The organism is Rhodohalobacter halophilus, assembly GCF_001715195.1.
Taxonomy (GTDB): Bacteria; Bacteroidota; Rhodothermia; order Balneolales; family Balneolaceae; genus Rhodohalobacter; species Rhodohalobacter halophilus.
The window spans coordinates 1-115,343 of the sequence record NZ_MDWE01000007.1; the positions used below are offsets into that span (position 1 = coordinate 1).

The following is a 115,343-nucleotide window of genomic DNA, read 5'->3' on the forward strand; positions in this document are numbered from 1 at the left end:
TCTTCCAATATTTTATTTGTGTTGCTCTCAATCATGTCTGTGTAGTTGATCGGTGTTGTCGTATCTGTTGATTGCTAATCATGCTATATAGTAGATATGCGCTATATTGGAACTGAACGGTGTGTTTCAAACGTCTGATTTCTTTGCAAGGTTATTATTATGTTGTGCTGCAGCAAATATTCCGCTAAATCAATTTCAGTTTGTTTGAATTCCCCTAACTTCAAATTCGAGCGTTCAGTCTGTGTACGTACGTGTTATCTGTCATTACCTATCTGATGCATCATGACTTACACCTACAAGAGTATTTAGCCCCCTGTTTGTTACAAATTTGTTTATTAAAAGATTTTAATATACGTACTAACGTTTAGCTTCTAGTAACAGCATTAAAACACAACAAATTTCATGAAAAACTTCTCTCTATATTCAGTTTTAATCATAGTGTCCATTGGCTTTTTGTTGACTTGTAATTCAGCGGCCGGTCAACAGGAGATTTCAGTTGATGAAAAAATTGGACAGATGTTAATGGTTGGTTTTAAAGGATTTGCAATAACTGACACCAGCCATATTGTCCGGGACATTCAGGAATACCACACAGGAGGGGTAATTCTTTTTGATTACGATGTCCCGACATCAACGGCAAACAGAAATATAGAGTCGCCTGAGCAGGTGAGGGTGTTAAATCAACGGCTGCAGGAGCTTGCGGATTACCCACTCTTTTTGGCCGTTGATCAGGAAGGGGGAAGGGTGGCCAGATTAAAACCGGTACGAAATTTTCTTAACCATGTATCAGCTGAGTATTTAGGGAATCTGGACAATCCCGACAGTACAAAATTTTATGCCAATTCCATGAGTGAGCAGCTCAAGGATCTTGGCTTTAATGTTAATTTTGCCCCGGTAGTGGATCTTAATACAAACCCCGACAATCCGGTAATTGGGAAACTTGAGCGGAGTTTTGGTGAAGACCCGGAACTGGTAACCAGGCATGCCGCAATTTTTCTGGAGGAGTTTGAACAAAACGGGGTGGTAGGTGTACTCAAGCATTTTCCGGGGCACGGCAGTGCGTGGAACGACTCCCACGTTGGAATGGCCGATGTAACGGATACCTGGGATGAATCGGAACTGGAGCCCTATCAAAATCTGATCGGCTCGGGCCGGCAGTTTGCCATTATGACAGCCCATGTGTTTAACGAAAATCTGGATCCGGAATTTCCGGCCACGCTATCAAGTGCAGTTCAAACCAATTTGCTGCGTAATAGACTTGGGTTTGAAGGTGTTCTCTTTTCAGATGATATGCAGATGGATGCCATTCGATCCTTTTACGGTTTGGAAACAGCCATTAAACAAGCGATTTATGCAGGAGTGGATGTACTGGTATTTGGTAATAATTCGGTTTATGATCCCGGAATCGTACCCAAAGCGGTAGAGATCATAAAGAGTTTGTTGGAGTCCGGTGAAATTACCGAGGAGAGAATTAACAGATCATACAATCGAATTATGCGATTGAAAAATTCACTGACTGATGAATAAACTGTACTCATATCAAGATATTATATCTGAATATGCTAATGCACTTCAAAGGATAGATGAGCTGGCGGAGGCTCCCGAAGATCTTTTTATGTTAAAACCGGATGCTGAAACCTGGAGTGCAAATGAAATATTTCGCCATGTAAGACGATTCAACAATCTCTATCTCCGAAAAATTGATCACATCATCAGAAACCAAAACACGGCAAAGATTGCTCAGCAGGAATTTAAACCCAAGTGGATACCAAAGCTGATGATCAGAATCATGGAGCCGCCATATAAATTAAAAATCCCAACGTTGGCTCCAATGTATCCTAAAATCTCTGCCGAAAAGGGAAAGTCAGCAACCACATCAGAGTTGAAAGAGACAAACCAAATGGTCATCACTAATTTAAATAACCTGCAGAGCGATCGGGCAGATTTGGATAAATTGAAAGGGGCTCACCCGGTGTTTAAAGTTATAACGATGTCTCTGACGGATCTTTTTCTGGTGATGGCGGCTCATCAGCGGAGGCATTTCTGGCAGGCCGAACAGACTCTCTACCGGCTGTCCGGAACACGATTTTGATTACTCTTTTACGGTAACATATTTGAGTATTTCAATGACTTGATCAGCAGTTTGGCAGACAGCCAACGCGGCAGAATCTACCTCCTTAAGTGCATGGGTGTGTTCTTCAGGGTGAATCACGATCAGTTTTTTACCCAAAGCTGAAGCGTACCCCGCATCAAAAGCGGCATTCCATTGCCTGTACTTTTCACCAAACTTAACGACAACGATATCGGCCTGTTCAATAAGCGCTCGGGTACGAATGGCGTTAATCTTACCTCCTTTATGATCTTTCCAGAAAGCTTTATCCTCATCACCCAAAATATTTACGCCCACATCATCCGAAGCGGGATGATCCGTTACAGGTGCGGAGATTTCAATCGGCAAGTGATTCTTCTCGATTCCATTCCGTATTTCCAGGCGCCAGTCTGAGTGAATTTCTCCGGCTAAATAGACATTCCATTCCATAAGTACGATGAGCTTTAATATGATTAGAGCTGTTTGAATGTAAAAATATGCACGGGATTCATATCATTCAAATGGTTGAAATTACGAAAACCGGTCCGCAAGCCGGTTAATCAGATAACCGCTCTCCTTCAGTGCTTGAGATGCAAAACTGCCAAAGAAATCCGTGACGGACTCAAACTCTTTGATGAATCCTGCTTTGTCGTCATTTTGCACCATTTTCATCAGTTTTTTCTGATGATTGAAAAACGTAAGAAGCAGTTCGCGACGCTCTTTGTTGGCAAAAACAATATCCGCGTAGAGCTCTGCGTCCTGTGCAAAAATACGTCCGGTCATCATCAGTTCTGCACGGTAAATTGGGCTGGAGTACTCCAGCATCTCCTCAGGATTCAGATCGTACTCTTTCATAAATGAACCGTGCAGCAGTGCTACAAAGTGTCTTAAACCCTGAACCAGATTCATTACGTGATCGTGCTTTTCCGGTTCGGCATCGATCACCCGCATCCCCCATAACCGACACTGCTCTTTGAACCAGTCTGCCTGACCAGAATCGCGACCTGAGCAAAATACCATAAGCTGTTTTGATAGATTGGGAACGGACGGTCCGTGCATCGGATGGAGCCCCACAACCGGACCTGAATGCGCATCCAGCATCGCTTTCAGTGGTTCTGATTTGTTGGAGGTAAAATCAGCCAAGATCGTTTCCGGCTTCAGTTTTGGAGCCAGTCTGCGGATTACATCTTCGGTAACCCGAATCGGGACAGTCACTATCACCATGTCCAGTTTAGGAGCGATCTCTTCGAGCTGATACCAGTTGCCTTTATCGATGGTGTATGCAAAATGCCCGCTGTTTTCTGTAAATTTACGATAGAGAGCTCCCATTCCACCTTCACCGCCTACATACAGAATGTGCTTTGGCTCTTTGGTTGACCTGGGGAATGTGTTTGCTGATTGGGCCGCACGGGAGGAAGCCATTACCATTCTCAGAAAATCCTCTGCCCAATCCGGATCGATGCCCCTTTCGGCGGCTTTTTCACGAAAAGATTCTGTTTTTTCATTCTCACGTCCGGCTACAAATACCGGAAGCTGTTTTTCCACCTTGGTTTGAATCACATCCTGCACTACACGATTTCGCTGCTGTAACAGATCTAATATCTGGTTGTCAATATCATCAATCTGATCACGTTGTCGGCTTAAATGCTTCTGGTCGGACATTTTGTTGAGTTATTAAATATTCATTCGAACACCTGAGGAGCTAAAAGTACCCTAATTCCTGTAAAATTGCGCAATAAAGAATGATTTTGCCATCAATTTGTTTTAAACGGCAAATCACATTGTTATCTTTGATTTATGTCAGAATTTAAGCTTCATTCCCCCTGGGAACCGGCCGGTGATCAGCCGAATGCCATTAAAGAACTTACCGAGGGCGTTCAGAATAAGGACAAATTTCAAACACTGTTAGGAATTACCGGATCGGGTAAAACACGAACCGTAGCCGGGGTGATTGAAAATGTTCAGAAGCCTACGCTGGTGATGAGTCACAACAAAACCCTCGCAGCACAGCTCTATCGAGAGCTCAGTGATTTTTTCCCGGAAAACAGGGTCGAATTTTTTATCTCCTATTACGATTACTACCAGCCAGAGGCGTATATCTCATCTCAAGATAAGTACATCGAGAAGGACTTATCCATCAATGAAGAGATACAGAAACTGAGATTGCGTGCGACCAGCTCCCTACTGTCAGGCAGAAAAGATGTGATTATTGTTTCATCTGTGAGCTGTATATATGGAATAGGATCCCCTTCGGAATATGAGAAGCTGATCATCAACCTGGAAGTGGGTCAGGATATTCCAAGAAATACGCTGCTCTACGACCTGGTAGACCTGCACTACCGCCGAAGTGACCACGAGTTTACACGCGGCACATTTCGGGTTCGGGGGGATGTGGTGGATATCTATCCGGCATACTCCGAAGAGGGTCTGCGAATCACCATGTGGGGTGATGAAATTGAGAAGATGCAGGTGTTTGATGTTGAAAAAGGAGACATCATAGATGATGTGGATGAATTTCGGATTTACCCGGCCTCACACTATGTGACCACACAAAATCGGCTGGAGGAGTCGATCAAGCAGATCCGGGATGAAATGCACTGGCGGGTTGATGTGCTACAAAATGAGCACAAATTTCTGGAAGCAAAAAGGCTTGAGCAACGAACCCTTTTTGACATCGAGATGATGCAGGAGATAGGCTACTGCTCGGGAATTGAAAACTACTCGCGCTACCTGAGTGCCCGAAAACCGGGTGAGCGTCCCTACACATTGATGGATTATTTCCCTGACGACTATCTGCTGGTTGTGGATGAAAGCCATCAAACCGTACCGCAGATCGGTGCCATGTACGGCGGTGACCGATCACGGAAAATTGAACTGGTAGAGCACGGTTTCCGACTTCCATCTGCCCTGGACAACCGCCCGCTTACATTTGAGGAGTGGGAGACGATGGTTAACCAAGCGATTTTTGTGAGTGCAACGCCCAGCGATTATGAACTGGAAAAATCGGGAGGGGTTTATGTGGAGCAGATTATACGCCCAACCGGCTTAATGGAACCTGAAATTGAGGTTCGGTCTCTCGATACCCAGGTGGATGATCTTCTGGAAGAGATTCGAAAACGGGCTGAGAAGAATGAACGTGTGCTCTGTATAACGCTCACAAAGCGCCTCAGTGAGGAGCTGAGTGAGTACTTGAAAAATCTGGGAATTCCGGCTGCCTACATGCACAGTGAGCTGGATGCTATGCAGCGCGTGGAAGTTCTCTACAAATTCCGGCGCGGAGATTTTAAAGTGCTCGTCGGTATCAACCTGCTTCGGGAGGGGATTGATATTCCTGAACTGAGTTTAGTGGCCATTCTGGATGCTGATAAAGAAGGGTTTCTGCGATCTGAAACGTCGCTTTTCCAGATTGTAGGACGTGCTGCACGTAATGTTGGCGGTAAAGCAATTTTGTATGCTAACAAGATTACGAAAAGCATGCAGAAGGTGATTGATGAGACAAACAGACGCAGGGAGATTCAGCGAAAGTACAACGAAGAACATGGAATCACTCCGCAGACCATTCAGAAAGAATTGAAGCCACTGGTTGATCCGGCTCTTATCTCCACTCAGGATTTCACACTGGATTCAACTGAGCAGGAGCAACAGAACTATCTTGAAACCGTCAGAGTAGCCGAAGATGGTATTCAGTACAAAGCCAACCCGGCTATGAAAGAAGTTACATTTGAAAGTAAGGAGAAGTTTCTCGAATATTTACGCGGGTCGATGCTACAGGCTGCCAAAAATATGGAGTTTGAAGAAGCCGCCCGTATTCGTGACCAAATCGCTACACTGGAAAAAGAAATCTAAATCAATCATTTACATGGGCAAGAAAATTGAGTTCTTTAAAACGTTTGTTAAAGATCGTGACGTTGCATCTGTTATTCCCACTTCTCCCCGATGCGTCAAAAAAGTTTGTACGAATATCGATTTCAATAAAGATTTTACCCTTGTTGAGTACGGCCCGGGTAACGGTGCCTTTACCCATTACCTGATTGAAAATATGTCCCCCGGATCGCGATTGATTCTGATAGAGGCAAACCAGGATTTTGTGTCTTCGCTGAAAGATTCCATTGATGACCCAAGAGTGGAAATACATAATGTTTTGGCCGGAAATGTAGAATCGGTACTGCCCGATGATCTGATCGGAAATGTAGATTATGTGCTCTCTGGTATCCCGTTCTCTTTTCTCGATTGGGATCGTAAAATTGAAGTTCTTCAGGCTACCAAGAAAATTTTAAAGGATGACGGCAAATTCCTCGCCTATCAAACCAGCGGCCATTTGAAAAAGCCGGTCATGGAGGTATTTGGAAACTTTGAAACGGATTTCGAGCCACTCAATATCCCTCCCTATTTTATTTATAAAATCCACAAGAACGGGCATTGATTCACGCCCCGTCAGACCGCTAAATGCGGTCTGACAGATAGATTGAGTTTACTGATCGGAAGTTTGATAAATTTAGTCAGTTGACAGCATGAACATCCCTCCCTTCGCAAGCGGAGTACTCCCCTCGAGGGGAGAATTGTATTTTGAATTCAAACAAATTTTTAAACTATCAACGGTCTGCCCGCTTGAAGCGGACTGACCGGTTCTGCGTATGAATACCGACGGAAGAAAAATCATACCACCTGAAACCCTGCTGGAAGCGTACGGCCAGGGGATTTTCCCTATGAGTGAATCAAGGGATGACAGCACGGTTGGGTGGTACTCAGCCCGTCAGCGCGGCATCATCCCGATGGATCAGTTTAAAGTCTCTTCAAACGTGGAGCGAATTATCAGGCAGGGTCGATTTCAGTGCAGAGTAAATACACGCTTTCGGGATGTGATGGTGGAGTGTGCAAATCGTAGATCCACCTGGATTTCGGAATTGATTATCGATTCATTCGAAGTTCTTCATCATGCCGGTCATGCCCATTCTGTTGAGATGTACAATTCAACCGGCGATCTTGCCGGTGGCCTTTACGGAGTATCGTTAGGCTCTGCTTTTTTGGGGGAGTCGATGTTCAAAAATGATAAGGAAGCAGATAAAGTAGCACTTTGGCATTGCCATCAAATTCTGCAGAAAAATGGTTTTACACTCTGGGACACGCAGTTCTATACCGATCATCTGGCTCAGTTTGGGTGTGTGGAAATTTCGGCTGAAGAGTATCAGAAACGTCTGGAGAGTGCGATGGAAAAAGAGCATAAAGAGTTTAGAATATAGTCATCCTTCCTTGAAGGGAGTACGGATAAGTAGTGAGGAGTGTGATAGTTTGAAACCTTAAAAATACCTGTCAGGTTTTAGAAACCTGACAGGTATAATAAAAAGCTAATTACTAACCGCCTGACCGCTTGGAGCGTTCTGACGGGTGTAAACTATTTAGGATCGAGAATATTCTCAATTCGGTTCTGCACATCCTGAAGGTGTACGACCGTTCTGCGATCTACGGTTCGGTTCACAGCTCGATCCACTTCTGTTTTCAAAGTTCTGAGCTCTTCGCGCAGCAGAGGCTTGATGTCGCTTCCGTCTACATCACTATCCTCGCTTTCCATCAAAGATTTGACAGAATTTAAGTAGGTTCGCTGCAGATTTCTTCGATAGACATCAATCGATGAGTTTGAAGAGAGCTCGCTCCAAACACCTTTTCGCACATCTTCCAGCATCTCAGTGATACCGTAAGCATCATTTCCTCTGAATGTTTCATCCTCAATCAGGCGCATCATGCGGGAAGAATTCATCACGCTACGGAGATGTCGTGCCTGGAGGGATTGAATTCTCTCAACAGCACCGGCATGTTCAATATTTCGAAGAATATTTTCATCCAGCAGCCAATCCGGCGTTGTAAATGCGTAATCAACCATAAACTGCATCGCTTTTTTCTGATAATCTTTGTCGACTGGCCGATAGACATTTCCATTCTGATCGGATGCAATACGCTCCATGTAAACACCGCCAATATTCGTAATTACGTGACCAACATATCGGTTCCACTGGCCAACCAGCTCACCGTAAATCTCCTGAAGGTCGTCATACCCCTGGCCGGGACGTGATGTCCATGCAACCAAATTTGGCGTTACTCGCTGCAGGTTCATCATGCCATAAGTTGAAGCCTGAACCGGATCGTCTGAGAGGGTCTCGGTTTGAGCCGAAGGATCGTACCCGGTTGACTGGCCAAAACGGTACATTGGATCATCCGCTTTATCGAGAATCCATTGATTCAAAGTAGGAATTTCATCTTCAGGCGTTTCTGCATCCGGGATAACACGATAACCCCAGTTTACAGAGTATTTGTCGTACGGCCCGATCTTTCGGATAAATCGCTCCACGCCGTCACCCGGCTGTGCGATGTAGTTTTGGCGCGCATAGTCCATAATGGAAGCTGAGACTCCGTACTCCGAGGTGAACTCCGGATCTCGCAGCGACTCTACCGGGTAGGATGAGTTTGCCTTCATATTGTGAGGCAGCCCGAGGGCATGGCCGATTTCGTGAGCAATCACCTGACGGATTGCCTCTTTCAGATAGTCATCATCCACCCGCAGATTTTGAGCTTTCGGATTAGAAGCACCGGTTTCCAGCATCAAACGATTTCGGTAGGAACGAATGTGATTGTGATACCAGATGATATCACTTCCGATGATCTCCCCGGTTCTCGGGTCACTCATGCTCGGACCGGTTGCATTTCGAGTGGTATTGGCAATCCAGCGAACCATATTGTAGCGAATATCTTCCGGCTCAAAATCGGGATCTTCCTCTTCGGTTGGAGGGAGTTTGGCTTGAATGGCGTTTTTGAATCCGGCTACTTCAAACGCTACATTCCAGTCTTCTACACCGTCAATCACGGCTTGGCGATACTCTTCCGGCGTGCCGGGATCCACGTAGTAAACGATCGGTTTGATCGGTTCAACCAACTCACCGCGTGCATACGCATCAGGATCGGAAGGCTCCAGCCTCCAGCGACGAATCAGTGACCGGGTTGCCGCTTTTTGTTCATCTGAACCAAAATCGAGCTGATTAATGGTAAACCACCCCACACGGTAGTCGTGGTAGCGCGGACGCATTGGCTCTTTTGGTAAAAGAACCATCGACTGGTTCATCAACAGGGAGATACTGTTTGTATTGGATGATGAGGGCGGGTTCATCGCTTCGTAAGTCATCACATGGCGAACCTCTACATTCTGCGGATAGGTACGAACACGCTCGATGTAGCTGCGGCTGCCGTCTAAGCGACGAACCTGATACGAATTGCGTAACCACCCTTGCAGGCCGGAAATGGCGGGTACATCGGTTTCAAACAGGCTGTTAACTTCAACTTCAACGACCGTAGTGGTACTGTCGGGACCTACGGCCTTCACATCAAAAGATGCAATGATCGGCTCATAGTTGTTTGCACGTACAGAACGGGAAATTGGGAGGGAGTCCGGCGCAACGCTGTTATACAGTCTCTGCCGGATATTAATCTTATCGCCTGCTTTTTCAAATGCAATGACCTGTTCTGCCGTTTTGGATCCGCTGCTTGTGAAACCGGAAAAATTGTTGGGGACAGCCGCAACGCGACTCACCATCAGGAAGTCACGACCAAGCAGTGAGTCGGGAATTTCGTAGTAGATTTTATCTCCAACGGTGTGGACATCCACAACTCCTTGCTGGGTTTCAGCTTCGGATGTTATGACGCTGCTGTAGCCATTTGTTGCGGAGCTCCGCTCAGGCTGAGCCGGACTGTTTGATGACGTTGCAGGCTCCGTGGATGCACAGGAGATTGCAAATAGTATAGAAAAAAGGATGATAGCGAGATATCGTATCGGGTAATTCATGGATAGTTAATTTTGGTTGATCAAGCATTGTGAAAGATTGCAGTGCAATAAATAAACAAAATGTAGAAACCATACACTGCAAAAGATTGAAAAAGCGTTGAGGCTAAAATTTATGTTCATCTGAAAGAAGCCGTTTCCACTCAGGATGTCTCTGAATGTAGGATTTGACAAACGGGCAGATAGGAGCAATTTGCAGACCTCGATTCTCTGCATCTTCAAATGCAGATTTGATGAGTTTTGATGCCACGCCTTGTCCTTCCAGTTCCTGAGGAACCTCGGTGTGAGTAAAAAAGAGTACTCCTTTCTTGTTTAAGATATACTCGGCGATAGCCGTGTTGCCATCTAAACTGAGTTCATATCGATTCTTTTCCTTGTTGTTTATTACGTTGGCCATAGGTGTTTTCTTCTGCTATTGATCGGTTCGGTTTTTCCCCAGCTTCTCAATTTTCAGATCAGAATTGTCGCTTAATGCTGCCCCTGTTGGCGGGCGATACTCCTGGAAGGGAATCGATAGGAGATTTCTTACATCCTGATTTTCATCCGGGGCCATATGTGTGTCAATTCCGTATTTCAGGTGTCTGACATCATTCACTTCTGCAAATGTACCAAATAGCCGATCCCATACGGCAAAAATATTTCCGTAGTTGGTATCGGTGAGAGGTTGGGTGTAGTGGTGATGCACTTTGTGCATGTTCGGTGTTACAAACAGATAGGAGAGAGTTCGATCCACACGTTTGGGTATATTAATGTTCGCATGCGTAATGTGCGCAAACAGCACTGAAAAACTTTGATAGAGCATGACAATGCCGATGGGGACGCCAATTAGAAAAACCCCGAGAATGGTAAAGACTATTCTGAATACGGTTTCTCCCGGATGATGGCGAAGCCCGGTGGTTACGTCCACGGTGGTATCACTGTGGTGAACCAGGTGAAATTTCCACATCCATTTCACTTTGTGTTCTATCCAGTGAACCAGCCAGGCGCCCATAAAGTCGAGGAGCATCACCCCGAGGATGATTTTTGCCCAGAGTGGGAAATCGGCCAAGTGGAGCAGCCCGAATTGATTCTCGGTTACCCAGTAGGATGTGAAGTAGAGAACCCCGGCAAGACCAAAACCGATAATGGCTGTAAAGAGTGTAAAGGTGAGGTTGACCCCGGCGTGCCGGATTTTGTTGTACTGAAACTGAAAGAGCGGAATAACCCCCTCCATTACCCAGAAAATAAAAATGCCGCCAATCAGGATAAATGCCCGAAAGGTTGTGGGGACATCCTCAAAAAATGCGATGATCGATTCCATGGTTTAACCTGTTGAATTATGGTTCATATTCAATCTATTTTCTTTTAACTATCAAAAAGATGACAAATCCAATGAGGATAACTGCAGCAACCGGCCAAACCCAAAGCGGAAGTGTATAGGTTACGGTTTGTCTTCCTTCAGGGGCTTTATACTGAGCGGGAATAACCGGCAAGCCATCTTCATTCTGCTCAAATGTCTGCACATAATCCAAGACACTGCTCCACACTTTAAGTTGCCGGTCTCCATCATATACAACGGCTTCATCGAGTGTGATGGCTCTTCCGTTTTCATCTCGTAGCGTAATGGTGAGATTTGGCAGTCGTTCGCCAACCATTGGTAAAAATCCTGCGATATAATAATCGGTAACCACGTGCAACAGATTGTCAGAATCTCTTCGGATGGATTCTGTTTGATCTCCATTAACCAAATCTGCCCTCAGTACAGCCCGGGAGGACGGGATCGGGGTGCCTATAAATGGGATGGTGAAAAGGACGGCTCGGTCGGGATTGTAGATGGTATGGAGACCTGAGAATTGGAGGAAGTAGTTGTCACCCATTAATTCAGACAGAAGAATGGATACTTCAAGCGCATTGCGCACCTCCTGTTCGGTTAGGTAGAAAGAAACCAGCGGATAACCGGGGGTGCCGTCGCTGCCGGATCCGAGTCCAAAAGCCATCATCATATCGTAAAAAGTAATTTCGCCCCGGCTCCATTCGGCTTCTCCGGGCATGATGTTACTTCGGATGGCACCGTTTGCCTGAACGGCGATATCTACGGGTTGATCGAGTACACGTTGCGCAGAATATTTCATCGCGTCTGTAACAAAGTTGCCGATGGCCGATTCTCGCTGAAATTCGTCCCGAAGTACTGGAAAATCAGAATAAGCAATGGTTTGCCGGATATCTGATATTGAGCTGGTAGTCAGTTCATCGAGCCATTCATTTAAAATATTTGTGTAGCGTTCCACTTCATCAGCAATTTCACGGTTTACCGGACTTGTTGAGTTGATTGGCATCAAAAAGGGCTGGCCGGTTTCCCGGTTAATGACAGAAAGCCGATCTTCAACCGGATTGTAGCTAAGCTCGAGCCGGCCAAGAAACTGCATATAGCTACCGGCCTGAACGATGACAGTTTCTCCGACAAAAACCGGTTCATGAAGCGGTGTGTGAGTGTGTCCGCCCACAATGATGTCAATTTCCGGGAGGGTTTCCGCGAGCTGACGATCTTCTGCCACTCCGGAATGGTTTACTGAGATTATCAGGTCCACATCTTCCTGCAGGAGTTCAGTAATAGCTTTGCGTGCAGACTCAATCGGGTCGTCGAACTGAACCGGTCCGGGCTGAGCTGTTTTTGATATGGCATCGTATCCGATCAGCCCCAAAATTCCGATTCTCAAACCATTGTCAAGTTCTTTGATTACGTGATTTTTAATCCCAAGTTTGTTCATCGGATGATCCCGGGGAGGGCGTGTGTTGGTGCCAAGAATCACGGTTTGATTAGCAGCTTCGGGATATCCGGCATCCGAAAGATATCGTGCATAAACGTCAGAACCGTAGTCAAATTCATGATTTCCAATAGTGATGGCATCATACCCCATCATGTGGAAAAGGGACATCTCCGGGGCAAGTCCATTTCGAAGTGGAAGCCATCCGAATGCGGGCCCGCCGAGGTTATCTCCACCGGAAAACAGTAGAACGGGCTCCCCTGTCTTCGCCTTCTCCTGGCGAACGAGGTCGATGACACCTGCAAGACGCGCAATTCCTCCGCCGGCGGTGTTATCCAGTTCAGAGTGGTCATCCACAGCAGGAATGGGAATCAGGTGGGAGTGTTCATCATTGGTGTGGAGAATGGTGAATCGAATGTCGGTGGAACTGGATTGCTGCCCATAAAGTTGGCTGCACCACAAAAAAAGGATGGCATAGAATGTAATTTTTAATCTCAAACTCATTCGGGGCTTTTAGCAGTTATCGGTTTTGATTATGTTGTAGCAATATTTTTGCGGCAACAAAACCAACAGGCTTATTAGATTATGAAAAAACAGTTAAAAAGCATAAGTGCATTTCTGATACTCTTTCTCTTTTCAACCGGGGCGTTTGCTCAGCTTCAGTCACCTGAAGATTTCCTCGGTTATGAACTTGGAGACCGATATACACCTCACCATCGGGTTTTAAGTTACGTAACTCATGTCGCAGATAACTCTGATCTCGTGACTCTCCACCATTACGGAAAAACTTACGAACAACGGGAGTTGGTGTATCTGGTGGTTACATCCGAAGAAAATCACGCTAACATTGACGAGATCCGGCTTAACAATCTTCGGCTCACAGGATTGGAGCCGGGTGAACCGACTGCAAATCAAAAGGCGATTACCTGGCTGAGTTACAACGTGCACGGGAATGAAACCAACAGCAGTGAAGCGGCAATGAAAACCCTCTATGAATTGGTGGACCCATCAAACCGGGAAAGCAAGGAGTGGCTCAATAGTTCAGTGGTCATTATCGACCCAATGATTAATCCCGATGGACGGGACCGGTATGTAAACTGGTTTAACGGGGTTATTGGTACGGAGTACAATCCGGATCCGGTTGCGAGAGAACATCGCGAGCCATGGCCAGGCGGACGTTCCAATCATTATCTGTTTGATATGAACCGCGATTGGGCGTGGCAAACTCAGGTTGAGTCGCAGCAACGAATCAAGGTATATCAGCAGTGGATGCCGCATGTGCATGTCGATTTTCATGAAATGGGATACAACTCTCCATACTATTTTGCCCCGGCAGCCAAACCGTACCACAATGTGATTACCGACTGGCAGGTGGAGTTTCAAACCATTATTGGCAAGAATCACACCAAGTATTTCGATGAAAACAGCTGGCTTTACTACACACGGGAAGTGTTTGACCTATTTTATCCGAGCTATGGAGACACCTGGCCCACTTACAATGGTGCCATTGGGATGACCTATGAAAAGGCCGGAGGCGGAAGTGCAGGAGCTGCGGTTACCACCCAGGAGGGTGAAGTGTTAACGCTGAGGGAGCGACTGACACACCATCACGTTGCAGGGATTTCAACGGTTGAAGTTACGGCGATGAATGCCGAACGGGTGGTTTCAGAATTTACCAACTATTTTGAACGAGCGGCTAATGACCCCGCAGGCGCATACAAATCCTTTGTGGTAAAAGCGGATAACGATTCCGATAAAATTTACGATCTGCTGACGTTTCTGGATTCTCAGAAAATTGAGTATGGAACGGCCGGTTCAAACCGAAATACCAACGCATACAACTACAAAAGCGGTCAGAATGAGCGAGTTTCCATATCAGAAAATGATATTGTTGTGAGCGTATATCAACCCCAAGGACAGCTTGCGAGAGTCTTTTTTGAGCCAAACCCGATGTTATCCGACTCCCTCACCTACGACATCACCACCTGGGAGGCGCACTATCGCTTTGGAATTGAAGGTTACGCTTTAGAATCGAACATCAACCCGGAAAGTAATATTTCGGCACAGGATTTTAGGAACAGCTCTGTATCCGGTGCCGATAAACCGTATGCTTATGTAACTGACTGGAACAGCATGGATGATGCACGATTCCTGGCAGAGATTACAAAACATGGAGTGAAAAGCCGATTCTCCAGCGTAGATTTTGAGATCGAAGGACAATCCTTTAAACGGGGATCGCTGGTTATTATGCGAGGAAATAACAGAGATCTTGGCGATCAATTTGATGAGATAGTTCGAAACGCTGCAGAGAATCATAGCCGGAATCTGTTTGGGGCATCCACCGGTTTTGTGACATCCGGTTCCGATTTCGGGTCAAACAATGTTCGATACATCGAAAAACCTGAGATTGCGGTTCTGATGGGTGATGGTACTTCATCTCTCAGTGCGGGGGAAGTGTGGCACTTTTTTGATCAGCAGCTTCACTACCCCACCACTCAGATCAATACGGATGATCTGATGCGTGCTGATCTTTCTAAATTCACCACGTTGATTTTGCCATCAGGTTCATACAACGGAGTGCTGACAGACAGTGCAATTGAAAAAATTTCGGGTTGGGTTCGTGATGGTGGAAATCTGATTCTGATTGGAGGAGCTAATAGCAACTTTACAAGCCGAAATGGCTTTCAACTTAAACGAAAACAGGCTGAGGCTGTTGAACCCACGGACGAAGAGATGCTGGCTTCATACGGCGATCGTTCAAGACGGTATATCAGCAGAACTACATCAGGATCGGCTTTTGAGGTGAAAATGGATACAACACATCCACTTGCGTACGGTTACGATTCTGAATACTACACGCTTAAACTCAGTGCAGACTCCTACAGCTATCTGGATTCCGGCTGGAATGTAGGAACCGTTCGGGATAATTCGTATCGAAGCGGATTTGTAGGGAGCGAAGCTATACCAATGATCGAGAACTCTCTTTCATTTGGAGTTCAGGATTATGGTCGTGGTCAGGTGGTTTACATGATTGAGAATCCACTTTTCCGCGGATTCTGGGAGAATGGAAAATTACTGGTTGCAAACAGTCTCTTCTTTGTAGGCAATTAAAATCATTGTTGGGTATTTGGTAGCGAGTATCAAGATGCTAAATAGTATTTCTTGATACCTGCTACCCGTTACCTTCTGCCCGACTTACTTTTCAAACTTCATCTTCATCAGTGCGGCCGCAATTTCTATCGGTGTGAAATCTCCTTCAGCAAGCGGCTCCAGCTGATCGATATATTCACGCAAGCCACCTTTTTGAAGTGTATCCACAATCTCATCCAGATGCGACTCCATCTTCGACATTTGTACCTCTTTGGATGATGGCATTGGCAACGGCATCAGCTTGGTGCCAATAATTTTTTCAATAAAACGGATGCTCTTGCGCTTACGTCCGGTAGAGAATGTGATTGCAAGTCCGGACTTTCCTGCTCGTCCGGTACGCCCGATCCGGTGTACATAGAACTCTGGGTCCTGAGGGATATCATAGTTAAAAACTACATCGATATCGTCTACATCGAGACCGCGGGCGGCAACGTCGGTGGCTACCAGAATGTCAATCTTTCCATTTCTGAATTTGTTCATCACCTTATCACGAATGTTCTGGCGCATGTCTCCATGGAGAGCATCTGCTGAAAATCCGCGAGCCTGGAACTCCTCAACAAGGGAGTCGCAACGCCGTTTCGTATTTGAAAAGACAAGGGTGAGTCGGGCATCGGTCATGTCAATGACGCGGGAAATTGCTTCAACCCGCATCGAGTCGCGGACTTCCATTACATACTGCTCAATTCCTTCAGCTGTTTGAGCGCGACCTTCAACTTTAATTGTCTTGGGGTTGTCCATCCAGCGGTCCATGATCTTTTTGATCGCCTTTGGCATGGTGGCCGAAAACATAATAGTCTGTGATTTTCCTTTACTGTAGCTGAGAATTTCTTCGAGATCTTCACGAAAACCCATATTGAGCATTTCATCTGCTTCATCTAGAACTACCATTTCCAGGGCACCCAGTTTTAGCGTTCCACGCTTTAGGTGGTCAATCACACGGCCGGGAGTTCCAACTACAATTTGTGCGCCTTTTTTCAGCGCTTTGAGCTGCCGGCTGATCGGCTGTCCGCCATATACCGGTACAGTAAATACACCATTTACGTGTTTGGCAAGTTTAATAAGTTCGCCTGTTACCTGAATTGCCAGCTCGCGCGTGGGTGTTAAAATTAAAACACTGGGGGATTTGGATCCTTTATTGGCCATTTGAATAGCCGGAATTCCAAATGCGGCCGTTTTACCGGTTCCGGTTTGTGCCTGACCGACCAGATCGGTACCTGTAAAAATTTGAGGAATACATTTTTCCTGAATGGAAGTTGGGGCCTCAAAGCCCATGTCGTTGATAGCTTTAAGAATTTCAGGCTGAATGTTCAGCGTTGAGAATGAAGATTGATTCATTAAAAAAAGTAGTTTTAGTGTACTTCCGGCGGAGTCTTGGGTGGCTCGATGTACGCATTCCATGACGGTAAAACCATCTGTTATGGACACAATAAATCCATCTATTGGTAAACCGTGACTCGGCCTGAAGTCTTTATTATAAATGTCTGCCGCTCTTCACGCGCATCGCTCCGCTCTTGAATACAAATTCGGAGATACTTCCCGGCCAAAAGCGCGTTTCACAAACATTCAGAAAAAAGAACTTACTGAAGAGAGATAAAATAGAATCGGATGGACAGGTCAACGTCGAACGCCAGTTGAAGGTGCATAAGGTACGGAGAAGAATTGGATTTCCAACTATGGGAAATAAGCTTTAGCTAAATGCTCAAATCATAGTTATTAATTGTATATCAGTAATATCCTTTTTGCTCGCAGATATTCTGCGAAAATCTGCGGTTTGCTTAGCAATACTCTGCGAGAAAGAAAGTAGGTGATGAGTATAAAGCCAAATACCTGACACTTGCTACTCACTACTCTTCCTGCGAAAAAGAGTAAACGCCTCCAGCATAATCCAGAGTGAAAAACCGAGAATGATGGCTCCGAATGAGAATAGCAGCAGGTTAAAGTCAGATTCTCCCACGCCGGACCAGTCAAAAACGACCTGCTCAACCATGGCCCAGATCGTCATAAACAGGACAAAGATCATGGGAACAAGCGTGTATATTATCGGACGCCCCAGTCGTTTGAGCCAGATGGTGATTAACAACAAGCTAATTCCGGCAAGTAGTTGATTGGATGTGCCAAAAAGTGGCCAGAGAAGATATCCACCGGACCCTAAACCGCGCGGGCCCTCCGGCAGCAGAACAAGAGCCGCGCTGGTTCCCACAGCAACCATTGTGGAGGTGTGAAGTTGAGTGAGTGGTTTCACGTTGTACTCTTTGCCCAGCTCGTTCAAAATATAACGCATTAGCCGAACGGAAGTGTCCAGTGTAGTTGCGGCAAAACTGATGACGATCACTGCGATAATAGTTTGTGCGGCTTCCGGCGGGATCATTAATCCGGTTGCGAGATGGGCCGCGCCTTCCACAAAAATATTCAATCCTGTGGCTCCGGCTGCCTCAAAAGAGTGGTAGTTCTCTAAAAACTCTCCGGTTGTGTTGAAGTAGGTAACTATGGCTACGATGGTAATCAGCGCCAGTGAACCTTCCCCAATGGCTCCAAGATATCCGACGAAACGAGCATCGGTCTCCTTATCCAGCTGTTTGGCCGTAGTTCCCGAGGACACCAGTCCGTGAAAGCCGGAGATCGCTCCGCAGGCAATCGTAATAAAGAGCAGAGGGAACCAGCTTACATCTCCCGTATCGGTGTTAGTTGGCGGCGCCGTTATTTCCGGACTGATCACAAAAAGGCCGAGATAGAGAATGGCCAAACCCAGAATAAGCTGATACGCGTTGATCAGATCACGTGGCTGAAGCAGCATCCAAACCGGAAGCGTGGATGCAAAATAAACGTAAACCATCAACACGATAATCCAGGAGAGAAAGGCCAGCTCCACACCGGTGAGCCCCAGAAGTGAGACCGTCTCCTCTCCTCCAAAATATTGAACCAGGTCGATTTGCAGCACCGGAACGTAGCTGGCAATGATGGCCGTGAAGTACATGACAACCAGTACAATGATGGAGGGGATTAACATGTTCCCGCTTTTGCGATATGCCCTGAACCCAATCCAGATGGCCAGCGGAATCTGAATAAAGATGGAGAGGACCGTGGCCGGAAAACTGATAAAGAGGTTCGATATTACCCAGGCAAATACGGCATTCACCATCAATACAAGAATGAGAATGATAAATAGGAATAGAAGTCTAGCCCGTCGCCCGACCAGTTTATCAGCAAGTGTACCCACCGACTGCCCTTTGTTGCGAACCGAGAGTACCATGGTTCCAAAGTCGTGAACACCGGCGGCGAAGATGGTACCGAGCACCACCCAAAGCATCGCCGGAACCCAGCCCCAGTAAACGGCGATGGCCGGACCGACAATCGGGGCGGCCCCGGCTATAGAAGTGAAATGGTGACCGAGAAGTACAAACTTATTAGCCGGTACATAATCCCGACCGTCGTTGAATTCGTGTGCCGGAGTCATAAAATCCGGGTTGAGCTGATAGATCTTTTCAGCCAGATACTTTGAGTAGTATCGGTACCCGATAAAGAAAAGAATGAGCGATAATGCAGCGACTAAGCTTGCCGGCACAGTTCGATGGGTTTATAGAGCGTTGTCGGATTCAACCTTCAAAATAAACTTTTAGTATAAATGTGCAATTTTGAATAAGCCACGGAAGCACGGAAAAACATAAAATTTTCAGTGAATTCCGTGCTTCCGTGGCAAATAATCTAGCTGCAAAATATAACACCCCACACTGCTTACGCAGCACTCCCCTCGAGGGGAGATTTTTTCCGTGTTTCCATGGCTAAGCCTAGTTATTCAACAATACCGGATCTCCATAACCCAGCCCACTCAGTCTGTCAAGCTGTGTTCGGGCGTCGCCTACAATCACGTAGTACATACGATCAGGGTTGGCGTATTTTCTTGCCAGCTCGCTGATCTCCTCACGGCTCATCTTACGAACAATCTCCTGCTGAGCATTGATGTAATCGGCCGACCAACCGTTGGCGCTCATGGTTTGAAGTATTCCCAGCTTGGCTCCAAGCGTTTCAAATGCACGGGCATTACTCTTCAGCAGAAAACTTTGGGTGTTGTCAAGATCCTGCTCGGTAAATGAGCCCGGGTAATCTGCCATAATATCCCGGATCAACTCGACGGCCTCGAAGGTGATGTTGCTTCTCACGCCACTGCTCACGGTAAACGGGCCCGGCAAATTGCTGCCCGAAAATCCGGATCGGATGCCGTAGGTGTATCCCTTGCCTTCCCGAAGCTCTTGCGTGAGTCGCGATGCAAATCCGCCTCCTCCCAGAATGTAGTTCATCACCGTAGCGGGAAAGTAATCCTCATCGGTTTCGGGCATGGCCAGGTAGCCAATTCTCAAAACAGATTGTGAGGCATTGGGTACATCATAAAAATAGACGGAAGATTCTTCTAACGGCTCAGGCATGGTTATAGACGGCAAATTCACGTCTACTGCCTCCCAGCGCGACTCCAGATCTGAAAGTGAGGCAACTGTATTTTCCCGGTTGATAGCCCCCGCTACATGAAAAGTGGCGACGGATGGCGAAATATATGCGTCATAGTATGCTTTCAGGTCGTCGATGGTGATTGCCTCCACGCTCTCTTCAGTTCCAAGAGGACTGAATGACAGAATATGATCCTCTCCATACAGCAGTTTGTTAAACTCATTTGTAGCAATGCTGTTAGGGTTTGATTGCTGCTGAGCAATTCGGCTCATTACACTCTGTTTGGCCAGGTTAAATTCGCGTTCATCCCAGCGGGGTTCGAGTAAAATCTCCTCAATAAGATCGAGGGTTGCTTCGTAGTTTCTGGCAAGTGTATTTCCGGTAATCGTAAAGTACTGACTGCCTGAGCTTACGTTTATATTTGCCCCCAGTAGTGCAATTGCTTGTTCCAATTCAACAGGAGTTTTATTGACTGTTCCGCGCGTCATTAGATCAGCCAGCAGATTCGCGACACCAGTTTTCTCGGGATCTTCTACCAAAAGACCGCCGTCAATCCGGATATTGAATTGAACCAGCGGCAGCTCCCGGTTTTCTATACCGTACACTTTCATCCCGTTACTATGCTCAGAAGTCCATACTTGCGGAACAGTAATCTCTGGCTCAGGTCCGTAAGGCGGTTCCTCACTTCGATCAAATGATGAAGGAGTCCGTTCGTATGCAGTATCTTCCGGCAATACAAAATCCTCTCCCTCAGCTCCCTGAACAATCTCTTCGGTTACCACATCAGCCTCCTCCGATCCGGTCAAAATGAGATCGGTCTGACCGCGCGGCACAAAACTGGTAGCTACGTAATGCTTGTCCTTGATGTACTGATGATATACCCGATCTACATCCTCGAGAGTCACATCCAGTGTTTTTTGGATATCCTGATTGATGTAACCCGGGTCATCCGCAAAGATGTTGTATTGAGCTAACTGAAATGCTTTGCCCAACACGCTGGACAGGCCGTTATAGAAACTTGTTTCAATTCCGGCTTTTGTCCGCTGTAGATCATCTTCAGTAAACCCGTTCTCTTCATATCGCTCAAAAGCTTCCTCGATGCCCGTTAACACTTCGTTCAGGTTCACGCCGGAATATCCTCTGACCCGTAGGGTGATCTCACCGGCAAGCTCTGAATTACTGCTGTACATACTCGCACCGGAGGTGAGTTCCTTCTCATCCACGAGTACTTCATAAAGCGGAGCCGTTCTCCCGTCTGAAAGTAACTGGGCCAGAATTTGAAGTGCATATGCATCTTCGTGATAATTCTCCACTCCGGGCCAGGTCAGCCGAAGCTCCGGCAGGCGGGCGTAATTATCCTCGTGGTATAACTTTTTGGTCTCATTCAATTCAGCAGGTTGTTTTTCCAACGGCTCAATTTCGTCTCCGCGTGGAATCTCATCAAAATATTTGTGAACCCATTCGCGGGCCTGATCCGAATCAAAATCACCGGCAATCACCAGCGTGGCGTTATTGGGTACATACCATGTGTTGTAGAAGTTTACCACGTCATCCAGTGTAGCCGCCTGAAGGTCATCCAGAGAGCCGATTACCTGCCAGTTATACGGATGGCCTTCCGGGTATAGGTTCTTCCCGATTACATAGCCGGTATGGCCATAAGGTGCATTATCCACTCCCTGTCGCTTCTCGTTTTTTACAACCTGCTTCTCTTTCTCAAGCACCATCTCATTCACCGTGTTGATGAAAAAGCCCATCTTGTCAGCTTCTGCCCAGATCATCTTTTCAAGGGCATCATTCGGTACGGTTTGAAAATAATTTGTCCGGTCACGACTGGTGGAGCCGTTCGCTCCCGATCCTCCAATTCTTGCACTCATCTGATCCAATCCGCCACGGCCCAGGTTCTCCGACTCAAGAAACAGCAGGTGCTCAAAAAGGTGAGCAAACCCGGTTCGTCCCGGAAGCTCGCGGGCTGAACCAACGTGAAATGTGAGCGCCACCGCGGTTACGGGGTCAGAATCATCTTTATGAAAAATAACCTCCAGACCGTTGTCGAGGGTGAACTTCTCATATTCTACGGAAAAATCTGTTTCTGATGACGAACTGCAGGCGCCGGCCAGAAATAGCATCGCGCCAAAAATGGTTGCAAAAATCGGATAGGATAACTTCATGTGGTGTGTACTTTTGGTTGACGTGTTCAGATGGGAATGTACATGATTCAATCGGAAAATATAGCCCATGATTGTAAAAAATTGAATCATCTTCTCACATCAAGTGTTTCTCTGATGAACTTTGTATCTTTTTGATTCTTTAAAAATTGATTCTTTAAAAAATTTGACCCCAAACCCAGCCCATGGCCCGTAAAGAGTTTGAAATTCCGGCGATGTTTAAATCGCCCATCATCCGCAAAGTAAAAGAGGCAAACAAAATCACCGATCCGCGCAAGAAGGACCTTGCCCCAACCGAGCTGGACTTCGGACCGGTCACATTTTTAATTCCGCGCCACTTCGGGTTTTGCTACGGAGTAGAGAACGCCATCGACATCGCCTATCGAACTGTGGAAGAGAATCCCGGAAAGAATATCTACCTGCTCAGCGAGATGATTCACAACCCCACGGTGAATGAGGACCTGCAAAAACGCGGAGTGAAATTCCTTTTTGATACCGACGGGTCGGTTCGAATTCCTATTGAGGATCTCTCTGAAGGTGATGTCGTGATTGTACCCGCGTTTGGAACTACACTCGAGATAGGTGAAAAGCTGAAAGCCAAGGGGATCGACCCATATCAATATAACACCACCTGTCCGTTTGTGGAGAAGGTTTGGAAACGAGGTAATCAGCTGGGGAAAAAAGGGTACAGCCTGGTGGTTCATGGCAAGCATCAACATGAAGAGACCCGGGCAACCTTTTCGCACAGCGCCGATCACTCTCCAACCGTGGTTGTGCTGAACCCTGAAGAGGCGCAAGTCCTGGCCGATATTATGACCGAAAAGCGTCCAATCGAAGATTTTGAAAGGTATTTTGGCCACAAGAGCACCGACGGGTTCGATCCGCTAAAAGATCTGGAGTTCTTTGGCGTGATCAATCAGACCACTATGCTGGCAACGGAGACACAGCAGGTAATGGAGATCCTGAAAACCGCCGCAAGGGAGCGGTTTGGAGAAGAGAATGTGCTTGATCATTTTGCCGACACATCCGATACACTCTGCTACGCCACCAATGAAAATCAATCTGCCACATACGCCCTGGCCGATGCAAAACCGGATATCGCCGTTGTGGTGGGCGGTTACAACTCCTCAAACACCATGCACCTGGTGGAAATACTGGAGCATCACTGCCCGACCTTTCATATCCGTGATGCCGAAGAGTTTGATTCAACAAAAGAAATTCATCACTTCAATCAGTGGGAAAAAGAGATGAAGAAGACCGAAGACTGGCTGCCTACTGATCAGAGAAACCTGAAAATTGCCCTTACCTCCGGCGCTTCCTGCCCGGATGTGCTGGTGGATGAGGTGATGCTTAAGATTTTGTCACTGTTTGATGAGACGAAGGCGTTGGACGACATACTGCGACCTTTTGAAGAGAAGCTGATTGCGGAGGGTTGACTGAAAGTCAGTCCGGGATAATATTGAAGTAGGAGACCCGTGGAGGTTGAAAACTTCTGAGGCGTATTTCATAATTATCGTTCACAATTTCAATATTGGGTACGATATAACCGGTGTCATCCAGTTCCAGATCTTCGAAATTTACATAGGCTGCAAAAGGGCGGGTCCCCTGAACTTCTGAGTATTGATGGATAGGTACATCAAACCGAACGATAATCGATGATGGATTAAAAGAGACGGCCTGGCCTGAGGGTAAATTTCTTGTGCGAATGGGTACCCGTACTTCTGCTTCGGTAAATTCAGCAACATCAACACGAAAGGTGATTTCTGAGGCATCAACTGAAAGTCCGCCGGAAGGAGAGCGTAGTTTAACAGTTCGTTCAAGGCTTTGATGTACATCGTCAAGCGATACCTGTACTGTTTCCCAGCCATTAAGTTCATCCAGTATCGAGTCGGCCCCTGTAAGGGTAACACTATCCGGCTCTATGGTTGGAGTTCCAATTAACCCAAACTGACTTCGCAGATTGAGATCTATTCTGGATATAACCGGTACTCGCTTGGTCGCTTTCTCTTCCGTCTCGATGGTTAACATCAGCGGTTCCACCTGTACCACGTTTAGGTCAGAAAAAGGCCCCGACATATTGCGAATCTGCTCAAATAGATTAATCTGCTGATTTTCTGCATTCAGATTCACTCTCGGCGGATTGCTGTAGAGTGAGATGAGCTGCCACCCTTCCCCGGTTACACTTACCGTAGCATGATCGGGTACTTCGCTGCGCAACGCAAGGTGATCCGGCAGATTGGTCAATACAATCGGCACTTCTACCGAGATATTGAAATCGCGATTCATGTTCACCACAAACCACAAGCTCAAAGCAAATACAAATGCGATTGAAAAAGCGACAACCTTTTCGCGGGCAAACAGATCTTGCTCGTCGGGATCTTCGGCCTCCGCCTCAGTCGAGGTAAAGAATGCTTTGAAACGTTCAGTTAGAAATTTCAGGAAATTCATGCCTATAATATGCAGATTAAATTTATGCTCGCACAACAATTTCTTTCACAACTTTCGAGCCAACCTTCTCATTCAGGCGCTTGGCAATGGAGAATCGGTTGGCGTGAATTTCGTGTCGCCACACTTCGCTCTCCACATTTACGAAAAGTTTGTCCCCCTCAAACCGAAGATTTTTTGTAACGGCACTGATATTCTCCCCAACAACTTCCGGCCAAAAGTGCAGTACCATACCCCGCCTCAGTTCAGTTTTCTGAGGTATTTTCTGCATGAAGTTTTTCAGGAGCCGTTCGATCGACTCCGGTTTTTTCCCAAAAGCCATAGGTTAAAATCTGCGTGAAACGGTTCCGTTCTCTACTGTGAACCATGCATTCGTCTCAACCCCGTCGAACTGACTGACGCTGAATGGCCGGTCGGTAGCTGAGGTTATAAACGTTTGACCGCTGTGTTTCGTGAGTGTTTCCGTTATTACATCAATTTTATGCTGGTCCAGATTGCCAAAAACATCATCCAGCAGCATGATCGGGAGATCGTCCAACTGATCGGTATAGTAAAAAAGCTGAGCCATTTTCAGCGCCATTGAGAAAAGACGGTGTTGTCCCTGAGATCCATACTTTCGAAGTTCCATTTCATCAAGATAAAAAACAATCTCATCTCTATGGGGGCCGGTGAGTGTCTGCTCACGCTCGGCCTCTTTCTCAAAGTCATCCTCAAGCAGCTCCCTGTAACGTTTTTGGATCTCTTCAGGGCTACTTAAATTATCGGATATGGTTTGATACTCAAGCGTGGGTTCCAGTTTTAGCTCAGAGATAGTTCGGTACTGAAGCGCCAAATACCGCTTGAACTGGTTTAAAACTTCTGATCGTTTAAAAATAATGGACGCGCCGACTTCTGTGATCTGTTCATCCCACGGCTCCAGGTAGGTTTTCAGCATCGACAGGGATCCTCGAAATTCCTGCAGCAGTTTATTTCGCTGTTTTCTGATCTTCCTGAATTTCATCAGGTCTCGCAAGTATTTGGGGGATATCTGGCTGATTAGAGAGTCGAGAAAAGATCGCCTCTCAGCCGGCCCGTCGCTGGTTAATTTTTTATCCTCAGGGCTTAAAACGACAACCGGAACCATCCCAATCAGATCTGAAAGTCTGTCGAGCGGACTGTCGTTCACAAAGATCTTTTTTCCTTCACCTTTGGAGTAACTGCAGCTTACTTTAAATGATGCGCGAATTTCTCCCTCAAAATCGCCATCAACCATAAAGTATTTTTCATCATGATTTGGCACATACATATCACTTGAAGCAACAAAACTGCGACTCATGCAGAGGTAATGAATGGCGTCAATTAAATTCGTTTTTCCCGAACCGTTCTGTCCGGTAATCAGGTTGATATGCGGGGCAAATCGGACCTCGGTCTCCGTGTGGTTTCGAAAGTAGCGTAACTTGAGTCGATTTATGCGCATCTTCTACATTTCATGAGTTTCATCAGCAGCACAAAATACATGAATTATTGATGAGTCTCAGGTACAACTGCGGGCCTCATCATTTTGAGCTATAAAAAAAGGGACAGCGATAAAACTGTCCCTTTGAAAATGTTAGATCTTGAAGGATCAGAGGCCAAAGACGTCTCTTCCCAGAAAGATTGCACTGTCGCCCAGCTCCTCTTCTATTCGGAAAAGCTGATTGTATTTTGCAATCCGATCGGTTCGGCTCATCGATCCGGTTTTGATCTGTCCGGCGTTTGTTGCCACAGCAATGTCTGCAATGGTGGTGTCTTCCGTTTCACCTGAGCGGTGTGAAATAACCGCAGTGTAACCGTTTTTGTGAGCCATCTCAATGGCATCGAGAGTTTCGGTGAGAGTTCCGATCTGGTTCACTTTGATCAGAATGGAGTTCCCAATTCCGCGCTTAATTCCCTCTGCCAGGCGATTTGTATTTGTTACAAACAGATCATCGCCCACAAGCTGAACTTTATCGCCAATGGCCTCAGTCAGGGTTTTCCACCCGTCCCAGTCATCTTCGTACATTCCATCTTCGATGGAGATGATTGGGTATTTTTCAACCCACTCTGCCCAATACTCAACCATAGCGTCTGCATCGCGTGTTGATCCGTCGCTCCACTTAAATTCATAGAGCCCGGTTTCGCTGTTGTAAAACTCTGATGAGGCGGGATCCAGTGCAATCAGAATGTCATCTCCGGGGGTGTAACCCGCTTTCTCGATCGCTTTCAGGATAACTTCCAAGGCTTCCTCATTCGATTTTAAATTGGGTGCAAATCCGCCTTCATCTCCTACGGCTGTGTTGTATCCTTTAGATGAGAGAACCTTTTTAAGGTTATGGAAAACTTCTGCTCCCATCTGTACGGCTCGGCTGTAAGAGTCGGCACCGGCAGGCATAATCATAAATTCCTGAGGGTCAACATTGTTATCGGCGTGCGAACCGCCGTTAATAATGTTCATCATAGGCAGCGGAAGCACTTTGGAATTTACACCTCCCAGATATCTCCACAAAGGTAAACCGGTAGCTTCGGCAGCTGCTTTGGCCACGGCCATGGAAACGCCCAGAACCGCATTGGCACCCAGGTTAGATTTATTTGGAGTGCCGTCTAACTGCAGCATCAGCTGATCAACCTCGGTCTGAAGGTACGCGGGGTACCCGATCAGTTCATCGGCAATTGGGCCGTTTACATTCTCCACGGCTTTTTTTACACTTTTACCCAGGTAATAATCTTTCTCTCCGTCGCGCAACTCTACAGCTTCGTGCTCTCCGGTTGATGCCCCTGACGGTACGGCAGCTCTTCCCATAATTCCGTTCGACAAGACCACATCTACTTCTACGGTTGGATTCCCACGAGAATCCAGAATTTGTCGTGCGTGGATGTCTTCAATTAAACTCATAATCGTATTTTTCGGTTAGTTACTATATATATTAAAGGTACTGCTAAATTCACTCAGGTAGAAACATAACGATGAAACCCATTTTACTGTTCGATATAGACGGCACACTTCTTCATGTGAAAAGAGAATTTCTCCGGGAAGTTATCAATCAAATATTAACGGAGTTTAAATTCACCTCAAATAACGTGAAAAACCGTTCATTTGCCGGGCGAACTGACCGCGACATATTCATGGAGCTGATTTATGATCACACCGGATCGCACGATCTGTTTGATGAGGTGACCTCCAGGTATAAAAATTTAATGAATGAATCTCTGAGCCCCGATGCAGTTGATATTATTCCCGGCGCCGCAGAATTTGTTGAGTTTGCAAAATCCGAAGGGTATGAAATGGGCCTCTGCACAGGAAATTTCAGAGAAGTAGCCTATGCAAAAGTAGAGAGTGCGGGGATGGGAAACGACTTTAGTTTTGGCGGATTTGGCTGTGATCACCAGGAGAGAAAGCACCTTCCTGGTCTTGCAAGCAGGTCGTACCGTAACCTGTATGCAGAAGAGGCGCCATCAGAGGCATTTGTGGTCATCGGGGATACACCCAACGACATTCAGTCTGCAAAATATTTTAATGCAAAATCTGTCGGGGTGACAACCGGTCACTTTGGTGCGGACGAGCTTCGTGCAAACAGCCCGGATTTACTGGTAGATTCACTGGATGAAATTCCCGAGAATTTATCGCAATTGGGGTTTACCAAAGCCAGCCGAATGTAAAAGTGATCTGCGGGGTGCCAAAGAACTTTTGAGGTTCGAAAAACTCTTCAGTAACCAGCTGGCCGTTTTCCCAAACATACGGACTTTGATTTGGCCCGGTTCGTTGCTGGATAACGGGCTGATTGGGCTGCATCATTTGGATCCCGTCTGTGAAATAGTAGAAATAGTAACCGAACTCAATGCTGTTCAGCCGGGAGAAGTTTCGGCCGATATCTACACCAACTTTAAACTCACCGGCAGCTCCCCAGTGCCAGTCACCGTCCCCCATGCCGGAGAAAATGTCATTCACACGCTCCGGCTGTGCATATCGAATAAACAAATCACCGTCTTGTTCAAATATTTCATACTCATTGCCGGTTTCGCGGTATCCGTTTCCATTTACGTCGTCAAAGTATGGGTAGGTAAAAGCTACAACAGGTCCGGCTGAAGCACTGACAAAGAACCGGTAATTTTCCTGGATCACTTCCGGAAAAACCCGCTGTCTGAACCCTGCCATTAGTGGAAATGCCATTCCCCGTTGAAATTTGTTGGGTACAATTTGTTGACCAAAAAAGTAGTCTGTAAACGTCTGCTCACTTTCATCTCGCAAGCCGGTAATACCCAGTTTGAACATTAATTCTGATTGAGGTCCGATAACCCTGCGATACTCACCTGCAATGCCAAAACCAAAATTGTTCATGTTTATACCAAACCCAAAGCCGGAGTTGTATTCATCAGAAAGTACAACAAGATCTCTCTGGGGCTGAATAACCTCAGGCTCCTGGATTTGAGCAGATAATTCGGTCTGTGCCGACATTAAAAGTATGATAGCCAGTAAGGGGGTAAGCAGTAGCGTGTTTTTGCGGATATTCATAAGGGTTCGTTTTCTGAGTAACTGTACTTCGTAACGCATGTAAACTCAAATCCATTGCATCTCTGAATCGTTCAAGGTCAATAATTTTATTGAAAGATGCTTCAAATATAAAACCGGATTTGATTATTGTTGTATTTAGGCTTTTATTCAGGCAGAAAATTCCTCTTTTCATACGACAATTCAACCATTAAGGTGATTATGAGCACAGTCACAAAATATTTGGTGTACGGACCAAACAAGACACTTCGAAGAATTCCGGCTAAACTTTTTGATGAGCACGAGCCGAAGTATCTCTATAATTACAAATCTTCGGCCAATAACGATGAAATTTTTGTTGCTGTTTACGAGCAGTATGAGAAGCAGATCAATGCTACCATTACACTTACCTGTATTATTGAGTGCAATGATGATCATACACGTCTCGAGCTGAAGAAATCCGGCGGCCGAATGGGCTTCCGGGGAAGTTCGCTATCCGAAGAGAAAAGTGTGGAGTCTGACGTGATCGATTTCATAATGGACTTTTCCAAGCGATTTGGTCTCTCTCTGCAGGAAGAAGTGGATGAACCTGCCTCTGAGGAAGAGGAAGATTAAATTTCTATGAGCAGTAATCCGGATAAGGTGTGGACGGTACTGTCCATGCTGGAGTGGGCTACGGACTTTTTTGAGGAGAAGGGCGTGGATAATCCACGCCTGAGTATTGAGTGGCTGCTGGCCCATATTCTCGATATACGCAGACTGGATCTCTACCTGAAATTTGATCGCCCCTTATCTCCCGATGAGCTCGATCGGCTGCGTCCACTTGTAAAACGTCGAGCAGCGCACGAGCCACTACAATATATTACCGGAACTACAGACTTTTTGAACTGCACCATTCAGGTTTCTAAAGAAGTGCTGATACCCCGCCCGGAGACTGAGCAACTGGTTGAAATGGTTTTAAACAGGTATGACTCTGCCGAGGAGCTTTCTGTTCTTGATATAGGAACCGGAAGTGGATGCATTCCCGTTGCTATCAAAAAAAACCGCCCGAACTGGATCTGTGCCGGGCTGGATATTTCGGATGACGCTCTGCACGTTGCCCAAAGCAATGCGGAGTTGAATGACGTGGATGTATCCTTTTTTAAGGGAGATCTCAACAGGCTGGAGTCCAAAGGAAAGACACAGGAACAGGAATGGGATATTATTATTTCCAACCCGCCTTACATCACAAATGAGGAGAAAGTCGAGCTCGATCCCCAGGTACTGAACTACGAACCTGAATTGGCTCTTTTCCACGACAAACCTCTCGAGGTTTACCAACACATCTGTAAATTTGCCGCCTCTCAACAAGCTGTTCTTTATCTGGAGTGCAACGATAAGATCGCCGAGCAGATTAAGGATGTAGCACTCCAATTTTTTGGCAAAGCGGAACTGAAAAAAGACTACGATCAAAACAATCGATTCGTTGTTGCGGAATAAACCCTAAAGGGTGCTCTCACAGTCTGTTTTGCGACTCATTTAAATGGATTTCACACAAAGCCTCTCATGTTTCGCACACTATGTGGATAACTTGTGGAAAAGTTTTTTTCAAAGTGATCGCCGGGTTACATTTTTGTAAAATTTGCGTTATCGAATTGTCAGGCGGTGTCAAGCAAAATTTGGTAATTTGTTAAAAAAAACATCAAAACATTGTGCTGCAATAAGTTGTGGTATTTATAAGAATGTGGATAACTTTGCGAAAATAGCGTAAGATTTTTTTGATTTGGGGGGAATAAATTCTCATTTTCACTTCAGAAATTATCCCGGTAGCTCTTCCCCCATGTGGATAACTACAGTAGATTAGGTAAAGAATAAGGTGAAAGGAGGTCGTTAGAATTGGATACACTTACCGCAGCAAGTGCTTGGAGTGAATGTCTGGAAATCATACAGGACAATATCAGCTATCAGAAGTATAAATCATGGTTTGAACCCATCAAGCCTGTTAAGCTCGAAAATGATACACTGACTATCCAGGTTCCCAGTCAATTTTGGTATGAGTGGCTCGAGGAGCACTACTACAATATGCTGCGTTCAACAATTGCCAAGGTGTTGGGTAAAGGCGGCAAGCTGGAGTATTCGGTTTTAGTTGAAAAGTCTGACCGTATGGAAGACAACCGATCTATACGATTACCGCAGCGGCCAAGTCCGCCTAACAATCCTCAGCCGGTCAATACATTTTCAGACTACCATCCGGGTAAAATTGAAAATCCGTTTGTTATACCCGGAATTAAGAAAGCCAATATAGAATCGAACCTGAACAACAACTACGTTTTTGAGCGCTATATTGAAGGTGACTGCAACAGGCTGGCGCGTTCGGCGGCGATGGCGATCTCAGAAAATCCCGGAAAAAATTCATTTAATCCGCTATTTGTATATGGCGGAACCGGCCTTGGAAAAACTCACCTGGTTCAAAGTATTGGCAATAAAATTAAGCAGGACTTCGGGGATGAGTTTGCAGTGCTTTACGTTTCGTCTGAGACTTTTACGAATGAATTTGTTCAGGCAATACGGAATAACCGCGCCAGTGAGTTCACAACTTTCTACAGAAACATAGATGTCCTGATAGTTGACGACATCCAGTTTTTTAGCGGGAAGGAGAAGACACAAGAGGAGTTTTTCCACATTTTTAATGCACTCCATCAGGACGGTAAACAGATCATTCTGAGCAGTGACCGGGCTCCAAAAGATATTCCCGATATTGAGGATCGATTGATCTCAAGGTTTAGCTGGGGGCTGAGTGCTGACCTGCAGATTCCGGAGTACGAAACACGTTTTGCTATCTTGGAACGGAAAGCAAATGATAACGGAATAACACTGGACCCGAATATTCTGGAGTTTATAGCGCACAATTTTAAATCGAATGTGCGGGACCTGGAGGGGGCAATCATTAAGCTGCTTGCTACAGCCTCTCTGAAGCATATTGATGAGATTGACCTGCAACTGGCGAAGTCTGTATTAAAAGACATGGTGAAGAGCTCTCACACGCAAATTTCCATTGAGGCGATTCAAAACTATGTGTGTGATCATTTTGGAATTGATACCAATAAAGTTCGTGAAAAGACACGGAAACAGGAGATTGTGGAAGCCCGGCAGATTGCAATGTTTCTCTCCAAGAAATACACAAAGTCGAGTTTAAAAACGATCGGGCTGCAGTTTGGCGGACGTGATCACTCGACAGTTATCCATGCAATATCCACAGTGGAGGAGCGCCTTTCCACAAGCCCGAAACATAAACGAATTTTAAGCGAACTAGAACAGAAAATTGAAGTTGCCAGCCTGTAACGATTTCTTTCAGTTATAGCAGGACCTTTCCTATGAAAAATCAGTCAGCAGCCGAAGATGTCATTACGCTGAAATCAATACGGTTTCACGGAAAACATGGTCATGCAAAAATAGAGAGAGTAAAAGGGAATGAGTTTGAGGTTGATATTACTGCAAAAGGAAACTTCAAGAGAGCGGTTCAAAATGAAGAGTTAGAAAAAACGTTCGACTACTCTCTTGCAGAAAAAACAGCTGCAAAAATTATGCACGGTGCTTCAAAAAAATTAATTGAGACACTCTGTTATAACATAGGCGAAGAGATTTTTAATAGTGCTGATTCGGTCAGTGAGCTGATTGTTACCGTTCGAAAGCTCAACCCTCCAATCGATACGCCTGCGGCATTTGCAGAAATAACGATGACATGGAGCAGGTGATAGTAGCAATCGGGGCCAATCTGGGCGATCGGCTCAAATCATTTCAAAAAGCGGCACATTTTTTATCTGAACTCTCAGACTCACCAATTAAATTAGCCTCAATTTGGGAGTCGGAACCGGTCGGTCCGGCTAAATACACCTTTTTGAACAGTGCGATTCAGATAACAACGGATTTATCTCCCGGGCGTCTGTTGAAAAAATTAAAAGAGTTTGAAAAACTTGCCGGGCGAACGGAAAGCACACGATGGGGGCCTCGTATTCTGGATCTCGATATCATCTCTTATGGAAACTTGGTGATTGATAATGATACCCTTATTATTCCACATCCCGAATACCAACGGCGCCTTTTTGTACTTTTGCCGATGCAAGAGCTTATTCCGGATTGGTGTGACCCGCAAACCGGGAAAACAATTCAGGATTTAATTGAATCGGCGCCAGGTATGGAGATCAAAAAAACCGATATCAGCTGGTAAACTGGACAAGGATTTAGCAAGAAAACATGCCCAATCAATTTGATTTTATCGCCGTTGAGGGCGTTATAGGAGCCGGAAAGACATCACTGGCAAAACTGATTGCTGAAAGAAATGAAGCCCGGCTTGTGCTGGAAGAGTTTGAGGAGAATCCTTTTCTGCCCAAATTTTACGAGAACCGGGATCGGTTTGCATTTCAAACACAACTCTCATTTTTAGCGAGCCGCTTTAAACAGCAGCAGCGAATGTTGAGCCGAGACCTTTTTGACGGGGGGATTGTTTCGGACTATATGTTCGAAAAAGACCGTATCTTTGCAAGACTGAATCTTGGTGAGGATGAGATGAACCTGTATGATAATATCTACAATATTATGACAGGGATTTCTGCCAAGCCGGATCTTGTTATCTACTTGCAGAGCAATGTAGACAGACTGATGAAAAATATTGAACAGCGTGGCCGGGACTATGAACGACATATTACACCCGACTACCTGCAGGAGCTGAGTGATGCCTATAACCAGTTTTTTTATCACTACAATAAAGCTCCGCTTATGATCATTAATGCTTCAGAGATTGATTTTGTTAATAATCCGAATCATTTGGCTTATATCGAAGAGCAGATCTTCAATCAGCCAATCCGAAGCAATACACATATTCATATTATACCCGACTAATTAATGTTAATACGCTGGTTACTGATCGGCCTGTTTATCTATCTGGTTTATAAACTGATTACAGGGCCAAAATCGAAAAAGAAAAAACAAACACCGTTTCCATTTGGTAGAGACCAACAGGGCTCAAACCGGCAGAACAAGAGGCCCGACTTTGAACATATTGAGGAAGCGGAATTTGAAGACATAACCGATAAAGAGAAAACCGAAAAGAATTCATGAATTTCGAAGAAAAACATAAACAAGGATACGAACTGCTTCACGAAAGAGATCTTGATAAGAGCCTCGATACAGCCCGCGAGCTTCAGCGAATGAATCCTGAAGCACCGGAAGGTTTTACACTCGAGGGTGAGGTGATGCAGAAGCTCAATCAATGGGATTCAAGTATTAAATCCTTTTCAGACGCGATTGAAAAGGATGCAGAGAATGGACGTCTCTACAATTTACGCGGATATTCATACCTGAACGACGACAACCCGGAGAAGGCTCGGGAAGATTTGGAACGAGCAATTGAGCTGGATGACCTTGCGGGAGCGCACCGTAATCTGGTTCTATATAAAGTGATGGTCGGGAAAGGAAATGAAGCAATTACCTATCTGCTTGACCGCATTCGTACCGACCCGCGGGATGTAGAAAACTGGATTCTGATGGGCGACCTGATGAAGAAAGGCGGGCACGATGAGAAAGCAAAAACGTACTATCAGCAGGCATTAAAGATGGATCCCGAAAACGAGTATGTGAAAAACCTGCTTGAAGAGGAGTAAGTCCTTCAGATGCTATTTAGATAGCAGAGAATTGTAATTGAGATCATTTTTTGAATAGATAACTAACTGTTAAAAAGCACTAAAATCATGAGTAACGATAAAGCCAAAATCTACTACACAATTACTGATGAGGGACCATTTCTTGCAACTCACTCCTTTTTGCCCATTGTAGAAGCTTTTACGAAAGCTGCGGGTGTGAATGTAGAAACGAAAGACATCTCATTGGCGGGCAGGATTTTAGCAAACTTCCCGGACTATTTGAGGGATGACCAAAAAGTTTCTGATGATTTGGCTGAGCTGGGCGATCTTGCAAAAACACCCGAAGCCAATATTATTAAGCTCCCAAACATCAGTGCTTCTGTCCCTCAGTTGGTTGCGGCAATTAAAGAGCTGCAAGAGAAAGGCTACGGGCTACCGGATTACCCTGAAGAGCCCAAGAATAAAGAGGAAAAGAAAATACAGGAACGATATAATGCAGTGAAGGGAAGTGCAGTAAATCCTGTTTTACGTGAAGGAAACTCTGACCGGAGAGTGCCAAAGCCCGTAAAAGAGTATGCTAAGAATAACCCGCACTCAATGGGAGAGTGGAGCTCAGATTCCAAATCTCATGTGGCTACCATGAGTGATAACGATTTTGCCCACTCCGAAAAGTCATTAACATTGAAAAATGAAGATGACGTCCGGATCGAGTTTGTGGATGAAACAGGCAACGTTTCAGTTTTGAAACAGAGTACACCACTGCTACAGGGTGAGGTGATTGATACTGCAGCCATGAGCAAGAAAGAGCTCATAAAGTTTCTGGAAGAGCAGATTCAGGATGCCAAAGAGCAGGGAGTTCTCTTTTCCCTTCATATGAAGGCGACCATGATGAAGGTTTCCGATCCGATCATTTTTGGCCATGCCGTGAGAGTCTATTTTAAAGATGTTTTCGAAAAACATGCAGAAGTATTGAATGAGCTGGGGGTGGATCCGAATAATGGATTTGGCGACCTCGAGTCAAAAATCAAGGAGCTGCCGGATGATAAACGAACAGAAATTGAAGCGGACATTCAGAAATGTTATGAGAATGGTCCGGACCTGGCGATGGTTAATTCATACAAAGGGATTACAAACCTGCACGTTCCAAGTGACGTAATTATTGACGCATCCATGCCGGCGATGATCCGTACCTCAGGGCAGATGTGGAACAAGGATGACAAAACTCAGGATACAAAAGCGGTAATACCGGAAAGCAGCTATGCCGGGATTTACCAGGAAGTGATCGATTCCTGTAAAAAAGATGGTGCTTTTGATCCAACCACCATGGGAAGTGTTTCGAATGTTGGGTTGATGGCTAAAAAAGCTGAGGAGTACGGCTCTCACGATAAAACCTTTGAGATTTCCGGAAACGGCAAGGTTCGTGTGGTCAACAAGAAAGGTGAGACACTTCTGGAGCATGATGTGAAAGAAGGTGACATCTGGAGAATGTGCCAGACCAAAGATGCACCCATCAAAGATTGGGTGGAGCTGGCTGTCCGCCGGGCTCGCGAAACCGGAGATCCGGCCATTTTCTGGTTGGATGAAGATCGCGCCCACGACGCTGAACTGATTGAAAAAGTGAACCGTTATCTACCTGAGTTTGATATAGATGGTCTGGATATTCAGATCATGTCTCCGGTTAAGGCGATGAAGTACACGCTGGAGAGGACAAGAGCAGGTAAAGACACAATTTCGGTTACAGGTAATGTACTGCGTGATTATTTAACAGATTTGTTCCCAATTCTTGAAGTTGGAACAAGTGCCAAAATGCTTTCCATCGTTCCGCTGATGAACGGTGGCGGTCTATTTGAAACCGGAGCAGGCGGTTCGGCACCAAAACATATTCAGCAGTTTCTGGATGAAGGGCACCTGCGCTGGGACTCACTGGGCGAATTCCTTGCGCTTGCAATTTCACTCGAACACTTGGCCAAAACATTCGATAATAAGAGGGCGAAAATTTTGTCAGAAGCGTTGGATAAAGCCAATACGCTCTATTTACAGAATGATAAATCACCCTCGCGTAAAGTGAACGAACATGACAACCGCGGCAGTCACTTCTACCTGGCAATGTATTGGGCAAGGGCACTGGCCGATCAAACGGAAGACATGAAATTGGCAGAACGCTTTAAGACGGTTGCCGAGAAGCTGGAGGCAGGTGAAGATCAGATCAACAAAGAACTGATTGACGCTCAGGGGCAGCCGGAAAATATTGAAGGGTACTACTGGCCAAATCGTGATTTGGTTTACGACCGGATGCGCCCGAGTAAAACTCTAAATCAGATTATCGAATCTGTATAAAATCAATTAACATATTTAACGTGCGTTGATGAAAACCCGGATCTGTTTACAGGTTCGGGTTTTTTATTACAGAGAACAGTTGTAGGTAAGATTTAGAACCACATAAATGAATAGGAAGTCGGGCTATAAAAAAAGCCGCGACTTGAATTCAAATCGCGGCTTTTTTTCTAATTATCTTTGAAGAGATTTATTCTTCAATTTCAAAATCATCTTGTTGAGGAACAGCAGATTCTGTTTGAGATGGAGCCGAAAATTCAGACGGGTCAACATTTTCCATGGCGGATTGCTGAATTGTGCTCTGGTTTGCATCCCCTCTGTCAATCGCAAAATTAGCGAGTACACTCAGTGCTAAAAACAGAGCCGCTAAAATGGATGTGGTTTTAGAGAGGAGATCTGCAGTTCTCCGGGCTCCCATAGAAGCGCCACCGGCCATACCGGCTGCGAGTCCGCCCGATAATCCCTCTTTTTGGCCGGGCTGCAGTAAAATTACTACAATTAACAGAAAACAGATCAGTGTAATGATTGAAACAATAATTCCGTATAACATGCTTTAAAAAATCTTTTTGCGTTGATTCAGAGACTTGAAAAGATACTACTAATTGCTCTTTTAAGAAAGCAATTTATTAAATAACGTACAGGCCGAACTTTATTGCAGAATTTAGTACTATCCAACAGTTATGGAACCGGAAATAAAAGACAGCCTAACCGATTTATTCAATCAAATTCCTGCAAACTTCACACATGTATTGGAGTCTGTTGCAGTAATTGTCATCCTGGTGTTAGTTCATATCATCATTAAAATGATTGTAAGACGCCAAACGGAAGATGAAGAGATCCGTTACAAGTGGCGGAAAAATCTTGCGTATGTTTTAAGTTTTTTTGGGTTTATTATCATCGGTCGAATCTGGTTTGAGGGGGTAGGTTCACTTGCAACTTTTTTGGGACTACTTTCTGCAGGCTTGGCTATTGCACTTCGTGATCCCGTTACAGACATGGCCGGCTGGGTATTTTTGATTTGGAGGAAGCCTTTTCAAGTTGGTGATCGTATTCAAATCGGGGATACAAAAGGGGATGTGATTGATATTCGATTTTTTAAGTTTTCAGTTCTCGAAATTGGGAATTGGGTCAGTGCAGACCAGAGTACGGGACGGGTTATTCACATGCCAAATCACCTGGTGCTCAGGGAGTCAATCGCTAATTATACCAGTGATTTTGATTTTCTATGGAATGAAATCCCAATTGTTGTAACCTTCGAGAGTGATTGGAGAAAGGCGAAAGAGATTTTGGTGGAAATTGCCCAGAACCATATGGAAGACTACGTTTTGGATGCAGAAGAGCAGGTGCGTCGTGCCACTAAGTCTTACCTTATACGCTACAAAAACCTAACCCCTATTGTATATACAGAGGTGGTTGAGGTTGGCGTGAAACTGACTATCCGGCATCTTTCGCACGCCAGAAAGCGAAGAGGAATCAATCAGATTATGTGGGAAGATATTCTGGACCGTTTTGAACGGGAGAATACCATCAATTTTGCCTACAATACGCTGCGAATTTACCAAAATCAGATTGAGGGGAAATCGGGCCTTAAACCTCCTTCTACTTCGGAATAGGTTGAACCAGCTCTTCGCTGTTATTGGACGGATCATTGACCTCTTCACTCACCCGCGTCACCGATAGATCCGTTAAGAGAAACAGATTTTTCGCTCTGTTTAGAATATTATCCACCTCTTCGGACTGATTGAGCCAGAGGTGTGAAAGCTCCCGGTCGAAAAGAAGAGGCATTGTTTCCGACATTGGTTTAATCAGCACGTTGGCTTCGGTAGTGATGATTTGAAAATACTCCTCTTTTGAGTGAAGCAACCCTGCAGCAACCATTAGTGGACCACTCAGCATTCTGATGAAAAAGGGACTCCCTTCTTCTTTGTCATCTTTCCATATATAAAATCCGCTGAGCGGTATGGCACAGGGTATCCATTTTTTGTCGTCTGTTAAGGCTGCGGCTTCATTTACAGGAACAGTGGTGTTTCTACTATTCTCATCACCCCAGCGTATTCGGTCCAGAGAAAGTGTGTCTCCGTTTTTAAAAACGACTGGAATGTGCTGCCCGGGTGTTAAGTTGTAGTGAGGTTCAAATATTTGTTCTCTTTTAGATTGAATGTTGAAGTAATTTTCAATGGGTTCTTTTCCCGGAAAAAAAGCAACGCGTTTAGGCATAATTTGTAAATTTGTGTATTGTTCGCTTGTCAGATACTACTATTACGAAACAGACTATTTAATAATATCCGTTCAATTGTGAAAATTCTCTTTTACAACAGCTACGAAAACAGGCTTCGCTCGTTCTGGAGAATTTTAATTATAACATCCATTCTGCTTCTGTCTATAACTCTATTTGGGTTAAGTGGTTTCGGCGGTTACGGCTTTACAATAGTGATGGCTGTTGTTATGGCCGCATTGTTGTGGCTCGGAGCTCATAAAATCGATTACCGACCGGTATCTCAGTACGGGCTGAAGTTTTCCGGAAAATGGTTCTGTGATTTCCTGGCCGGGAACCTGCTGGCCGCTCTGGCTATGGGCGGAATTGTTCTGATTCATATTGGAATGGGCTGGATCGACATCAATCCGGAAAATTTTAGCCAGCTAGGGCATCAATTCTATTTGGGGCTAACCACCACACTCATAATTATGATGGCAGTGAGTTTCTGGGAAGAGACGTACTTTAGAAGCTATTTGATTAAAAATCTGGAAGAGGGGCTCCATTTTAAGAAGACGGGCAAATCGATGGCGGTAATAGGAGCTGTTATTCTTTCATCAGCAATTTTTGGGATGACTCATCTTGGAAACCCAAATGCAACGTGGATTTCTACATTAAATATTTCAATTGCTGGAATGGTTTTCGCATATCCTTATATTATAACAAAGAGTATTGCCATTCCACTTGGAATGCATCTGTCTTGGAATTATTTTCAAGGCGCGGTTTTTGGATTACCCGTCAGCGGCAACCAATTTGAACATATGCTCATGGTTGCTGAAACTACAGGCCCGGAAACGTTCACAGGGGGTGATTTTGGCCCGGAAGCGGGTGCCGCCGGTTTACTGGGGCTTATGATACTACTGACACTAAATGAGGTCTATATTACCGTGTTTCGCAAGTGACGAATAAAATGGCTGCCGACTGAGAAGGCTGAGCCATATGCCGGAAAACTGGTACCGGCAATTTTGAATTGAAATGTTGACTAAATTAATGAGGATAAGACGTTGTCGTTTAATCAATTTCGACTAAGTTCCGATATTTTAAAGGGGTTGAAGGATGTTAAAATTGAAAGCCCCTCACCGTTACAAAAGAAAATCTACAAAGCTGTTCAAGAAGGGTCCGATCTAGTAATAAATACGACCATAGAGGATAAACCTGAGATTGGATATCTGCTCAATCTGCTGAATGAGATTTCTAAAACAGACCGAAGGCAGGGTACGAAAGGTATCATACTGGCACCGGATGAAGAACGTGCTAAGTTTCTGGATGAATGGATCTGGGCAATCGGATATCATGCATCGATCGAAAGTGCGTGCATAACCGGTAAAGGCGATCCAAAGGAGCAGCTTCAATCTCTATCGGCAGGGCCAGTTGTGGTTGTGGCCACGCCTAAGGAGTTTTCAGAAGTTCTTGAAGAAGGGAAAATGATCTTTCGAGAGGTGCAGCAGTTAATTGTGGATCAGGCCGAGAAGGTTGAAGACTGGGATGCTGTTGAGGCTATTTCAACCCGGGTGATCAGTAAATGCCAAAGAGTTTTTACCGCTGCAAAAGACAGTAAGGAGCTGAGAGAAGCAGAAGGGAAGTTACTCACTGACCCTCAACTTGTAACTCTCGCAAAAAAAACATCCGCCAAAAAGAAGGAAGCGGAGCCGGAGATCACAAAGGATCTGACGCAGTACTATATAAACGTGCCGCCACGGTCCAAAATCTCTACACTTATGGCGCACCTGGATAAGAATAAAACCGACACGGTGGTCATCTTTACCGCGTCTCGCCGTACGGCCGATCGCCTCTATAAAATTCTGCGAAAGAGTAATCGACGGGCTGTAAGTGTACACGATCAATTAAACAAAGAGACATTTGAAGAGCGGTTTAACCGGTTTACTACGGGGGATGTTCAGCATCTGATCGTCGGGGATATGTCTGCAAATGACCTTCCACTTGAGCATGCCACACAGGTTATCAATTACGATGTGCCGGAAGATGTGAATGAGTATAAACTGCGGGCCGAGCTGGTTGGAGACGGCAAAGCTACCCGAATTCTCTCACTTGTTTCAAAACAGGATCGTGAGGATATCAACGAGATTTGTAAATCTCTGGGGTACGCCCCTGAGGAAGTTCCGCTGCCAAAAAGTGTTAAAGAGAAAGTCTCTTCAAATAAAAAAGGCAAAGGTAAACGTAATCAGAGAGGACGAGGTAAGTCGAAATCCCGAAGCAGTAAAGGCAGCAAAGGGCGTGGCCGACCTAAAAGAAGTAAGAAGGATCAGGGCGGAAAACATCACGGTTTGCCAAGGCCTACGTTCGATCAGCTTGAGGGCGGGCGTACCGGCAAGAAAAAAGAGGAGAAGAAGGGCGTTGTTGGTTTTTTCAAGAAACTCTTTTCATAAATTAAAGAACATACCATCGGGTAAAAGACGATTTGGATTCGGTTCCGAATCGTCTTTTTTTATTCGTCAAACATATCATCAAAGGCCTGTTTGGTATCGGGGGCGGGTTTTGTAAAGAGGCTAACGAGCCATGTGGCCAAACCCGCGGCTATAAATCCCGGAATGAGCTCATACATTGATTCTTTCAGTATGGGCGTTAAATACCAGGCAATGGTAACGAATGTGCCTGTAAAAAGCCCGGCAAAGATTCCGGCTCGAGTTGTTCCTTTCCAATATAGTGCCAATATGGATGTGGGGCCGATTGCAGCTCCTAAACCGGCCCATGCAAAAAGAACCAGCCAGAAAACGAGATCTTCTGCATAAAAACCAAAAAGTAGTGCCAGGGTTACAATTGCAAACACAACAATTCGGCTGTATAGAACCAATTTCTTTTGTGATACCTCCTCACCCTTTTTCAGTACTTTTTCATAAAGATCCCGAACAACACTGGATGCAGCCACCAATAGCTGGGAATCTGCAGTAGACATGATAGCTGCAAAGATAGAAGCAAGTACAACACCAAAAAGAATAGGGTGCAGGTGCAGTTGGGCAAGCATTGGGAAGAGGTTTTCTGTATCAGAACCGGGCAGCATGCTTACATCAGGGAAGTAGACTCTTCCGGCTAATCCAACAAAAACGGCACCCCATGCCATCAATACGTTCCAGGTGGTACCAACTACAGCCGCGTAAGTAAACTGTCTGGGATCGTCGATAGACATGTAGCGAGCCAAAATGTGAGGATTCCCGGGCGACCCAAGTCCAATTCCCAAAAAGCCAATGGCTGCACCGACAGAAATTGCGAATGGATCTATGTACATACTATCCATGGTGCCAAGTGTCTGTAATATTTCCATCAACCCGCCAACGTTGAGAATTGCCACAATCGGCAGGATGACCAACGCGAGCAGCATAAAAATGGCCTGAAACATATCTGTGAGGCTAACAGCAAGATAACCGCCAACTATTGTATATACAAGAACGATAGCTGCCGTCATCAGAATTCCACTGCTTGTTTCCATTCTAAAGCCGGATGCAAAGGCTTTTCCACCGGCAACAAATTGCGAAGAGATGTATCCGATCATGAAGATCAAAATGATGAAAACAATCGTAATTCTCAGTTTTCCGTCATCGTCACTGAAACGTTCGGCAAAAAAATCGGGGACAGTGATACAGTTTCTTTTTCCGGTAAAATTTCTGAGTCGTCGTCCGTAATAGAGGAATAAGAAAATCTCAACAACAATGTATCCTAAAACGGCCCATATGGCTGAAGGCCCCTGAGAATAGGCCATGCCGGTTACTCCAAGGAGAAGCCAAGCACTGCGCCCTGAAACTACCGCTGAGAGAGCAACGACAAAGCGGTTCATTTTACGTCCACCGATAAAATATTCACTGATTCCCTTGGATGAGAACCTGGAGGCATAAATCCCAATCCCGATAATTAATAGAAGGTAGGCGACAAAAGCGATAGCAGCGTTTGAGTCAAATGAGACGGTAGTCAGTTGCGACTCATCCATGGTTCGAAGGTTTTTTGGATGCCAGCCAGATTGTGGCGGCAATGATCAACAGAGGTAAAACGAACATCACAATGTAGAATGAAAACATAAATCGGAGGTATTTATGAAGATTACATTCAGTAAATAAAAATAATTACCGAAAGTGTAACTTTATTCAGAGAGGTGCGTAAGAAGGATAAGATGATGTTTTGGTTAATGACAGATAAGACTGTCTCTAAATAAAAAAACCCGACACTGTGAAAAGTGTCGGGTTTATTTTTTTGGATCAAGGGAAAATTCCCATTCCGCGATACATTGAACCGACCTTGTTAATTGCACTTATAAATGCTGCGGTTCTAAGGTCAACATTGTGATGCTTACGAAGCTCATTGATTTCGTTGTAAGCGTTCACCATGGTCTCTTCAAGACCGGAATCTACCAGTTCGCGCTCGCCGCCACCTTGTGCCAAAACAGCGAGTTCATCATCTGTAAACTTGCGGTCTGAAATGGTTTCGATAACGGAGAGGATTTTCTTGTAACTATTCTCCTCAAATCTCTTACCCATTCGGCCAAAACGTACATGCTGTATATTTTTGAGCCACTCAAAGTAGGATACGGTAACACCGCCTGCGTTAAGGTAGTTATCCGGAATAATTAAAGCTCCCCGCTCTTTAATAATTTCATGCGCTTTATCAGTGGTTGGCCCGTTAGCAGCCTCACCAATAATTTTGGCTTTAATTTTCGAAGCATTTTTCTCTGTGAGCTGGTTTTCCATAGCAGCAGGAATCAGAATGTCGCACTCCATTTCCAGTACGGCAGTATTCGAATCCAGTTCTTTGGCTTTATCATAGCCGGAAACCCCGCCGTTGTTCTCCTTTTTGTAACTCATAAGGTCTTCCAGATTGATGCCGTCTTTATTGTAGATAGAGGCATCGTATTCAGCCACTCCGATCATCTTTGCACCGGCTTCAGTCATATACTTTGCGGCGTGATAACCAACATTACCAAGACCCTGAATGATAAAGGATTTCCCTTCAATGCCTTTTTCAAGACCGAGCTCTTTCATGTCTTCGGCATTGTCACACGCCTCTTTAATACCAAAATAGACGCCTCGTCCGGTAGCTTCAGTACGGCCTCGAATTCCGCCCTGACCGACAGGTTTACCGGTTACGCAACCTTCTGCGTTAATGTCATTACTGAGCTGGCGATAGGTGTCAAAAATCCAGCCCATCTCCCGTTCACTTGATCCCATATCGGGAGCGGGAACATCATTTCCGGGGCCGATAAAACTTTTGTTGTAGAGTTCAAAGGTATACCGTCGGGTAATGCGTTCAAGTTCTCCAACCGAAAATTTCTTAGGGTCGATTTTGATACCCCCCTTAGCTCCTCCAAAAGGGACATCCACTACGGCACATTTATAGGTCATGAGAGCAGCGAGCGCCATGGTCTCATCTTCATTAACCATGGTGCTGTATCGGATACCGCCTTTGGTTGGCATTTTGTGATGGCTGTGCTCAACTCTGTATCCATCGATTACACGGATCGTGCCGTCATCCATTTCAACAGGAAACTGAATATGAAGAACGTTGTTGCAGGCTTTTATCTGGGAGAGAATTCCCTTATCAATTTTTGTGTATGATGCAGCCCTGTCGAACGCCTTATTGACTTGTTCGAAAAATTTATATTCACTCATTATAGATAATCTATCTTGTTATGGTAGTTGCAATTGGCAAATGTCAGGTTTCAAATGGATTTCTTCAAAATCGATTTTGATACTGCCATTTACAGCTTCGTCTCAAATATAACCTTCCATTGAACAGGTGTAAAATTAATATCTACCACTGCTAAAGATTGTATGTACAATGAAGTAATTTCTTTAGTTCTACTCCGGATTTCAGTGAGATTGATCTCACTGCAGGAAATGGAACCGTACATGAGGGATGCGTGATATCCATCCTGTTTAGCATACTCCTCGCCAAAATGGTTGTCAGTTGCTGATTTGAAGCTTCTCCTCATTGTATTATCATCAAGTGGTAAACGAACCTTTTGATAAAAGGAGTCAGAACAGACAGGATTGTGACAGGTTATTATTTGAGGTTGAAGAGTTCTCGAGAGCTCTTTAATGGAGTCAATCAGCTTAGTTTGATTTAGTTTGGGGGCTCTGCCAAGTGTGATATGAGGGGAGAACAGCGGTGTGTTGTATCTTTCAGAGAGATCTGCTATCAGAGCGGAAAGGATGTTAAAATCATCGGGAGCCGGTATTAACCATAAAACCAACCCCGATGTTTTAGGAATCTTCAAAATTGTATATGCAAAAAACTAAGCTTTTGCTTCGATTTTGTCTTCCGGGTGCAAGCTGAATACATTCACCAAAAAAAGAAATGCGATGGATCCTATTGCAGCATAAACCAGGGGGCCGACCAATCCGATCGAAACCACGACTACTCCAATAAGTACTGACCCAAGGACTCCGCCAATAAGGTTTCCAATCATTCCGATTCCTCGTTTAATCATGATGAGGTCCATGACAAAGCCGATAAGAAGTCCAATAGAAATCAACCAATAAATCGTTACACTGTTTAACTCTTCCATTCAATCAATGCTTAAATTTGTATTACCTTTCAGTGGCGGTTAAGGTAACAAATTCTTCTTTTTTTACCCATACGAGATGTATAAAAGTTCATCCACAGAAAAAGATCATGCGGTCAGGAAAATTATCCATGTGGATATGGATGCATTTTATGCGTCTGTGGAGCAGAGAGATCATCCTGAATTTAAAAACAAGCCGCTGGTAGTGGGCGGATCTCCACAGGGAAGGGGAGTGGTTGCTGCTGCAAGCTACGAAGCCAGGAAATTTGGAATTCATTCTGCAATGCCGGCTTCCAGGGCCGTGAAACTGTGTCCAAATGCCATCTTCGTGAAGCCGAGATTTGAAGTTTATCGAGAGGTCTCTCATCAAATTCGGGAGATTTTTTTCGACTATACCGATTTGGTTGAGCCACTTTCTCTGGACGAAGCATATCTGGATGTGTCGATGAACTTAAAGGGTAATCCCTCTGCAACACTGATTGCGAGAGAAATCAAAAGCAGAATTAAAGAGAATACAGGCCTGACGGCTTCAGCCGGAGTATCATCTAATAAGTTTTTGGCCAAAATTGCCTCTGACCTCGATAAGCCGGACGGACTGAGCGTAATTACCCCGGAAGAGGCAGAAGAGTTTATCGAAAAACTACCGATCGGAGATTTTTATGGAGTGGGTAAAGCAACTCAAAAAAAGATGCTGTCACTCGGCATTAAAAACGGGGCAGACCTGAAGACGTGGGATGAAGTTGATCTGGTGAAACAGTTTGGCAAATCGGGCCATCACTACTACCGAATTGCACGTGGGATAGACAACCGACAGGTAAAACCAAACCGAATTCGAAAGTCGATCGGGAAAGAACGAACGTTTTCAGAAGATATTTCCGATCTTGAATGGATCGAAAATTTTCTGGATGAACTCTCTGTGAAAATTGCAGAGTCTATGAAAAAGCTTGATGCAACCGGTAAAACAATTACTTTAAAGGCCAGATATAAAAATTTTGAAACGGTAACCCGAAGCAGCACACTTCACCATTTTACAAATGATCCAAAGGAGATTGCAAAGATTTCAAAAATACTGCTGCAAGAGACAGAAACCGGAGCACGGGAAGTAAGACTGTTGGGGATTTCCGTCTCTTCTCTGAACCTGACTGAAGGCGGCGTAATCGGCGAGCAGCTTGAAATTCCATTTAGTGAATCGCATCGTGCAACAACCCGTAATTAACCTGAAAATTGATCTCTTTCTTACTTAAACATGAATCATATTCCATACTATGATGACTCACCTGCTTACTGCTGAAAAATTATATTTCGTTGTTCTTATCACTATGCTTTACTCATGCTCTTCTGCTAATGAGGGCACTCTACCTGAGCATCTTCAGGGAATAGAAAACCTCACAGTTTACTCGGAAGATGAGGCACCAAGATTTCAAATTTCTCTTCAGGAAGTTGCACGAATAGATGACTCTGATGATCTGATTTTAGGAAGAATTTCGGGAATACAAACGGATAAGAATGATCGGATATTTATTTCTGATGATAGTGAAAAAAGAATCAATGTGTACACACCGGATGGAGAGTTCATTCAAAGCATTGGCCGAAGTGGCCAGGGACCCGGTGAATTTGAAACCGTTCATAATTTAATGATCGATGAAGCACATATTTACGCTCAGGACTTCAATAAACGCATGGTTCACTCCTATTTACTGAGTACGATGGAATTTGACAAATCGATACCGATGATGAGTGAAAATCAGAGGTCTGTGTTGCCGGATGGATACTTTCCGGGCGGCTTTCAGGTGCTTCCCGAAGGTCAGTTTTTGTTCTACTACGGGCAGTCATTTGGGAGGAACGACGACGAGTCTGAGCAGAGAATGGATCTCATATATAGGGCAGACCGGGAGGGGCAGCTGTCTGCAGATCCCATTCTAGAACTGGAAACGGTAGATCCTATTGTTCTGCGTACGGATAATAGCATTAGCGTTTTTGGAGCACCGTTTTTAGCCAGAGTATTGAATTCATTTTCACCGGTACAAGGGATTGTGGTTAATCGGACCGACTGGTTTTTGTTTAAAAAATACGATGAGAATGGAAATTACCGGCGGGCGTTTTATTACCCTTTTCCGCGAAAGGAGTTAACCCGTGAGGCTGCTTTAAACCAGTATAACAACGAGGGGTACAGGCGGGCCGTCAGGGGTTACGATTTGCCGGAAACCTGGCCTGCAGTCAGAGAGTTTTTGATTGATGATGAAGGCCGGTTTTGGGTATCAACCATAATTGATGAAGAGGGTATGTTTGAATGGTGGGTGCTTGATGAACAAGGTAACTTGCTGGCAAAGCAGATTTGGCCTTCATCACGTACAGTTGAACATGTGCAAAACAACTACCTTTACATGACCGAAGAGGATGAGATGGGCCTTGTTGAGGTGGTGAAGTACCGGCTATCACTAAACTGATTTTTATAGATGGATCCACTTACACACGGGCTGGTTGGAGCAGCAGCTGCTCAATCCGGAGCTGAAAAAGATAAACTGAGACCTGCGGCTTTTACCGGTGCTCTTTCTTCCATGATGGCTGACCTGGATTACTACATTCAGATCCCATCCGATCCGCTTTTTAACATTGAAATTCATAGACAGTTTAGTCACTCACTGATTTTCATTCCTGTTGGGGCACTCTTCGCCTCGGTTCTGCTGTGGTGGTTTTTTAAGAAGTATCTCACTTTTAAGGAGCTCTACATCTACTCCATTTTAGGCTACGCCACGGCCGGACTCCTTGATGCCTTTACCAGTTATGGCACTCAGCTCCTCTGGCCATTTCTTGATACTCGTTTTGCCTGGAACCTGATCTCTGTTATTGATCCGGTTGTCACGATCGGCCTGATTTTATTTGTTGGATTTGCTCTTCTGAAAAAGCAAAAAAAGTGCGTCTGGTTTGCAGGAGGCTGGCTCACCTTTTTTCTGCTGTTTGGATGGGTTCAACATCAGCGAGCTACCTCAGCTGCAGAAAATCTGGCTGAAAACCGTGGGCATACCATTGAAGAGATGGTGGTGAAACCCACAATTGCCAATCAGCGTGTTTGGAGAGCCAATTACATTTCCAATGGCACGATTTACACAGACGCCATTCGCACCGGCCTGATTTCAGGAATTGATGTTTATGAGGGAGAATCGGCTCCGCGAATTATTATTGAAGAGGAGTTTTCGGAGTTTACCGGCACAGTGATGTACGAGGATCTGCTGCGATTCAAGTATTTATCCGAAAACTTTTTGATACGTCACCCTGAATACCCGGAGGTAATTGGAGATGCCCGATACGCGATGCTTCCTACCAAACTCTCTCCACTTTGGGGTGTCAAAACCGACACAACCCAAACCGATTTACATCTTCCGTTTCTCTACTTTCGGGATGCCGGCGAAGAGGTTCGTGAAAGCTTTATGGATATGCTGCTGGGTAAGTAGGTGAGATTTTTAGAAACTGTGGTTTAGTTCTTAAGAAAACGTGATTTCAGAATAAAAAAATATTAAAGCTGACAAATTCTCCCCTAATAAGGGGAGAATTTTGAAGTCGTTTAAAAAATCTCGCCAGTTCTAAAACTATTTTTGGGTTTGCCTCGTCTTTACACTAAACGACAATAAAAACGATCTCGGGGTTTGAAAAATCAGGATGATTCATATTTAATGAAGTACCTGCAAAATGGACATGAAACCTCTTTTCGGGTAATTGCCGACCAGTGGTATCCGGCGATCTATCGTTTTGCTTACCATTATTTCGGTAATCGGGCGGATGCAGCAGAAATTGCCCAGAAAACGATGATTAAGGTTCACCAGAATTTACAAACCCTTGAAAATCAGGACTCCTTCAAATCGTGGATCTACAGGATTGCTAATAATCTCTGCCTGGATGAACTGAAACGAGCCGGCAGGCGAAAATCGACTCCACTTGAGTCCGTTTCATTGAAGAATTTACTTGATGAGCGAACTCCATCAACAGAATTGGAGACGAAGGAGTTAAACGGCGCGATAGAGAAGGCGCTGGCAGAACTACCGGATGATCTCAGAGAAGTTGTTGTGCTTAAGCAGTTTGAAAATCTGACTTTTCGGGAGATAGCAGAAATTTTAAAAATCCCGGAAAGTACGGCCAAAACAAGGATGTACAACGGACTTAACGAGCTGGGTTCAATTTTAAAGAGATGGAATATTAATACAAACTACCTGAACAGAGATGGATAGAAAGAGTAAACAGCAGTTGATGGATTATCTTTTTGATGAAATGAACTCCGATGAACGCGAAGCGTTTGAAAGCAAGCTTCGGAGCAACCGTGAGCTTCGGGAAAGGCTGGAAGAGCTGAAAGCAACTCATTCCGTGCTTTCAGCCTATGGCAAGGACTTGGAAGTGAATATGCCCGCTGCTGATTTGGCTAAACCGTTTGCCGGATACAATAGCGAGGAGAAAGTGCATAAACTCAAATATGTTTGGATGGCGGCTGCGGCTGTTCTGATCATCACCATTTTTACCGGGTTATTTCATTCGGTGCAATTTGGAAAGACAGAGCAAGGGTACTATCTCGCATTTGGTCAGCCGCCGGTAACGAAGGGTATTGCTGAAGAGGAGGTGAATGAGATGCTTACCCAGATCCAAGCGGAAAATGCACTCATGTTGAATTCGATGATGGAGCAGATTCGGCAGGAACAAACAACTCAATTCAACGAATCGCTGACCGCCCTGGCCGACTACTACGAAGAGCGCCGGAACAGAGATCTGATGCTATTTACAGAAGGACTTCTTCAGCTTGAAGAGAACACTGCCAATCAAATTGATCAAACCAACCGGGCATTGAACGGAATTATCTACGCGCTGAGTAACGAATAATCAAAATTAAGAATAAAGCTATGAAACTGTTAAAAACGATTGTCTTTACCCTTACCTGCCTGTTCCTGTCCTACGTTTCTGTACAGGCCCAGGATGAGGCTCTGCAACGCGAGATGAGGATTGCAGAAAGTATATTAGGTGAAATATTTACAGCCGTTCCGGAAAACCCGATTCCATTTCTATTTGCGCGAAACGGACATGTCTCTTCGGAGTACATCTCCGGCTACGGAGTTCACTTAAGCGTGGGGGAAAGCATCTCCTCCCGTTCAATCAGCGTTTCCGGAACCGTACGTATTGAGCGCAATACCAGCGATGAGGATGAAGTTGTTGAGAGCCATTCAACAAGTGAGGCGGTTGAGGAGAAAGTGATGGAGTATATCACTCAGTACGCCTCAACAATGCAGAGTTTACCGGAAGATGAGGTGCTGAGAATTTCATACGGGCTGAAAAGATCATTTGATGGTTCCATTGCTGTAATAACCGGGCTTCAGGAATACACTCATTCTGTTCCAAAACTGAGCTTTGTGGTGAAATCGGAGGATTTGAAGCTCCATCGTGAAGGCAGGATTTCAGACAGACAGCTTCGCGATCGGGTTGAAAAGCAAGATCTATCAGAATATGGAGATGTTCGGGACCTGAACATTTTTGCTTCTGTTCTGGAAACATCCATCAATAGTACCGATACCGAACACCTTCGGGTTAGCCGAAAACCATCCTACGAATATCTGCCCGGACTTGGAGCACAATTTTATGTAACGGTTACAGGACGATCCCCCTTTAATTTTCCCGGATTGTTTGAGATGGCTCGCGAAATTGATTCTCTGAACTTTGACGACATTGACATCAATATTGATCTGGGAAATATTACCACTGAAAACAGTGGAGCAGGATCATTCCGGTTTCGAATGCCGGACAGCACCCGGTTTGAATTTAACATGGATACTCTTGTGTTTGATTCTGAAGAGTTCAGAAATCGTATTGCTGAAGTTCGCGAACGCAGTGAAGAGCTGAGAAAACGGGGTGAGGAAGTAAGAAGTGAAATCGAAATTCAGATGCGTCAACAAAACAGAGCCGATCTTTCCGGGGATTCTGAAAAGATAAAAGCAGCCATTCTGGAAACAATCAAAGATTATGGCAGCACGCTGCGCACACTAAAAAATGATGAACTGCTCACGATTACCATTGACTGGCGAGGCCGAAATGAAAGCCTGCCCGCTCAAACAAAAATCAGGATTTCGAAACAGGATTTACTAAATGGAAATGAACCGTTTATGGAAGATCTCAGCCGCAGATGATCCGTGAGATGACCTCTCACAAAAAGAAAGCCTCAACCGAATAAACCCGGATGAGGCTTTTTTGAAATCTGAATGTACCGATCTCAAATTAGTTCAATGTATAATCGAGTGTAATTTCGCAATTCAATACTTTTGAAACCGGACATCCTTCTTTTGCACCGTTTGCAAGTTTATCAAACTCACCTTCAGAAATTCCTGGGACGGATGCGTTTAGTTTTAGATCAACCTTTGTGATTGCCCAGCCGTCACCCTCTTTGTCGAGGGATAGTTTGGCATTCACATCGATGTTATCTGCTTTATACCCGGCTTTTTCCAGCTCTACGCTTAAAGCCATGGCGTAACATCCCGAGTGTGCTGCTGCAATGAGCTCTTCCGGATTGGTTCCTTTTTTGCCATCCTCATTTTCGAATCGAAGCTTTACTGAATATGGTTGATTGTCCAATGCTCCGCTTTGAGTTGTGAGGGTTCCTGACCCTTTTGTTCCATTCCCTTTCCAGGCTGCTTTTGCTGTGCGTTTCATACGTTTCTCTTTATTTAATTCGTGTTCAATAGTTTAAAAAATGTTGCTGTAAGATCGTTCATTATAAACAAAAGCAAGAGTAAAAAAATCAAGAGGATTTAATTTTTGAAGAAATTCTTGAAAGGAGTGTAATGCAATGGGGGAATAAACGGTTTTTAGTGCGGGAAAAATTTTAAAAGAGAAACTTTCAGTTGTGCGATTCGTAGAGCAAGACAAATCTCGAACAATATTCATGATCTATTATGGCTAAGAAAAAAACTAAAAAACGAATCTGGATCTCACTGGCAGCTATCATCATTTTTGGTGGCGGAGCTTTCTTTTACCTGAACGGGCAGTCATCCGGAAATGAAATTGAGGAGCAGCCTCACGTAATTGCAGAAATCGGAACGGTGATAGAAAAAGCACTGGCTGTGGGCACCATCGAGCCGGATAATGAAATTGAGGTGAAATCAAAAATTTCCGGTGTGGTAAATCGAATTTATGCCGAACCGGGTGATTTTGTGCAAGAGGGGGAACCGCTGATTGAAGTCCGCCCTGATCCGACTCCGCTGGAACTGGCAGAAGCCAAACGAAATCTGGAGCGAACAGAAATTGAGAAAGAGAATCTTGCTAAAGAGCTGCAGAGAATGGAGACTCTCCTCGAAAGGAATTTAGTATCTGAGCAGGAGTATGATCGAATTGCACAACAGTTTGAGGATGTAAAAGTACGTGAGCAGATTAACAGAGAACGGCTGGAGCTTTTGGAAAGCGGACGAATCATGATGGGTGAAACACTTGTAGAATCCGTAATTCGTGCACCTATTGACGGATACATTCTGGAAAAAATGGTGGATGTGGGTGAACCGGTAGTACCGCTTACATCGTATCAGGCGGGTACAGCTCTTATGAGTATCGCCGGAATGGATCAGCTACTTTTTAAAGGAACAGTGGATGAAATTGACGTAGGGAAAATGGAAGAGGGGATGCCGGCTGAATTGAAAATCGGAGCTCTGCCGGGACAGATTGTGAAAGGGGAAGTTTCAAGGATTTCACTAAAGGCTAAACAGCAAGACAACGCAACGGTTTTTCCAATTGAGATCAGAATTACTGATGCTCAGGGGGCGATTCTTAGAGCAGGTTATTCTGCAAACGCCGACATCATAATTAAACGGGTTGAAAACATGGTTACCATTCCGGAGCGTGTTGTAATTATGCGTGACGGTAAAACCTTTGTGGAAGTGCCGGGCAGTACACCGGGCACTCGGGTTGAGAAAGAGGTAGAACTTGGCCTGAGTGATGCCATCACCGTTGCGGTATTGGATGGTATGGAAGAAGGAGAAAAAGTTCTGGAAAAACCTGCAAAATCACTGACAGTTAGATAACCCGGCACTGATTATTTCGCAGTTGCAGGGGAATATCAAAATTTTTCAAACCGATCTGTATGACGCTTTTAAATCACATCACCGAACTTTTCCGAAATCTGAATCAGCAGAAGCTTAGAAGTTTCCTTACCATTTTCGGGATTATGTGGGGGACAGCTACTCTAATTTTACTGTTGGCGTTCGGGGTGGGTTTTAGGGATCAGACCGTGCTGAATATGCGTGGGATGGGAGATCAGCTTGCAATTATGTTTCCCGGGCAAACGACCAAGGCATATGAGGGGTACGGAGTGGGCCGGCCAATTCGATATCGGGAATCCGATGCGAAAATGCTCGAGGATCAAATTGAAAATATAGACGTGGCTACGCCCGAATATATTCAAAGTCTGCAGATTTCCAACGGAGACCGCCGGAGAAATTCAAATGTGGGTGGTGTCTATCCGATTTATCAGGATTTGCGAAATGTGTTTGAGCAGCCCGGAGGTCGCTGGTTGAACGGAAACGATATTGACGAAAGACGGCGGGTCATTTTTTTGGGTAACCGTTTGGCTGAAAACCTGTTTGGGGAGGCCGATCCGGTTGGGCAGCAAGTATTGGTACGGGATACGCCTTTTACTGTCATCGGGGTGCTTCAGGATAAAATTCAAAACTCATCCTACTCCCAGCGCGACATGGATCGGGCGTTTATTCCAGCCACAACATTTTCTGCCATGATGGGAACAGATTTGATCAACAATATTCTCTACACACCGATGGATCCCGCGCTGGCCAAACAGATTCAGGATGAAGTGTATGAAGTGATGGCAAGAAAACACCGGTTTGATCCGTCAGACAAAGATGCACTTGGCATCTGGGATACAAACGAATTCTGGGAGTTCATCAATATTCTGTTTCTCGGAATCAACGGATTTTTGGGGCTGATCGGATTTTTTACACTGGCCGTTGGCGGTATCGGGGTTGCAAACATCATGTTTGTGGTGGTACAGGAACGAATGAAGGAGATTGGAATTCGACGATCGGTAGGTGCAAAGCGGCATCACATTATGGGGCAGTTTTTTGTGGAAACGTTTATGGTGATTGGAATGGGTGCGGCTGCGGGTTACGGAATCGGGTGGCTATTGGTTGAGGCAACTCAGAATATTCCTATCAAAGAGTTTGTAGGTGCCCCCTACTTTTCACCGGAGGTAGGACTTATCGCTTTTGTGGTTTTGGGGGTTGTGGGATTTGCCGCAGGTATGCTGCCTGCTTGGCGGGCTGCCCGGCTGGACATTGTGGAGTGCCTCAGAAGGTAATTTAAATTGGTAACTATAAGGTTTGAACTATGTGGAGTAATCTTTTTCGTGAATTTTTTGCTGACCTGGGCAAGCAGAAGCTGCGGTCGTTTTTAACCATTCTGGCCATCGCCTGGGGAACTCTATCTGTTGTTCTGTTACTGGCTTTTGGAAGAGGTCTGGGGAACAGTATGATGGAGGGGATGCTTGGAGCAGGAAATCAGGTGATTATCATCTACGGTGGGCAGACAAGTGTAAACTATGAGGGGTTGTCGATCGGCCGGTCCATTCGGTTTACGGAAGAAGATGTGGATCTGATTAACAAGGCTGTGCCCGGCATTTCACATTCCAGTCCTCAGTATGGTAGATGGGGGGCTCAACTGCAGTATGGTGATGAAATTACAACGACTTACATGGAGGGTGTAAATCCGGATTTTGAAATCATGCGAACCATGTACCCGGCTGCCGGTGGACGATTTATTAACGAACACGATGTGGATGAGCAGCGCAGGGTTCTTTTTTTAGGAGATGAAATCGCTACGCAACTTTTTAAGGATGAGGACCCGATCGGTAAACAGGTGAAGCTCGACAATATGCCATTTACCGTTATCGGCGTGATGAAACCTAAAATGCAGACATCCATGAACAACGGTCCGGATGCCAATCGCGCAATCATTCCATATACAACCCTTCGCAATATTTACGGTAACCGAAATGTCGGTTCAATATTAATTCGGCCCGAAAGCCCGGAGCTGCAGGAAGAGATTAAAGCGGGAGTCACATCACTTCTTGCATCAAAATATAAGTTTGATCCGGCCGATGAACAGGCACTGCCTATGTGGGATTTTATTGAGCAGGAAGAGATGAATCAAAAGGTCTCAACAGGATTGGAAATATTCCTTTTTACGGTGGGGTTTTTTACACTGATGATTGCCGGCGTGGGTGTGGCAAATATCATGTTTGTGGTGGTTAAGGAGCGGACGCGAGAAATTGGTGTAAAACTCGCCGTTGGGGCACGTAAAATTCACATTATCACTCAATTTATGTTTGAATCGCTTTTTATTTCATTCTTGGGTGGCGGTATCGGGCTGGCTGTATCATCGGCGATCGTTTTTGGTGTTCTTTCTATGAACCTGACAACCGGCGCGGGTGAATTTCTTGGGAAACCTCAAATTTCGGAGATGGCTGTTATCGTAACGGTGGGGGTCCTGGCCTTGATTGGTCTACTTGCGGGAGTGTTTCCGGCATTAAAAGCCGCAAAAGTTGATCCGGTTGAATCTCTTCGGTACGAATAGTTTCGGGGGAACTCTGTTATTGATTTTAACATTGGCTTAACATTAATACAACAATTTGGTTATATCTTCTTTCGCGAAATAGAAATATCCAAAGCCGTTAATTTTACCGTTATTTGAACCCCATGGACTCTACTCTTAAAACTATTGGAGTATTTACGTTATTACTGCTTTTACCTGTTACGCTTTCAGCGCAATCTGCTTTAAACGACCTTGGTTTTAGCGGGCAGTTCTTTTTTTCATACGAGCGTACATTTGAGAATGTAGATGTAAACAATGAATTCCTTTTAAAGCGTGGCTACATCACGTTCCGAAGAGATATTTCTGATCGGGTAAAAATCCGATTCACGCAGGATGTAACGGTCGATCAGGAAGGGGACGGAGAGGGTGATATCGAGCTTCGGCTCAAATATGCACTCGTTAATATTGCTATGAAGGATTCCCGGCTAATTAAAAACTCCAGTGTTGAATTTGGCGTTGTAAGCCGCCCATGGATTGATTTCGAGCAGGATATAAACGATTTCAGAAGTCAGCGCTCCATGTTTCTGGACTACAATAAAATTTTAAGTTCTGCCGATTATGGAATTACTTACGCGGGGCAGCTTGGGGAAGATCTTCCGGAATCTAAACAGACGGGAATTCGATCCGCTCCGGGACGATACGGCAGTTTCAGTATTGGAGTTTACAATGGAGGCGGATATGCAGCACTCGAGAAGAATAACAACAAACTGATTGAAGGGCGACTCTCAATTCGTCCCTTGGCAGATAATCTGCCCGGATTTCAAACCAGTTTCATCGGCTCCTTCGGAAAGGGAAACATCCCGGAAAGCCCGGATTTTAGCATGGGTGCTCTGGCTCTTTCGTACGAAACCCAAAAATGGATCGGAATTCTACAGGGCTTTACCGGTACGGGAGATGCAGCGGGAAATTTTGTAGATCAAAACGTTGACCCGATTGATCTGAACGGATGGAGTCTGTTTAATGAGTTCAAACCGTTTGATTTTCCGGTCAGTTTAACTTTCCGATTTGATGAGCTGAATAACCGTGATCAATCTGAATGGCATACAAGAAAGTTTGTGACAGGGCTGGCTTATGTGTTTTCGAACCGATCCAAAATTATCCTGGATTACGACCGAAGCTGGTATAATGAGGTTGGCGGATCCAGAGCCGTGGACACTATAGAAATCATTACTGAGATTCGGTTTTAATCACTGCAATTATAACTTTTTACAATGTAATTTGTTAAAAGGCAATATTTTAGATCGTTGATCTTAAATTTTGTCTTAGCATGTCTCATTTACAAAAATACTTACTTTTCGCTCTTCTGTTATGGGTAGCACCCGCAGAGGTTCTGCAGGGTTTCCAGGCGGAGGTGTTCAATATAAGCGGGACAGTTATTGAAGGGGATGATGGAGAACAAACACCGCTTGAAGGCGTAAATATTCAGCTCTTCTCCATGCCGGATAGTGCAAGAGTTGGCGGTGCAGCTTCCGGCCGGGACGGTTCTTTCATTGTCCGGAATATTGCGGGTGGGGAGTATCTTCTTGTGGCTACATATCTCGGATTTCAGATGGAGAGAATAGAGCTTACCGTATCAGACACATCACCAGAAGATTTGACGATTGTAATGACTCCATCTCTTTTGGAGCTCGAAGAGTTTCAGGTGCAGGCGCGTCGCCCCCGCGTTGATGTTCGCGGTGATACAACCGCATTTTATGCGGATGGTTATCAAACCAACCGGGACGCCAACATTCAGGATCTGGTTACTCGAATGCCCGGATTCATTATTGTTGACGGAGTGATTCAGGCTCAGGGAGAGGATATTGTGAGTGTACTGGTTGATGGGGAGGAGTTTTTCGGGGATGATGCTGCCCTGGTGTTACAAAATCTACCGGCCGAAATAGTGAGCCAAATCGAAGTGTTTGATCGCCAGAGTGAACAGGCACGGTTTACCGGCTTTCGGGATGGCAATACAGACAGAACCCTAAATGTTGTTACAAAAGATGGGATGAATCGCGGACAGTTTGGCCGGCTGAATTCCGGCTACGGATCACAAGAGCGCTACATGGCCGGTGGAAACTACAACTATTTTCGAGGGTCTGAGCGTTTATCCGTTATCGGAATGACAAACAATGTCAATCAACAAAATTTCTCCAGCGAGGATCTGCTCGGAATTTCAGAGGCAGGTGGCAGCGGGCGAGGAAGAGGTGGTGCTACGCGTAATTTCAGAGTCGGTAGCCAAAGCGGTATAAGCTCAGTTCACTCTACCGGAATTAATTACAATAACAACTGGAACGACCAAACCAAGCTGAACGCGAGTTACTTTTTTAATCTGACAGATAATACACAAGAGATTCAGCGCGATCGTCTTTATCTGACCGGATTTTCGGCTGATCAGCAGTATGATGAGGATGTCAGAAATACCGGAGATGATTACAATCACCGGTTCGATATGCGCCTTGAGCATGAATTTGATGAGAACCGTTCGTTTATTTTTTCACCCCGTTTCAGCTTTCAAAAAAACAGTTCAGAACGATATAGTGATGCGTTCACGCTGGGGCCAAACAATCAGTTGATAAACGAAATCAACCAAATTAACAGCAACAGCCAGTCAGGTTACGATTTTTTCTCATTCATGCTCTATCGCCACCGATTTACAAAGGAGCGTCGTACCTTTTCAGCAAATGTAAGAACCCGTTTTAATGACCGATCCGGGGAGAGGCTTCAGCTTGATGATTCGCGATTTTATGATGGCGATGAAAACCGGGTAATTAACGATCAACAAACCCAGATATCCAATGGCGGCTATTCACTATCCGGTAATTTTTCATATACCGAACCGGTCACGGAGAACACCCAGCTGATGCTGAGCTATCGGCCGGGCTTCGACAGCAATGACTCCGTTCAGGATGTATTTCAGTTTGATGAAGCTACGAACAGCTACAGTTCTATCGATCCGGCTCTGACCAACCGTTACGATAACCGGCTTTTAACCAATGAATTTCGTGGCAGTTACCGGTTTGGAAACGACGATATCAGTGCAAATGTAAGTGCCTCTTGGGAGCACACATCACTGACCGGCAATCAGGAGTTTCCGGTTGAAACGGAGATCAATCAGACCTGGCAAAATTTTCTTCCGGGCGCCTTTTTTCGCTACAATTTTGGACGCAGATCAAATCTCCGGCTCTCTTACAACTCAAACACACGTACACCCTCAGTCCGTCAGTTGCAGGATGTAATCAATAATAACGATCCGCTCCGGCTCACCACCGGAAACCCCAACCTTGAGCAGCAGATGGATCACCGGGTCACTCTTCGCCTTCGATTTACAAACCCTGAAGAGGGAACCTCCTCTTCAGTTTATCTCTCCATGAACCTTACCGACAACTACATAGGAAACCGGACGATTGTTGCACAGGAGGATACACAACTGGATGATGGAGTTATTTTAAGGCAGGGTGCCAGGCTCGTTTCTCCGGAAAATATCGGAAGTGCGTTGAGCCTCTCATCACGGTTTAACCGAAGTGTTCCTTTTGATCTGATCTCCAGCAATCTGAATCTAAACGTGGGTGTGAGCTACAACCAGCGGCCATCATTTATTGATGAAGCAAAAAACTTAACGGATACCTACCGGTTTAATTCGCGAGCGCTAATCAGCAGCAACATTAGCGACCGGGTTGATTTTCGTGCCTCATACAGTGCCACCTACAACATCGTGGAAAACTCTATCCGCCCGGAGCTGAACAACAATTACTATACCGGTCAGGCCACCGGCTCTTTCAACATCATGCCTTTTGGCGGACTGGTTCTCGAGAGTGACTTTAATTTTCGCCACAATTCAGGTTTGGGAGATGACTTCAATCAAACTTCAGCATTCTGGAATGGGTCGATCGGGTATAAGTTTCTGTCTGATGAATCGGCTCAATTCCGGGTAACCATGTTTGATATACTGGCACAGAACAACAACATCAGTCGTAATATTTTTGAGGATTATATCGAGGATTACCGCTCAAATGTACTCTCTCGTTATGTGATCTTCTCTTTCAGCTACCGGTTTCGATCGTTTCCGAATCGGTGATGAGTGAAGATATATTGCGTATCTAGAGCGCGCTGAAAATAATTGGGCAATCGAATATCTACCCATATAATGTTCCTATGGAACATTCCCGCCAGCAATACTCCGTAATCATCTTTATCTGATTTGATGGTTTTTTTGATCCCTTTAGAAATCCGGCGTGAATTTAAAATTTGAAGGAAGTCCAGAGAAATTTTTAAATGCTGTTTTAAAAAAAATAACCATGAACAACATCGCTTAAAAAGATTCCTCTGTCCCGTTAGGGACAAAACAAGGGTAGGATCAAAGGTCAATTTCAAGTATTCAGTGTGCTGTCAGACATGCAACACAACCTGCAAACAGGGCGAAAATATGCTCTGAATGTCAGATCACTCAAACAAATCAGAGCTCAGATACCGATCTCCACGATCGCAGGTAATGCAGACGATCACGGCCTCGTCTAAATTCTCGGCCACTTTCAGTGCAGCTGTCAATGCACCGCCACTGCTCATTCCGGCAAAAATCCCTTCCTCTTTCGCCATACGCCGAGCCATCTCTGTGGCTTCCTCCTGGCTTACATCCACGGTTTGATCTACCCGTTCGGCTTCGAAAATTTTTGGCAAATACTCCGGTGACCACCTCCGAATTCCCGGAATGGATGATCCCTCCGTAGGCTGAGTTCCCACAATTTGCACATCAGGGTTCTGAGATTTCAGATATCGGGAAACACCCATAATGGTTCCGGTAGTTCCCATAGCCGAGACAAAGTGAGTAATCTTTCCATTTGTGTCGCGCCAGATTTCAGGTCCGGTTGTTTTTTCGTGCATCCGGTAATTGTCCGGGTTGGCAAATTGGTTCAGCTGAAAATATCCATGCCCTTCGGCCATTTCTTCAGCAAGCTGACGGGAGTACTCAATGGTCTTTTCAGCCGGCGTGAGAATCACCTCAGCACCATACGCCTTCATCGATTTCACCCGCTCTTCCGTGGCACTCTCCGGCATCAGCAGTTTGATTTCCAATCCCTTCATAGCGGCAATCATCGCGAGGGCAATTCCGGTATTACCACTTGTGGCCTCCACCAGTGTATCGCCAGGCTTAATATCGCCCCGTTTCAAAGCTCCATTAATCATCCCCAAAGCCGCGCGATCTTTTACGCTTCCTCCCGGGTTTTGTCCCTCCAGCTTACAGTAGATCTTCACATTCTTGTTAATCGGAATCTGTTCCAGTTCAATCAGTGGTGTGTTGCCGATAAGTTTTTCAAGCTTCATTGGGTATACAATTTGGTTAAAGTTTTGACCTGACAGTGTTCGTAAAACCTAGCAGCGTCTCGCCACATTTCATCATTTGTTAAACGCTGACAGATCCGGTTGGTGCTGTCAGGTTTATTAAAATTCCGACCTGGCAGCGTAAAGCCGGCTGTCGGTTCCTGCAAACGTCCAATCTTTTTCTTCACAACGCTGTCAGATTGTATCCGGCCATGAATGGCTGGCGTGTATGTTTAAGCCCAGTCCCGGACACCCCTCTCTAGGGGAGAGTGCCATTAGTAATTCATTTAAACGTAATCGTATCCGTTTCTCCTTCGGCGTTGGTCATCTTCGCCTGGTAGTAAATTTTTGAATTGGCCGGTACACTCTTGGTCAGCCACACATTTCCGCCGATGATGCTATTCTCGCCTATCACCGTTTCACCGCCCAATATAGTGGCTCCGGCATAGATCACCACACCATCATTAATTGTTGGATGACGCTTTTTCTTGGCATCTTCTTTCTTTACACTCAATCCACCAAGCGTTACACCCTGATAAATTTTAACGTTTGAACCGATGACGGTTGTCTCGCCAATGACAATGCCGGTCCCGTGGTCAATACAGAAATGATCACCGATTTGAGCCCCCGGGTGGATATCTACACCGGTCTGGCGGTGGGCGTGTTCTGAAATAATGCGAGGGATTAAATTTACACCGTGTGTTAATAATAGATGAGCAATTCTATATGCTGCAATCGCATAAAATCCGGGATAGGTTCGAATCACTTCACCTTTACTTTGAGCGGCCGGATCCCCCATGTAGATCGCCTCTATATCACGTAAAAGTTTTTGTCGAATTTCTGGTAGTTCATTGAAAACTTTCTCCTCTAAACCATTCACGCCACTTTTTACACACTCCTTGTTGTGATCAAAAATGGTTCTCAGTCTCTTTTTCAGTTCATCAAGGCGCTGAACGATTTCATCGGCATCTTCAAACCGATCCATGGCAAATTCGGGAAACAGAACTCCGAGCAGATCATCAAAAAACTGAATTACCATCTCCGGCGGCGGGCATTTTGACGCTTCCTTATGTGATTGTAGTAACTCCTGAATAAATGAGGCTTGATTCTTCAATGTAATTTTTTGCTGTTAGTCTTAATTGGATAACCTCTAATTTAACAAACTGCCGGGACTTCCCGTTTACACGTGTACAAACTGTTACAAAAATATGGTTCGTATTTCGGGTTTTTTGTGTAGAATCTGACTATAACTCAAATTTCAATCGTTTCTCAATCTTATGAAAGCTCAAAGTATTACATCTTTTCTTATTACATCATTACTGATGTCGGCCCTCCTGCTTATTCCATTCTCTGATGGAATGTCTCAAAACAACTGGAATACCTCAACTGAGAAGGAGGAACGCCCGCTCTTTACCGAACATTTCACTCCACAAGAGTTTGCTGATCGGCGTAATCAGGTTTATAATGAAATAGGGGGGAGTGCTTTTGCCGTCATTCAGGGCGCACCGATGCCGATGGGTTTTCAATTTTTTCGCCAGAACAACGAGTTTTACTATCTCACCGGCATCAAATCTCCTTATGCCTACCTGATATTGGATGGAGCCTCAGGGAGTGCTACCGTTTATCTACAGGATCGAAACGAACGACGAGAGTATGGCGAAGGGAAAGTACTCTCTTATCAGGACGCGGATTTGGTGAAAGAGCTTTCCGGAATTGATGAGGTGAAACATATCACAGATTTGAAGCGTGATTTAGAGGAGTTGAATCAGAATTCTGCATACAGCACGGTTTATACTCATATGAGTCCGTACGAAAACCTGGGAGTTACAAGGTCTATTGCAAACCGAACCCTCGGTGATCGCGAGAACGATCCATTTGATGAGAGACCCGGACGACACCTGGAATTTATTCGTCACCTTGAAGAAATGACCGCAAATCTGGCAATGGAGAACCTGGACCCGATTACAGATGAGATGAGAAAAATCAAAAGTTCTGCTGAAATAGCACTGATTACAAAATCGAGTGATTTGCAGGCGGAAGCTATTATGGAAGTAATACGCTCAACCAAAGTTGGGATTAAGGCGTATGAAATGGAAGCAATTGCCCGGTACATGTATTGGAAAAACGGGGTGGAAGGTGAGGGTTACTACGCCTTAACGCACATTGGACCTGATGCCTACATGAATCATTACCACGGCAGTGAAAGGCCTGCCCGTGACGGTGATATGATTCTTATGGATTATGGGCCGGTTTATAACTACTACACGAGCGATATGGCCAGAATGTGGCCTGCAAATGGAACATTCAACCCCGTCCAACGGGAGCTTTATGGGTTCTATGTTGCTTGGTATGATACCATTCTGGATAATATTGAGATCGGCCTCACCCCTCAGGAGATTATGCTGAACGCCCTGGAAGAGTTTGATTCGGTGTTTGCGGAGATGGAGTTCTCAAAATCAATTTATCGGCAGGCAGCAGAAGACTTTATTGACTCATACAGGCAGAGGGCGCAAAACCCGAGAATGGGTCTGGGCCACGGAGTGGGGTTGGCCGTTCATGATGTAGGCGACTACTCGACACCTGTTGAACCGGGGATGGTTTTTGTGATAGAGCCGCAGTTCAGGGTTCCGGAGGAGAATATTTATGTTCGTCTGGAAGATATGATTGTGGTTACCGAAGACGGCGTAGAGGTGATTACAGATTTTGTACCCCGTGATATTGAGGGAATTGAAGCACTGATGAGGGAAGAAGGTTTACTTCAGAAATTTGATTTTAAGCTGGATGAATAAATCCGATGAATCACGGCTTAAATTTTTCTTGCTGTAATATTTTTAAGTCGGTAAACCTGATACTATAGGAAATCACAGATTTTCGTAGAATATTGCTGTTGCAGTTAACTTTAACTTCAACAAGGAGATAAATCTATGAGCCTGTTAGCCGACTTTAAAAAATTCGCCATGCGCGGAAATGTTCTGGATCTGGCCGTTGCGGTTGTGATTGGGGCCGCATTCGGGAAGATTGTGACATCTTTTGTAAATGATGTTTTAATGCCTCCCATTGGATTGCTACTGGGCGGTATCGATTTCACCGATTTTATCATTACGCTGAAAGATGCAACCGGGGAAGCCGCGGCGGTAACCGTCAACTACGGTGTTTTTATTCAGCATATCGTTGACTTTACCATTGTAGCTTTTTCAGTTTTTATGGTGATTAAAGCCTTCGAAAGGATGAAAAAGAAAGAAGTTGAGAAGCCTTCTGTTCCACCCAAGCCGTCAGCGGAAGAGGCACTCCTTACAGAGATTCGTGATCTGCTGAAAGCGAAGTGATAATCTGGAGAGCGATCCGGCCGCTCATTAATAGTCGTGGGCGGCACGAAAGGTCAGGAATTCATTGATATTATTCATATCAAGTACCCCTACGAGTTTGCCACTGTCTACAACCGGGAAAAAGTTTCTGTTTCCCGGTTTTAACTCCCGGTAGGCAGCGGGCAGCGGATCTTTAGCCTGAAGAGTCACGACGTTGGTTTCCATTACATCACGAACGGGAGTCTCTTTACCACGATCACGCAGGGCAGGAGCCAAGTCGGACATGAACAGAATTCCTTCAACATTCCCATTTTCTTCGACAATAAAATCCTGTTCAGTGCTGGCCAGAATTCGGTCTATAGCGATCTGAAGTGTATCATTGGGGTTTAGAGTTGTGAAATCCGTTATCATGGCATCTTCAATGTCATTCCCCTGAAGCAGGCTGATTTGTTGAATGACAATGTTTTCGGAATGCGCACCAAAATAGATGAATACGGCGATGATGGCCAGTATGATGTTTGAAAAGAGTCCAAACAGAAAGAAGATGAGAGCCAGGAATTTTCCGAGAGCCGTTGCCACCCGTGTTGCCTGAACCCTGCTCATTCGTGTGGAGAGAATTGCTCTGAAAACCCTCCCCCCATCCATTGGAAATGCAGGAATCATGTTGAATGCAACAAGAGCAACATTGACAGCAAAAAGATGGAAAAGGAAATTGTTAGCAGTAATACCGCTCAGTTGTTCTTCAAGCAGCTCAGGATCATCAACAAGAAACTGATCGACCGGTACAATGAGCCAGAGCAACAGCGCAATTACAACGTTGATCATCGGCCCGGCAATGGCAATGATAAACTCCTCTTTTGGGTTCTCGGGCATATCCTTAAGGTTGGCTACACCTCCAATAGGGAGAAGGGTGATATTCCTTGTTCCAACACCGTACCGGCGTGCAGCAAGTGCATGGCCAAATTCGTGCAGAACAACACAGATAAATAGCGCTATTATGAAGATGAAATGCAAGATCAGGTCGGCAAAACTGCCGTCGTTGGCATAAACCATAAATCCGATAAAGAGAAACAGAAGCCAGAAGGTCCAGTGAATCTGAACTTTAATTCCGGCAAATCGACCTAATTGAAGGGAAGCGCTCATGAGAACAGGATTAAAAATAAAAAGGCTGTCTTCCCAAGATAGAAAGACAGCCTGAATTTAGAAAGTGTCAGGAGAATTTTTTTAGGGCTTTATCAAAAGCCGTTTTCATCTCTTTTCTGGATTTTTCAATCCCCTTTTTGATGTCTTCCCAGGCGTCTTCGCTTGCATCCTCAAGTTGTTCAAGCTTTCGTTTCAGCTCTTCTCTTTTCTCTCTGAGAGTGTTCAGCTCCTCTTTATATTCTGTTTCTACATCCACCTGCTTTTGACGAGCTTTTGCTTTCAGCCGGTCAATTTCGGCTTTCCATTCATCCAATTTTGCCTCGATTTTTTGGCGATATGCTTCTCTTTTTTCCATTGGTTTCACATTTTGTTTCTCTTTCTATGTGTTTACCTAACAGTAGTTTGCGTGATTATCGTTCCAATAGTACTTGCCATAAATTTGGGAAACAAAAAAGGGATGCCCGAAATTGATCAGACATCCCATAATGATTTTCAGGAGTAAATGTTACACCTTTTTGAACAACGTGATGGCGTTGTGTCCGCCAAATCCAAAGTTGTTGCTCATGGCTGTATTAACGGTTGTTTCCCGGGCTTCGCCCACCACAATATCGATGTTCTTTGGGATCTCCGGATCAATCGTTTCGGTATTGATCGTTGGAGGAATCACATTCTCCTTCACAGCCATAACCGACAGAAATGCTTCTGCAGCTCCGGCAGCACCCAACAGGTGTCCTGTCATAGATTTGGTTGCACTGATGACCGGTTTCTTCTTGCTACCGTCGTACAGTTTAGAAACCGCCTTGGTTTCGCTGATATCACCTACGGGGGTTGAGGTGGAGTGAGTATTGATATAATCCAGCTCATCCGGAGTTATTCCGGCCTCTTCCAGGGCGAGTTTCATTCCGCGCAGGGCCCCCAATCCTTCCGGATGAGTTGCCGTCAGGTGGTAGGCATCGGCGGTCATAGCGGCACCTACAACTTCAGCATAGATATTGGCTCCGCGCGCTTTGGCGTGCTCATACTCCTCCAGAACAAGCGCTGTTGCTCCTTCTCCCATCACAAAGCCGTCTCGGCTCGGATCGAATGGACGGGAAGCCGTTTCGGGCTCATCATTGCGTGTACTCATCGCCTTCATGGCGGTAAATCCACCAATGGTCGCTTCAGTAATCGGAGCTTCGGATCCGCCGGCAATAAACGCTTTGGCTTTGCCCATTTTAATATAGTTGAAGGCATCCATAATGGCAGTATTGGAGCTGGCACAAGCAGAAATAGTTGTATAGTTGATTCCCATCAGGCCGAACTTCATGGAGATCATTCCGGAAGCCATGTTCGGAATCAGGCGGGGTACAAAAAATGGGCTGAAGCGTGGCTTGTAATCACTTTTTACATAGCTTTTAACTTCATCTTCAAACGTTCCCATGCCGCCTTGTCCGGTTCCCCAGATGACTCCGATATCGAACGGTGATTCCTTATCCAGATCAATGCCGGCATCTTCCCACGCTTCGGCAGCCGCATAAAGTCCGTATTGGGTGAACAGGTCAGATCGTTTAATTTCGTTTCTGTCGAGCCGGCTTTTTGGATCAAAGCCTTTCACTTCGCATGCGAAATGAGCCGGAAATCTTTCGGGATCAAATTTTGTGATGGGGGCCGCACCACTTTTTCCATTTACAGCGCTTTCCCAATATTCGGAGGCTGTATTTCCAAGGGGTGTGAGGGCGCCAAGGCCGGTTATTACAACTCTTGTGTTGTTCATTCTTTATAAGTAAAGTTTTTCGTTGGTTTAAATTTGTAGGTTGATGTCCGGTCAGGTTAAAAACTTACAGGATGTTCGGAAATCAGAGTTCGTTTATTTTTTCTTCAAGTTCGCTGAGCAGTTCGCCATAGCGTGCCCACTCTCCATTTTCGAGAGCTGACTTCAGGTCTTCCCAAATGGATCGTATCTGCTCAAGTGTTTGCCGATCTATCGCCATGCCTTCGGGCAGGGCATCGCCGGGGAGTCCTTCCTGTTGCTGAACAATGGGTGAAGTAGCAACAATTGGAGCTGCTTCATCACCGAAGAGTTCAAAAAGTGCCTGATCGAGAGTTGGCTGCATGGAAATAGCATCCCCAATGGCAACAATAACCCGCTGAAGCTGAGGGATATCTACACCATCGGCAAGCAGAAATACAGGCTCAACATAGAGGAATGAATTTTTGATTGGTATTACCATCAAATTTCCTCGAATAACACGAGATCCCCGCTGATCCCACAAGGCAATCTGCCGTGAAATCTCCGGATCCTGATCTATTCTTGCTTCGATCTGTGCCGGCCCGTAAATCAGCCGCTCTTTAGGAAGCTTATAGACAACGAGGTTTCCATAGTTCCCCGGGTCGGATTTGGCCGCCATCCAGGAGATCATATTATCGCGATTTTCCGGTGTGAGCGGACTGATAAGCATAAACTCAAGCTGTTCTGCTTGGGGAAGTCGAGCCAGAACGTAATAAGGGTCCATTAAGGTCTGTCGCCCGCCGTATTTTTCATTGGGGCGTGTCCAGAGGTCTTCCTGATTGTAAAACACCTGTGGGCGCGTCATATGATATCGGGCGAATGTTTCGATCTGAACTTCAAACAGATCCTGAGGATACCGAAACTGTTCGTCCAGCCCTTCAGGTAGTTCATCGAGTGATTTAAAAACGTCCGGAAATATTGAATCATAAACATCAAGAACAGGATCATTCTCATCCACAATATAGTAGTCTACTGTTCCTTCATACGCGTCAATCACAACTTTTACTGAGTTTCGAATGTAGTTGAAACTGTTTCGGTATCGTTGTGAGTAAGGAAAATGTTCAGATGTTGTGTAGGCATCCTGAATCCAGTAGAGTTTGCCATCATTGAGTACAAGGTATGGGTCGCGATCGAGCTGTAGGAATGGGCTAATTTTTCCGATTCGTTCCTGTACACTCCGCCAGATCTGAAGACGGCTCTCTTCTGTAATGTAGTCGGTCAAAAGTATGTTTACATCTCCCAGCTCCCAGGCAAAAAGCAGTTTTTTGAAAAAACTGTCGATCTGAATGCCTCCCTGTCCGCTGTAGTGTGTGTATACATTTTCATCTCCATCGGGGTAGTGGAGCTCCTCAACACCGGAATTTACAATGTAGTACCCGGAGCTGTTTTCTCCATAATAAATAGCCGGGTTATCTACCCGGAGATCTTCACTGTTCCAAGCAGGCGGCAGGTTACGGATGTATAGCTGTGGTTCACCCTGACGATTGGTTTCGGTAACCGGATTCATCACCAGGCCATAGCCGTGCGTGTATTGTAAGTGCCGGTTTATCCATGTATCGGACTGGCTGGGGAGCGTCCGTGCAATTTCTCTGGCAGAGAGCATCATCTGCTTTACCTCTCCGTCTACCATGTAGCGATCATTATCAACAGAGTAGAACTCGTAGTAGGATCGAATTTCCTGAAGCTGTTTATAGGTGTTGAGCAACAGACGGGAATCCCAAAGACGGATATTATCGATAGCATCCCGGTTATTGGCGATGTCGGAAACCGTGAGAGTGTCATCGGCCAGATAATCAACCTCTTCTACATTATGTAAGTTGTATGCGAGCCGTGTCATCTCAATATTGCGTTCCAGGTAGGGCGACTCCAGCTCCAGCTCATTTGGCTCTACACTAAACTGCTGAACGACACTCGGGATTACACCGCGTCCAACGATCATAACTAAAACGGTTAAAATGGCCAGGCCCGGAACGGCTTTCCCGGTTTTTATCCACCGGCTGACAAGAATTAAGATTGCCAGAAACAGGGTAAGAATAAACAGAATCCAGATTGCCGGAAGCTGGTACATCACATCTGTATACCCGGCTCCAAATACAATCCCGTCTGCCTTAAACACAAGACTGTATCGATCCAGGTAGAACCCCCAGGCAAGAAGGCCCAGCCAGAGAGAGACGTTCAGTTTGATATGGTTGAAAACGGTTTTGCTGCCGCTGAACTCTGTAAAAGAGCGCATCATCAGAAGGCCGGTAAAAATGTAAGCCATCACAATAATCAGCAGTGTGATAAATACGATGGATGTAAGCGAGGATTGAACCAGGTCCCAGAATGGGAGTTCAAACATAAAAAAGCTGATGTCCCGCCCAAACATCGGATCGGTTTCGCCGAATGGTTTGCTGCTGATGAACCTCAGTGACTCATCCCAGCGAATGTAAAAGCTAAGAGCAAAAATCACCGCCATAATCAACCCGCCAAGCGTAAAAAACTGTTTGATACGTTTACCGGCAAAGTCGGAGTCGAGGTTGATGTTGGAACCCTGCAGGGGTGAGGCACTCAAATTTGCATGCTTGAGCTGACCGGCCAAGAAGCGGAAATTTGGAATGAAAAAGAGAGCTGCTACTGTAAACGCGAGCAGAGTTAGAATAACCTGCGTTCCACGCAGTGTCCAGAATATTTGAGAGTATCCCAACTCTTTCAACCACATCCACTCGAAGATGTAGCTTGAAGAGAGGGAGAGTAGAAAGAGAGGAATCGCAATCAGAGCGATGATGCGTAATACGCGTAGATTCATATTGCTTGGTTAAAGTCCACCTTTTAGGTTTGCCTGCGAAAAATACGAATTTACTTTATCAAGCCCGAAAACGATTCTTACACCGGATGGCCGGTCAGCTCAGGAGCGCGGTTTAAATTTTGCAGCGTCTAAAATTGACCATAAATGGATGATCCAGCCCAACAGAATAACCCATAAGGCTGCCGCCAAAACAAACATCACAACAGCCATAATGAGTCTGCCTTGAAGTAGTTGCCCCAATCCGGGGATGAATAAACTTGCGAGTGCCGCGAGTACATTTCCGCCTGATCCTTGTCCTGCCATTATTTTTATATTTTGTTGCCGTTTGTAATGAATACGAGAATAGAAGAATTTTGTTAGAGGTAAAAATAGGAATAATCCGATTTACGGTATGAGCAAGAGAAAAGAGTGTCCCGGTTGCGCAATGGAGGTTGATGCAGAAGAGGAGGTGTGCCCCATTTGCGGTTACGAATTTCCCAGGCAACCGGCCGGGGTAAAGGTTGCCGTATGGCTGTTAATTATTTTAATGCTCTTGTGGGTTTTTTTCTAAATGTGTTGGTGAAAGCTGATCTGTCACCCTGTTGCTCTCCAAGCCCGATTCAGATATGATGATAGGCAAGCTTCACTCAAATGCCTGAAACTCCTTCGGCAGATCGTGCTCAAGTTTCATTCCGGTAATCATAGTGCGGTATTCGTGTCTGAGAGCAGTTTTGGAGCGAAGTTCAGCAAAGCGGCGGCTTTTAATGTTGCTCGGTAACCCGAGGAGTTTTCGCAGCTCGGAGTCGTAATAGTTTATTTGGTTGTTTTGCCACAGCAGTTCACTGAATGAGAATTCAGGGTTAAATGTAAACTCTCCCGGTTCAAAACGTTCAGGTTCCGCTTTTGGGTTGATGTCGAGATTAAAGAAGTTCAACAATCGGGAAAGAACAATTTTAGAGGCTCTGAATTTTGACTCAACGGAGTAACCGGCAATATGGGGAGTGGCAATAAATGCTTTTTTAGCAATTCTGTCTCTGAAGTTTGGTTCATCTTCCCAAACATCCAATACATAGTTATGTATGACCTTTTGTTGATGTAGATCATGCAGTGCTGCTTCATCAATAACCCCGCCGCGGCTCGCATTTACAATTAGCTCAAACCCATGTTGCAACCACTCTCTGCCGCCAAGATGATTTGTGGGATTATTGCCGATCATAGTCAGCGGGGTATGAAAAGTGAGAATATCTGATGTGAGCAACTCATCAACGGAAACGCTTGAAAAATTTGGGTCGATCTTGGCTTTAGGCGGATCGTAGGCCAGATAAGTTATGCCAAGGTTTTTTAACAGTCGAATGACCGCTCCGCCAGTGTGGCCGCATCCAACAATCCCGACACTCTTTTTCATTAAATCTGTTGATGTTTTTTCAGCCCATCGGTAGAGCACTGTTAAGACATACTCGGCAACGGCGTTGGCGTTGCATCCCTCCGACTGTGAAAATTCAATCCCCAACCTTGTCAGGTGCTCCCGGTCAACATGATCTGTACCGGCTGTTGCGGTTCCGATAAATTGTAAATTACCGGCTTCAGGCAGTGTTGGTGGGTTGATGGGGGTGACGGTGCGAATCAGCAGGGCGTCATAACGGGTCACGTTGTCCGGAAGACCTTTTGCAGGATCGAAACGGGTAAGTTCAGCCTCTTTCGGGAGGAGCTCATCCAGGTACTTCAGATATTGATCAGCCAGAATTTGGACGGACATGGAATTGATTTAGATTCAGAAAGATGAACGATCAAATTATGTATATTGATGTAGTTTACAAATCGTTGAGAATAAAACAGTTTGAATAGAAATTATTGTAGTAATGCCCGAACAAAGCTATAACGTTGTCACGCTGATCCGCAAAAAAAGAGACGGTAAAACTCTTTCAGAAAGTGAAATTTCCTGGTTGATCCGCGCCTATACGGATGATAAAGTGCCGGATTATCAGATGAGTTCTTTTTTAATGGCTTGCTATCTTAACGGGCTAAACACCGAGGAGGCCGCCTATTTGACCCGCTCGATGCTGCACAGCGGAATTGTGGTTGATTTGAGTGATACCGAAGGGCTTAAAGTAGATAAACACTCTACAGGCGGAGTGGGTGATAAACTCTCGCTGATTCTAGCTCCTATTGTTGCTTCGTGCGGAGTTCCGGTTCCCATGATTTCGGGGCGAGGGCTTGGCCATACCGGGGGAACGCTCGACAAGCTGGAGTCGATTCCGGGTTTTACGGTCGATGTAGATCTGGAACGATATAAAGAGATTTTAAAAAAGCAGAATCTGGTACTGGTTGGGCAAACTGAGGAGATTGCCCCGGCCGATAAGCGCCTCTATGCGCTTCGGGATGTGACGGCCACCGTGGAGTCTATTCCGCTCATCGCCGGAAGTATTATGAGTAAAAAACTTGCCGAGGGAATAGACGCTTTGGTTCTGGACGTTAAGTTTGGCTCCGGTGCATTCATGAAAAAACATGAAGATGCTGCTGAGCTGGCAAAAACATTGGTTGGTATCGGTGAAGAGTTTGGGAAGCAGACAATCGCCTATTTAACCAATATGGAGCAACCGCTCGGGTATGCGGTAGGAAACTGGCTCGAAGTAAAAGAGTCGATCGAGTGCCTGAATGGGGAAGGACCGGAGGATGTGATGGAGATTACTCATCTTTTGGCCGGAACAATGATTTACCTCGGGAAGAGAGCCGATTCTGTTGAGGAGGGAATTAAGATGAGCCGAATAGCTGTAGAGGACGGTTCCGCTCTGAACAAGTGGATAGATATTGTTGAAGAGCAGGGTGGAGATATCAATGTTGTGAAGGATCCCGCAAGTTATCCGGAAGCAGATGTGATTGAGGATGTAAAATCTGAAAGGAGCGGATATGTGACGGAGATGGATGCTTTTGCGTTAGGGATGGTTTCGGTAGAACTTGGAGCCGGCAGAAAAGCAAAAGAGGATAATGTGGATCCCCGGGCCGGTTTTGTGTTGAAGAAAAAAATAGGTGATAAAATTGAAAAGGGTGAAACAATTGCCACCCTTCATACGAACAAGAAGGAAATGTTAGATACTGCTAAAAAAGGAATAGTTGAGGCGATAACAATTAGAGACATCGAGCCTAAACCTCTCCGCAGAATCACGCATCGGGTTGATATGGACGGAATTCATGATTATGATGGATAAAACGTTGTTCAACCCGGAAAAAAGAGTACATTTATATCAATCAACCGATTCCGGCTTAAACTAAAACCCAATACCATGTTTCAACGATTTATACGAGCCATCAAGTCAATGTTTGGCGGATTTGTAAGCTCAATGGAAGACCCAAAACTGATTCTTGAGCAAAATATTCGGGAACTGAATGATCAGATTCCTCAGATGAATGAAAATATTGCCACTGTTAAAGCCAATGCTGTGATGCTTCGTAAAGAGGTAGACCGGTATCAGAAGCAGATCAACGAAGTTACGGCTAAAATTAAATCTGCGATCAACGCAGATCGGGATGATCTTGCTGAAGGGTACGCGCTGCAGCTGGAAAAAGCGCGGGAGAATTTGGAGCATTCGCGGGAGCAACTCAAGTTTGCCGATCAGGCGTATGAAAAAGCAATTAAGGTGAAGAAGGCTTTTATGCGCGAGAAAGATCGCAAAATTAAAGAGGCGCGGGAAGCCCTTCGTGCCAGCGAACGTGCAGAATGGCAGGCAAAAGTGGCCGATGCACTGGAGTCATTCGAAGCGGGCGGACTTGACCACACCCACAACGAAATGGTTAACCGCCTTAATGAGGAGACTGCACGAAATGAGGCCCGGATGGAAATTGCCCTGGAAAGTGTGGATACCGAAACCATGGAGATTGAGGCTAATGCGGAGAAGCTTCGCGCTCAGGAACTGGTAAACCAGTTTAAACAGGAGATGGGGAAAGCCCCCAAGAGCGAGGAGAAGAAGATTGGTATTGAGGAATCAGAGCAGGAAGCGACTGACTCCGGAAAAACCGTTGGTCGCGACCGTACTAAATCGTAACTATTTGAATGTGGTAAACAACCATGGCTTCGGAAAGTGAACAGGAGCGGGAACGGCTCAAAGAGGAGTATAAAGAGCATTACCGAAAGATTCGGGATGCGAAGGAGAAGCTGCGAAGGTCGGGCTATGTGAAAAATGTGAATGAAGCTCTGCAGCAGATGAATGCAGATGAACTGTTGGCGTCGGTAGATCAGTTTCTTGGAAAGGTGCGTACAAAAATGGCAGGACTCGAAGCGCGTCTCGATGTGGCGATGGATCACTTGATGGATGATCAGCCGGATGAAGCTGAACTGGATGAGCAGATGAAAAAAGAGAAAGCCAAGGATACACTCAAACAGATCAAACTGGAGATGGGGCTGCTATACAGCGAAATTGAAGAGCAGGCGAATGGCCTTCATGTAGATAAAACCGTTGGCAGAAAAACAGAGTCGCACTCTGAGTAACCGAAAGACGAGGAGAATGAGTAAAGAATCGGACGAACATATTAATTTTACGAAAGAGGCATTTCTGCACCCTGCCAATCTGGTGTGTCTTCTGGCGGGTACCATATCGGCATTTGTTTTTAACGATATCGGGTTTGTTTCAAGCACGGTGCTTACGTTTACAATCGGGGCAGAACTATTCTATCTTGGCGTGGTTCCCAACCTTCCCTCCTACCGAAAGAATATCAGGCTGAAGAAGAAAAAAGAGCGGAATGAGGTGAACGGAGATAAGACCCTTTTTCACGGACTTGACCCACGCTCTCAAAAGCGATTTTTAGTGTTGAAGCACATCACCAATGAAGTACAGAAAAACTTTGAGACTCTGCCATACAGCTCTCAGGGCATGCTCGAGCATATCAAAAACAAGATGGATGATTTGCTCTCTACCTATCTGACCCTGCTGGAAATGAATCGAAGATTTCAGATCTATATGAACTCTGAAGCAGAGGATGAAATCCGAAAAAAGGTGCAGGAACAAGAAGGTGAGCTGGATCAGATCGATTCGGAGAAGCTTAAGAAAACCCGTGAGCGCCGTCTGGAGATCCTCAAAAAACGCCTGAAAAAGTTTGATGCCGCTAAAGAGAAGTTTTTAATCTGTGAAACACACCTCGAAACGATTGAGGATGCAATTCGCTATATTTACGAACAGTCGATGACGATGCCGAATGCAGAGGATGTTGGCCTGCAGCTCGATCACCTGGTCACCGAAATGGAGGAGACCACACAGATCATCGAAGAGCTGGATCAGGATCTGTTACCCGGATTCGAAAATATCGATCACGAACTGGAACTTGCAGAGCTTAGAAAAGAGGCGGAAGCACTTCATAAAGAGACAGAACAAAAAGTAAAGACCAAAACATGAAAGACTATACATTTGACACGCTGTTGCTCGAAACGGATGAAAACGGAATTGCGGTATTGACGATCAATCGCCCGGATAAACTGAATGCCTTGAACAATACAGTTCTGGATGAGCTGGAAGAGGCAATTGAAAACATAGAAAAGGATGATGATATTCGGGCAGTTATCGTGACCGGCGCCGGAGAGAAGGCGTTTGTAGCCGGTGCGGATATCAAAGAGCTCAACACGCTGAATAAAAAACAGGGTGAAAAGCAGTCAGAAAGAGGCCAAAAAGTGTTTTTTAAGATAGAGAACTGCTCCAAGCCGATGATTGCCGTGGTAAACGGCTATGCGTTGGGTGGCGGTTCTGAACTGGCGATGGCCTGCCATATTCGTATTGCTGAGGAGAACGCTGTTTTTGGTCTGCCGGAAGTTGGCCTCGGGTTAATTCCCGGATATGGAGGCACACAGCGGCTACCGCAGCTGGTCGGGAAATCAAAAGCGATGGAGATGATTTTGACAGGCGGACAGATGAAGGCTGAGGAGGCATATCAAACCGGGCTGGCCGGGCATATTGCAGAGCCGGGTAAGGGTGTTGGAAAGGCGAAGGAACTTGCCGTTAAAATGCTCAAAAACGGACCGGTTGCACTCGCCAAAGCGATTAAAGCGGTAAATGCAGGTTATCGGGTGAAAGGCTTTGCCGATGAGGCGGAACAGTTTGGAGAACTCTGCGAGACGGAAGATTTCAAAGAGGGTACCTCTGCATTTCTTGAGAAACGGAAACCAAATTTCCGGGGGCGTTAAGGTTTTTAGAGAATGCCTGAATTTATCATAATTACCATCACAATTCTCTTCAGCGGATTTTTTTCCGGGTCTGAAATGGCGTTTGTATCGGCCAACAGACTTAAGCTCGAAATAGAGTCGCGCAAGAATACGCTCACGGGGAGATCTCTAGCTTTTTTCAGTGAAAAACCGGAGACCTTTCTTACCACAACGCTGGTTGGAAATAACATCGTAAACGTGCTATATGCAACGCTGATGGCGATCTTTCTGGTGGAGCCGATTAACCGTATCTATGAAGGATATTTTGGGGTTGAACCTTCCATTGGGATGGTGCTTTTTATTCAGACCCTGATCGCTTCGATTATCATTCTGTTGATCGGGGAAATTCTATTCAAGGCGATATTTAGAATTCAGGCAGATTTTATGGTAAAAGTGATTGCCGTACCGCTACGGCTCATCAATTACCTATTGCGGCCACTGATTGCGATTTCCAATTCGAGCTCAAGTATATTGGTTAAATGGCTGAAGGTAGGCAACGAGCGCAGTGATAAGGTCTTTCGCCGGCAGGATGTGGAGATGATTTTTAAAGAACTGCGAGACAGCGGAGGAAGTGAAGATATCGACCAGGATGATTCTGAGATTCTTCATAACGTGCTTGAACTCTCCAATAAACGGGTACGTGATACCATGGTTCCCCGAACGGAGATTATTGCAATCGACAAAAATGCATCGATAGAAGAACTGAAAAATCTGTTTATCACCTCCGGGTTTTCCAAAATCCCGGTCTATCAGGATACGATTGATGACATTATTGGAGTTGTCTTTGCGTATGATCTTTTCAGCAATCCGGAGCAGATCAGTGACATTCTACGTCCCGTAAAATTGATTCCATCCAGCAAGAAATCGAAAGATTTGCTTCAGGAGTTTCGTCAAACCAATATTTCCGTTGCCATAGTCATTGATGAGTATGGCGGAACAGCAGGGATGGTTACCATAGAAGACCTGATTGAAGAGGTTGTTGGGGATATCCAGGATGAGTATGATAAAACCGACGAGGTGATCAAAAAAATATCTGATAATACCTATGTGATCTCCGGAAATGTAGAACTTGACGAACTGGAAGAGGCCTATTCTGAAATTCAGCTGCAAGACTCTGAGGATGAGTTTGAAACCGTTGCCGGCTATATAATAAGTCATATTGGCCGCATCCCAAAAGTGAATGAGGAGATTCAGATCCAGGGGAACACATTTATCATCAGTAAGGCAACACCGAGCCGAATAGAAACGGTGAAACTAATTCTGGGCACTTCCGAATAGTATTCTGCCAATTCCGGTGTGAACATAACCCGACAACTATGCTATCTCAATATCCAGACTGGGCTCAATTTCTCGCAAAAAAATATTTAAGCCGAACGCTCAATCAATTTATTCTGCACGGAAACGTGCACGACCTGGTGTCCGTCGGGCAAGAGAGTGATCGGCGATTTTTGCGGTTGAAAACCTTTCTGTCTGAGGAGTTTTTCGGTGCACGCGACATCGTCATTTTTTACGATCGTTCCTCCGGAATCTATTTCAGGGATCAGGAGTCGCAAAAGGATTTTAACCGTGCAATTGCCGGCCGGGATTCATTAACAGGTACAGATTATTCCAAAAAATTACCGAAAGATCCTGTAGGAGCTTTTTCAGTACTTGAGCAGTATTTTCGTATCCGTCTGGATCAGAAGAAAAGTATTGCCCTGATCGTGGATTATGCTGAAACGATTACCCCGGCAAATGAGGCGGGAAGCACCGGAACAGAAGATCGGAATGCATTGGTCTACCTGATGAAGTGGGCGCACGACCCGCTATTTCTGGCGTCCGATTTTACCACAGTACTTCTGACAGAAAATTTGTCTGACCTGAACCGCTCTCTGGTCCAGAACCCTTATACATCAAGCTTAAAAATTTCTCTTCCTTTTGAAGAGGATCGGCTGACCTATCTGGAGCAATTTTCCAGAGAACACAATTTTGAAGAGATTTCGGTGGTTCCCATTCATGTAGCGGCTCAAATGACTGCAGGCCTTGGGTTCTTGAAACTGAAGGCCATCCTTTCTAATGCTGTTGAGAACAGCGAAACGATTACCTACTCATCCCTGACGAAGATTAAAAAAGAGCTGATTGAATCTGAAGCGTACGGGTTGATTGAATTTATTCCATCAAACAGTTCACTGGATGCAGTTGCCGGCCATACGAATGTGAAGAGACATTTGAGATCTGCAGTTCAGGCTCTGAAGAATGGTCGCCGTGATGTGCTGCCCATGGGGTATTTGGTGTGCGGGCCGGTGGGTACAGGAAAAACCTTTCTGGTCACATCCTTTGCCGGAGAGGTGGGTGTACCAATGGTGAAGCTGAAAAATTTCAGAAGTCAGTGGCAGGGAGTGACTGAGGGAAATCTCGAAAAAATCCTGTCGCTATTGAAGGCGATGTCTCCTGTTGCAGTGATGATTGATGAGGCTGATGCCTATCTCGGCGACCGATCCGCATCGGGCGACAGCGGTGTGTCGAGCCGGGTGTTTTCCCAGATTGCTACGGCTATGAGCGATACATCCAATCGCGGGAGAATTATCTGGTTTTTGATGACGGCGCGACCGGATTTGATGCCCATTGATTTGAAGCGACAAGGGCGGGCGGAAGAGCATATTTCACTTTTCCCGCCCGATACGGAGGAGGAAAGAACAGAGCTGTTTGAGGTAATGAAAAAGAAGACTGGATTGAATCTGCAGGAGGATTATATTCCAAAAGTGATCAAAAAAGGTCAAAATGTTTACTCCGGCGCCGATATGGAAGCGGCCCTCACCAGGGCGAAATTTCGCGCGGCATCAGAAAATGCCGAATCCGTTTCGGCAGAGCTTATCGATGAGGTATTTGAGGATTTTATCCCTCCAACCTACCCCGAGGAAGTTGAGCTGCAAACATTGGTTGCGGTAATTGAGTGCACATCGAAGTCGCTTCTGCCCGAACGTTTCCGTAAAATGGACAGAGAAAAAATATTGAACCGAATCGAAGAGTTAAAGCTGAGGATACGATAGCAGATGCCTGAAGAGTCATTGGATGAGATCAGAAGAAAGATTGACCGGATCGACGAAACGATTGTAAAATCGCTGGGTGAACGGCAACGGATTGTTAAAAAAGTACTGGCTGATAAACTCAGTTCGGCCACAAATGTGAGGGATCCCGAACGAGAGGAGAAACTGATTGAAAAGCTAAAAAGTATTGCCGCCGATGAGGGAGTGGACCCATACTTTCTGGAGCAGATGTATCGGGAGATTATTCAGTATTCGGTTCGCTATCAGACGCACGCGCTGGTAGATCAACAAAACGAGAAAGCGGCGGACCGCCAGATCAAAGTGGCGTATCAGGGAACTGACGGTGCATACAGCCATCAGGCTGCCATGCGTCATTTCGAGCCGCGATATGATTCCGTTGTGTGTATCGGGTATAAGCGTTTTGCAGAGGCTGCGGAAGCTGTGGAGCTGGGAGATGCTGATGTTGCCTTCCTGCCGATTGAGAATACAACTGCCGGATCGATTAATGATACCTACGATCTGCTTGCCGAGAAAGAGCTTTATATTATTGGTGAAGAGGTACTGCAGGTCAATCACTGCCTGATGGCTCCTGAACAAGTGGAGGTTTCAAATATTCGAAGGATTTTATCACACCCTCAGGCCATTGCACAGTGTAATAAATTTCTGGCCGGTTTAGAGCGCTGCCATGTAGAATCCTACTTTGATACCGCAATGGCTGCACGAAAAGTGCGGGATGATGCCGATCTATCACAGGCTGCAATTGCCGGCGCTTTTGCCGCAGAGATTTACGGATTGAAAATAATAGAGCGGGACATTGCCAATCAAAAAGGAAATTATACTCGTTTTGTCGTGGTTTCCGGCAAACCGATCTCCTGCGACCCTCAGCTCGACTGTAAAACCTCTCTCATTTTTGCCACAGTTGATGAAAAAGGGGCCCTGCTGAAATGCCTGAACATTGTAGGGGATTCCGGAATAAACATGACCAAGCTGGAGTCGAGACCGCGGCTGGGGCACCCCTGGCAGTCTCTGTTTTATCTCGATCTGTCCGGAAACCGGAACGATCCTCAGCTATCTGATGCATTAGACAAACTGAAACGAAAGACTCAGTTCATGAAAGTTCTTGGAAGCTATCCGGTTCGAAAAGGTAACTGGTAGAAAACAATTCGTTTAGTTCTTGATTGCTTCGGTTCTATTTGGTAAAGTTCTGAACATTGAATCGGACCTCTTATGAAATTTACCCCGCTACGAATAACGCTGATCTACTTTGCATTTGCTGTTGTATGGATTACAACAACAGATGCATTTATTGAGTGGCTTGTTGAGGATCCGTTACTGCTCACCACGTTTCAGACGATTAAAGGTCTCTTCTACATTACATTGACGGCCATCGGGCTCTTTTTTATGATGAAGAGTTATGAACGGTATATATCGAAAAATGAACTGGAGTTGAGGCAAAAAGAGAAGAGCCTGAATCTCGCCCTCGATTCAGCAAAAATGGCTACTTGGGAGTATTCAGAAGCGAATGACAGTTATGAGGTTTCATCGAACCACAACCAGATGTTTGGCTACAGGTTGGGTTCGAAGATTACATTGGGTGATATCTACAAAAGAATTCATCCGGATGATATTGACGTATTTAAAGAGGAAGCGGACAAGCTTTTAGAGGGTGAGGAGGAGTTTGATGTCAAGTACAGAGTGGTGCTTCCTGACGATAAGGTGAGGTGGTTGTGGACGAGGGGCGAGGTCACCAAGGCCGACAAAGGAGCGAAGAAGGTGAATGGTGTAACCATTGACATCACCGAGAACAAAGAGCTCGAACAGGAACTGGATGTAGAAAAAGAGAGACTCGAGAAACTGTTTGAACGAATTCCGGTTCTCATAAACATCTATGACGATGAACAAAACCTGATCTCAATCAACAAATACCACAGGGATGTGCTCGGGTGGACAGAGAGTGATTTTGAAGATCAGTCTATGCTGGAATTGTGCTACCCGGACCCAGAATACCGGCAGGAAGTGATTGACGATATCGTCAATATGGATAAGGGCTGGAAAGAGTATAAGGTAACAACTAAAGAGGGCGATATTCGCCATCAGATGTGGACCAATGTGACACTTAGTGATAATACATTTGTAGGCATTGGATATGACATTACCGACCAGAAAGAGCTTGAGGGACAGATCAAAAAGGAGAGAGAGGAACTTCAGGTGATTTTTGACAACATGCCTGTTTTTATCAATCTGCACGACCGAAATGCAGATATAGGCACGGTAAATAAGTTTTTTGCTGAGCGTTTTGGATATTCAGACCAAAATGTTTCAGGGGAAAGTATTTTGAGGCTTATTACACAGGAGAAAGATTTTGAACTTGCCAAAAAGCAGATCCAGAAATCTGACGGAAGCTGGGTTGATTTTGATTTGGTGACACGGGATGGGGATATCGTGCCAACCACCTGGATTAATGTGACGATTAGTGAAAACAAATCTATAGGAATTGGATTTGATATTACTGAACGGAAACGAATGGAGGAGGAGCTGCGTCAGAATGAGGACCGGCTGCAGTTAACCACAACAAGTGCCGGTATAGGTCTGTGGGAGTGGCACCCTCAAACCGGTGTAACAAAGTTTGATGAAATCTGGGCGAACCTGGTGGGATACTCTCTCGAGGAACTGGAACCGGTGAGTATTGAGACCTGGAATGAGTTGCTTCATCCGGATGATCATGAAATTTTTGAACGAGCGGTTGAGGATTATTTTAAAGGGGATACGCCTATTTATGAGTGTGAAATCAGAATGCGCCACAAGGATGGACACTGGGTTTGGATTTTGGATCGTGGCCGTACTGTGGAGTGGGATGAAGAGGGCAATCCAAAACGGTTGGTAGGAACCCATATCGATATTACGGAGAGGGTAAAGTATGAGAAGGAGAATCAGTTACTTGCAAATGTATTTCGTAAATCCAATACAGCGCTTGCCGTTTGTGGAAATCAGTCTAATATGATAAAACGAGTTAACCATGCCTTTTGCGACCTGTTTGGATTTCGTGAGTCGGAACTGGTAGGGTACTCTGTGAAAAATCTATACCAGGAGTCGGGTTCTGATAATTTTCAAGCTTACCTGAATGATCTGGAAGAGAACGGCTCTGTTTCTTTTGAAACCTCACTGAAGCGTAAGGATGGATCCGTATTTCACGGATTGATCAATATGTCGCTTGTTCGAGACAAAGGGCTTTCTGAACCATATCGTGTAACCACGGTTCAGGATATCTCTGAGCTGAAGAGAATTCAGAATCAACTGGCAGGCGAGCGCCAGCGGTTTGAGGTTGCAGCCAACAATGTTTCGGATGTGGTGTGGGAGTGGAATGCTCAAAATGATGAAGTTTGGTGGGGTGAAGGGTTGGAGGCTGTGATGGGATACAGCAGAGAAGAGTTTGAGAATAGCGACCGCTTTTGGGAGTCCCATATTCATGAAGAGGATCGAAAACGGACGGTCGAAAGTTTAAGAAATGCTGTCAAGGAAAAACGAAATGAGTGGGAAGCTGAATACCGTTTCTATGCCGCCGACGGACGGGTCCGTTCAGTTACAGACTCGGCAGTGCTTTTACATGATGAAAATGGTGAAGTGCTACGGATTATCGGTGCGATGGTAGATGTCACACTGGTTCAGGAGTACCAGGAGGTGCTGAAAGCAGAGCGAAACCGCTTTGAGCTGATTGCCAGGTCTTCGAATGATGTGTTATACGATCATAATTTTGAAACCGGAGAGGTGTGGTGGAGTGAAGGGTGGGTCCTGCGCTTTGGACATGATAAGGAGAGTGTTGAAGGTTCCATCAATTGGTGGAGGTCGATTATTCATCCTGATGACGCGGAGTTTATCAGGCAAAGTGCAAATGAAGCTCTTGAGTCAGGCGATGAATTTTGGGTAGGCAATTATCGGGTTCTGGATGGAAACGGGGAGTACCGTATCGTATCCGATAAAGGATATTTCATCCGCAGCGATGACAACAAGACCGTGCATCTGGTTGGTACAATTTCGGATATTACGGCCGATGAAGTGGCAAAGAGAGAGCTGGAAAAATCGGAGGAGCAGTATCGGCTACTGTTTGAAAACAGTCCGCTGCCCATGTGGATTTATGACCCGGAGTCGCTCTTTATCGTCAGTGTGAACCAGGCTGCAATCCGAAAGTATGGATTTAGCAGAGAGGAGTTTAAGAACCTGAAGCTTTATGAACTTCACCGCGAAGAGGAGTTGGAGGAGATAAAAACGGAGATTCAGAAAAGTATTCAAAAGAAAAGTACCGGTTTTGATACCTGGGTTCAGGTTACAAAATCGGGTGAAGAGCTGGTTGTGGATCTTTCGGGCTCAGAGATATTTTATGAGGACAAAATTCATCGGTTGGTGATTGCAAATGACATCACCGAAAAGAAAAAAGCAGAGGTTCAGCTTAAGCAGTCTGAAGAGCAGTATCGTCTCCTGTTTGAGCAGAATCCTATTCCGATGTGGATTTACGATCCGGATTCATACCGGTTTACAGAGGTAAATCAGGCAGCGATAGAAAAGTATGGCTATTCGCAAGAAGAGTTTCATGAACTCACAATTCTGGATATTCACCCCGGAGAGGATAAAAAGAATGTGAAAACTGAAGTAGACCAGAATCGGGGCCGGGGTCCGTCCTTTTTTAAGGAGTGGACGCATTTCATCAAAAATGGAGATAAGCTAAAGGTGATGGTGTCAGCCTCAGATATTTATTATCAGGGTAAAGATCAGCGCCTGGTAATTGTAAACGATATTACAGAGCAGCGAAAAGCTGAAGAGCGTGCAATCAGTGCAATTATTGAGGGTGAAGAGCGGGAGCGCCAGCGGGTAGCCAAAGAGCTGCACGATGGACTTGGCCAATATCTTTCTGCAGCCAATATGAACCTGAAATCGGTTTACGAAGATGCAGAGGGACTCTCAAAAAAGTTGTCGGATACATTTGAGAATGGTTTACAGCTTTTGAATTATGCAATATCTGAAACCAGAAATATCTCCCAGAACCTGCTGCCTAAAGCGATTCAGGATTACGGGCTTGAACTTGCGATAGAGTCACTGGTTAATCAGCTAAAAAAATCAACCGGTATTACGTTCTATCTGTACAGTAATCTAGACGGATTGGAACTGCCGGAAAATTTACAAATAAACCTTTACCGAATTACTCAGGAAGCACTCAGTAATGCTATACGGCATGGAACCCCAAAGACCATAAACGTTCAGCTGATCTACTCGATGGATGAGATTTTACTTACAATTGAAGATGATGGAATCGGCTTTAATGTGAAAGATAAGGAGGGTAAAGGGCTTGGTTTAAGAAGTATGAAAACCAGAGTTGGTGCTATGTCTGCAAATTTAGATATTATCAGTACTTTAGGGAGAGGAACAATTATATCTGTTGTCGTACCAATTAACCCAGATTAACTCGATATGGCGAATATAAAAATACTGCTGGCTGACGATCATAAAATTGTCCGTGATGGAATCAAACTGATGCTTGAGCCCCAGGCGGGCGTTGATGTGGTGGATGAGGCTCAGAATGGGAAAGAGGTGCTGGAGAAATTAAAAAAGCACGTGGTGGATATTGTGGTGATGGATATCAACATGCCCGAAATGGATGGAATTACGGCAACGCGAAAAGTAAAAGAGGATTTTCCGGATGTTAAAGTTCTGGCTTTGACCATGAGTAATGACGATCTGCACATTCGGCAGATGATTCAGGCGGGAGCTTCAGGTTACATTATGAAAAGTGCAGGACGGAAAGAGTTACGCGATGCCATTGACTCTATTATGGAGGGTAAGCACTACTTTAGCGACGAGGCTACCGAAAGTATTATGATGGATCTGGTAAAAGGAAAAGGAAAATCCACCGCCCCAGATCCAATCCACATAACTGACAGGGAGAAAGAGATTCTGGAGTTGATTGTTCAGGAGCATACCAACCAGGAGATTGCGGAGAAACTTTACATCAGCTCTCGTACTGTGGATGCCCACCGGCGAAACCTGCTTCAAAAAACAGGAGCCAGAAATACGGCCGGACTTGTGAAGTATGCATTTCAGCACAATTTAATCTCTTCAGGAAAGGACGGTAAATCATAATTTATTTAGGCGTTTTTACGGATGGTTCACTGTTCATTTTAAGCTTATGTACCGATACCGCCTTTGCCATACTCTCAATAGATTGATGTTAAATGAAGTTGGCAAATATAAATATCATCATCGTCGCTGAGGAGACGCCAAGATCGAAGTACTTTCGAGATCTTCTGGTAGCGGAGTTTGACGCAGATCAACCTGTTGATGTTGTCTCTTATGAGGAGATTCTGAGTTCCGATAAAACAAATGAACCGGCACTTTTCATCATTGATTTGATGGATTTTGACCGATCGGCATATGATGCAGTTGAAGAGCTAAAACAGACGTATTCATCATCAAAGATCATAGCGCTGCACATCTATCAATCAGAGGAGTTGGTAAAGCCGTTATTTGAAAGAGGTGCAGATGGCTATATATCAAGTGATCCAACACGCAAGGAATTTTTCGCGGCCGTTACAAAAGTTCTGGACGGCCAAAAATATTTTCCCGATTTGACGGTCTAAGTTATTTACCGTAAGCTAATTTAGAGCTAACTCTACGTTATTTGTGCAGATTAAAAAATAAGTGTTCTACGTCTACCCAAAAGATAGGTTTTATAATAGTTTACACTTCTTTTCGACAGAATAGATTAGCTTGAGGGTAGAGATCAATAGTTTTCAAGACATGGAAAAATTTACAGATGCCATATTTAACGCACTTCCGGGTGCGGCTGCGGTTGTCGATCAAAATGGAGAAATTCTTGTAACAAACCGGAAGTGGGAGGCCGGACTCTATACGCATGGTTATTCCGAAACGCCGGTTACAGGCGGTAACTACTTTACAATCTGTCAAAAAGCAGTTGAAAAAGGGGACGACTACGCCTTAAAAATCATTATCGGGCTTCGTGAACTGTTTGAAGGTGAGAGAGAAAACTTTGAACTTACAATGCCTTGCCCGGAAATTGATGCCCAAAGAGTAAAAGAGTGGTGTAAAGTCACAATATCCCGACTTGAAAGTGATGACTCCAAAGCGTTGATATTTTTTGAGGATGTTACTAAAAACATGGCTGTGGTGAGGGCTCTTAGAGAATCTGAAGAGAGGTATTCACAGCAGTTCCGGCATTCATTGGCTGGTATTTTAATTTCTTCGCCGGATGGTAGAATATTTGATGTAAATCCGGCAGCGTGTCGTATTGTGGGGTATTCGCGGGAAGAGATTATTAAAGGAGGGAGAACGTTACTCTTGAATCCCGAACACCCGAAAAACAAAAAGGCCATCAAGTTTAGAGGTGAAAAGTCCGTATTTGAGGGAGAGATGGTGTTTTTACACAAAACCGGAAAAGAGATTCATGTTGAACTCTCCTCAGTTGTCTATAAAAATGAAGAAGGAGAACTCCGGTCCCTCAATACGTTTCGTGATATCTCAGACCAAAAAGATACCCTGCTGAAATTGAAGCAGGAGAAGGTGTTTACTGAAGCAATTATAAACAGCATACCGGGTACATTTTATGTGATCAACCGGGAAATGAACCTGGTTCGCTATAATGATGTGTTTACGGAAGAACTTGGTTATTCAAAAGAGGAAATTGAGGGTAGCGATGCACTGATCTACTTTCCGGAAGAGGAGCATGAAAAGGTTCGGAATTCATTTTCAGAAGCATTTGAAACAGGGTCGACTCACATTGTTGCAAAAGTAATTTCAAAAAGTGGCGGTGAAAAAGTCTATCACCTAACAGCTAACAAATTTGAAATTGGAGGGGAGGATTACCTTGTTGGAGCAGGGACGGATGTTACCGACATGATGATGATTGAAAAAGAGAAAGACAGGAATTATGAAATGCTGTCTCAGCTTTTTGAGAGCTCTCCCCTTGCCATGGCCATGTTCTCGCCCGATGATAAGACCATCAAAATTAACAACAGCTTTACCGAGCTGTATGGTTTTACCAAATTAGAGGCTGTCGGTGAAAATGTACACGAACTGCTTGTGAGAGATGGGCAGTTAGACAGCGCAGAGGGAATTAGTGACCATGTTTTTTCAGGACAAACCTATACAGAAGAGGTGACCCGAATTACAAAATCGGGTGATGAACTCTCAATTCTGATGAACGCCATTCCAATTATTCACGATCACAAAGTTGTTGCTGCCTATGTGATTTATGTGAATTTGACCGATCAGAAACAGCTTGAGAAGGATCTCCAGAAATCGCTGGGTGAAAAAGAGGTGTTGCTGCAGGAAGTGCACCACAGGGTGAAAAATAATCTGGCAATTATGGCCGGACTGATCGACCTGCAGATTATGGAAGAGCCGGACCCTAATGTTGAAATGAAACTTAACGACATCCGCAGCCGTATTTTCTCCATTGCCAAGATTCACGAAAATCTCTACAGCAGTGAAAATATGGTCAGTATTCGGTTTGATGAATATCTGAGGACTGTGATGGAGGCCCTGCCACAAAAAGGGATTACCGAGTCTGATGAACTTGAGGTTTCGTTAGATACGATTGGTCTGCAGATGAATTTGAACCAGGCGGTTCCATTTGGGCTGGCAGTAAACGAAATGATGAATATCCTCTTTTCAGAAAAGTTAAAGGGGAACAACCTACTGTTAAAACTAGACCGTAAAGATGAGATGATCAGACTCATTTTTGAAGGTGACGCCCTCAATACAAAACTGTTTGATCGGAATGGTCAGTCAGAATCTTTTCCTAGTCTGCTTATCAGCATTTTCCTGTCGCAGATCAAAGGAGAGATGAAAATCGAAAATAATCAGCAGAACCGACTCACTTTGGAGTTTGAGCAGAAGGACGTAAAAGGGTCTAGCAGCTCATTAACATCAACCCAAAGTTCATTATTAAATTAGACGAAACTCAATACGATATATGCGCGTTTTAATTATCGAAGACGATATGATTTTAGCCCTCAGCCTGGAAATTATGCTCAAGAAAATGGGCTATTCAGAGATCAGGAAAGCACACACCGGCGAGAAGGCACTTGAAACGATTGTGGATTTTGAGCCCGATTTAATGCTCGTGGATATATTTCTGGGCACCGGGATTTCCGGAATTGATGTGGTGAAGAAAGTGCAGGAAAGAAAGAAAGTGGATGTAATTTACATAACAGGAAATTCAGATGAATATCATCGAAAACAGGCCGGGGAAACCGACTATTTAAGCTACCTAGTAAAACCGATTACCTATACCGAATTGAAAAAAGTACTCGAAAAAGATAACGCTCAATAAACCCGATATACCGTGGCAGAGACTCCGACCCCAGCAATTGAAAAAAAACGACTGCAAAAACTATACTCATACGATGTGCTCGATACATCGCCGGAGAAGGAGTTTGACGATTTAACAAAATTGGCTGCTGAGATCTGTGAGGCACCTATTGCCCGCGTTAATCTTATTGATAAGGATAGGCAGTGGTCGAAATCGATTTTTGGAATAGACGAAAGCTCCAGGGAAGTTCCAAGGGATATTACGGTGTGCCAATATACTATTCTAAAAGAGCAAACACTTGAAATTCCAAATCTTGCCAAAGACCCACGGTTTAAAAACTTCGACTATGTTCAGCATGAACCTCACCTGAGATACTATTTAGGGGCTCCGTTACTGAGTCCCGATGGATACGCAGTGGGAGCACTCTGTGTTCTGGATTACAAAGAGAGAAAAATGTCGGATAAACAGAGAGGTCAGCTTCAGATTTTGGCAAATGAAGTGGTGGCACGCCTTGAGCTTAGAAAGCAAAATGAGGAGTTAAAAAGGCTCAATGACCATAAACTGAAACTGATGAAGATGCTCAGCCACGATATGCGATCTCCTCTGAACGGGATTATTGGCGTTGGAAGTCTTCTCAGCGAAATTATTGAAGGGGATGAAGAACAAGAGATGCTCAGCTTAATGGAGCAAAGTGCCATTCAGCTGAATCAGATGATTGATGAGATTTTGAGTTTCTCCCTGATTGAATCGGAAGGATTTACTCTAAACAGGTCAGAAGTTAATCCGGTTCAGATGACCGATTCAATGAAGCGGCTCTATGTGCCGGTTTCGAGGTCGAAAGGGGTTGATTTGAAGATGGAGGTCGAATCTGATCGGAATGTGTACATCGATAAAGAGAAGTTTGAGCAGGTTTATGGCAACCTTCTATCCAACGCCATCAAATTTACAAAACCGGGCGGTGAGGTTAGCAGCAAGATCTCCATCGACGGTAACAGGCTTCTGTTAAGGGTTGAGGATAGTGGCGTGGGCATGGATGACGTGACTGTGACTCAGCTCTTTTCGAATGGCGAATCCTCTCATGAAGTAGGAACCTCCGGTGAAAAAAGTACCGGATTGGGTTTGGCGATCGTTAAATATTTTGTGGATCTTCACAACGGATCGATTGATGTGACCAGCTCCAAAGGAGAGGGTACACGGTTTACAATATCGATCCCAATAAATGAAGATGAATAAAAATTGGTGCATTGAGTAACTCAGACAATTCCATCAACAAAAAGAGTGTTTTCTCCAAAGCCAAGGCGCTGCTTGACAAGCAGAACCTGATCATCACCGATTCCGATCGCGAGCGTCCCTGGGGCGGTTTCTATGTTATTCATGAAGATCAGGCTGAAGCGTTTATAGAGGAGTTTTTCCCGGGGCTGAATCTGAAAGATTTTGCTCAGTTTGATAAGCTGAGTCCGAAATTGCTGATGGTTGCACCTCAAAAGAGACTGAGCTGGCAGTATCACCATCGCCGTTCTGAAATTTGGCGTGTAATTGACGGTGAGGCAGGCGTTGTTGTCAGCGAAACAGACGAGCAAACACCAATGCGGATTCTCAAAACCGGTGATACAATTCGCTTAAAGCAGGGTGAGCGTCACCGACTGGTTGGGTTAGATGACTGGGCAATCATTGCTGAAATCTGGCAGCACACGGATGCTGATAATCCATCCGATGAACAGGATATTGTACGCCTGGAAGACGATTTCGGCAGATAAGCGCTACTTTAGCTAATCGATACATCGTTTAAAGATGATTGTTTAGAGAGTCCATTTTCCTTTCCTTACAAAGAGATTACTCCCTTTTTACAGACGATTTATTATGAGGATTCCTGCAATAATACTTTACACGGCTCTTTTGTTGCTGTTTATGAGCTTCTCTTCTCCGGATGATGGCTATGCTCAGGTTGGGATTGGCGGTGGATTGGATATTCGAAGTGAAGAGCTAACAAACGGGTATGGAGTTCGGCTTGAGTACACATTTTTTAAACTGCCGCCGATTGCAGATTTTCGGTTTCGACTTCACGGAAGTTACTTCTATGAAGAGAGTGCAATTCAATCCGAAGTAAACGGCCTCAGGTCAACCGTCACGCAAAGCAGTTCAGCCTTTGATGTAGGGGTGGCAGTGTTGGCGGGTGTCAATATAGGGATGATAGGCCCATACGCCGGAGTAGGGTTGGGCGTAGATAGCTCCGAAATAAATCCAAGGCAGGGAATTACGCAATACAGCCGTATCAAAGAAGAAAATATCTTCTGGAACGTTCTCTTTGGAGCGGAGCTGGAGATGATTCCCTATGTAAAACCCTTCTTTGAATATCGCTTTATGCACCTGTTTCAAACCGGAAACATTGACTTTAAAGAGAGTGAGAGGCTGTCTTTGGGAGTTGTTTTTCGCTTTTGACGTGATTGTAAAACGAAATAATCTGTTTTAATAATTTGTGTATTTTGAATGATGAACTGTTTTATAATCTCCAATGTTTATCGTTAACATAACTGAAGTAGTGTAACCGTTTATGGCAAAAGTGGATACAGATATCCGCGAGCAGATTGATATGTTCGAACTTGAGAAGCAGCAGCAAGCTGTGCTGACTGAGCTGCTTGAGCTGTGCCGTGCCTCACTGGATGAGGTGGATGAAGATCATATCACAAAAGCGTTTAAGCTCTGTTGTCTTTCACATGAGGGTGTGCAGCGGGCATCCGGTGAGCCCTACTATCTCCATCCGGTTGAGGTTGCCAAAATTATGGCCGGAGATTTTAACATTGATGATGAATCAGTGATTGCCGCTCTTTTGCACGATACGGTTGAAGATACCTCCGTAACACTCGATCAGGCTGAAGAAGTTTTTGGCCCGGTGGTTCGGCATTTAATTGACGGTGTGACCAAAATATCCGGTGTGTTTGAAAGCCGGGATACGAAACAGGCCGAGACTTTTATGAAGCTGATCCTCTCAATGGCGGAGGATATTCGTGTGGTGCTGATTAAATTTGCAGACCGGCTGCACAATATGCGAACGATATCGGCCCTTCCCCGGCAGAAACAGCTAAAAAAAGCCACAGAAACGATGGAGCTCTACGCTCCCCTGGCTCACCGGTTTGGACTGTTCAAGATCAAGAATGAGTTTGAAGACCTTTGCTTTAAAGTAATCGACCCGAACTCCTATAAGTTTATTGTTCGGAAGCTTCGCGAGAAGAAGAAGGCGAGGGAGGAATTTATTAATCAGTTTATGCAGCCAATCCAAGAGGAGCTGAAGGAACTGAGTTTTAAGTTTGAGATTAAAGGGCGGCCTAAACATATCTACTCCATTTACAGAAAAATGCAGCGTCAACAGAAGCCGTTTGAGGAGATTTATGACCTTTTTGCCATTCGAATTATTCTGGAAGACCCTCACAAAAAAGAGGATTGCTGGAGGGTCTACTCGATTATTACCGACAAATACACGCCTATTCCGAAACGGTTTCGCGATTTTATCTCCGTACCTAAAGCAAACGGATATCAATCACTCCATACAACGGTAATTACCAAACAGGGCCGGAAAGTTGAGGTTCAGATCCGTACCCGAAAAATGGATGATATAGCAGAGCACGGTGTGGCAGCACACTGGAAATATAAAGAGGGGAAAAGTGGGGGCAGCGATACGCTGGATAAATTTGTTCACTGGGTGCGAGATGTACTCGACAGCCCGCGCCCGGATGCAGCAACGGAGTTTGTGAAAGATTTTCAATTGAACCTCTACCAGGATGAGATTTATGTATTTACCCCTCAGGGCGAGCTGAAAACATTGCCGAAGGGTGCTTCCTGTATCGACTTTGCGTTTGAAATTCATAGTGAGATCGGCGAGCGTGCTGTGGCGGCTAAAGTAAATGGGAAGATGGTTCCGCTCCGGCAAAAACTGCACAGCGGTGACCAGGTTGAAATTATCACCGGTAATAAAATAAATCTCAATGCAGACTGGATAGAGGATGTTGTAACACACAAGGCAAAAGCCCGTCTGCGGCAGTTTATCAAGCAGAAAGAGCTGAAAGTTGCCGATGAGGGTCGGGAGCTTTGGGAGAAAAAATCTTCGAAAGGAAAGTTTGAGGTCTCCGATCAGGAGCTGATGAAGGTTGCGCACCGGTTTAAGTTTGAGAACACCCAGGAGATGTTTTATGAGATTGGGGCCGGCGCTTTCGATGTCAACAAACTTTACAAGGTAGTTAAAGAGCTGAAGAGCAAAGGCCGGTTTGACACTGAGGAGCAGGACGATAAAGTCTCCGGTGATGATATTCAGGAAAAATATATTTCTACGGCCAGGGCTGTCGGAGACACGAAAGCACTGCTTGTTGAGGGCGAGTTGAGTGGGGTTAAATACTCCTACGCCAACTGCTGTAACCCGATTCCGGGTGATGAAGTCATCGGTTTTATAAGCAGGGATGGGGATGTGAAGGTGCACCGGTCGAACTGTAAAAATGCCCACCATCTGATCCGTACCGACGGCGAGCGTATTATTGATGTGAGCTGGGCGAAAAACATCGAGTCTCAATTCCTGGGTGCTGTGAAAGTGATTGGAGAAGATCGTGTGGGTCTGGTAAATGATATTACGGAGGTTCTTTCCAAGTCGCTGAAGACAAATATGAAGAGTATAAATGTAAGCAGCGAGGGTGGAATGTTTGAGGGAATTCTCACGCTCTATATAAGCGACCTGAAACACCTTGAAGAGATTATCAACCGGCTGGAGCGTATAGAGGGTGTTAAAAACGTATTGCGTTACGAGTAAAGTGCTTAGCCGGGCTGCCGTATAGGCGTTTTTACTTATATAAATTTGTTTGATTCACCTATTTTTATTTTCAAATCTTTTATTAATAATTGCTTGTAGATAGAATGCATTAATTTAGATGTGTTTGGAGTGAAAACCATAAAATCAAAAACAAGAAGATGGTGACTTATACAAAACGTGATATCGTGCGAACAGTAGCAGACCAAATGGACGTACCGCTCAATCAGTCCGAGCCATGGGTAGATGCTGTTATTGATGCTCTTCGAAGTAAAATGCTTGCTGCAGACCCAACTTGCAGAATTGAACTGCGGGATTTTGGTGTATTCGAAGTGAAAGAGACAAAAGCCAAACCAAAGGCTCGTAATCCCAAGACCAATGAAGTTATCTATGTGCCTGCTCACCGAAAAACTCATTTCAAACCAAGTAAACGTTTGAAGAAGTTTTTGAAGCAGCCGCTTGAGGAAGTGAAGAAGAAAAGCAACAAAAAGTAACTTTTGGCTGAATTTGGCAGAATCCTCGGGGTTGACGTTGGCGGGAAGCGAGTTGGCCTTGCGCGAACCGATCTTTTAAGAACGGCCGCAAACCCTGTTGGTACGTTTTCGCCCGAGGAATCTTTTATCGAAGTTGAACGACAAATCAGAGAGGAAGGCCCCTACAAGGCAATTGTTGTTGGCTGGCCGCTCACCCCGGACGGGGACCCCACCAATGCTACCCCGCTTGCCGAGGATTATTTTCGGCACCTTCAAAAGAAATATAAACAGCTCTCCGTTCATAAAATGGACGAGCGCTTTTCATCAAAGCGGGCAATGGAAGCGATGCGCAACTCCGGAGTATCCAAAAAACGAAGAGAGGAGAAAGGCAGGTTGGATCAGGCTGCGGCAGCCCTTATTTTACAACAGTTTTTAGAAGCGCACCCAGAAATTTAGATATATGTCCGTACTACCTATTGTAACCTATAACGACCCGGTTTTAAAACAGAAAACCCAACCCATTGATGAGAATTCCCCAGAGTTGCAGAAGCTGATCGATGATATGTTCGATACGATGTACAACTCGAGCGGGGTGGGACTTGCTGCTCCACAAATCGGTAAGCTGATTCAGCTTTTTGTGATGGATGCCGATGCGGTCACAGAAGAAATGGAAGGTGAAAAAAGTTTAGGTCCGCTGGTTCTGATCAATCCCGAAATTGTAGAAACAGCCGGTGACAAAGTGAAAATGGAGGAGGGGTGCTTGAGTATACCGGATGTTCGGGATGATGTGGTACGCCCTGAAAAAGTGAAGATCGACTATCTGGATCGGAATTTTGAGAAGAAAACGCTGGAAGCGGATGGCTGGGTTTCGAGAGTAATTCAGCACGAGTATGACCACCTTCAGGGAGTTCTGTTTCTGGACTACCTTAGTGCGTTCAGGAGACGGCTCCATAAATCTTTACTGAAAAAGATTGACAAAGGAACGCTGAAAGTTGAATATCCCGTGGTTCCAAAAGGTTGAGTTGATTCGTTATGAAAACGTTGAGGATTGTTTTTATGGGCTCGCCGGATTTTGCGATCCCATCTCTTGAGGCGATTCACCAATCCGGTCATGAAATTGTGGCGGTTGCCAGCAACCCCGATAAGCGCAGGGGGCGTGGCGGCAAGCCTCGTCCAACGGTGGTTAAAAAACGGGCCATGGAGCTGGGTTATCCAACGATTGATGTGGAAACCCCCAAAAGCCCGGAGTTTTCTGCACAGCTTAAAGAGCTCAAGCCGGACCTTCTTGTGGTAGTTGCTTTCAGGATTCTCCCGCCGGAGGTACTCGAGATACCGGCCATCGGTTCAATTAACCTGCACGCTTCACTTCTTCCCAAATATCGCGGAGCTGCACCGATACACTGGGCGATTATCAACGGAGAGAAGGAGACCGGATGCACGGTATTTTTCCTGAATGAAAAGGTAGATACGGGTAAGATCATCAAACAGGCAAAAACGGATATTGGGCCGATGGAGACTACAGGTGATCTGTATGAAAGGTTGAAAACAGAGGGAGCAACACTTCTGACTGAATCCATTGATGAGATTGCCGCCGGTGAACTTGAGCTTCAGGAGCAGAACGACTCCGAAGCAACTCCGGCACCCAAACTTTATAATGAGAATACAAAAGTAGACTTCAATCAGCCGGTTCAAAAAGTACACAATTTGATCAGGGGGCTGAATCCTTTTCCGGTTGCATGGTGCGAATACGGGGATAAAAAGTTAAACCTCTATCGATCCAAGCCCGGCGCCGAGACATTAAACGCCAATCCGGGCCAATTTGTTGAGGAGGATGACAAACTGTTTGTTCAGTGCAGCGACGGATTGCTGGAACTCACGGAACTTCAACTGCCGGGTACGAAACGACTGAGCGGGATTGAGTTTAAAAACGGTTACGATACCACGGTAGTTTTAACCTGAACGTTGAGGTGGGAATAAAATCTGGCCGGAACAGTAAAAACTGTTGCTTTAATTCGATTAATTTGAGATATACCCTTCAGAAATTATCGGGACATAATATTTTCAGAAAATCACATTTTTAATTCAATCTATACGTCATTATGGAGCTTTCGCCACTTTTAGAAGCCGCAAAAAATGGAAAATTGGAACAGGTGCAGTCCCTTCACGAAAAAGGAGCTGATCTTAATGAAACCCATAAAAATGGGAGTACGGCTTTGATCTATGCAGCCGAAGGTGGCCACATGGATGTTGTTAAATATCTGATAGAGAATGGTGCGGACCCGGCTGTTCAGACCAAAATGGGAGGAACGGCACTGAACCGGGCGGCAGAAAACGGCCGCATCGACATGATGAAATACCTGCTTGAAAACGGAACTCCGATTGGAGATCTGGCACTGATTGTTGCATCACGTGAAGGGAACCTGAAGGCGGTGAAACTGCTGATTGAGAAGGGAGCGAATGTAAATGCTCAGCAACGATGGGGGCAAACCGCACTGATGCTCGCTGCGAGAGAAGGGAATGCGGACGTGGTAAAACTTCTGATAGACAGCGGTGCAAATGTTCGATTGAAAGACAAAAATGGGGATACAGCTCTCAACATAGCTTTGGATAATGACAACGCGGATATTGCCATGCAGCTTCGGCGCGCAGGTGCAAAAGCTCATGTTAAGAAAGTTGCCCCGGCGATTGAGGAGGACGAGGATGACGATACAGATGTTGAGGATGTGGACGATCTGATCTCCGGCGACGATGAGGACATCCCGGATGACGTTGACCTGGATGAGTAAGTCAATGGTATCAACTTAAGGGTATTTAACCATTAGCTCCGGCCATAAACCGGAGCTTTTTTTATGCGGCCACTGAACCATATAAAATGGAAAAAGCGCTACCACTCCAAATGATTGGAATTTAAGTGTGTAACTTTGATGAATTAATGGATTGAGTGAATCCAAACCGTTATTTTATTGTTAGAAACAGTGAAAACTGCGCATTTAATTAAAATTGAAAAGGAGCAAATTTTTATGGCTAAAGTAAAAGTTGGAATTAACGGATTTGGACGCATTGGCCGGCTTGTAATGCGATCTATCCTGAAGTATCAGAGTGACGATGTTGAAGTAGTTGGTATTAACGATTTGACCGATACCAAAACTCTTGCACATCTGTTTAAGTATGATTCAGTGCACGGGAAATTTGACGGCGATGTACATGCAGATGGCAATAACCTGGTGATTAATGGAAGTAAAATTGGTGTAACGGCCGAACGCGACCCTGCGAATCTGAAATGGGGAGAAAGAGGCGCTGAAGTAATTGTTGAGTCAACAGGTATTTTCCGCGATGATAAAGGAGCTTCCAAACATATTGAAGCGGGTGCTAAAAAAGTGATTATTTCTGCACCGGGTAAAGGAGATTTACAGACTATCGTTATTGGTGTGAATGACAATGAACTGGATAAGAGCCGAACGGTATACTCCAACGCGAGCTGTACCACAAACTGCCTTGCACCAATGGTAAAAGTTCTTGACGAAGCATTTGGTGTTGAGAAGGGATTTATGACAACCATTCACGCATACACAGGCGATCAGCAAATTGTTGACGGCCCGCACAAAGATCTTCGCAGAGCACGTGCTGCCGCTGCCAACATTGTACCGACTACAACCGGAGCTGCTGCAGCTGTTGGGCTTGTTCTGCCACACCTAGACGGTAAACTGGACGGAATGGCTGTTCGGGTTCCGGTGCCAGACGGATCACTGACCGACTTTACCGCGGTTGTGAGTAAAGATGTTACCGAAGAGCAGGTGCAGGAAGCGTTTAAGAAAGCTGCCGAAGGCGAATTGAACGGAGTACTTGAATTTAGTGATGAACCTCTGGTATCTACCGATATTATTGGGAATCCACACTCCTGCATTTACGACAGCTTGTCTACGAAAGTAGACGGCAAGCTGGTGAAAATCGTTGGCTGGTACGATAACGAGGCCGGATATTCCGCAAGAACTGCTGAGCTGATTACAAAAATTGTATAAGCTGAAGCAGCCTGACAGGCAATGAAACAGATGAAAGCCCGTATGTAAAAAGTGCGGGCTTTTTTTTAAATCTCCGACGGGAGGATATTTTTAAAAATTTTATTTAAACCATTTAGCTATGAAAAAAATATCGGCTATATCATCAATTCTGATTCTATTTTTCTCTATTACGACACTTGTTGCACAACCGGTTGCGATAGATCGCGTTGAACCCGACAACTGGTGGATTGGCTTTCAGGAGCCGGACGTGCAGCTACTTGTTTACGGTGAGGGAATTCAGTCGGCCACTCCTTCCGTCGACTACCCGGGTGTTACCATTGAACGAGTAACACTGGTTGAAAATCCAAACTACCAGTTTGTAACTCTTCGGATTCATGAAGAGGCCAAAGCCGGTACTGTTGAACTGACATTTGAGCGTGGTGAACACTCTGCAACTGTTCCTTATGAATTGAGGGAGCGGAGTTCAGACTCAAACCGAAATCAAGGATTTGATTCAACAGACTTGATCTACCTTCTGATGCCCGACCGTTTTGCCAATGGCAACCCTGAGAATGATAATATTTCCGGAATGCTGGAAGGTGTGGATCGGTCCAATCCAAATGCACGCCACGGCGGGGACATTCAGGGAATTATTGACAACCTGAACTATATCAAAGATCTGGGAATGACCGCGGTTTGGTTCACCCCGATCCTGGAGAATGATATGCCGCCAGAGTATGGGGCGTATCACGGTTATGCAGCTACGGATCTGTATCGCGTTGATCGGCGATTCGGAACCAATGAAAAATATCTCGAGCTAATCGACAAAGCCCATGACATGGGACTAAAAGTGATCATGGATATGATTCACAACCACGTTGGAACGGAGCACTGGTTTATCAAAGATCAGCCCACATCAGACTGGGTGCACGACCTTGAAGAGGTGGGAACTACCAATTATAGAGCGTCTACCGTAATGGATCCATATGCATCCGATTACGATTACGACGCCATGGTGAAAGGGTGGTTTGTTGTGGATATGCCCGACATGGATCAGCGGAATGAGCTGGTTGCAAACTACCTGATCCAAAATACACTCTGGTGGATTGAATACTCCGGTATTGACGGAATTCGAATGGATACGCATCCATACCCGTACAAAGAGTATATGGCTGAGTGGAGCCGACGCGTGCTCGAGGAGTTTCCCGATTTTAATATGGTGGGAGAAGCGTGGATGTCCAACTCCCCGTCAACGGCCTACTGGCAGACAGGTTTTCCAAGCTCAGACGGCTATGAGAGCTATCTGCCAAGTGTGACCGATTTCCCCCTCTATGATGCGATTGCATCTGGTCTGAATGAAGACATCGCGTGGGATCGCGGAATCTACAGACTTTACGATATTCTGAGCCAGGATTTTCTTTTCCCTGATCCAAATATGAATGTGATTTTTCCCGGAAACCACGATCTGGACCGTATCTTCACTGTGGTGGGCGAAGATTACGGAAAGTTCAAAATTGCGCTCAGTTTTGTACTCACCACACGCGGAATTCCGCAACTCTACTACGGTGATGAAATCCTGATGACCGGTGGTGGTCCGGATGGCCTGAAACGGAAAGATTTCCCCGGCGGATGGGAAGAGGACCCCATTGATGCATTTACTCCCGAAGGTCGAAAAGAACTGGCCGAGGAGACAGGATTCCCGGTTGTGGAAGCTCATGACTTCTTAACGCGCGTGGCAACCTGGCGCCAGGACAAAGATGTAATCCACAACGGTAACCTGACTCACTTCATCCCGGAAAATAATGTGTACGTCTATTTCCGCCACAATCATGATGAAAAGGTGATGGTTGTTCTGAACGCGAACGAAGAAACTCAGGAACTGGATATGAGCCGTTTCTCAGAACTTCTGAATGGAACCAATTCCGCCTATGATGTAGTAAGTGATCAAAATGTTCAGATCGGGGAGGTACTTGAAGTAGCCGGTTTGGATGCAATGATCCTTGAGCTTGAGTAAGGCGACGTAAGTTCGACATAAGAAACATAGAGATAATTCTCCCCTCCTTGCGCAGGAGGGGAATTTTCATTTCGAATTTCTACCCCAAAGCCTGCTGCACATCCCGGATGATATCATCGACGTGTTCCAGGCCAACAGCAATTCGTATGAGTCCCGGAGTGATACCAACAGCCTCGCGTTCTTCTTCCGTTAGTTTAGAGTGTGTGGTAGATGCAGGGTGAGTAACAATGGTTCTTGTATCTCCGAGGTTGGCTGAACGAGAGAGAAGTTTAATCCGATCAATGAATGACTTAGCTTTCTCAAATCCCCCGGCAATTTCAAAACAAACCACTCCGCCGCCACGCTTCATCTGCTTTTTTGCAAGCTCAAATTGAGGGTGATCTTTGTGGTGCGGATACTTCACAAAATTTACATTTTTGTGATCACCCAGAAATTTAGCCAGTTTCTCTGCATTATCGCAATGCCGATCCATACGAACAGAGAGAGTTTCCAGGCTTTTACTGAAAAGCCAAGCGTTAAACGGTGACATCGAAGGACCAGTATGGCGCGCAAAAAACTGAATTTTCTCCATAGGCTCTTCTGAACCGACAATAATACCGCCGATGGCACGTCCTTGCCCGTCAATGAACTTAGTGGCAGAATGTGTGACGATATCGGCGCCATGCTCCATTGGCCGCTGCAGGTAGGGTGTGGCAAAGCAGTTATCAACCACGTAGATCAGGTTGTGTGCTTTGGCGAGTGTACCCGCCCAGTTCAGATCGATCAGGTCGAGACCCGGATTGGAGGGAGTTTCAAGGAACAGCACTTTTGTGTTGGGCCGGATCAGAGATTCCCAGCTTTCCAGCTTGTTCGTATCGGCGTAGGTGAAACTGATTCCCCAGCGCGGTAATATCTGGCTGAGTATCTGGTGTGATGACCCGAACAGAGATCGGGAAGCCAAGATATGGTCACCTTGATTAAGCAGCCCCGCGAGTGTTGTAAAAATCCCTGCCATCCCTGATGCTGTTGCCACACCCGCTTCTGTACCCTCCAGCCGACACACTTTGGTGATGAACTCGTCCGTATTCGGATTGGAATACCGGCTGTAGATATTTCCTTCCATCTCGCTGGCAAATATGGCTCGTGCATGCTCGGCCGATTCAAACGTGAAACTGGATGTCATGTAGAGAGGATAGGAGTGCTCGCACTGGTCCGATGATGGCGTTTGAGTACGGATGGCATCCGTTTCGAAATGTCTGTTTTTGGGCATCATTGTTTGGTATTGGCTATCGGATATTAAGTAGTAAAGTATTAGAAGACAGGCCTCAAATCTCAGGGCTATTCCACAATCTCAAAACTGCTGGTCACTTTTGCTGTCTTCTCCAGGGTTTTGGTCACGGAGCAGTATTTACCGAGCGAGAGGTCAATTGCTTTTTCAATCTGCTTGGGATCCAGGTCACCTTTAAAAATATAGTGCAGGTGAATTTCTGAAAACTCGGTGTAGGTTTCTTTTTTGATGCGCTCGCCGGTTACCTCGATCTGAACGTCGTCCGGGTTCTGCCGCTTCTTTTTCAGGATACCGATGATGTCAATTGTTGAACATCCTCCTGCGGCTGCTAAGAGCATCTGCATCGGCCTGAAACCACCGTTAATGCCACCAATGTCATCCGAGCCATCCATTTGAATAGAGACTCCGTCTTCGTTTGTGGCTTCCATGTGGACGTCATCATTCAGTCGCTGAATCGTAATTTTCATACTGTTTTGGAATAGGTTTGATTTAAAAATTTAATGATCTGAAAATAACGAATATTCGGGAGGGATGGCAGAGAGATCGTGTGGGATTTTAGCGGGGAATTTGGTAAGGTCTGCTCTAATACAATGTCTGACAATTAAAAGATATAAGGACGCTACAGAAAAATTCGAACCAAAAGTAAGATCTACGTCACTGCCCCGCCACAACTGCTTCCCGCTCCGGCCGTGCAGCCAAAGCAGTGCTGATCAGTCACGATCTCCCGGTTGTTCAGCTTTTCAAGGTTCCAGTCTTTGATATGATCCGGTGCGCCGTGATTGGTTTTCATTTGCAGCATCTGGTTGAAGTCACAGTCGTACAATGAGCCATCCCAACCAATCGAAATCGTATTTCGGCACATGACGCCCTTCGCGGCTGATGGGTTAAACGCATTGATCAGCTTCTCCATGTACTCCTCCAGGTTTCCGCTCTGCATCAGAAAATTGAGATAGCGGCTGATCGGGAGGTTGGTAATCGTGAACAGATCATTGAAAACAATGTCTTGGTCTTTCCAAAGACGCTCTTTGTACTGTTTTTTGAGACTCTCTTGGTCGCCCGGCAAAAATGCACCCACGGGATTGTACACGAGGTTAAGTTGCAATCCGGAATCTTCTTTACCGTAACCGATTTTATTCAGCATTTTTAGCACCTTCATCGATTTGTCGTAAGTCCCTTCGCCTCGCTGTATATCGGTTCGTCGCTTGCTGTAAAATGGAAGGGAGCATGTGATCTCCACGCCGTGATCGGCCATAAATTGCGGAAGATTTTCAAACTTGCGGGTATCCAGAATGGTTAGGTTTGAGCGAACGATAATATGTTTTCCCAGTTTTGACACTTCATCCACAAACCAGCGGAAGTGTGGATTCATTTCGGGTGCGCCGCCGGTGAGATCTACCGTTTCGATATCAGTTCCCTTCAGTGCATCCAGGCAATATTGAAGCGTCTCTTTCGTCATGATCTCCTTTCGATCCGGCCCGGCATCCACATGGCAGTGTTTGCAGGTCATATTGCACATGTACCCCACGTTGATCTGGAAGATCTCAATTCCGGTCGGCTTGAGCGGAAGGAGTCCGATCTCCTCAAGTTTATTTTCAAACTTGTCGAGAGATTTGACCTTCTCATTATGGTTATTGATCACATCCAGCTGAACGGCCGGATCAGATAGCGAATGACTCTGTGCAATTAGGGACTTCATAGTTCTTTGGGAAATAAGTAAAAAAGCAAATGTGAAAAACTCTCCCCTTATTAGGGGAGAATTATTGGTTGATTAAGTAATTCGTTGTAACTCATATCTGAACTCTACATACTCAGTTTATCCACTTTATTTATCATCTGAACACTGTGAACGAGTGAGGCTCCTCCGCGAATGGCAGTTGCCACATGAACGGCTTCCATCATCTGCTCTTCAGAACAGCCTTTCTCGAGTGTGTCTTCAGTATAGGCATCAATGCAGTATGGGCACTGAACGGCATGGGCTACGGCCAGGGCAATCAGGGATTTTTCACGGGCTGTGAGTGCACCTTCTTCAAAAACCGATCCATAGTAGTCAAAAAATTTCTTCCCCAGCTTCTCCTGGAAATCGGTGACGTTCTCAAATTTTTTTAGGTCTTCGGGGTTGTAGTAGGTTTTATCCATAATAATTCATTCAGATTGTAATCTTTCAATAGAGGTGACGAATAGAAGTAAGCACAATTATTTTGTCCTTACAATTCAATTCTTTTGAAAATAATCAAGATAAAGGGTTTCAATAAATTCCTGATACCCGATAAATAAAAAAACCGATGCTACATTCGGGTAACACCGGTTTTTTCAATTTTTGAAATGAGTGACATCAGGTTGCGGGTACGGTGAGATACTCCAGAAGTTTTTGCTCCATTTCTTTTGTGCCGGCTAGCGTGGTTCCGGGCTCTTCACTGTAGATATCCGGAGTACGGTAACCTGCATCCAAAACAGCATGGATAGCCGTTTCAATGTTATTTGCGGCTTCTTCCATATCTAGAGAGTACCTGCACAAAAGAGCGGCAGAAGCAACAGCAGCCAGTGGATTAGCCTCTCCTTTCCCGGCAATATCGGGGGCAGAGCCGTGTACCGGCTCGTAGAGGCCGTTGCCGTCACCCAGGCTGGCCGAGGGCAGCATGCCAATGGAGCCGGTGAGCATGGCGGCTTCATCACTGAGGATGTCACCAAACAAGTTGCCGGTTACCATCACATCGAACTGTTTGGGGTTACGAATGAGCTGCATGGCGCAGTTGTCGACCAGCATGTGGGTTAGCTCTACATCCGGATACTCTGCGGCGACCTCTTCAACAGACTTTCTCCACAATCGCGAGCTCTCGAGTACATTGGCTTTATCAACCGAGCAGACTCGCTTATCACGAAGCCGGGCCGCTTCAAACGCTTTGCGTGAAATGCGCTGCACCTCACTTCGGCTATAACTCATCGTGTCGAGGGAGTAGGGGTCACCATTCCCGGCACCGTTGGTGCGGGGCCTGCCGAAGTAGATTCCGCCGGTAAGTTCTCGCATGATGAGGATATCGGTTTCTGTTATCACCTCCTTTTTCAGGGTGGAAGCGCCGGCAAGTGACGGATGCACCCGGATGGGGCGCAGGTTGGCGTAAACCCCCAGCTCTTTCCGAAGTTTTAAAAGAGCAGCTTCCGGGCGCTTTTCAGCGCTGAGGTCATCCCATTTCGGACCGCCGACAGCGCCCAGAAGCACGAATTTGTGTTGTTTGCAGAGCTCCAGAGTCTCTTGCGTTACCGGTTCACCGTCACGGTCGTACCCGGCACCCCCAAACGGCCTTTCGATGGTTTCAATCTCTGTTCCGAATGAGCTGCATGCAGCTTTCAGAACGGTTACGGCTGCAGTTGTGACTTCCGGCCCGATTCCGTCGCCGGGCAGGGTGATGATGGTTTGTTTGGTCATGATGTTGGTTTAATTGGATAAATTTTCTATTTGGCAGCATCTAAGCCTCCTCGTAGATAAGGAGGGGAAATTTTGGCCATTTCAATCTACCTGGGCACCATTCCGTTTTCGCGGGCGTAGGCAAAGATGCCGCCGGCGTGTACGATGTCGGCCACACTGCCCAGCGGATTCAGTTTGTAGGTTTCGCCCCGGGTATGGTTGATCAGAGCCGGCACTTCCGAATCGATCTCCAGTTCGTCGCCGGTTCGGATCTTCTTGCTGAGGTCCTCCTCACTTTCGTAGGGGGTTAAAAACCCGCCGTCGACCGAATTTCGATAAAAAATCCGTGCATACGAGGGCGAGACAATCGCCTTGATGCCTGCAATCTCGAGACACGCCGGAGCGTGTTCACGCGAAGAGCCGCACCCAAAATTGTCGCTCGCCACAATGATACTGAACTCGCTTTCGGTCTCATCTTCACGGGTGAGGGGAATGTTTCCCTGAGGTAATCCCGACTCCTCTGCAGGCACCCCTGACAGGGCGTATTTGCCGTAAAGCTTTCGCTCTTCCGGATCACTCAGGCTGTAGACCAGGTGGGCGGCCGGTATGATCTGATCGGTGTCTATATTCTTTCCAAGCACAAAGGCTTTGCCTGTTATTGGTTTTGTTTTCATGGTATAAAAGTAGTTTACATTATTTATGGTCAGTGAAAGTCCCCTCCCATTCAAGGAGGGGATTTAGGGGTGGTTAGTTAAAGGCTCAGAATTAAATTTCAAATCAAAGCTTCAAAAGAACCACCCCCGGCCCCTCCTTAAAAAGGAGGGGAGGATCTTGTCCATTGCAAAATCGTTACTACATGCTACATCCTGTGCCTTGAATCTAGTCAAATCACCGTCTCCTGGATAAAGATCCTTGGATCGGTAATGACTCCGGTTACGGCCGAGGCGGCAACGGTATAGGGGGAGGCCAGGTAGACCTGTGCGGCTTTCGAGCCCATCCGTCCCGGGTAGTTCCGGTTGGTGGAGGAGATGCAGACCTCCTCTTTGTTCAGCCGGCCAAAGGTGTCTGACGGGCCTCCCAGGCAGGCCGCACACGATGCATTGCCGATCTTGCATCCCGCCTCGCGAAAGATGTCGATCAGCGGAGTGCCCAGCAGCGTTTCGGTTTCGAGTCCGCGTGCAATTTCTGTGGTTGCCGGCACAATGTAGGTGTCAATTTTCAGCTTGTGTCCGCGTATAATCTCTGCGGCCGCAACAAAATCGGAAAGCTTCCCACCCGTACACGACCCGATATAAGCCCGGTCAAGCTTTACGCCTTCCAGCTCTTCGGCAGTGGCTTTATTGTCGGGGCTGTGTGGCTTGGCCACCATGGGAACCAACTCTTCCAGGTTGTAAAAGTGCTCACTGTGGTACTCTGCATCGGGATCACTATAGAATTTTTCAAATGGTTTGTCGGTTCGTGCCCGGACGTACTCTTCGGTCACGCCATCGGGCTCTACAACACCATTTTTACCACCGGCTTCAATCGCCATATTGGTCAGGGTCATCCGGTCTTCCATGGTCAGAGCCTGGATTCCGGGGCCTGCAAACTCCATGGTGCGATAGGTCGCGCCGTCTACGCCGATATCGCCGATAATTTTCAGGATGATATCTTTGGCCATCAGGTAGGGGGGCAGTGAACCGCCCTCGAAAACGAAACGCATTGTCTCGGGCACCTTCACCCAGAGCTTGCCCGTTCCCATGATAAACGCGGCATCAGTATTGCCGATTCCGGTGGCAAACTGTCCGAATGCACCGGCGGTACATGTATGCGAATCGGTGCCAAACAGAACTTCACCCGGACGGGTAAACCCCTCTTCGGGAAGAGCGACGTGACAAACGCCTTTGTAGCGGTCGGTTCCCACATCATAAAAGTGGGGCAGATCCTGTTCGGCGGCAAACGCACGCAGCACATCTACATTTCGGTTGGCATATTTATCTTTGGTGAAGATGTAGTGGTCGGGGATGATGACCAGTTTATCTTTGTCCCACACTTTGGCATCATCGCCAAATTCGCGGTGAAAGATAGAGATTGCCGGCGGACCGCAAACATCGTGCGTCATCAGTACATCCACGTTGACCCACACGTTATCGCCCGGTTTTACCCGGTCGCGTCCGCTGTGTTTGGCAAGTATTTTTTCGGTAAGTGTCATTCCCATGATTATGGTGTTGTTTTTTAGGTTTTATTTTAAAAAATGTTTGGTGTCAAAAGTCTCCCCTTGAGAGGGGAATTTCTTTCCCTATCAGCCAGAAGGTGCAACCCTCCCATGAACCTGCGCGGAAAGATCAATCATCATCGACATAATTGAGATTAAATCGTGATCCTCTACGGTTTTCTGTTCATCAGCCAGTTTGGTAACCTCGCTGTAGACCCGGTTCAGGTCCTCTTTATTGAGATTGTAGCCAAGCTCCTCCAGTTTTTTGCAGAGGGCATGGCGGCCGGAGTGTTTGCCGATCACAAGCCGGTTGCAGTTCAATCCGACCGATTCGGGGGTCATAATTTCATAGGTGAGCGGGTTTTTCAGCACACCGTGCTGGTGGATTCCCGCTTCGTGGGCAAATGCATTTTCGCCGACAATCGCCTTGTTGGGCTGCACTCCTTTTCCGGTGATCTCCGTGAGCATCCGGCTCGAGGGACAGATCTGAGAGGTGTTCACGGAGGTGTCAAAATTCATATCGCCTAGACGGGTTTTCATCGCCATAACCACCTCTTCGAGTGATGCGTTGCCCGCCCGTTCGCCGATGCCGTTGATGGTGCACTCAACCTGCCGGGCTCCGTTCCGAACGGCCATAAGCGAGTTGGCAACGGCCAGACCGAGGTCGTTGTGGCAGTGTACGCTGATCACCGCTTTGTCGATATTGGGGATCTTCTCATGGAGGGTCCGGATCAGTTCGCCGTACTCCCAGGGAAGGGCGTAGCCTACGGTATCGGGTACGTTAATGGTGGTGGCTCCGGCCTCGATCACCGCCGTAAAGATGTCGGTCAGGAATGTCGGATCGCTCCTGGAAGCATCTTCGGCAGAGAACTCCACATCGTCGCAGTGCGACTTCGCATACTCAACCGCTTTGACGGCCGATTCAAGCACCTCTTCGCGTGTCATCTGCAGTTTGTGTTTCATGTGGATGTCGCTGGTTGCGATGAAGGTGTGAACCCTTGGCTTTGCGGCAAACTCGAGGGCTGAAACGGCCCGCTCCAGATCCTCCTTGCGGGTCCGGCAGAGCGCTGCAACACGGCTCTCTTTTACGGTTTTGCCGATTTCGCGTACGGTTTGGTAATCTCCTTCGGATGCGATCGGAAACCCGGCCTCAATCACATCGGCACCCAGTAGTTCCAGCTGTAGGGCAAGGCGCAGCTTTTCACTGCGGTTCATGCTGTAGCCGGGACTCTGCTCTCCATCCCGGAGAGTCGTATCGAAGATGGTGATGTGATTGTTCATTGGATTATGATTGTTTGGTTTGCGTTAAGCTCCCTCTCAAGGAGGGGAGGTTTTTAGCTTGTTAAAATTTCATTTTCGTTAAAGGATTTAATCTCCTTCGGTTTGCTGTTCTGGTTCATCAGGTAGTAGGTGATCCCCTCGGAGAGCGCCTGCCAGCTGGCGTCGATGATGTTTTCGGAGACGCCGACGGTGCCCCAGCTCTTTCCTTCATGGGCGGAGTCGATCAGCACCCTCACCCGGGCCCCCGTTCCGTTGCGCTCGTTCAGCACCCGTACTTTATAATCCTGCAGTTTCATCGCAGAGATTTCGGGATAGAACTCACAGAGTGCGCGGCGCAGGGCGGCATCGAGGGCGTGAACGGGCCCGTTCCCCTCGGCTGCACTCAGCTCCACACGGTCGTTGACGCGCACCTTGATGGTGGCTTCAGATCGGGATTCACCCTGTGCATTCCGCTCCATGATGACGCGAAACCCTTCCAGGTCGAAATACCGGGGCGCCTGCCCGCTGATCTGGTTGACCAGCAGTTCAAAGGAAGCCTCTGCAGCCTCATATTGATATCCTTCATTTTCAAGCTCTTTCAGCCTGTTTACGATCTGAGAGCTCTTCTCGGATGTTTTGTCAAATTCAAATCCGAGCTCGCCCGATTTGTAGGAGACATTGCTCTTGCCGGAGAGATCGGAGACCAGCACCCTTCGGCGGTTGCCAACCTCTTCAGGACGGATATGCTCGTAGGTCACGGCATTCTTCATTACGGCACTGACATGAACCCCGCCCTTGTGTGCAAAAGCACTCTTCCCGACATAAGGTTGACGGTGTTCGGGCGAGAGGTTGCCCAGTTCGCTGACAAACCGGGACAGGGTTGAGAGCTGTCCGATCTGTTCGGCAGGTACGCAGTGAATCCCCATCTTGAGCTGGAGGTTTGGGATGACCGAGCAGAGATTGGCGTTGCCGCACCGCTCGCCATAGCCGTTTACCGTTCCCTGGACATGAACGGCGCCGGCATCGACCGCAGCCAGTGCGTTGGCCACGGCCAGCTCACAGTCGTTGTGGGTATGAATGCCCAGGGGGGCATCCACCCGTTGCCGCACTTCCGACACAATCCTTGAGATTTCATGAGTCAGCGTTCCGCCGTTGGTGTCGCAGAGAACCAGGGTGTCGGCTCCGGCTGATTCTGCTGCAAGCAGTGTTTTAATCGCATACTCCGGATCACTCTTGTATCCGTCAAAAAAGTGCTCCGCATCGTAGATCACCTCCTTGCCGTGCTCCTTCAAGTGTGCTGCGGAACCGGATATCAGCTCCAGGTTTGCATCCGGGGAGATGTTGAGTGCCTCCTCAACGTGGAGCAGCCAGCTTTTGCCAAAAATGGACACGGCTGGGGTTTCCGCCTCAATCAGCGCCTTCAGGTTCGGATCGTCGGCAGGCCGGTTGCCTGCACGGCAGGTGCTCCCGAAAGCCACCACTTTGGCGTGCTTGAAACGGTACCCTTTAGCCTTTTCGAAAAAAGCCATGTCTTTCGGGTTCGATCCCGGCCATCCCCCTTCGATGTAGTGGATCCCAAAATCATCAAGACGCCTGGCAATCCGAAACTTGTCGTCGGCCGAGAAGGATACTTTCTCCCCCTGGGTGCCGTCGCGAAGGGTGGTGTCGAATATCTGGATGGTTTGTGGCATGTGGTTGGTTTGCTGTTGTGTGATTGATAAATGGGTTTGACGCGCCCCCCAATGGGGGCTGTCAGGTTTATGGAGTCATTAGGAGAAGAGTGGATTGAGCTTTCATGCGCTATCTCCTCTGATTCATCACTCTGCGGGTTCAGGTTCGGGCTGGGAATTCTGGTTGCCCGGAATCCAGTTCATCATCGAGCGGAGCTCTTTTCCAACCTTCTCGATCTTGTGATTGCCAAGATTGTCGCGCATCCTGTTCAGGTTGGGGAGCTCGTTTTTGTTCTCGGCCATCCACTCATCGGCAAATGCCCCGCTTTGCACCTCTTCGAGAATATTCTTCATCCGCTTTTTGGTGTCTGCGTCAATCACACGGCTTCCGCGGGTCAGTCCGCCAAACTCGGCCGTATCACTCACTGAGTAGTACATCCGCTCGATCCCGCCTTCATACATCAGGTCGACAATCAGCTTCAGTTCATGAAGGCACTCGAAATAGGCGATTTCAGGCTGGTAACCGGCTTCCACAAGCACTTCAAATCCGGCCTTGACCAGTTCGGATGCGCCTCCGCAGAGAACGGCTTGCTCGCCAAACAGGTCGGTCTCCGTCTCCTCTTTGAAGGTGGTTTCAAGAACGCCTGCACGGGTGCCTCCGATGGCCCTCGCATAGGCCAGTGCGGTGTCTTTGGCCGATCCCGATGCATCGTGGTGCACGGCAAACAGGCAGGGCACGCCCGATCCCTCGGTAAAGACGCGGCGGACCAGGTGTCCCGGCCCCTTGGGGGCAACCATAAAGACGTCAACGCCTTCAGGCGGCACAATTTGTCCGAACTGGATATTGAATCCGTGTGCAAACATCAGTGCATTTCCGGGTTCCAGGTGGGGTTCGATACTCTCTTTGTAGACACTGCCCTGATGCTGATCGGGGATCAGGACCATGACGATGTCGCCCGCTTTCGCTGCTTCGGCGGTCTCCATGACGGTGAGTCCTTCCTGTTCGGCATCGCTCCATGAGGAGCTCTCCTTTCTGAGGCCGACAACGACGCTGACCCCGCTGTCTTTCAGGTTCAGTGCATGTGCGTGCCCCTGGCTTCCGTAGCCGATAACGGCTACCGTTTTATCATTCAAAAGGTCGGGATTTGCATCTCCGTTGTAATATGTTTTTGCTTTCATTGGGTTGAGTTGTTGTTGGGGTGTGTGATTAAAAATGGTTGTACAAGTCAGTTGATATTCACCGCTCCCTGAAACTCCCGTTTCAGCGCCACGCTTCCGGTACGCGACATCTCGGTGATGCCGTACGGTTTCAGGACCTTGATCATGGCATCCACCTTATCGGTATTGCCGGTCACCTCAAGGGCCAGTTTGTCGTCTGTGATGTCGATCACCTTCGCTTTAAAAGCCTGGGCAATGAGCATAATTTCGGGCCTGCCCGCCTTGGCAGTTGAAACTTTCACGATGGCCAGCTCGCGTTCGATACACTTTTTGTGAGTCAGGTCGGTCACTTTCACCACATCGATCACATTGTGAAGGTGCTTGCTGATCTGCTCTACGGTCGATTCATCGCCATAGGTGGTGATGGTGATTCGTGCCATTCCCTGTTCAGCCTCTGAGGCAAAGGTGACGCTTTCCAGTTCAAACCCCTTTCCGCTGAAGATCCCGAGGATCCTCGAAAAGGTGTTCAGGTTGTGCTTTACCAGCACCGACAGGGTGTGCCGGGAGTCTTTAGTTACGATTTGGGTACTCATTGGCCACACTCCTCATCTGATTCTACCATTTCGTTCAGGGCTGCGCCGGCCGGCACCATCGGATAGCAGTTTTCAGTTTCAACAACCCGCAGGTCCATCAGCACGGGTTTGTCTTTGATCTTCATCGCATCGTTGAGCACCTGCTGCATTTCAGCCGGGGTGGTGGCTCTCATGCCGACGGCACCATAGCACTCGGCCATTTTGACGAAATCGGGGTTGTTGGATCCGAAGACGGAATAGCTGGTTCGGTTGCCGTAGAAGAGCTGCTGCCACTGGCGCACCATGCCGAGGCAGTTGTTGTTCATCAGTGCGATCTTGACGGGGATGTTGTACTCAACGGCTGTGGCCAGCTCGCAAGAGAGCATCTGAAAGCCGCCGTCGCCGGTAATGCAGACCACTTCGCGATCGGGACAGGCCAGGGCTGCGCCCATAGCTGCCGGAAATCCGAAGCCCATCGTGCCGAGCCCGCCCGAAGAGATCCACGATCGGGGATGGTTGAATCTGTAGTGCTGGGCCGCCCACATCTGGTGCTGGCCTACATCGGTTACCACAATGGCATTGCCTCCGGTTACTTCGGAGATCATTTTTACCATATGCTGCGGGTAGATGCAGTTGTCAGCTTTGGGAACCTTGAGCGGGTGCTCCCTTTGCCAAGTGTGGATGGTATCCCACCAATCTGTGGTATCGGGCGGGCCGGCTAGTTTATCGATGGCCGGAATCACATGTTTGACATCACCCACGATCGGTACCTCAACGGGTACGTTTTTGCCGATACAGGAGGGGTCAATGTCGATATGGATTTTCCGGGATTTTTGAGAAAAACCGTCGAGGCGTCCGGTGACACGGTCGTCGAACCGGGCCCCCACGGCAAGCAGTACGTCGCATTCGGTCATGGCCATGTTGGCCGCCCAGGTGCCGTGCATCCCCAGCATGCCGAGCGACTGGGGCTTGCTTTCGGGAAATGCACCCAGTCCCATCAGGGTGGTAGTCACCGGGATATTCAGGCGCTCGGCAAATGCGGTCACCTCTTCCCACGCTTCACCCAGAATGGCACCGCCACCCACATAGATGAGTGGCTTTTTGGCCTCACTGAGCATTTCTGCCGCTTTGGCAATCTGGGTTCCATGGCCCTGAATGTGTGGTTTGAAACTGGGGATCTCCACCTTCTTCATTCCGGAGTAGCGCGCAGGGGTGTTCAGCATATCCTTCGGTAGATCGACCAAAACCGGACCCGGACGGCCGTTGGTGGCAATATGAAACGCTTCGCGTATGACATGTTCCAGTTCATCCACATCCCTGACCAGGTAGTTCTGTTTGGTGATTGGGCGGGTGATCCCCACGATGTCGGCCTCCTGAAAAGCGTCGTTGCCGATCACTCCGGTGGGTACCTGTCCGGTAAAGACGACCAGCGGAATCGAATCCATCATTGCCGTGGCGATACCGGTTACCGTGTTGGTGCCTCCGGGCCCCGAGGTGGCCAGCACCACGCCGGGTTTACCGGTTGCCCGCGCATACCCGTCGGCTGCATGGGTGCCCGACTGTTCATGGCGAATCAGTACGTGGTTCAGGTCGTGATTGTCAAAAAGGGTGTCGTATACCGGGAGAACCGCACCGCCCGGATATCCGAAAATCGTCTCGACTCCCAGGTCGGCCAGGGTTTTGATAAGGATTTCCGCTCCGTTATGCGGACAATCTTCCGGTTTTTCTATTGCCTGGAGTGAAGAGGGCTGAGCGTTCTTTTTTGCTGTGGAAGTGGGTTGGTTTGATTTCATTTGCCTCATGGGTATAGATTACCCGCCAGAGGTTGTCAGTTGAAATCGCAATGTTAAGAAGGGAAAGGATTTTGGCTTTTAACCTCTGGCGGGTGGGATTATCTAATAATTAGGTTTAGAATTAGAATGCCAGAGATTAGAGATAGAATTAGAATATCAATAATAATACTGATGTCAATAATGACGTCAGAAATTAGAATTCCAATTCCCGCGATAATAGAGAGTGATGCAAAAAGAACCTGAATCAGGCAGGCAGCAGACAGAGCATGAGCCATCTCTCCGGAGAGGAGATCGGCTGAGCAGATGCTATGTGAAATGGCTGTTGTCAAGCTGCGCTTTTGGTTTGTTGTTTATCGCTTCAAAAAAGCTATACAATGGATTTTGTCATGTCAAGATTTTTTTTAAAAAAATGTTTGAATATCATTAAGACGAAATCATGAATTTATAAAAAGCGCTTCCATTGAAATTAAAATAGATGGCTAACCATCTGTAAAGAAACGACTAAACCCCGACATCTGAAATGACTGCAAAAATCAATAAATTTAGCTCAAGATTAACTGAAAGTGAATCACAAGTTGGATCCCGGGCAATGCTCTACGCTACCGGCCTGAGCGAGGATGACATGAAAAAGGCCCAGGTGGGCATTGCAAGTACCGGCTGGGATGGCAATCCGTGCAACATGCACCTGAACGGATTGGCCGGTGTAGTCAAGAAGGGAGTATGGGAGGAGGGGATGGTTGGTTTTGTCTTCCACTCGATCGGGGTGAGCGACGGGATTTCAATGGGTACCCAGGGAATGAAATACTCCCTGCCATCGAGGGATATCATTGCCGATTCGATCGAGACGGTGATGCGGGCACAGTGGTACGATGCCAACATCTCGGTGGTTGGCTGCGACAAGAACATGCCCGGATCGGTGATGGCGATGGCCCGGGTGAACCGTCCGTCGATTATGGTGTATGGGGGCACCATCAGCCCGGGCGAGCTTGACGGACAGAAACTGGATATTGTCTCGGCGTTTGAGTCGTACGGGCAGTACCTCTCAGAAGAGATTACCAAAGAGCAGATGCACCGGGTGCTGAAGCACGCCTGTCCTACAGCCGGCGCGTGCGGCGGGATGTATACGGCCAATACGATGGCGTCTGCTATCGAGACACTCGGTATGAGCCTGCCGTTCAGTTCCTCCATCCCCGCAGTGAACCGGGAGAAGCAGAAAGAGTGTGAGCGGGCCGGCAAGGCGATCCGCCGGCTGCTCGAAGAGGATATT

General features: G+C 46.0%; 101 protein-coding genes (1 of these 101 running past the window's edge). 59 read left to right on the forward strand and 42 right to left on the reverse strand.

The window, feature by feature from the left end:
* The first annotated feature begins 402 nt into the window (after positions 1-402).
* Both BG260_RS02530 and BG260_RS02535 read left to right on the forward strand, forming a co-directional pair.
* A complete protein-coding gene (locus BG260_RS02530) occupies positions 403-1,527 on the forward strand; it encodes a glycoside hydrolase family 3 protein (protein ID WP_069130377.1) in 1,125 nt (374 codons plus the stop codon).
* The gene (locus BG260_RS02535) at positions 1,520-2,092 is read left to right on the forward strand and encodes a DinB family protein (protein ID WP_069130378.1); all 573 of its coding nucleotides are present in this window, start codon (positions 1,520-1,522) and stop codon (positions 2,090-2,092) included. Before BG260_RS02530 ends, BG260_RS02535 begins: the two co-directional genes overlap by 8 nt.
* On the opposite strand, the gene BG260_RS02540 is transcribed toward BG260_RS02535, so the two are convergent.
* Together BG260_RS02540 and tyrA are read right to left on the reverse strand one after the other, a co-directional pair.
* Positions 2,093-2,539 (reverse strand): YtoQ family protein, encoded by a 447-nt coding sequence (locus BG260_RS02540; protein WP_069130379.1) that lies wholly within the window; start codon positions 2,537-2,539, stop codon positions 2,093-2,095.
* 81 nt (positions 2,540-2,620) lie between these two features.
* On the reverse strand, positions 2,621-3,751 hold the full coding sequence (gene tyrA, locus BG260_RS02545; RefSeq protein WP_069130380.1) for a bifunctional chorismate mutase/prephenate dehydrogenase: 1,131 nt from the start codon (positions 3,749-3,751) through the stop codon (positions 2,621-2,623).
* A gap of 135 nt (positions 3,752-3,886) precedes the next feature.
* Here tyrA and uvrB point away from each other — a divergent pair, with 135 nt between their 5' ends.
* The 3 genes from uvrB to aat all read left to right on the forward strand — a co-directional run bounded on the left by uvrB (position 3,887) and on the right by aat (position 7,329).
* Positions 3,887-5,935, forward strand: coding sequence for an excinuclease ABC subunit UvrB (gene uvrB / locus BG260_RS02550; protein ID WP_069130381.1), 2,049 nt, complete (start codon positions 3,887-3,889; stop codon positions 5,933-5,935).
* A 13-nt stretch (positions 5,936-5,948) separates the two neighbouring features.
* Positions 5,949-6,512, forward strand: coding sequence for a class I SAM-dependent methyltransferase (locus tag BG260_RS02555; RefSeq protein WP_069130382.1), 564 nt, complete (start codon positions 5,949-5,951; stop codon positions 6,510-6,512).
* A gap of 211 nt (positions 6,513-6,723) precedes the next feature.
* Positions 6,724-7,329, forward strand: coding sequence for a leucyl/phenylalanyl-tRNA--protein transferase (aat, locus tag BG260_RS02560; RefSeq protein WP_069130383.1), 606 nt, complete (start codon positions 6,724-6,726; stop codon positions 7,327-7,329).
* Positions 7,330-7,481: 152 nt separating this feature from the next.
* On the opposite strand, the gene BG260_RS02565 is transcribed toward aat, so the two are convergent.
* The 4 genes from BG260_RS02565 to BG260_RS02580 form a co-directional block, all read right to left on the reverse strand.
* A complete protein-coding gene (locus BG260_RS02565) occupies positions 7,482-9,917 on the reverse strand; it encodes a zinc-dependent metalloprotease (RefSeq protein ID WP_069130384.1) in 2,436 nt (811 codons plus the stop codon).
* Positions 9,918-10,020: 103 nt separating this feature from the next.
* Complete coding sequence (locus tag BG260_RS02570; protein ID WP_069130385.1) at positions 10,021-10,311, reverse strand: GNAT family N-acetyltransferase; 291 nt, start codon at positions 10,309-10,311, stop codon at positions 10,021-10,023.
* 15 nt (positions 10,312-10,326) lie between these two features.
* Positions 10,327-11,214, reverse strand: coding sequence for a sterol desaturase family protein (locus BG260_RS02575; protein ID WP_069130386.1), 888 nt, complete (start codon positions 11,212-11,214; stop codon positions 10,327-10,329).
* A gap of 34 nt (positions 11,215-11,248) precedes the next feature.
* On the reverse strand, positions 11,249-13,162 hold the full coding sequence (locus BG260_RS02580) for a bifunctional metallophosphatase/5'-nucleotidase (protein ID WP_069130387.1): 1,914 nt from the start codon (positions 13,160-13,162) through the stop codon (positions 11,249-11,251).
* Between the two features lie 81 nt (positions 13,163-13,243).
* On the opposite strand from BG260_RS02580, the gene BG260_RS02585 reads away from it, so the two are divergent.
* Positions 13,244-15,769 (forward strand): M14 family metallopeptidase, encoded by a 2,526-nt coding sequence (locus tag BG260_RS02585; protein WP_069130388.1) that lies wholly within the window; start codon positions 13,244-13,246, stop codon positions 15,767-15,769.
* A gap of 84 nt (positions 15,770-15,853) precedes the next feature.
* Here BG260_RS02585 and BG260_RS02590 read toward each other — a convergent pair whose 3' ends face one another.
* From BG260_RS02590 to BG260_RS02600, 3 genes are all read right to left on the reverse strand, one after another.
* Positions 15,854-17,143 carry a DEAD/DEAH box helicase gene (locus BG260_RS02590; RefSeq protein WP_069130389.1) on the reverse strand — a complete coding sequence of 430 codons (1,290 nt, stop codon included), beginning with the start codon at positions 17,141-17,143 and terminating at the stop codon, positions 15,854-15,856.
* Positions 17,144-17,645: 502 nt separating this feature from the next.
* Positions 17,646-19,370 carry a carbon starvation CstA family protein gene (locus BG260_RS02595; RefSeq protein WP_069130390.1) on the reverse strand — a complete coding sequence of 575 codons (1,725 nt, stop codon included), beginning with the start codon at positions 19,368-19,370 and terminating at the stop codon, positions 17,646-17,648.
* Positions 19,371-19,593: 223 nt separating this feature from the next.
* Positions 19,594-22,416: a M16 family metallopeptidase gene (locus BG260_RS02600; protein WP_083750068.1), complete on the reverse strand. Its 2,823-nt coding sequence runs from the start codon at positions 22,414-22,416 to the stop codon at positions 19,594-19,596.
* Positions 22,417-22,598: 182 nt separating this feature from the next.
* On the opposite strand from BG260_RS02600, the gene BG260_RS02605 reads away from it, so the two are divergent.
* Positions 22,599-23,849, forward strand: coding sequence for a 4-hydroxy-3-methylbut-2-enyl diphosphate reductase (locus BG260_RS02605; RefSeq protein WP_083750061.1), 1,251 nt, complete (start codon positions 22,599-22,601; stop codon positions 23,847-23,849).
* A gap of 7 nt (positions 23,850-23,856) precedes the next feature.
* On the opposite strand, the gene BG260_RS02610 is transcribed toward BG260_RS02605, so the two are convergent.
* The 4 genes from BG260_RS02610 to eno all read right to left on the reverse strand — a co-directional run bounded on the left by BG260_RS02610 (position 23,857) and on the right by eno (position 27,748).
* A complete protein-coding gene (locus BG260_RS02610; protein ID WP_069130391.1) occupies positions 23,857-24,861 on the reverse strand; it encodes a CdaR family protein in 1,005 nt (334 codons plus the stop codon).
* A gap of 22 nt (positions 24,862-24,883) precedes the next feature.
* Positions 24,884-25,180, reverse strand: coding sequence for a DUF721 domain-containing protein (locus BG260_RS02615; protein ID WP_069130392.1), 297 nt, complete (start codon positions 25,178-25,180; stop codon positions 24,884-24,886).
* 3 nt (positions 25,181-25,183) lie between these two features.
* On the reverse strand, positions 25,184-26,314 hold the full coding sequence (recF, locus tag BG260_RS02620) for a DNA replication/repair protein RecF (protein WP_069130393.1): 1,131 nt from the start codon (positions 26,312-26,314) through the stop codon (positions 25,184-25,186).
* 147 nt (positions 26,315-26,461) lie between these two features.
* Positions 26,462-27,748: a phosphopyruvate hydratase gene (eno, locus tag BG260_RS02625; RefSeq protein ID WP_069130394.1), complete on the reverse strand. Its 1,287-nt coding sequence runs from the start codon at positions 27,746-27,748 to the stop codon at positions 26,462-26,464.
* Positions 27,749-27,819: 71 nt separating this feature from the next.
* Here eno and BG260_RS02630 point away from each other — a divergent pair, with 71 nt between their 5' ends.
* Positions 27,820-28,512 (forward strand): HAD family hydrolase, encoded by a 693-nt coding sequence (locus BG260_RS02630; RefSeq protein WP_069130395.1) that lies wholly within the window; start codon positions 27,820-27,822, stop codon positions 28,510-28,512.
* On the opposite strand, the gene BG260_RS02635 is transcribed toward BG260_RS02630, so the two are convergent.
* Positions 28,490-29,365 carry a hypothetical protein gene (locus BG260_RS02635; protein ID WP_069130396.1) on the reverse strand — a complete coding sequence of 292 codons (876 nt, stop codon included), beginning with the start codon at positions 29,363-29,365 and terminating at the stop codon, positions 28,490-28,492. The genes BG260_RS02630 and BG260_RS02635 overlap by 23 nt on opposite strands.
* Positions 29,366-29,563: 198 nt before the next feature.
* Here BG260_RS02635 and BG260_RS02640 point away from each other — a divergent pair, with 198 nt between their 5' ends.
* From BG260_RS02640 to BG260_RS02680, 9 genes are all read left to right on the forward strand, one after another.
* On the forward strand, positions 29,564-29,956 hold the full coding sequence (locus tag BG260_RS02640; RefSeq protein WP_069130397.1) for a hypothetical protein: 393 nt from the start codon (positions 29,564-29,566) through the stop codon (positions 29,954-29,956).
* 6 nt (positions 29,957-29,962) lie between these two features.
* Positions 29,963-30,820: a peptide chain release factor N(5)-glutamine methyltransferase gene (gene prmC, locus BG260_RS02645; protein ID WP_069130398.1), complete on the forward strand. Its 858-nt coding sequence runs from the start codon at positions 29,963-29,965 to the stop codon at positions 30,818-30,820.
* 396 nt (positions 30,821-31,216) lie between these two features.
* Positions 31,217-32,662 (forward strand): chromosomal replication initiator protein DnaA, encoded by a 1,446-nt coding sequence (dnaA, locus tag BG260_RS02650; RefSeq protein WP_069130399.1) that lies wholly within the window; start codon positions 31,217-31,219, stop codon positions 32,660-32,662.
* A 32-nt stretch (positions 32,663-32,694) separates the two neighbouring features.
* On the forward strand, positions 32,695-33,075 hold the full coding sequence (gene folB, locus BG260_RS02655; RefSeq protein ID WP_069130400.1) for a dihydroneopterin aldolase: 381 nt from the start codon (positions 32,695-32,697) through the stop codon (positions 33,073-33,075).
* The gene (folK, locus tag BG260_RS02660; protein WP_069130401.1) at positions 33,063-33,548 is read left to right on the forward strand and encodes a 2-amino-4-hydroxy-6-hydroxymethyldihydropteridine diphosphokinase; all 486 of its coding nucleotides are present in this window, start codon (positions 33,063-33,065) and stop codon (positions 33,546-33,548) included. The genes folB and folK overlap by 13 nt, the downstream gene beginning before the upstream one ends.
* 26 nt (positions 33,549-33,574) lie before the next feature.
* Positions 33,575-34,219, forward strand: coding sequence for a deoxynucleoside kinase (locus tag BG260_RS02665; protein WP_069130402.1), 645 nt, complete (start codon positions 33,575-33,577; stop codon positions 34,217-34,219).
* A 3-nt stretch (positions 34,220-34,222) separates the two neighbouring features.
* A complete protein-coding gene (locus BG260_RS02670) occupies positions 34,223-34,438 on the forward strand; it encodes a hypothetical protein (protein ID WP_069130403.1) in 216 nt (71 codons plus the stop codon).
* Positions 34,435-34,980: a tetratricopeptide repeat protein gene (locus BG260_RS02675; protein ID WP_069130404.1), complete on the forward strand. Its 546-nt coding sequence runs from the start codon at positions 34,435-34,437 to the stop codon at positions 34,978-34,980. The genes BG260_RS02670 and BG260_RS02675 overlap by 4 nt, the downstream gene beginning before the upstream one ends.
* 87 nt (positions 34,981-35,067) lie before the next feature.
* A complete protein-coding gene (locus tag BG260_RS02680; protein ID WP_069130405.1) occupies positions 35,068-37,296 on the forward strand; it encodes an NADP-dependent isocitrate dehydrogenase in 2,229 nt (742 codons plus the stop codon).
* 187 nt (positions 37,297-37,483) lie between these two features.
* Here the strand turns inward: BG260_RS02680 and secG are convergent, their stop codons facing one another.
* Positions 37,484-37,843, reverse strand: coding sequence for a preprotein translocase subunit SecG (gene secG / locus BG260_RS02685; protein ID WP_069130406.1), 360 nt, complete (start codon positions 37,841-37,843; stop codon positions 37,484-37,486).
* A gap of 130 nt (positions 37,844-37,973) precedes the next feature.
* Here secG and BG260_RS02690 point away from each other — a divergent pair, with 130 nt between their 5' ends.
* Positions 37,974-38,906 carry a mechanosensitive ion channel family protein gene (locus BG260_RS02690; protein WP_069130407.1) on the forward strand — a complete coding sequence of 311 codons (933 nt, stop codon included), beginning with the start codon at positions 37,974-37,976 and terminating at the stop codon, positions 38,904-38,906.
* On the opposite strand, the gene BG260_RS02695 is transcribed toward BG260_RS02690, so the two are convergent.
* Positions 38,893-39,510 (reverse strand): SOS response-associated peptidase family protein, encoded by a 618-nt coding sequence (locus BG260_RS02695; RefSeq protein ID WP_069130408.1) that lies wholly within the window; start codon positions 39,508-39,510, stop codon positions 38,893-38,895. The genes BG260_RS02690 and BG260_RS02695 overlap by 14 nt on opposite strands.
* A gap of 78 nt (positions 39,511-39,588) precedes the next feature.
* Here BG260_RS02695 and BG260_RS02700 point away from each other — a divergent pair, with 78 nt between their 5' ends.
* Both BG260_RS02700 and BG260_RS02705 read left to right on the forward strand, forming a co-directional pair.
* A complete protein-coding gene (locus tag BG260_RS02700) occupies positions 39,589-40,449 on the forward strand; it encodes a CPBP family intramembrane glutamic endopeptidase (protein ID WP_069130409.1) in 861 nt (286 codons plus the stop codon).
* A gap of 102 nt (positions 40,450-40,551) precedes the next feature.
* Positions 40,552-41,934, forward strand: coding sequence for a helicase-related protein (locus BG260_RS02705; RefSeq protein ID WP_069130410.1), 1,383 nt, complete (start codon positions 40,552-40,554; stop codon positions 41,932-41,934).
* Between the two features lie 59 nt (positions 41,935-41,993).
* Here BG260_RS02705 and BG260_RS02710 read toward each other — a convergent pair whose 3' ends face one another.
* From BG260_RS02710 to BG260_RS02725, 4 genes are all read right to left on the reverse strand, one after another.
* The gene (locus tag BG260_RS02710; RefSeq protein WP_069130411.1) at positions 41,994-43,487 is read right to left on the reverse strand and encodes a sodium/proline symporter; all 1,494 of its coding nucleotides are present in this window, start codon (positions 43,485-43,487) and stop codon (positions 41,994-41,996) included.
* A 265-nt stretch (positions 43,488-43,752) separates the two neighbouring features.
* Entirely contained in the window at positions 43,753-45,159 is a 1,407-nt protein-coding gene (locus BG260_RS02715; protein WP_069130412.1) for a Glu/Leu/Phe/Val family dehydrogenase, read from the reverse strand.
* 89 nt (positions 45,160-45,248) lie between these two features.
* Positions 45,249-45,767 (reverse strand): hypothetical protein, encoded by a 519-nt coding sequence (locus BG260_RS14570; RefSeq protein WP_069130413.1) that lies wholly within the window; start codon positions 45,765-45,767, stop codon positions 45,249-45,251.
* An 18-nt stretch (positions 45,768-45,785) separates the two neighbouring features.
* Positions 45,786-46,058, reverse strand: a complete 273-nt coding sequence (locus BG260_RS02725; protein WP_069130414.1) for a GlsB/YeaQ/YmgE family stress response membrane protein — start codon at positions 46,056-46,058, stop codon at positions 45,786-45,788.
* Positions 46,059-46,134: 76 nt separating this feature from the next.
* Here BG260_RS02725 and dinB point away from each other — a divergent pair, with 76 nt between their 5' ends.
* From dinB to BG260_RS02755, 6 genes are all read left to right on the forward strand, one after another.
* Positions 46,135-47,271, forward strand: coding sequence for a DNA polymerase IV (dinB, locus tag BG260_RS02730; protein WP_069130415.1), 1,137 nt, complete (start codon positions 46,135-46,137; stop codon positions 47,269-47,271).
* 103 nt (positions 47,272-47,374) lie between these two features.
* Positions 47,375-48,502 (forward strand): 6-bladed beta-propeller, encoded by a 1,128-nt coding sequence (locus BG260_RS02735; protein ID WP_176719418.1) that lies wholly within the window; start codon positions 47,375-47,377, stop codon positions 48,500-48,502.
* Positions 48,503-48,511: 9 nt separating this feature from the next.
* Complete coding sequence (locus BG260_RS02740; RefSeq protein WP_069130417.1) at positions 48,512-49,507, forward strand: metal-dependent hydrolase; 996 nt, start codon at positions 48,512-48,514, stop codon at positions 49,505-49,507.
* 219 nt (positions 49,508-49,726) lie between these two features.
* Positions 49,727-50,278, forward strand: coding sequence for an RNA polymerase sigma factor (locus BG260_RS02745; protein WP_069130418.1), 552 nt, complete (start codon positions 49,727-49,729; stop codon positions 50,276-50,278).
* A complete protein-coding gene (locus BG260_RS02750) occupies positions 50,271-50,918 on the forward strand; it encodes a hypothetical protein (RefSeq protein ID WP_069130419.1) in 648 nt (215 codons plus the stop codon). The genes BG260_RS02745 and BG260_RS02750 overlap by 8 nt, the downstream gene beginning before the upstream one ends.
* Before the next feature lie 20 nt (positions 50,919-50,938).
* On the forward strand, positions 50,939-52,213 hold the full coding sequence (locus BG260_RS02755; RefSeq protein ID WP_069130420.1) for a hypothetical protein: 1,275 nt from the start codon (positions 50,939-50,941) through the stop codon (positions 52,211-52,213).
* Between the two features lie 88 nt (positions 52,214-52,301).
* Here BG260_RS02755 and BG260_RS02760 read toward each other — a convergent pair whose 3' ends face one another.
* On the reverse strand, positions 52,302-52,733 hold the full coding sequence (locus BG260_RS02760; RefSeq protein WP_069130421.1) for an OsmC family protein: 432 nt from the start codon (positions 52,731-52,733) through the stop codon (positions 52,302-52,304).
* Positions 52,734-52,975: 242 nt separating this feature from the next.
* Between BG260_RS02760 and BG260_RS02765 the strand changes: the two genes are divergently transcribed.
* From BG260_RS02765 to BG260_RS02785, 5 genes are all read left to right on the forward strand, one after another.
* The gene (locus BG260_RS02765; protein WP_069130422.1) at positions 52,976-54,094 is read left to right on the forward strand and encodes an efflux RND transporter periplasmic adaptor subunit; all 1,119 of its coding nucleotides are present in this window, start codon (positions 52,976-52,978) and stop codon (positions 54,092-54,094) included.
* A 59-nt stretch (positions 54,095-54,153) separates the two neighbouring features.
* On the forward strand, positions 54,154-55,383 hold the full coding sequence (locus BG260_RS02770) for an ABC transporter permease (RefSeq protein WP_069130423.1): 1,230 nt from the start codon (positions 54,154-54,156) through the stop codon (positions 55,381-55,383).
* A 29-nt stretch (positions 55,384-55,412) separates the two neighbouring features.
* Entirely contained in the window at positions 55,413-56,657 is a 1,245-nt protein-coding gene (locus BG260_RS02775; protein WP_069130424.1) for an ABC transporter permease, read from the forward strand.
* A 122-nt stretch (positions 56,658-56,779) separates the two neighbouring features.
* Positions 56,780-57,862: a hypothetical protein gene (locus tag BG260_RS02780; protein ID WP_069130425.1), complete on the forward strand. Its 1,083-nt coding sequence runs from the start codon at positions 56,780-56,782 to the stop codon at positions 57,860-57,862.
* A gap of 80 nt (positions 57,863-57,942) precedes the next feature.
* Positions 57,943-60,732, forward strand: coding sequence for a TonB-dependent receptor (locus BG260_RS02785; protein WP_069130426.1), 2,790 nt, complete (start codon positions 57,943-57,945; stop codon positions 60,730-60,732).
* Positions 60,733-61,097: 365 nt separating this feature from the next.
* Here BG260_RS02785 and cysM read toward each other — a convergent pair whose 3' ends face one another.
* Both cysM and epsC read right to left on the reverse strand, forming a co-directional pair.
* Entirely contained in the window at positions 61,098-61,976 is an 879-nt protein-coding gene (cysM, locus tag BG260_RS02790; RefSeq protein ID WP_069130427.1) for a cysteine synthase CysM, read from the reverse strand.
* A 280-nt stretch (positions 61,977-62,256) separates the two neighbouring features.
* Positions 62,257-63,087 (reverse strand): serine O-acetyltransferase EpsC, encoded by an 831-nt coding sequence (gene epsC, locus BG260_RS02795; RefSeq protein WP_069130428.1) that lies wholly within the window; start codon positions 63,085-63,087, stop codon positions 62,257-62,259.
* Positions 63,088-63,295: 208 nt separating this feature from the next.
* Between epsC and BG260_RS02800 the strand changes: the two genes are divergently transcribed.
* Together BG260_RS02800 and mscL are read left to right on the forward strand one after the other, a co-directional pair.
* Entirely contained in the window at positions 63,296-64,762 is a 1,467-nt protein-coding gene (locus BG260_RS02800; protein ID WP_176719419.1) for a M24 family metallopeptidase, read from the forward strand.
* A gap of 135 nt (positions 64,763-64,897) precedes the next feature.
* Positions 64,898-65,299 (forward strand): large-conductance mechanosensitive channel protein MscL, encoded by a 402-nt coding sequence (gene mscL, locus BG260_RS02805; RefSeq protein ID WP_069130430.1) that lies wholly within the window; start codon positions 64,898-64,900, stop codon positions 65,297-65,299.
* A gap of 27 nt (positions 65,300-65,326) precedes the next feature.
* Here the strand turns inward: mscL and BG260_RS02810 are convergent, their stop codons facing one another.
* The 5 genes from BG260_RS02810 to BG260_RS02830 form a co-directional block, all read right to left on the reverse strand.
* Positions 65,327-66,421: a site-2 protease family protein gene (locus BG260_RS02810; RefSeq protein WP_069130431.1), complete on the reverse strand. Its 1,095-nt coding sequence runs from the start codon at positions 66,419-66,421 to the stop codon at positions 65,327-65,329.
* Between the two features lie 67 nt (positions 66,422-66,488).
* The gene (locus BG260_RS02815; protein WP_069130432.1) at positions 66,489-66,776 is read right to left on the reverse strand and encodes a sll1863 family stress response protein; all 288 of its coding nucleotides are present in this window, start codon (positions 66,774-66,776) and stop codon (positions 66,489-66,491) included.
* Positions 66,777-66,926: 150 nt separating this feature from the next.
* Entirely contained in the window at positions 66,927-68,174 is a 1,248-nt protein-coding gene (fabF, locus tag BG260_RS02820) for a beta-ketoacyl-ACP synthase II (protein ID WP_069130433.1), read from the reverse strand.
* Between the two features lie 82 nt (positions 68,175-68,256).
* Complete coding sequence (locus BG260_RS02825; RefSeq protein WP_069130434.1) at positions 68,257-70,977, reverse strand: UPF0182 family membrane protein; 2,721 nt, start codon at positions 70,975-70,977, stop codon at positions 68,257-68,259.
* A gap of 99 nt (positions 70,978-71,076) precedes the next feature.
* Positions 71,077-71,280, reverse strand: coding sequence for a hypothetical protein (locus tag BG260_RS02830; RefSeq protein ID WP_069130435.1), 204 nt, complete (start codon positions 71,278-71,280; stop codon positions 71,077-71,079).
* Positions 71,281-71,368: 88 nt separating this feature from the next.
* Between BG260_RS02830 and BG260_RS14125 the strand changes: the two genes are divergently transcribed.
* Positions 71,369-71,527 carry a hypothetical protein gene (locus BG260_RS14125; protein WP_176719417.1) on the forward strand — a complete coding sequence of 53 codons (159 nt, stop codon included), beginning with the start codon at positions 71,369-71,371 and terminating at the stop codon, positions 71,525-71,527.
* Positions 71,528-71,599: 72 nt separating this feature from the next.
* Here the strand turns inward: BG260_RS14125 and BG260_RS02835 are convergent, their stop codons facing one another.
* Positions 71,600-72,712, reverse strand: a complete 1,113-nt coding sequence (locus tag BG260_RS02835; protein WP_069130436.1) for a 4-phosphoerythronate dehydrogenase — start codon at positions 72,710-72,712, stop codon at positions 71,600-71,602.
* Between the two features lie 103 nt (positions 72,713-72,815).
* On the opposite strand from BG260_RS02835, the gene BG260_RS02840 reads away from it, so the two are divergent.
* The 24 genes from BG260_RS02840 to BG260_RS02955 all read left to right on the forward strand — a co-directional run bounded on the left by BG260_RS02840 (position 72,816) and on the right by BG260_RS02955 (position 100,759).
* Positions 72,816-74,162: a thymidine phosphorylase gene (locus BG260_RS02840; protein WP_069130437.1), complete on the forward strand. Its 1,347-nt coding sequence runs from the start codon at positions 72,816-72,818 to the stop codon at positions 74,160-74,162.
* 75 nt (positions 74,163-74,237) lie between these two features.
* The gene (locus tag BG260_RS02845; RefSeq protein WP_069130438.1) at positions 74,238-74,996 is read left to right on the forward strand and encodes a PspA/IM30 family protein; all 759 of its coding nucleotides are present in this window, start codon (positions 74,238-74,240) and stop codon (positions 74,994-74,996) included.
* Positions 74,997-75,019: 23 nt separating this feature from the next.
* The gene (locus tag BG260_RS02850) at positions 75,020-75,439 is read left to right on the forward strand and encodes a hypothetical protein (RefSeq protein ID WP_069130439.1); all 420 of its coding nucleotides are present in this window, start codon (positions 75,020-75,022) and stop codon (positions 75,437-75,439) included.
* Positions 75,440-75,455: 16 nt separating this feature from the next.
* Positions 75,456-76,340 carry a hypothetical protein gene (locus tag BG260_RS02855; protein ID WP_083750063.1) on the forward strand — a complete coding sequence of 295 codons (885 nt, stop codon included), beginning with the start codon at positions 75,456-75,458 and terminating at the stop codon, positions 76,338-76,340.
* On the forward strand, positions 76,337-77,122 hold the full coding sequence (locus BG260_RS02860) for an enoyl-CoA hydratase/isomerase family protein (RefSeq protein WP_069130440.1): 786 nt from the start codon (positions 76,337-76,339) through the stop codon (positions 77,120-77,122). Before BG260_RS02855 ends, BG260_RS02860 begins: the two co-directional genes overlap by 4 nt.
* A 12-nt stretch (positions 77,123-77,134) precedes the next feature.
* Positions 77,135-78,418, forward strand: coding sequence for a hemolysin family protein (locus BG260_RS02865; protein ID WP_069130441.1), 1,284 nt, complete (start codon positions 77,135-77,137; stop codon positions 78,416-78,418).
* A 38-nt stretch (positions 78,419-78,456) separates the two neighbouring features.
* Complete coding sequence (locus BG260_RS02870; RefSeq protein ID WP_069130442.1) at positions 78,457-80,169, forward strand: AAA family ATPase; 1,713 nt, start codon at positions 78,457-78,459, stop codon at positions 80,167-80,169.
* A 3-nt stretch (positions 80,170-80,172) separates the two neighbouring features.
* Positions 80,173-81,321, forward strand: coding sequence for a prephenate dehydratase (gene pheA, locus BG260_RS02875; RefSeq protein WP_069130443.1), 1,149 nt, complete (start codon positions 80,173-80,175; stop codon positions 81,319-81,321).
* A gap of 72 nt (positions 81,322-81,393) precedes the next feature.
* The gene (locus tag BG260_RS02880; RefSeq protein WP_069130444.1) at positions 81,394-85,620 is read left to right on the forward strand and encodes a PAS domain S-box protein; all 4,227 of its coding nucleotides are present in this window, start codon (positions 81,394-81,396) and stop codon (positions 85,618-85,620) included.
* Between the two features lie 6 nt (positions 85,621-85,626).
* A complete protein-coding gene (locus tag BG260_RS02885; RefSeq protein WP_069130445.1) occupies positions 85,627-86,295 on the forward strand; it encodes a response regulator transcription factor in 669 nt (222 codons plus the stop codon).
* Between the two features lie 92 nt (positions 86,296-86,387).
* Positions 86,388-86,792 (forward strand): response regulator, encoded by a 405-nt coding sequence (locus BG260_RS02890; RefSeq protein ID WP_069130446.1) that lies wholly within the window; start codon positions 86,388-86,390, stop codon positions 86,790-86,792.
* A gap of 160 nt (positions 86,793-86,952) precedes the next feature.
* Complete coding sequence (locus BG260_RS02895) at positions 86,953-89,127, forward strand: PAS domain-containing sensor histidine kinase (protein ID WP_069130447.1); 2,175 nt, start codon at positions 86,953-86,955, stop codon at positions 89,125-89,127.
* Positions 89,128-89,146: 19 nt separating this feature from the next.
* On the forward strand, positions 89,147-89,506 hold the full coding sequence (locus BG260_RS02900; protein WP_069130448.1) for a response regulator: 360 nt from the start codon (positions 89,147-89,149) through the stop codon (positions 89,504-89,506).
* A gap of 12 nt (positions 89,507-89,518) precedes the next feature.
* Positions 89,519-90,718, forward strand: coding sequence for a GAF domain-containing sensor histidine kinase (locus BG260_RS02905; protein ID WP_069130449.1), 1,200 nt, complete (start codon positions 89,519-89,521; stop codon positions 90,716-90,718).
* Positions 90,719-90,729: 11 nt separating this feature from the next.
* Positions 90,730-91,242, forward strand: a complete 513-nt coding sequence (locus BG260_RS02910; RefSeq protein ID WP_083750064.1) for a cupin domain-containing protein — start codon at positions 90,730-90,732, stop codon at positions 91,240-91,242.
* A 103-nt stretch (positions 91,243-91,345) separates the two neighbouring features.
* On the forward strand, positions 91,346-91,924 hold the full coding sequence (locus tag BG260_RS02915; protein WP_083750065.1) for an outer membrane beta-barrel protein: 579 nt from the start codon (positions 91,346-91,348) through the stop codon (positions 91,922-91,924).
* 112 nt (positions 91,925-92,036) lie between these two features.
* Entirely contained in the window at positions 92,037-94,277 is a 2,241-nt protein-coding gene (locus BG260_RS02920; protein WP_069130451.1) for a RelA/SpoT family protein, read from the forward strand.
* A 158-nt stretch (positions 94,278-94,435) separates the two neighbouring features.
* Positions 94,436-94,768 (forward strand): HU family DNA-binding protein, encoded by a 333-nt coding sequence (locus BG260_RS02925; protein ID WP_069130452.1) that lies wholly within the window; start codon positions 94,436-94,438, stop codon positions 94,766-94,768.
* Positions 94,769-94,771: 3 nt separating this feature from the next.
* The gene (ruvX, locus tag BG260_RS02930; protein WP_069130453.1) at positions 94,772-95,203 is read left to right on the forward strand and encodes a Holliday junction resolvase RuvX; all 432 of its coding nucleotides are present in this window, start codon (positions 94,772-94,774) and stop codon (positions 95,201-95,203) included.
* Between the two features lie 4 nt (positions 95,204-95,207).
* On the forward strand, positions 95,208-95,768 hold the full coding sequence (gene def / locus BG260_RS02935; protein ID WP_069130454.1) for a peptide deformylase: 561 nt from the start codon (positions 95,208-95,210) through the stop codon (positions 95,766-95,768).
* Positions 95,769-95,779: 11 nt separating this feature from the next.
* Positions 95,780-96,706: a methionyl-tRNA formyltransferase gene (gene fmt / locus BG260_RS02940; protein ID WP_069130455.1), complete on the forward strand. Its 927-nt coding sequence runs from the start codon at positions 95,780-95,782 to the stop codon at positions 96,704-96,706.
* A 140-nt stretch (positions 96,707-96,846) separates the two neighbouring features.
* Complete coding sequence (locus BG260_RS02945; RefSeq protein ID WP_069130456.1) at positions 96,847-97,533, forward strand: ankyrin repeat domain-containing protein; 687 nt, start codon at positions 96,847-96,849, stop codon at positions 97,531-97,533.
* 234 nt (positions 97,534-97,767) lie between these two features.
* A complete protein-coding gene (gene gap / locus BG260_RS02950) occupies positions 97,768-98,766 on the forward strand; it encodes a type I glyceraldehyde-3-phosphate dehydrogenase (protein WP_069130490.1) in 999 nt (332 codons plus the stop codon).
* A 118-nt stretch (positions 98,767-98,884) separates the two neighbouring features.
* Positions 98,885-100,759: a glycoside hydrolase family 13 protein gene (locus BG260_RS02955; protein ID WP_069130457.1), complete on the forward strand. Its 1,875-nt coding sequence runs from the start codon at positions 98,885-98,887 to the stop codon at positions 100,757-100,759.
* Between the two features lie 79 nt (positions 100,760-100,838).
* Here the strand turns inward: BG260_RS02955 and BG260_RS02960 are convergent, their stop codons facing one another.
* From BG260_RS02960 to BG260_RS03020, 13 genes are all read right to left on the reverse strand, one after another.
* The gene (locus BG260_RS02960) at positions 100,839-102,011 is read right to left on the reverse strand and encodes a trans-sulfuration enzyme family protein (protein WP_245683881.1); all 1,173 of its coding nucleotides are present in this window, start codon (positions 102,009-102,011) and stop codon (positions 100,839-100,841) included.
* Positions 102,012-102,076: 65 nt separating this feature from the next.
* Positions 102,077-102,493 carry an OsmC family protein gene (locus BG260_RS02965; RefSeq protein ID WP_069130459.1) on the reverse strand — a complete coding sequence of 139 codons (417 nt, stop codon included), beginning with the start codon at positions 102,491-102,493 and terminating at the stop codon, positions 102,077-102,079.
* A 182-nt stretch (positions 102,494-102,675) separates the two neighbouring features.
* Positions 102,676-103,722 carry an arsenosugar biosynthesis radical SAM (seleno)protein ArsS gene (gene arsS, locus BG260_RS02970; RefSeq protein ID WP_069130460.1) on the reverse strand — a complete coding sequence of 349 codons (1,047 nt, stop codon included), beginning with the start codon at positions 103,720-103,722 and terminating at the stop codon, positions 102,676-102,678.
* A gap of 104 nt (positions 103,723-103,826) precedes the next feature.
* Positions 103,827-104,162, reverse strand: a complete 336-nt coding sequence (locus BG260_RS02975) for an arsenosugar biosynthesis-associated peroxidase-like protein (protein ID WP_069130461.1) — start codon at positions 104,160-104,162, stop codon at positions 103,827-103,829.
* Positions 104,163-104,358: 196 nt separating this feature from the next.
* Positions 104,359-105,450, reverse strand: a complete 1,092-nt coding sequence (leuB, locus tag BG260_RS02980; RefSeq protein ID WP_069130462.1) for a 3-isopropylmalate dehydrogenase — start codon at positions 105,448-105,450, stop codon at positions 104,359-104,361.
* Between the two features lie 86 nt (positions 105,451-105,536).
* On the reverse strand, positions 105,537-106,103 hold the full coding sequence (locus tag BG260_RS02985; RefSeq protein ID WP_069130463.1) for a 3-isopropylmalate dehydratase: 567 nt from the start codon (positions 106,101-106,103) through the stop codon (positions 105,537-105,539).
* Between the two features lie 209 nt (positions 106,104-106,312).
* A complete protein-coding gene (locus tag BG260_RS02990; protein WP_069130464.1) occupies positions 106,313-107,626 on the reverse strand; it encodes a 3-isopropylmalate dehydratase large subunit in 1,314 nt (437 codons plus the stop codon).
* A gap of 84 nt (positions 107,627-107,710) precedes the next feature.
* Complete coding sequence (locus BG260_RS02995; protein ID WP_069130465.1) at positions 107,711-108,904, reverse strand: 2-isopropylmalate synthase; 1,194 nt, start codon at positions 108,902-108,904, stop codon at positions 107,711-107,713.
* A gap of 53 nt (positions 108,905-108,957) precedes the next feature.
* Positions 108,958-110,574, reverse strand: a complete 1,617-nt coding sequence (cimA, locus tag BG260_RS03000; RefSeq protein ID WP_069130466.1) for a citramalate synthase — start codon at positions 110,572-110,574, stop codon at positions 108,958-108,960.
* A 126-nt stretch (positions 110,575-110,700) separates the two neighbouring features.
* The gene (gene ilvC, locus BG260_RS03005; protein WP_069130467.1) at positions 110,701-111,732 is read right to left on the reverse strand and encodes a ketol-acid reductoisomerase; all 1,032 of its coding nucleotides are present in this window, start codon (positions 111,730-111,732) and stop codon (positions 110,701-110,703) included.
* A 47-nt stretch (positions 111,733-111,779) separates the two neighbouring features.
* Entirely contained in the window at positions 111,780-112,304 is a 525-nt protein-coding gene (gene ilvN / locus BG260_RS03010; RefSeq protein ID WP_069130468.1) for an acetolactate synthase small subunit, read from the reverse strand.
* Positions 112,301-114,076 carry a biosynthetic-type acetolactate synthase large subunit gene (gene ilvB, locus BG260_RS03015; RefSeq protein WP_087148676.1) on the reverse strand — a complete coding sequence of 592 codons (1,776 nt, stop codon included), beginning with the start codon at positions 114,074-114,076 and terminating at the stop codon, positions 112,301-112,303. The genes ilvN and ilvB overlap by 4 nt, the downstream gene beginning before the upstream one ends.
* Positions 114,077-114,174: 98 nt before the next feature.
* A complete protein-coding gene (locus BG260_RS03020) occupies positions 114,175-114,405 on the reverse strand; it encodes a hypothetical protein (protein ID WP_069130469.1) in 231 nt (76 codons plus the stop codon).
* A 191-nt stretch (positions 114,406-114,596) separates the two neighbouring features.
* Here BG260_RS03020 and ilvD point away from each other — a divergent pair, with 191 nt between their 5' ends.
* Positions 114,597-115,343, forward strand: the beginning of a protein-coding gene (gene ilvD / locus BG260_RS03025; protein WP_069130470.1) for a dihydroxy-acid dehydratase. It continues 933 nt past the right edge of the window; 747 of the gene's 1,680 nt are visible here — the first part of the coding sequence; the start codon lies at positions 114,597-114,599; its stop codon lies off the right edge, out of view.

Coding starts and splice junctions, on each gene's coding strand:
- BG260_RS02900 (WP_069130448.1), top strand. CDS start 89,147: ATGCGCGTTTTAATTATCGAAGACGATATGATTTTAGCCCTCAGCCTG.
- mscL (WP_069130430.1), top strand. CDS start 64,898: ATGAGCCTGTTAGCCGACTTTAAAAAATTCGCCATGCGCGGAAATGTT.
- BG260_RS02745 (WP_069130418.1), top strand. CDS start 49,727: ATGAAGTACCTGCAAAATGGACATGAAACCTCTTTTCGGGTAATTGCC.
- BG260_RS02750 (WP_069130419.1), top strand. CDS start 50,271: ATGGATAGAAAGAGTAAACAGCAGTTGATGGATTATCTTTTTGATGAA.
- BG260_RS02955 (WP_069130457.1), top strand. CDS start 98,885: ATGAAAAAAATATCGGCTATATCATCAATTCTGATTCTATTTTTCTCT.
- BG260_RS02830 (WP_069130435.1), bottom strand. CDS start 71,280: ATGGCAGGACAAGGATCAGGCGGAAATGTACTCGCGGCACTCGCAAGT.
- BG260_RS02990 (WP_069130464.1), bottom strand. CDS start 107,626: ATGGGAATGACACTTACCGAAAAAATACTTGCCAAACACAGCGGACGC.
- BG260_RS14125 (WP_176719417.1), top strand. CDS start 71,369: ATGAGCAAGAGAAAAGAGTGTCCCGGTTGCGCAATGGAGGTTGATGCA.
- uvrB (WP_069130381.1), top strand. CDS start 3,887: ATGTCAGAATTTAAGCTTCATTCCCCCTGGGAACCGGCCGGTGATCAG.
- ilvC (WP_069130467.1), bottom strand. CDS start 111,732: ATGAAAGCAAAAACATATTACAACGGAGATGCAAATCCCGACCTTTTG.
- BG260_RS02825 (WP_069130434.1), bottom strand. CDS start 70,977: ATGAATCTACGCGTATTACGCATCATCGCTCTGATTGCGATTCCTCTC.
- BG260_RS02690 (WP_069130407.1), top strand. CDS start 37,974: ATGGAACCGGAAATAAAAGACAGCCTAACCGATTTATTCAATCAAATT.
- BG260_RS02640 (WP_069130397.1), top strand. CDS start 29,564: ATGAGCACAGTCACAAAATATTTGGTGTACGGACCAAACAAGACACTT.
- BG260_RS02565 (WP_069130384.1), bottom strand. CDS start 9,917: ATGAATTACCCGATACGATATCTCGCTATCATCCTTTTTTCTATACTA.
- BG260_RS02755 (WP_069130420.1), top strand. CDS start 50,939: ATGAAACTGTTAAAAACGATTGTCTTTACCCTTACCTGCCTGTTCCTG.
- BG260_RS02530 (WP_069130377.1), top strand. CDS start 403: ATGAAAAACTTCTCTCTATATTCAGTTTTAATCATAGTGTCCATTGGC.
- BG260_RS02765 (WP_069130422.1), top strand. CDS start 52,976: ATGGCTAAGAAAAAAACTAAAAAACGAATCTGGATCTCACTGGCAGCT.
- BG260_RS02960 (WP_245683881.1), bottom strand. CDS start 102,011: ATGATGCCCAAAAACAGACATTTCGAAACGGATGCCATCCGTACTCAA.
- BG260_RS02810 (WP_069130431.1), bottom strand. CDS start 66,421: ATGAGCGCTTCCCTTCAATTAGGTCGATTTGCCGGAATTAAAGTTCAG.
- BG260_RS02630 (WP_069130395.1), top strand. CDS start 27,820: ATGAAACCCATTTTACTGTTCGATATAGACGGCACACTTCTTCATGTG.
- BG260_RS02600 (WP_083750068.1), bottom strand. CDS start 22,416: ATGAAGTTATCCTATCCGATTTTTGCAACCATTTTTGGCGCGATGCTA.
- BG260_RS02735 (WP_176719418.1), top strand. CDS start 47,375: ATGCTTTACTCATGCTCTTCTGCTAATGAGGGCACTCTACCTGAGCAT.
- BG260_RS02845 (WP_069130438.1), top strand. CDS start 74,238: ATGTTTCAACGATTTATACGAGCCATCAAGTCAATGTTTGGCGGATTT.
- BG260_RS02840 (WP_069130437.1), top strand. CDS start 72,816: ATGCCCGAACAAAGCTATAACGTTGTCACGCTGATCCGCAAAAAAAGA.
- tyrA (WP_069130380.1), bottom strand. CDS start 3,751: ATGTCCGACCAGAAGCATTTAAGCCGACAACGTGATCAGATTGATGAT.
- BG260_RS02865 (WP_069130441.1), top strand. CDS start 77,135: ATGCCTGAATTTATCATAATTACCATCACAATTCTCTTCAGCGGATTT.
- BG260_RS02575 (WP_069130386.1), bottom strand. CDS start 11,214: ATGGAATCGATCATCGCATTTTTTGAGGATGTCCCCACAACCTTTCGG.
- arsS (WP_069130460.1), bottom strand. CDS start 103,722: ATGAAGTCCCTAATTGCACAGAGTCATTCGCTATCTGATCCGGCCGTT.
- BG260_RS02540 (WP_069130379.1), bottom strand. CDS start 2,539: ATGGAATGGAATGTCTATTTAGCCGGAGAAATTCACTCAGACTGGCGC.
- BG260_RS02860 (WP_069130440.1), top strand. CDS start 76,337: ATGAAAGACTATACATTTGACACGCTGTTGCTCGAAACGGATGAAAAC.
- BG260_RS02895 (WP_069130447.1), top strand. CDS start 86,953: ATGGAAAAATTTACAGATGCCATATTTAACGCACTTCCGGGTGCGGCT.
- BG260_RS02890 (WP_069130446.1), top strand. CDS start 86,388: ATGAAGTTGGCAAATATAAATATCATCATCGTCGCTGAGGAGACGCCA.
- BG260_RS02535 (WP_069130378.1), top strand. CDS start 1,520: ATGAATAAACTGTACTCATATCAAGATATTATATCTGAATATGCTAAT.
- BG260_RS02760 (WP_069130421.1), bottom strand. CDS start 52,733: ATGAAACGCACAGCAAAAGCAGCCTGGAAAGGGAATGGAACAAAAGGG.
- BG260_RS02920 (WP_069130451.1), top strand. CDS start 92,037: ATGGCAAAAGTGGATACAGATATCCGCGAGCAGATTGATATGTTCGAA.
- def (WP_069130454.1), top strand. CDS start 95,208: ATGTCCGTACTACCTATTGTAACCTATAACGACCCGGTTTTAAAACAG.
- BG260_RS02785 (WP_069130426.1), top strand. CDS start 57,943: ATGTCTCATTTACAAAAATACTTACTTTTCGCTCTTCTGTTATGGGTA.
- BG260_RS02855 (WP_083750063.1), top strand. CDS start 75,456: ATGAGTAAAGAATCGGACGAACATATTAATTTTACGAAAGAGGCATTT.
- BG260_RS02580 (WP_069130387.1), bottom strand. CDS start 13,162: ATGAGTTTGAGATTAAAAATTACATTCTATGCCATCCTTTTTTTGTGG.
- BG260_RS02610 (WP_069130391.1), bottom strand. CDS start 24,861: ATGAATTTCCTGAAATTTCTAACTGAACGTTTCAAAGCATTCTTTACC.
- aat (WP_069130383.1), top strand. CDS start 6,724: ATGAATACCGACGGAAGAAAAATCATACCACCTGAAACCCTGCTGGAA.
- BG260_RS02915 (WP_083750065.1), top strand. CDS start 91,346: ATGAGGATTCCTGCAATAATACTTTACACGGCTCTTTTGTTGCTGTTT.
- BG260_RS02555 (WP_069130382.1), top strand. CDS start 5,949: ATGGGCAAGAAAATTGAGTTCTTTAAAACGTTTGTTAAAGATCGTGAC.
- BG260_RS02615 (WP_069130392.1), bottom strand. CDS start 25,180: ATGGCTTTTGGGAAAAAACCGGAGTCGATCGAACGGCTCCTGAAAAAC.
- prmC (WP_069130398.1), top strand. CDS start 29,963: ATGAGCAGTAATCCGGATAAGGTGTGGACGGTACTGTCCATGCTGGAG.
- fabF (WP_069130433.1), bottom strand. CDS start 68,174: ATGAACAACACAAGAGTTGTAATAACCGGCCTTGGCGCCCTCACACCC.
- BG260_RS02605 (WP_083750061.1), top strand. CDS start 22,599: ATGGCCCGTAAAGAGTTTGAAATTCCGGCGATGTTTAAATCGCCCATC.
- BG260_RS02985 (WP_069130463.1), bottom strand. CDS start 106,103: ATGAAAACAAAACCAATAACAGGCAAAGCCTTTGTGCTTGGAAAGAAT.
- folB (WP_069130400.1), top strand. CDS start 32,695: ATGAAAAATCAGTCAGCAGCCGAAGATGTCATTACGCTGAAATCAATA.
- BG260_RS02710 (WP_069130411.1), bottom strand. CDS start 43,487: ATGGATGAGTCGCAACTGACTACCGTCTCATTTGACTCAAACGCTGCT.
- BG260_RS02770 (WP_069130423.1), top strand. CDS start 54,154: ATGACGCTTTTAAATCACATCACCGAACTTTTCCGAAATCTGAATCAG.
- BG260_RS02715 (WP_069130412.1), bottom strand. CDS start 45,159: ATGAGTGAATATAAATTTTTCGAACAAGTCAATAAGGCGTTCGACAGG.
- folK (WP_069130401.1), top strand. CDS start 33,063: ATGGAGCAGGTGATAGTAGCAATCGGGGCCAATCTGGGCGATCGGCTC.
- BG260_RS02635 (WP_069130396.1), bottom strand. CDS start 29,365: ATGAATATCCGCAAAAACACGCTACTGCTTACCCCCTTACTGGCTATC.
- BG260_RS02885 (WP_069130445.1), top strand. CDS start 85,627: ATGGCGAATATAAAAATACTGCTGGCTGACGATCATAAAATTGTCCGT.
- BG260_RS02945 (WP_069130456.1), top strand. CDS start 96,847: ATGGAGCTTTCGCCACTTTTAGAAGCCGCAAAAAATGGAAAATTGGAA.
- BG260_RS02585 (WP_069130388.1), top strand. CDS start 13,244: ATGAAAAAACAGTTAAAAAGCATAAGTGCATTTCTGATACTCTTTCTC.
- gap (WP_069130490.1), top strand. CDS start 97,768: ATGGCTAAAGTAAAAGTTGGAATTAACGGATTTGGACGCATTGGCCGG.
- BG260_RS02850 (WP_069130439.1), top strand. CDS start 75,020: ATGGCTTCGGAAAGTGAACAGGAGCGGGAACGGCTCAAAGAGGAGTAT.
- dinB (WP_069130415.1), top strand. CDS start 46,135: ATGTATAAAAGTTCATCCACAGAAAAAGATCATGCGGTCAGGAAAATT.
- ilvN (WP_069130468.1), bottom strand. CDS start 112,304: ATGAGTACCCAAATCGTAACTAAAGACTCCCGGCACACCCTGTCGGTG.
- BG260_RS02995 (WP_069130465.1), bottom strand. CDS start 108,904: ATGAACAATCACATCACCATCTTCGATACGACTCTCCGGGATGGAGAG.
- ilvB (WP_087148676.1), bottom strand. CDS start 114,076: ATGAAATCAAACCAACCCACTTCCACAGCAAAAAAGAACGCTCAGCCC.
- BG260_RS02975 (WP_069130461.1), bottom strand. CDS start 104,162: ATGGATAAAACCTACTACAACCCCGAAGACCTAAAAAAATTTGAGAAC.
- recF (WP_069130393.1), bottom strand. CDS start 26,314: ATGCGCATAAATCGACTCAAGTTACGCTACTTTCGAAACCACACGGAG.
- BG260_RS02780 (WP_069130425.1), top strand. CDS start 56,780: ATGGACTCTACTCTTAAAACTATTGGAGTATTTACGTTATTACTGCTT.
- BG260_RS02680 (WP_069130405.1), top strand. CDS start 35,068: ATGAGTAACGATAAAGCCAAAATCTACTACACAATTACTGATGAGGGA.
- BG260_RS02815 (WP_069130432.1), bottom strand. CDS start 66,776: ATGGAAAAAAGAGAAGCATATCGCCAAAAAATCGAGGCAAAATTGGAT.
- secG (WP_069130406.1), bottom strand. CDS start 37,843: ATGTTATACGGAATTATTGTTTCAATCATTACACTGATCTGTTTTCTG.
- BG260_RS02695 (WP_069130408.1), bottom strand. CDS start 39,510: ATGCCTAAACGCGTTGCTTTTTTTCCGGGAAAAGAACCCATTGAAAAT.
- cimA (WP_069130466.1), bottom strand. CDS start 110,574: ATGCCACAAACCATCCAGATATTCGACACCACCCTTCGCGACGGCACC.
- leuB (WP_069130462.1), bottom strand. CDS start 105,450: ATGACCAAACAAACCATCATCACCCTGCCCGGCGACGGAATCGGGCCG.
- BG260_RS02925 (WP_069130452.1), top strand. CDS start 94,436: ATGGTGACTTATACAAAACGTGATATCGTGCGAACAGTAGCAGACCAA.
- BG260_RS02725 (WP_069130414.1), bottom strand. CDS start 46,058: ATGGAAGAGTTAAACAGTGTAACGATTTATTGGTTGATTTCTATTGGA.
- fmt (WP_069130455.1), top strand. CDS start 95,780: ATGAAAACGTTGAGGATTGTTTTTATGGGCTCGCCGGATTTTGCGATC.
- BG260_RS02570 (WP_069130385.1), bottom strand. CDS start 10,311: ATGGCCAACGTAATAAACAACAAGGAAAAGAATCGATATGAACTCAGT.
- BG260_RS02670 (WP_069130403.1), top strand. CDS start 34,223: ATGTTAATACGCTGGTTACTGATCGGCCTGTTTATCTATCTGGTTTAT.
- pheA (WP_069130443.1), top strand. CDS start 80,173: ATGCCTGAAGAGTCATTGGATGAGATCAGAAGAAAGATTGACCGGATC.
- BG260_RS02740 (WP_069130417.1), top strand. CDS start 48,512: ATGGATCCACTTACACACGGGCTGGTTGGAGCAGCAGCTGCTCAATCC.
- BG260_RS02800 (WP_176719419.1), top strand. CDS start 63,296: ATGTCGGCCCTCCTGCTTATTCCATTCTCTGATGGAATGTCTCAAAAC.
- BG260_RS02880 (WP_069130444.1), top strand. CDS start 81,394: ATGAAATTTACCCCGCTACGAATAACGCTGATCTACTTTGCATTTGCT.
- BG260_RS02590 (WP_069130389.1), bottom strand. CDS start 17,143: ATGAATCAATCTTCATTCTCAACGCTGAACATTCAGCCTGAAATTCTT.
- eno (WP_069130394.1), bottom strand. CDS start 27,748: ATGAGTTTAATTGAAGACATCCACGCACGACAAATTCTGGATTCTCGT.
- BG260_RS02835 (WP_069130436.1), bottom strand. CDS start 72,712: ATGTCCGTCCAAATTCTGGCTGATCAATATCTGAAGTACCTGGATGAG.
- BG260_RS02870 (WP_069130442.1), top strand. CDS start 78,457: ATGCTATCTCAATATCCAGACTGGGCTCAATTTCTCGCAAAAAAATAT.
- cysM (WP_069130427.1), bottom strand. CDS start 61,976: ATGAAGCTTGAAAAACTTATCGGCAACACACCACTGATTGAACTGGAA.
- BG260_RS02665 (WP_069130402.1), top strand. CDS start 33,575: ATGCCCAATCAATTTGATTTTATCGCCGTTGAGGGCGTTATAGGAGCC.
- BG260_RS02775 (WP_069130424.1), top strand. CDS start 55,413: ATGTGGAGTAATCTTTTTCGTGAATTTTTTGCTGACCTGGGCAAGCAG.
- BG260_RS02965 (WP_069130459.1), bottom strand. CDS start 102,493: ATGAAAATTACGATTCAGCGACTGAATGATGACGTCCACATGGAAGCC.
- BG260_RS02675 (WP_069130404.1), top strand. CDS start 34,435: ATGAATTTCGAAGAAAAACATAAACAAGGATACGAACTGCTTCACGAA.